Genomic DNA, 115,343 nt, shown 5'->3' with positions numbered 1-115,343 from the left:
CAGCCAGGACGCCCGCTCCGCCGCGCCCGCCTGGTCGACGTCGCCGACGCCACCGGGGTGGTAGCCCGCGTCCACCACCACCGCGCCCGGCTTGATCCACTCGCCGCGCACCAGCTCCGGCTTGCCCACGGCGGCCACCACCAGGTCGGCGCGGGCCACCTGGTCGGCCAGGTCGGTGGTGCGGGAGTGGCAGGTCGTGACCGTGGCGTCGCGGGCCAGCAGCAGCGCGCTCACCGGCTTGCCCAGGATCGGGCTGCGGCCGACGACCACCGCGTGCTTGCCCGCGAGGTCGATGCCGTTGACGTCCAGCAGGCGCAGGATGCCGCCGGGCGTGCACGAGTGGAAACCCGGCTCGCCGAACGCCATCGCGGCGTAGGAGGCCATCGTCACGCCGTCCACGTCCTTCGCGGGCGCGATCGCCTCGAACGCGGCGCGCTCGTCGACGTGCGCCGGGACCGGGTGCTGGAGCAGGATGCCGTCCACGGCCGGGTCCAGGGACAACCGGGTGATCTCGGCGACCAGCTCGGCCGTCGTGGTCGACGCGGGCAGCTCCACCGCGCGCGAGTCGATGCCGACCCGGCGGCAGCGGGTGCGCTTCATGCGCACGTAGGTCTGCGACGACGGGTCCTCGCCGACCAGGACCGTGGCCAGCAGCGGCGCGCGGCCTGAGCGCCGGGCGAACTCCAGCGCGGCGATGGCCGTCGAGTCGTAGATCGCGTCGGCCGCCGCTGTTCCGTCGAGCGTTCGAGCTGGCACGGGCACACCCCTGTCATCCGTTGGATGAGGGGCACCCAGGCGGGCGATGCCTGCTCCGCGCGCACTCCCCGGTGGTGACCCACCCTCGCCAGTCGTGCTACGCCATCGTAACCCCTCGGTGTCAAGCTGGTTCACGCCTTGGACGGTTTTGCGCGGGTCGGCCCGGCCTTCCTAGCGTGGGCCCACGCAGCGGGAACGGGAGGGCAGCGCCGTGCGCCTGGTGGTGACGATCAGCCTGGAGGTCGAGCCGGACGAGGTCGGACCGGCCACGTCGCGGGTCGCGGACGCCTTGCGCGACAACGGGATCGCGGTGCACGGGGTCGGCGGCCTCCCGCTGCCCGCCGCGCCGCGCGCGTTCCCGCCCGCGCGGCCGGACGTGGAGCTGCTGGTGCTGCCGGATTCGAGGCGGGTGCTGCACCTGGGGCGCGCGCTGCCGCTGAGCAGGCGCGAGTTCGACCTGCTGCTGTTCCTGTGCGAGCACCCGGATCGCGTGCACGGCAGGCGCGAGCTGATCAGCCGGGTGTGGGGCGGGGACGGGAGCCGGGGGACGCGGACGGTGGACGTGCACGTGCGGCGGTTGCGGCACAAGCTCGGGAGCGCGGCCGGGGTGATCACCACGGTGCGCGGGGCCGGGTACCTGGTGGAGGCGGGGGAGCGGGTGCTGGTGCGCCGGGTCGGCGATGGCGGGGAGTTGTTGGTGGGCAACGGGTAGCGGTGGAGCGATGGGTGGCGCCGGGCCGCTGGGCAGCCGGAGTGCGGTCAGCGCCCGGTGAGGAAGTCCGCGACCAGCGGGCCGGTCTCGTGGTGGAACTCCTCGAAGTAGGCGTGCCTGGCGCCCTCGACCAGGTGCAGGCGGGTGTCCGGGATGCGGGCGGTCAGCAGCGGGGCGTTCTCGGTCGGGTTGAACCGGTCGTCGGTGCCGTGCACGACCAGCGTCGGCGCGGTGATCGACGGCAGGACGTCCCAGGCGTTGTGGTTGCCGCTCGCCAGCAGGTGGCCCTTCCTGGCGTGCGGGGGCATGTCCGGGTCGCCCAGGGTGGTGAACGGCCCGCCGTGCGTGGTGAACGGTCCGTCGTGGAGCTCCAGCCAGGCCGGGGTGTACATCAGTTCCAGGAGCGCGCGCCTTGCCTTGCGGCGGTCCACCTGCGCGAGGCTGCGGCGAACCTCGGGCGAGCGCTCGACGCCGTGCGGCGGACCGGGCGAGGTGCACCCGAGCACCAACCCGCGCACCCGCTCCGGGTGGTCGGCGGCCACCCACTGCGCCACCCGGCCGCCCATGGAGGTGCCGTACACGTGGCAGCGGTCGACGCCGAGGGCGTCCAGCACGCTGAGCGCGTCCTCGGCGAAGGTGCGCGTGGCGTAACCGCCCTCGGGCTTGTCGCTCAGGCCGGTGCCCCGGTGGTCGAGCACGATGGTGGTGAACTCGCGGTCGAAGTCCGGGCGCACCCGGTCCCACCAGTGCAGGTTGTTGGCCTGCCCGGAGAGCAGCAGCAGCGGATCGCCGGAGCCGTTGACCTGGTAGTGGATCTGCACGTCATCGGCTGTCCGGGCGAAGGGCACGCGGCCACCCTACCTCCGTGGAACCCGCAGACCGGCCTGAGCCGTCACCCGCTGATCGGGCGGCGGCGCCGACATCCGCTGACTGAGCGGCGGCGCCGTCCACTGGGCGGCGGCGCCACCACCCGCAGACTGGGCGGCGGCGCCATCCACTGGGCGGCGGCACCCCCCACTAGGCGGTGCCATCCACTGGAACACCCACCGGCTGAGCCGCGCTACTACGGGGCCGCACCACCACCTGCCGACCGGGCAACGCGGGCACGACCAACCGGACTGGCCGTACCGACGCTTGGCCGGTCGTCAGGGACGGGTATTGCCAGCCGGGCCGCGCGCACCCCGCCGATCGCGAGGGCGGGGGCGACCGAATCGGACTGCGCTGACGTTCCGCTGGCCGGTCCGCGCGGGCACCCGACAGCCGTGCTGTGCCGTCACCCGCCGCCTGCCGCCTGCCGCCTGCCGCCTGCCGCCCAGGGCTTACCGCCACCCGCCACCCAGGGCTTACCGCCACCCCGCCGCCTCTGCGAGCCTCGGGTGTCGGTCGCGTGCCCAGCGGGCGTGGTTCGGTTTCAGTTGTGGGTCAGGGTTCGTCGCGCTTCACCTCCCCCCTGCGTCGACCGCGCTCGCCGTTCGGCCCGGACTCGCCGCAGCTCCTGATCCCGCAGCCGTGCCTGCCGCAGCCGTGCCCGATCCCGCCATTCCGCCTGGCGCTGCCACTCCGCCCGATCCCGCCACCCCGCCCGACCCCGCCACTCCGCCCGACCCCGTCGCCCCGCGCGGACCGGCCAGCCCTGTCAGCTCGAACTCGGTCAGCCCGTGCCGAACGCCGTTGACCTGGAGTTCCACCGCGTGCGTGCCCGCGTGGTGCCGTCTCGTGGTGATCTCGCGGAACGGGTGGCGCTTCGTCAGCAGGGCGCGTTCTCCCGGCTCCAGCACCCGCGTGGTCAGCTTGAAGACCTTCGGCGTCCTGGAGCCGTCCGCCTTCACGTAGTGCACCGCGTAGTCGATCGCCAGCCGCGCCGCCTCCGAGCCCCGGTTCCTGACCTCCGCCGTGAACTCCAGGCCGCCGCCGAACACCACCTCGTTCCGCGCCAGCACCGGACCGGTCACCTCCACCGCCTCCGCCGCCCCGTACCCCAGCAGGCCCAGCGCCCCCGGATCGCCGCGCTTCACCAGCGTCCGCAGGGCGTGCCGCACCAGCCGGGGCGTCGTCGGCCCCGGCTCGGACAGCCAGCGCCCCGCCACGTCGACCACCAGCGCCGGGGCCAGTCTGCTCACGTCGTTCAGGTGGTTGGCCACCGAGCGGCGCACGTACTCCGACTCGTCGTCGCGCAGCGCCTCCAGGACGGGCAGCGCCCGCTCCGGCTCCGCCACCAGGCCCGGCACGCGCCTGCCCCACGGCAGGAACGGCCGCGTGCCCTCGCTGGCCAGCCTGCGCACGTGCTCGTCCGGCGACCCCGTCCAGCCCAGCGCCACGTCCAGGGTCGTGCCGAGGTCGGCCAGCAGGAACGTGCGCAGCGCGAACTCGCCGGTCAGCCGCCCGGTCATGGCCGCCAGCACGTCCAGGCCCTCCCGGACCCGGTCGGCCGACGCGGCGCGCGCCGCCAGCGCCTCGGACAGCGGCCACACCGCCCACCCCCCGAAGCCAGGGTCGGCCAGCGCCGCCCGCAGCACCGCCTCGAACGCCGAGTAGTCCTCCGGCAGGTCGGCCAGCACCGCGTCCGCGACCAGCCTGGTCCGGCCCGCCAGCGCGACGCCGTCCAGCGCGCCCGCCGCCTCGGTGACGCGCGGGGACGGCGCCCCGGCCAGGCGCAGGTGCTCGGCCAGGTCGAGGACGGTCGTGGGGCTGAGGAGCTCATCGGCTGTGGGCACGTGACCCATTGTCCGGAGGGGTCCGACAGTTTTGGGGGCGTCGGGGGAGGGGGAGGGCGGCAGCGGAGTAGTTCACTCGTTCGTGGAGCGCGCCACGGCCGGACCCCGTGATCACCGTGTGTAGCATCCCGCCGCACCGGGTAGCCGTGCACTGCCGTGCAAGCCCAACGAAGGGGAAGTCATGCGCCTGACCCGCCTCCCGCTCGCCGTGCTCGCCGCCGCCGCGCTGGCAGCCGGGTGCACCCCGAGCGACCGGCCGTCCGAGCAGACCGGGAGCACCGAGCCCGCGGGCACCTCGGCCGAGGGCGACGCGGCCAGCACCGACGTGGTCACCGTCCGGGAGTCCGGCGTGCTCGCCGTGCCGGAGGACGCGCAGACCGCCTTCACCTACGACCAGGACGCCGCCCCCGTGGGCGCGAGCATGGACGTCGAGGTCGCCGAGGAGGACGAGCAGACCACCGTCCGGCTGTCCGTCCAGGGCTTCCAGCAGGACCGGGGCTACGCGGTGCACGCCCACACCCAGCCGTGCGGCAAGACCGGCGCCGACGCCGGCCCGCACTTCCAGCACGAGCAGGACCCGGCGGCCACCCCGGACAAGCCCTCCACCGACCCGGCGTTCGCCAACGCGCGCAACGAGTTCTGGCTCGATTTGATGACGGACGCCCAGGGCACCGGCGAGTCCGAGACCACCGTGCCGTTCGGGTTCACCGACCGGGTGCCCGCGTCGATCGTCGTGCACGAGGCCGAGCACACCATGACCGAGCCGGGCAAGGCGGGCACCGCGGGCGCCCGGCTGGCCTGCCTCACCGTCACCTTCCGCTAGCGGGCCGGGGAACGCGCCCGAGTCCCGCCGACCACCGGCCAACGCCGGGACAACAGCCGGTGAACTCGGGCGGGTTCCCGAGCGCCCACCCCTACCTTCGGTGGTGAAGGGGGTGGGCGTCTTGCCCGAGGAGGACTTCTTAACCCAGCTCACCGGCAGCGCCGAGGCGATGATCGGCGTCGTCACGCTGCTGGTGACCGTGCTGCTGTCACTGGTGGGGTGGTGGCTCAAGCGCAAGCAGATCACCTACCGCGTGCACCTGGACACACCGATCGGGATCGACCCGGTCGAGGACACGTCCATGATCGACGTTCAGCTGTTCAACAAGGAGAACGTCGTTGCGCAGCCCAGCTTCGCGCTGGTGCGCATAGCGAACACCGGCAACGCCGCGATCCGCACCGAGGACTTCGAGGACCCGCTGACCCTGGAGTTCGGCGGGCGCACCGTGGTGGACGCGGAGATCGTGGAGGGCAAGGCCCTGCGCAAGCGCGTCGAGCGCTACCCGCAGTGGCCGACTCCCGGTGAGACGAAGCTGGTGCTGCCCAAGACCCCGCTCAACCGCAAGGACCGCATCAAGCTGCTCGTGCTGCTGTCCGGCGTCCCGGACGCGGACGCCCCGGCTGCGGTCACCTGCGAGGCTTTCGTCTCCGGGGGACGGGTCGTGCACGACACCACCACCGGCAACGGCCCCAGCAAGCGCAGCCTGTGGCTGTCCGGCGTCGCGCTGGTCGTGGTCACGGCGTCGGTGGCGCTGGTGCTGACCGGGCTGGGCGGCGGGCGGGGCACCGCGTGCGCGCAGGGCGTGCTGGTCGTGGACGGCTCCAGCGCGTTCGCCCCGGTGGCGGAGAAGGTCGCCGACTCCTACCGCGCGCGCTGCTCCGACGCCGACATCCTGGTCGTGCCCAGCCCCAGCTTCACCGGCGCCGACCGGCTGGTGCGCGGCGAGGCGCAGATCGCCATGACCGACGGCCAGGTGACCGGGGCCAAGTACCGGCTGCTGGTGGGGCACCCGGTCGGCAAGGTCACCTTCGCCGTGCTGGTCAACGCGGGCACCGGTGTCACCGATCTGACCCAGGACCAGCTCAGGGAGATCTACGCGGGCAGGCGTCCCTACTGGGACGGAGCGGGGGCCAACCGCGTCACCGTGTTCAGCCGCACCTTCCAGTCCGGCACCCGCGCGGCGTTCGACGACCTGGTGCTGGAGGCGCCGGTCGGGCAGGAGAACCTGGACCGGAAGTGCAACGGCGACGCGGTGCCCGACGGCAAGGTGCCGCTCTGCGAGCACAGCGAGACCTCGGAACTGCTCGCCGAGCTGGGACGGACACCGGGAGGGATCGGGTACGCCGAGCTGTCCGCCGCGCGCGAGGCCGCCGAGGAGGACCCCGCGCTGCGCATCGTGACGATCAACGGGATCGAGCCCGCGGACCGGGGGAGGTACGTGTTCATGGCCGATGAGTTCCTCCACACCGACGGCCCGCCCGCGGTCGGCAGCCTCGCCGAGTCCTTCATCGACTACTTCCGCGGCGACGAGGGGCGCGCCATCGTCGACAAGGAGGGGTTCGGCCTCCCCGAGTGAGCTCCGGTCGGGTGCCGGGTGGGGCCCCACCCGGCCGAAGGCACCCGCTCGGCAGGCTTGTCACCGCCCGCGCCGCGCACCTACCGTCACCCTGGTAAACGCTTTCCAAGGAGGCGGGAACCATGGCAGCGCGAAGCCTGGGCGTGGTGATGAACGGGGTCACCGGGCGCATGGGGTACCGGCAGCACCTGCTCCGCTCGGTGCTCGCGATCCGCGAGCAGGGCGGCGTCCCGCTCGCCGACGGGTCGCGGGTGCAGCTCGAACCGGTGCTGGTCGGGCGGAACGGGGCCAAGCTCGCCGAGATCGCCGAGCGGCACGGGCTCAGCCGGTGGACCACCGACCTGGACTCGGCGCTGTCCGACGACGGGTGCCCGCTGTACTTCGACGCGCAGCTGACCTCGGTGCGGGAGAAGTCCATCGTGCGCGCCATCGACGCGGGCAGGCACGTCTACACCGAGAAGCCCGTCGCCGAGACCGTCGAGCAGGCCCTCGAACTCGCGCGGCTCGCCGAGGCGGCCGGGGTGAAGAGCGGGGTGGTGCACGACAAGCTGTACCTGCCCGGCCTGCTCAAGCTCAAGCGGCTGGTGGACGGCGGGTTCTTCGGGCGGGTGCTGTCGGTGCGCGGCGAGTTCGGCTACTGGGTGTTCGAGGGCGACTGGCAGCCCGCGCAGCGGCCCTCCTGGAACTACCGGGTCGAGGACGGCGGCGGCATCGCCGTGGACATGTTCTGCCACTGGAACTACGTGCTGGAGAACCTGTTCGGCCGGGTCGAGGCGGTCACCGCGAAGGTGGCCACGCACGTCGACCAGCGGGTGGACGAGCGCGGCGAGAGCTACGCCGCCACCGCCGACGACGCCGCCTACGCGATCTTCGAGCTGGCAGGGGGCGTGATCGCCCAGGTCAACTCCTCGTGGTGCGTGCGCGTGCACCGGGACGAGCTGGTGGAGTTCCAGGTCGACGGCACGCACGGCAGCGCCGTCGCCGGGCTGCACCGCTGCGTCGTGCAGCCCCGCGCCACCACGCCCCGCCCGGTGTGGAACCCGGACGTGCCCGAGCCGACCTCGTTCCGCGACCAGTGGCAGGAGGTCCCGGACAACACCGAGTTCGACAACGGGTTCAAGGCCCAGTGGGAGCAGTTCGTGCGGCACGTGGTGGAGGACGGCCCGCACCCGTACGACTTCCTGGCCGGGGCGCGCGGAATCCGGCTGGCCCGCGCCGGTCTGCGCTCCTCCGCCGAGGGGCGCCGCGTCGAGCTGGGGCAGCTGTGAGCGCGCGCGTCACCCTCCCCGGCGGTCGGGTCCACGTCCTGCGCGACCCCGTCCGGCGCCGCACCTCGCCGGGGCCGTTCACCTCCAGGGTCGCGTTCGCCGCCGCCCACGTGGTCGCGGACCCGTTGGGGGACAACGCCCCCGGCGCGCCCGCCGCCGTCGACTGGGAGTCCACGCTGGCGTTCCGCAGGCACCTGTGGGCGCACGGGCTCGGCGTCGCCGAGGCGATGGACACCGCCCAGCGCGGCATGGGCCTCGACTGGGCCGCCTGCCGGGAGCTGATCCGGCGCAGCGCCGCCGAGGCCGGGCGCGGCAGGCTCGCCGCCGGTGCGGGCACCGACCACGCGGAGAGGGTGTCCGATGTGGACGGTGTGCTGCGCGCGTACGCCGAGCAGGTCGAGTTCGTGCAGTCCACCGGCGCGCAGGCCATCGTCATGGCCAGCAGGCAGCTCGCCCGCGTCGCGACCTCCGCGCGCGACTACCGGTGGGTCTACGACCGGCTGCTGCCGCAGGCCGACGAGCCGGTGATCCTGCACTGGCTGGGCACCGCGTTCGACCCGAGCCTGGCGGGCTACTGGGGGAGCGCGGACGTCGCCGAGGCGACCAAGGCGTTCCTGGACCTGGTGCACGAGCACCGGGACCGGGTCGACGGGGTCAAGGTGTCGCTGCTGGACGCCGGGCACGAGCGCGCGCTGCGGGCCGAGCTGCCCGACGGCGTGCGGCTCTACACCGGCGACGACTACCACTACCCGGAGCTGGTGCTGGGCGAGGGCGGACGGTCCAGCGACGCGCTGCTCGGCGTGTTCGCCGCGATCGCGCCCGCCGCCTCCGCCGCGCTGCGCGCGCTGGACGAGGGCGACACCGCGACCTACCTGGCCGAGCTGGAGCCGACGCTGCCCCTGGCGCGGCACGTGTTCGCGCCGCCGACGTTCTACTACAAGACCGGGATCGCCTTCCTGGCCTGGATCAGCGGGCTGCAACCGGGGTTCACCATGATCGGCGGGCTGCACGGCGCCCGGTCCGTGCCGCACCTGGTGCAGGCGTTCCTGCACGCGGACGCGGCGGGCCTGCTGCCCGACCCGGAGCTGGCCGCGCACCGGCTGTCGCTGCTGCTCGACGCGGCGGGCGTGGCCAGGTGAACCGCCTGTCGCTCAACCAGAAGACGGTGAACGGGCTCGGTCTGGCGCAGGCCGTGGACGCGTGCGCGCGGTTCGGCATCGGCTCCATCGGGGTGTGGCGGGAGCCGCTGCACGAGTTCGGCGTCGAGCGCGGGGTGGAGCTGGTGCGCGCGTCCGGGCTGCGGGTGTCCTCGCTGTGCCGGGGCGGGTTCTTCACCCGGCCCGACCGGGACGAGGCGCTCGCCGACAACCGGGCCGCGATCGACGAGACCGCCGCGCTGGGCGCGGACTGCCTGGTGCTGGTGGTCGGCGGCCTGCCCGCCGGTTCCCGCGACCTGCCCGGCACGCGCGAGCGGGTGCGGTCGGTGCTCGCCGAGCTGGTCCCGCAAGCGGCGGACCTGGGGGTGCGGCTGGCGCTGGAGCCCATGCACCCGATCTACTGCGCCGACCGGGGCGTGCTGTCCACGCTCGGGCAGGCGCTCGACCTGGCCGAGGAGCACGACCCGTCGGTGGTCGGGGTGGTCGTGGACACCTTCCACGTGTGGTGGGACCCGGACCTGCCCGCGCAGGTGGAGCGGGCGCGCGGGCGGATCGCCTCGTTCCAGGTGTGTGACTGGATCACGCCGCTGCCCGCCGACGCGCTGCTCGCGCGCGGGGTCATGGGCGACGGGCACGTGGACTTCCGCGCCGTCGCCGACCTGGTCGCCGCCGCCGGGTACCGGGGCGACGTGGAGGTGGAGATCTTCAACGCCGACCTGTGGGCGATGGACCCGGACGAGGCGGTGGCGCTGGTCAGGGACCGCTACGCCGAGCACGTCGGGTGGTAACCGGTCCACTGTGGAGGGTGCGCGCGGCGTAGTAGGCTGCCGCGCGGACTTCTTCCGGAGGTGGCGGTGACGGCGAGCAGGCCGGGGGGACGGTCGGCGCGGGTGCGCGACCAGGTGCTGGCGGCGGTGCTGGAGCTGCTGGCCCGCGACGGGCTGCGCGGCCTGCGCTACGAGGAGGTCGCCGAGCTGGCCGGGGTGCACAAGACCAGCGTGTACCGCAGGTGGCCCACCCGCGAGGCGCTGGTGTCCGAGGCGCTCTCCGACTTCGCCGAGCGCAACGCCGCCCTGCCCGACACCGGCGACCTGCGGACCGACCTGGTGGACTACCTGTGCGCGCTGGTGGCGGTGGGGGACAGCCCGCAGGGGCGGGCGCTGAACGCGGTGCGCTGGGCGGGGATCACCGAGGACGGTGAGCTGCGCGCGCTGCTGCGCGGGGTGTGGGGGCGGCGGCTGGAGTCGTTGCAGCGCAGGCTGGAGCGGGCGGTGGCGGACGGGCAGCTGCCGTGGGCGGACGCGGAGCTGCTGGACGGGCCGCTGAGCGGGGCGGTGCACCAGCACGCGCGCCTGGGCGGCGAGCTGACGCGGGCCCGCGCCGAGCTGCTGGTGGACGTGGTGCTGGCGGGCGTCCGGGCGGTGCCGAGGCCCTGAGGGGTCGAGTCGTGACGGGGACCGCGGTCGCGCGCGGCCCCGGCCGGGTGTTCCGGGGCCGCGCGCGGCGCGTCAGACGCGTGCCGGGCGATCGTAGTCCGGCAGCGCCAGTGAGTTGATCGCGCGGTTCTGCTCGGGCGCGAGGTCGCCCTCGCCCATCGTCGTCAGCGCCGCGTTGCGCGCCTCCAAGGCCTCCTCGGTGCGCGGGACCAGCCTGGCCGCGCCGTCGTCGGCCAGCCCGTGGTTCAGGTCCACGTACTCGCGCATCACCTCGCGGTACGCGGCGAACGCCTCGGCGTGGTCGTCGCGGGTGGCCAGCTCGCCCGCCAGCACGCACGCCCCGACCAGGGCGAGGCTGGTGCCCTGGCCGGTGGGGAACGAGGGGCCGAACGCGGCGTCCCCGACCAGCGCGACCCGGCCGCGCGACCAGTCCGCCATCCGCACCTGGCACACCGAGTCCGCGTACACGTCCTCGGCGCGGTCCAGCGCGGTGAGCAGGTCGGGCACGACGCCGCCCGTGCCCGCGAACGCCGCGCGCACCGCCGCCACGATCTCCGGCGTCGAGCTGCGGGCGGTGGCGAGCGGGCCCTCGGCGGCGGTGACCAGGAAGCCGTGGGAGAGGCCGCTGTCGTCCGGGGTGTAGATCGCCGCGATGCGGCCGGGGGCGTTCTGCATCCTCGCCTCCCGGACCATGCCGTCCGGGGTGGGCACGGTGAACCCGGCGAAGCACAGGCCGAGCGGGCGCAGGAACGGGGCCTCGTCGCCGAACGCCAGCCGTCGCACGGCGGAGTGCAGGCCGTCCGCGCCGACGACCAGGTCGAACACCTCCTCGGCTCCGCTCGCGAACGTGACGCGCACGTCGTCGCCCCGGTCGTCCAGCGCGGTGATCGACTCGCCGAAGCGGTAGTCGACCCCGGTCCCGGTGCTCGCGTGCAGCAGGGCGGTGAGGGTTCCCCTGGGGACCTCGATGTCACGGCCCCCGGTGCCGCCGGTCATGGCGAGCGGGTCGATCTCGGCGAACGGCTCGCCGCCTGCGTCGAGGAAGGTGATGCGGCGCAGGTCGACGTGCGCCCCGGTCGCGTCGGCGAGCACGCCGGTGCGGCGCAGCGCCTCGACGGCCGGGCCGCGCACGTCCACGGGGTAGCCGCCGGTGCGCAGGGCCTCTGCGCGCTCGACGACGGTGACCCGGAAGCCCGAGCGGGTGAGCAGGTTCGCCAGCGCGGGGCCCGCGATCCCGGCTCCGAAGATCAGGACGGTGGTCATGGCGCTCCTCCTGGTGGGGGTGGGAAGATCGACAACGTTAACGCAACCAAATGTAGCGTTAGTTGCGCGAGGGTGCCACGAAGGGGTGAACGGGTGGTTCCGGTGATCGGGCGGGAAGCCTGGTGTCCGCGCTGGTCGTCGGGGTATGCCTGGGGGACGACCGCACGGAGGTGGCCGCATGACCGCACTGCTCCCGCACTTCGACACCACCGTGGTGGCCGAGTGGCCACCGGGGACGTTCGTGGAGAACCTCGCGCCGGGCGGGCGTGGGCGCTGGCTCGTCACGCTGGCCTCGCACCGCCGCGTCGACGTCGTCCAGCCCGACGGCGCCCACCGCCCGCTCGCCGAGTTCCCGCACCCCGCCACCGGCATCGCGCCCGTTCCCGGCGGCGCGCTCGTGCTCACCGGACCGCTCGGCGAGGCGGGCTGGCGGCTGGTGCGGGTGGGCGCGGAGGTGGGCGTCCGGGACGTGTGCGAGCTGCCCGACCTGCGCTTCGGCAACGGCATGACCTGGGTCGGGGACGAGCTGCTGATCGCGGACTCGGCGCTGGGCGCGGTGTTCGCCGTCGACCCGGCGAGCGGGCGCGCGCGGGTGTGGCTGCGCCACGAGCTGCTCGCCAGGCAGGACCCCGGCTCACCGTTCCCCGGTGTCAACGGGATCGCGGCGCACGCCGGGCAGGTGCACCTGACCAGCACCGATCGCGGGCTGCTGCTGCGCTGCCCGGTGGACGCGGCTGACCCGGCCGCCGAGGTGGAGGTCGTGGCCACCGGGGTGTGCGGGGACGACCTGGCCGCCACCGACGACGGGGCGCTGTGGATCGCCACGCACACCGGGGACAGCGTGGTGCGGTGGTTGCCCGGCGGTGGGCTGGAGGAGGTCGCCGGGGTGCGGCAGGGCGCGGCGGGGGCGACGGCGGTGGCCGTGGACCCGGAGGCGCCGGACGTGCTCTACGCGACCACGAACGGGGGGATGACCCGCTCGCGCGGGCGGGCTCCCGGACCGGGGCGGCTGCTGCGGATCACCCGACGGGCGCGGTGATGGCGCGGGGCGGCGGCGGTGGTGGCGCGTACGTGCTGCCGCCGCCGTCCCGTCACGCCGTGGTCAGAGCGCGGCCTTGAGCGCGCGCTCGATCCGGTCGCCGACCGGCTTGGCCTGGGTGGCGATGAAGAAGTGCCCGCCGGGGAACACCTCCAGCTCGAACTTCCCCGTGGTGTGCTGCTCCCAGGCCGCCGCCTCCTCGACGGTGGTCTTCGGGTCGGCGTCACCGGTCAGCACGGTCAGGTCGGCGGTGATCCTGCGGTCCGGCGGGCAGCTGTAGGTCTCGATCGCGGTGTAGTCGGCGCGGATCGCGGGCAGCGCCATCCGCATCAGCTCCTCGTCGTCCAGCAGCGCGGAGTCGGTGCCGCTCAGCGCGCGGACCTCGGCGAGCACGCCCCGGTCGTCCAGCAGGTGCACCCGCTCGTCGGCGCGCGTGTTCGGCGCCCGGCGGCCGGAGGCGACCACCCCGCGCGGGCCCGCGCCCTCGCGCTCCAGGCGCACCGCCGTCTCGAACGCCAGCGCCGCGCCCATGCTGTGCCCGAAGAACACCGTGGGCTTCGCGGGGAGCTCGCGCAGCACGGCGGTGACCAGGTCGGCCAGCCGCTCCAGGTCGGCCACGCACGGTTCGAGGCGCCGGTCCTGGCGGCCGGGGTACTGGAGCGCCACGACGTCCCAGGACGGGCCGAAGCGGGCGGAGACCGGGTGGTAGTAGCTCGCCGAGCCGCCCGCGTGGGGGAAGCACACCAGTCGGGCGGGCGCGGTCGGGTTCGGGTGGTAGCTGCGCGCCCACCGGGCTGCGGTCTCGTCAACGATCACCGGCTCGCGGTCCTCTCGTCGGGGGCCTGCGCCGGAACGGAGGGCGGCCCCGAGTCATGATCGGGGGAACGGTACCGCCGCCGGGGGCGCGGACCCCGGTGAACCGCCGGGGGTCAGGGGGTGGTCCGCGCGGTTGTGGGGGCCCCTACCGGTGCTGGTCAGGGCGGTCGTGGCTCGGACGCGCCGGGCGTCGCTGCGCCACCCCGAAGCCCGTGTTGTGCGGGGCGGGTGGTCAGCCGAACAGCAGGTAGGGGCCGATCACGTCGCCGCCGGGCGCGAGGTCCGTCGCGGGGCCGTCGTCCACCAGGAGCGCGAAGTGCAGCGCGACGGCGTCGGCCGCCCCGCGACCGGCCCGGCACAGGGTGGTGACCAGGTCGGGCAGGTGCGGGGCGCCGCGCAGCAGGTGGGCGCGCTCGACGACGACGGCGAGGTCGGTCTCGCCGGGCCAGTCGCCGTGCGGGTGGCGCAGGGCGTCGGCGAGGGCGGGCCAGTCGTCCGGTGGTGCGGGGAGGGCGAGCAGGTGGGCGAAGGCTGTGAAGGTGGCGGCGGGGTCGGCCAGGTCGGCCGAGTCGACGTGCCTGACGACGCCGCCGTCCTCGCGCAGGCGGGAGAGCTGGGCGGGCACGAGCGGGGTCTCGCGCGGGGCGCAGACGACCCACGGGCTGGTGCGGCGGGTGAGGTCGAACGGTTCGAGGGGCACGGCTCCTCCCGGTGGGCTCGCGGCGGGCCCAGGGTCCCACCGGTTCCGGGTTCGAGCCACCCGACTGGAGCAGCGGTCCCTGCGCCGGTCAGCGGACCAGGCCGCCCTCCCACATGCGGATCGCCACCTCGGTGCGGTTCCGGGCGCCCAGCTTCTGCTGCACGCTCGTCAGGTGCGACTTCACCGTCGACAGGGTGATCGACAGCCGCTGGGCGATCTCCGCGTTCGTGCCGCCCCTGGCCACCGCAAGCGCCACGTCCAGCTCGCGCGCGGTCAGCGGGGTGGCGCTCGCGGGTGGGGTGCGGGGGCCCTCGCGGGTGAAGTCGCGCAGCAGGCGGGTGGTGATCTGCGGTGACACCAGGGACTCGCCGCGCGCGGCCACGTGCACCGCCTCCACCAGCAGGCGCGGGCCCGCGTCCTTGAGCAGGAAGCCGCACGCGCCCGCCAGCAGCGCGGCGTGCAGGTTCTCGTCCAGGTCGTAGATGGTCACCACGACCACCCGCAGCGGGTCCGGGACGCCCGGTCCCGCCAGCAGCTCGGTCGCCCGGATGCCGTCGACCTTCGGCATCCGCAGGTCCATCAGCGTCACGTCCGGCCGCAGCTGCCTGGCCAGGCGCACCGCCGCCTCACCGTCCGGGGCTTCGGCGACCACCTCGATGTCGTCCTCGGCGTCCAGGATCAGCCGGAAACCCGTGCGCACCAACGTCTGGTCGTCCGCGATCAGCACCCGCAGCACCCGTCACACCCCTCTCGGCGCGGTCGTCGGCAACCGCGCGCCGACCCGCCACCGGCCGCCGTCCTCGAGGCCCGCGCTCAGCTCGCCGCCCAGCGCGCCCACCCGCTCCCGCATCCCCACCAGGCCGAACCCGCCCGCGTTCGGCTCGCCCGCGCCGTCGTTGACGACCTCCAGCAGCCAGTCGCCGCCGTGCCTGCGCGCGCTCACCACGACCTCGGTGGCGTCCGGGGCGTGCTTGCGGGCGTTGGTCAGGCACTCCAGCACCACCCGGTGCACGGTCGTGGACAGCTCCGGCGGCACCTCCGCGCTCGCCACGTCCTCGGCCAGCTCGACCCGCGCGTTCGGGGTGTCGCCGACCGCCGAGCGCACCACCTCGCCGAAGTCCGCGCCGGGGCGGGGGACCGCGTAGTCGGGGCTGCGCAGCATCCCGACGACGCGGCGCATCGCGGTCAGCGCGTCCGACCCGGCGGCCTCGATCTCGGCGAACACCTCGTCCGAGCCGCCGAGCACGCGGGCCGCCTGCGCGCGCACCACCACGCCGCTGACGTGGTGCGCCACCAGGTCGTGCAGCTCGCGCGCCAGCTGCATCCGCTCGCCGACCCGCACCCGGTCCAGCTCGGCGCGCTGGCGGGCGTCAGCGTCGCGCAGCAGCAGGCCGACCGCCACGCCGCCCGCCCACAGGACCGTGACCGGGACCGCGAGCAGCGCGAGGGGCTCGCCGATGCCGTAGCGGGCGACCGGTGCTGCGGCGACGACCAGGAGGGCGGTGACGGCGAGTGGTCCGGCGTGCTTCGCGGGGAGGCGTCGGCAGACCGCGCCGACGAGCAGCGCGACCGCGACGGCCTCGGCGGCGACCGGTTCCGGGGTGGCCTCGGGGACCAGGGAGCGGAACAGGGTGCTCGCCGCGGACAGGGCCAGGGCGGCGCAGGTGAGCGGGGCGAGGTGGTGCGGGAAGCGGCGGCGCAGCGCGGCCAGGACGGCGGTCGCGGCGCCCGCGGCGGGGGCGGCGGAGGTGAGGAAGGAGGCGGTGGCGCCCTGGGGGAGGGGGTGGAAGCGCAGCGACAGCACCAGGTCGACCACGACGGCGCCGAGGAGCGCCGCCACCTCGGCGGCGAGCACTCCCCGGCGCGCGGGCGCTGCGACGGCCATGCCGGTGATCATCCCGGGCGCCGGGTCACGACGCGCGCCGGACGCTCGCGACGTAGGCGTTGGAGTCGGGCGCGTAGGCGCCGAGGACGGCGGCGGCGGAGATGCCGAGGAGGCCGTACTGGTTGAGGCCGCTGTCGGGGAGGGTGAAGACGGAGACGGCCTCGAAGACGGTCATGAGGGTGATGACGACCCTGGCCCAGTTCCTGCCCGCCTTCACGCGGAAGGCGAGGTAGAGGTAGAGCGCGGCGAACAGGGCGCCCACGGCGATGAGGAAGGCGCGTTCGGCGGGTTTGTCGGCGAGGGCGTCGGAGGTGGCCGCTCCGGCGAGGGTGACCAGGCTCATGGCGGTGCTGATCAGGAGCATGGCGAAGGAGAAGACGATGGTCTTGGGCGGGGTGAGGTGGGTCGGTGCGGTGGTCATGGGGGGAACGCTAGGGAGGGGGTGGAGTGGTTGCAGGGCAAGGAGGAGAAGAGTGGACTTGCGGAGGAGGGCCCTAGTACTCGGGGACTAGGGGAGTGGTGGTTAACCGATTGCGGCCGTGCGGGGCGGGTTTCGATGATCGGGGCGTGACTTACTCGATCGTGGCGCGGGATTCGGTGACCGGGGAGTTCGGGGTGGCCGTGCAGAGCGCGGTGTTGGCGGTGGGGACCGCGCCCCGTGACGCCGCCGTGCTGCTCCGGTGGTTGGCGGGGTGAGGCGGGCGCGGCTTCCCGCGCCCGCCTCACGAAGTGGGAGGGTCAGTGGCGGAAGCTCGAGTTGATCTGCTCCCGCACCCTCGCCCGCAGCGCGGGGTCGCCCGTCGGGACCACCTCGGCCGTCAGTTGAGTGCTCGCCGGTTCGCGGATCGGGCCGTCCGCCGGGTGCACCCCGTCCTCTCCCGGCAGGGGGAGGCCGGGGCAGGTCAGGGTGTTCGGCCTGGAGCCGTGCAGCAGGAAGACGTTCACGGCGCCGTCCACGCACGGGTTGCCGTCCACGGCGTACTGGCCGTGCATGGTCGCGTCGGTCACCTGCACGAGGCCGACGCCCGGTGCGGCCCGCACGGCCGCGCGGGCCTGCTCGTAGCCGGTCTGCGGGTCGAACTCGCCCTGCACCACCAGGACCCGGTCCGCCACCTGCGGGGGCAGCGCGGGGAGCTGGTGGCGGGGCGCGTCCGTCCAGTAGCCGCAGGCCTGCCACAGGCCGTACGCCCAGCCGAACACCGGCCACTTCGGGCCCTGCCGGTCGCTCAGCGCCTTGTTCCGCGCCGCCGTCCTGGTCACCTCGTCGCCGCAGGTCACCGCGTAGTACGTGCCGGGGTACGGGGTGTAGTCCGCCAGCGCCTCGGCCACCGCCGCCGGGGTCAGGGCGGACAGGGGCACGCCGAACTCGCGGGTCGTCGCCTCGTCCACGCGGGCCCGCAGCGCGTCCGGGACCTCGGGCTGCTCGCCCTGCGCCGCGACCAGCACCGCCGCGGACAGCAGCCAGGCCAGCTCGCTGCCCAGGCCGACGAAGATCCGGTCGTACGCGTCCGGCGCCACGCCCTGCTCGGCGTACACCTCCCTGGCCCGCTCCCACGCGCCGCGCGGGTCGTCGCCCACCGCGTCGGGGAACTGCCTGGACAGCCACGGGAAGTACTGCCGCTCCAGCTGCCGGTGGCCGATCTCCGGCCACGCCTCGAACGCCGCCTGCAACCGGCCCTGCCAGTTCACGCTGGAGTCCAGCACGACCTTGCCGACCTTCTCCGGGAACAGCGACGCGTACTTCGCGCCCAGCCACGAGCCGTACGAGTAACCCAGGTAGTGCAACCGCTCCTCACCGAGCAGCGCGCGCACCAGGTCCACGTCGTGCGCGGTCTGCCAGGTGGTGATGTAGGGGGTGAGCGCGTGGCTCTGGCACGCCTCGGCCACCGCCCTCGGCTCCTTCGCGTGCTCGGCCAGGCTCGCCGCCGAGCGGTCCCGCGCGTCGAGCAGCCCGGTGGGCAGCCGGTCGGTGGGCACGTCGCAGGTGAACGCGCTGCCCTCGACGCCCTCCCGCCCGGTGCCGCGCGGGTCCATGCCGACCAGGTCGTACGCCCCGGCCAGGTCCGGCGCGAGCGCGGCCAGCGCGCCTGCCAGACCGGAGCCCTGGGCTCCCGGTCCGCCGGGGTTGACCAGCATCGCGCCCTGGCGCTCGCCGGTCGCCCTGCTGCGGCTGATCGACACCTCCAGCTCGGCCCCGGAACCGGGGTTCGCCCAGTCCCTCGGCACGGTGATCAGCGCGCACTCCAGCGGCGCCGCCGGGGTGAACGCGCACTCGCCCCAGGAGACCTCCTGGTCCGCGTACTTCGCGGCGGGGTCGGGCGGGTCCGCGTGCGCGAGTGGTGCGGCGGTCAGCGCGAGCGCTGCCGCCATGACAACGGATACCTTGTTCCGCAAGGGTTTTCCCCTCGTCTGGTTGCGGATGTCCGGCACCCACCCTGGTCGACCCCGCCCGCCCGGCGCGTCCTCCGCGCGCAGTAGATCCACCGCGTGGTCTAGTCCTCGCGGGGGTGGCGGGGGTGACTACGGTGTCACCCGTGCCCACCGACGCCCCTCCGGTCGTGCTGCGCCGCTACGCGCAGTTCGCCGTCGACCACCTGCTCGCCGCGGTGGTCTCGGTGCTGTTCGCCATCGGGTTGTTCGCGCTCGCGCTGGTGCTGATCGACCAGGGCGTGCTCAGCCGCTCGGTCGGCCCCTACGTCATCCCGACCGTGGCCTGGTCGTACGCGGCTGCGCTGCTGCTGACCGTGCTGTGGGCGCAGGTCTGGTCGCCGCTGCGGCACGGCGGCGCGTCGCCGGGGATGCGGTTGCTGGGCCTGCGGGTGCGCACGCTCGACGGCGGCGAGCCGACCCTGGGCGCGTACCTGCTGCGGTGGCTGGTGATGGCCGTCGACGGGCAGCTGTTCGGTCTGGTCGGCGCGGTGCTGATCGCGGTCACGCCCCGGCGGCAGCGGCTCGGGGACGTCGTGGCGCGCACGGTGGTGGAGCGGGTGCGGCCCGGCGGGACCGCACCCGAGCCCGGTCAGACCTCCAGCGCGGCCAGGTAGTCCGCGAACGTGCGCTTGCCCCGGTCGTGCTCGCCTGAGGGGGTGAGCGCGCCGGACGCGAGCTGCGCGCCGACCTCGCCGAGCTCCTGCACCCTGATCTCCCTGCGGTCCCCGGTCCGCTCGAACAGCCGTCGCGCCATCTCCTCCAGGGTCAGCTTCTCCTGCCCCGCCAACGGCTTCGCGTACCCCTGCGGCTCGCCGGTCACCAGCTCGACCAGGCGCTCGGCCACGTCCTCGGTCGCCACCGGCTGCGACAGCATCGGCATCAGCTCCACCACGTCGCCCTCGGCGCGCGCCGTGTTCTGCTCGGCGAACTCGAAGAACTGGGTGGCCCGCAGGATCGTCCACGGGACCCGGCCCTCGGCGACGATCCGCTCCTGCGCCCGCTTGCCGTAGTAGTAGCCCAGGTCCACGTCGTCGGTGCCGACGATGCCCAGCACCACCAGGTGCTCGACGCCGTGCCGCGCGCAGCCCTCGACCAGGGCGGTGGCCACGGCCCCGAAGAACCGCTCGGCGCTCTCCCGGTCCCACACGGCGCTGTTCGACACGTCGATCACGCCCGCGCACCCGGCGAGCGCCGCGTCCAGGCCCTCGCCGGTGACCAGGTCGACCCCGCGCGAGGGGGACAGCACCACGGCCTCGTGCCCGGCCGACTCCACCGCCGCGACGACCTTGCGCCCCACGGTCCCGGTGCCGCCGGCCACTGCGATCTTCATGAGTTCCTCCGCTGTTCGATGTGCTCACCAGGGGGACGGGAGCGGGGAGCGGGGTGTGACAGGTGATTCCAAATATTCCTGCACTATCGCTTCAGTGTCAGCCGAAACCAGATCCGGCCCCGGATGCCGGGCAGCGCACGCCCCCGATCCGGGCCAAGCTCGGAACGGCTGCGATCACCGCTGGAGCAGGGAGGCCTCATGCACGACGACCGGCTGCTGGTGGAGCGGCGGCTCGCCCGCGTCCTGGACGAGCGGATCAGGCCCGCCGTGCACGACGAGCGCAGGCCGCTGGCGGTCGAGCGGTGGCACGCCGGTTCCGCGCCCGTCCCGGTCGCCGCCGCGCTCGCCGCCGACTACGAGCCCACCGCCACCGGCGAGCCGTGGGGACCGCCCTGGGCCACCACCTGGTTCCGGCTCACCGGCGAGGTGCCCGCCGAGTGGGCGGGGAGGGCGGTGGAAGCCCTGGTGGACCTGGGGTTCACCGACCGGATGCCCGGATTCCAGTGCGAGGGCCTGGCGCACACCGCCGACGGCGCGCCGATCAAGGGCGTCAACCCGCGCAACGCCTGGGTGCCCGTCGGCGACCCGGTCGACGGCGGTGAGCACGTCCACCTGCTGATCGAGGCCGCCGCGAACCCGGTGATCCTGTTCGGCGGCGTCACCGACCTCGGCCACCCGGACACGGCGGGCGACCGGCCGCTCTACCGGCTCGGCCGGGTCGAGCTGGCCGTGCGCGACGCCACCACCGCCGAGCTGGTCCACGACCTGGAGGTGCTCGGGCAGCTCATGGCCGAGCTGGACACCCGCGACCCGCGCCGCTGGGAGGTGCTGCGCGCGGTCGAGCGGGCACTGGACCGGGTCGACCTCGGCGACGTCACCGGCACCGCCGGGGCCGCGCGCGCCGAGCTGGCCGACGTGCTCGCCAGCCCCGCGAACGCCAGCGCGCACCGGGTGGTCGCGGTCGGGCACGCGCACATCGACTCGGCCTGGCTGTGGCCGCTGCGCGAGACCGTCCGCAAGGTCACCCGCACCACCGCGAACGTCACCGCCCTCATGGACTCCCACCCGGAGCTGGTGTTCGCCATGTCGCAGGCGCAGCAGCTCGCCTGGCTCAAGGAGCACAGCCCCGAGGTCTACCGGCGGGTGAGGGAGCACGCGGCGGCCGGGCGGTTCGTGCCGGTGGGCGGGATGTGGGTGGAGTCGGACACGAACCTGCCGGGTGGTGAGGCGCTGGCCAGGCAGCTGGTGCACGGCAAGCGGTTCTTCCTGGACGAGTTCGGCGTCGAGTGCGCGGAGGTGTGGCTGCCGGACTCGTTCGGCTACTCGGCCGCGCTGCCGCAGCTCGTTCGGCTCGCGGGCGCGAAGTGGTTCCTGACGCAGAAGATCTCCTGGAACCAGACGAACAGGTTCCCGCACCACACCTTCGACTGGGAGGGCATCGACGGCACCCGCGTGTTCACCCACTTCCCGCCGGTGGACACCTACAACGCCGAGCTGACCGGCGCCGAGCTGGCGCGGGCGTCGGCGAACTTCGCCGAGAAGGGCAGGGCGCGGCTGTCGCTGGTCCCGTTCGGGCACGGCGACGGCGGGGGCGGGCCGACCAGGGAGATGCTGGCGCGGGCCGCGCGCACCGCCGACCTTGAGGGCTCGCCGAGGGTGCGGATCGCCGCTCCCGCCGAGTTCTTCGCCGAAGCGCGGGCCGAGTACCCGGAGCCGCCGGTGTGGGTGGGGGAGCTGTACCTGGAGCTGCACCGGGGCACGTACACCAGTCAGGCGCGCACCAAGCAGGGCAACCGGCGGGGCGAGCACCTGCTGCGCGAGGCCGAGCTGTGGGCGGCTGCCGCCGCCGTGGCCGGGCTCGCCGAGTACCCGCACGAGCGATTCGACCGGATGTGGAAGGTGCTGCTGCTGCACCAGTTCCACGACGTCCTGCCGGGCAGCTCGATCGCCTGGGTGCACCGGGAGGCCGAGCGGGCGCTGGGGGAGCTGGCCGAGGAGCTGCGGGAGCTGGTGGCGGACCGGCAGCGGGTGCTCGCGGGCGGCGGGGAGGGGGAGGTGGTGTTCAACGCCGCGCCGCACGCGGTGGCCGGGGTTCCCGCGCTGGGGGCGGGTCCGGTGGAGGAGGGGCGGGACGAGTGCGCGGCGTCCACTGTGGACGGTTCGGTGGTGCTGGACAACGGGGTGCTGCGGGTGGTGGTGGACGCGCGCGGGCTGGTCGTGTCGGTGCTGGACCTGGCCGCCGGGCGCGAGGCGGTGCCGGAGGGGATGGCGGCCAACCTGCTCCAGCTGCACCCGGACCTGCCCAACGACTGGGACGCCTGGGACGTGGACCCGTTCTACCGCAACACCTCCGTCGACCTGGTCGACGGCCGGGTCGCGCTGGAGGGCGGCGGGGTGGTGCGGGTGGAGCGGGAGTTCGGCTCCTCGCGGGTGGTGCAGCGGCTGCGGTTGGCCGGGGCGCTGCTGGAGGTCGACACCGAGGTGGACTGGCACGAGCGCGAGAAGCTGCTGAAGCTGGCGTTCCCGCTGGACGTGCACGCCGACCGGGCCGCCGCCGAGATCCAGTTCGGGCACGTGCACCGGCCCGTGCACACCAACACCAGCTGGGACGCCGCCCGGTTCGAGGTGTGCGCGCACCGCTGGGTGCGCGTGGGCGAGCCGGGGTACGGGTTCGCGGTGGTCAACGACTCCACCTACGGGCACGACGTCACCAGGGGCGTTGGGGAGCGCGGCACGTGGACGTCGGTGCGGCTGTCGCTGCTGCGCGCCCCGCGCTTCCCGGACCCGGAGGCCGACCAGGGCGTGCACCGGATGCGCTGCGCGCTGGTGGTGGGCGCGGGCGTGGCCGACGCGGTGCGCGAGGGCTACCGGATCAACCTGCCGCCGCGCCGGGTCCCCGGTTCGGCGCGGGTGGCCCCGCTGGTGGCGGTGGCGAACCCGGCGGTGGTGGTGGAGGCGGTCAAGCTCGCCGACGACCGGTCGGGGGACGTCGTGGTGCGGCTGTACGAGTCGCTGGGCGGTCGGGCGGCCACCGCCCTCACCACGTCCTTCCCGGTGACCGGAGCGGCCGTCACGGACCTGCTGGAGCGGCCGTTCGAGGGGGACGGGCGGGAGGTGGACCTGGCGGCGATCGAGCTGCGGCCCTTCCAGGTGCTCACGCTGCGCCTGGCGCGGGGGTGACGGGGGAGGGGGAGGAGGGGAGCGGGTGGGGTGACCGGGGCTGCGGGCGGCTGGTGCTGCGGCGGCGGGGCGGTGACTTGGCGGCGGACTGGGCGGGGCCGGGCGGCGGTGGGCGGCGGTTCTGCGGCGGGTGCTGCGGGTGCGGAGCGCTCGGTTTGACCCTGCCCTTGGGGCAGTGCCGAGACTCGCCGCCATGAGTGCTGCCGAGGAACTCCCGCTCGACCCGCGCCGCCGTCCCGGCTGGCCCGAGGTCGGGGTCGCGCTGCTGGTCGCGGCCGTCCTGTACGTCGGCGGGGCGGTGGTCGCCGCCCTGCTGCCCGCCGGTTTCCCGGTGTCGCCGGGGCAGGTGAACTTCCTGATCTCCGGGCTCGCGCCGCTGGGCGCGTTCGCCGCCGCCGTGCTGGTCCGGCTGCGCGACGTGCGGCCCTTCGGCGTGCGGTCCGCGCGTCCGCGCTGGCTGCTCGCCGGGGTCGGGGCCGGTGCGGTGTGCTTCGCGCTGAGCTGGCCGGTCGCGGCGGCGTTCGACCGGTTCTTCCCCGGTTCCGAGGTGGTCCAGGAGGGCTACCGGGACGCGGCGGCGGCAGGTGCGGGGTCGCTGGTGGTGACGGTCGTGCTCGGCGGGCTGCTGACTCCGCTGGGCGAGGAGGCGCTGTTCCGGGGCGTGCTCGCGAACTCCCTGCTGCGCTGGGGCCCGTGGGTCGCGGTGCCGGTGAGCGCGGCGGTGTTCGCGGTGGCGCACGGGATCAACGACGTCCTGCCGATCGCGTTCGTGGTCGGGCTGGCCACCGGGCTGCTGCTGCGGCTGTCCGGTTCGGTGTGGCCGGGGGTGCTCGTGCACGTGGTCTACAACAGCGCGGGCGTGCTGTACCACGGGATCACCGGCGGCTGAGGGGGCGACCCCGCCCGGCCGACCCCGCTCGGTCAGCCCTCGTTCGGTCAGCCCGCCTGGTCGGCCAGGGCGTGCGCGCGGGCCAGTGCGCGCAGCTGGGCGGGGTTGAACCGCTCCGCGAAGGCGTTGCCCAGCGCCGACTCCGCGGGCGCGGGGCCGCGCGCGGCCCTGGAACCGGGGTCGGCCAGCCACGGGAACCGCTCCCGGTCGCGGCGGATCGACGCGGCCAGCCGGGCGGCCAGCTCCTCGACCGCCGCGTCCCCGGCGTCCTCGGGCAGGTGGTACAGCTCGGCGCCGGGGCCGCCGTCCCCGGCCTCGGCCATCAGGGCGCGCAGGTCGTCCAGCGCGTCGGCGCCGAACGCGGCCGAGACCACCGCCAGCAGGTCCCGGTCCTCCTCCGACAACCCGTCCACGACCGGGGCGAACGGCGCGGGGGTGTCCAGCGGCGCCCGGTGCTCGCGCAGCACCGCCAGGTCCGCGCGGGCCCGGCGCAGCCGCTCGATCGACTCCGCCAGCTCGGCGTCGATCGCGTCCACCGCGCCGTCCCCGGCGTCGTCCGGCAGCCGACCGGCGTCCTCCAGCTCGCGGATGCGCGACAGCGTCAGGCCGAACCCGGTCAGCCGCTTGATCCGCAGCACCCTGGCCAGGTGCGCGGCCTCGTACCGCTTGTACCCGTTGGGCCCGCGCTCGGGCAGGTCGAGCAGCCCCATCCGGTGGTAGTGCCGGACGGTCTTGACGGTCGCGCCCGCCAGGTCGGCGAGTTCGCGCGTGCTCCACCCCACTGGCCGCTCTCCCCGTCCGGTCGGCTGCTCGGTCGGGGACCAGGGTCCCGCGTCAGCGCAGCGGCGTGTGCGCCGGGTCCACGCGCTCGCCCTCGGCGACCGGTCCGGGCGCCGTGCCGTCGCCGAACGGCCTGCCGCCCAGCGCCTCGCGGCCGTGCGGGGTGACCCAGCCGGACAGGTCCGGGCCCAGCGGCACGATCCCGTTCGGGTTCAGGTCGCGGTGCACCTCGTAGTAGTGGCTCTTGATCTGCGCGAAGTCGACCGTGTCGCCGAAACCGGGGGTCTGGAACAGGTCGCGGGCGTAGCCCCACAGCGCGGGCATCTCGGCGAGCTTGTTCCGGTTGCACTTGAAGTGCCCGTGGTAGACCGGGTCGAAGCGCACCAGCGTGGTGAACAGCCGCACGTCCGCCTCGGTGATGGTGTCGCCGACCAGGTAGCGCTGCCCGGTCAGCCGCTCCTCCAGCCAGTCCAGCGTCGTCCACAGCCGCTCGTACGCCTCGTCGTAGGCCTGCTGGCCACCGGCGAAGCCGCACCGGTACACGCCGTTGTTGACCTCGGTGAACACCCGCCGGTTGACCTCGTCCAGCTCGTCCCGGCGCCGCTGCGGCAGCAGGTCGGGCGCGCCGTCGCGGTGGTGGGCGCGCCACTCGGTGGACAGGTCCAGGGTGATCTGCGCGAAGTCGTTCGTGGCCACCTCGCCCGTCGTGGTGTCCACGATCGCGGGAACGGTGATGCCGCGCGGGTACTCCGGGTCGCGCTTGAAGTACGCCTCCTGCAACCGCTCGATGCCCAGCACCGGGTCGCGGCCGTCCGGGTCCAGGTCGAACGTCCACGAGCGCTCGTCGTGCGTGGGACCGGGCAGGCCCAGGGAGAGCGCGTCCTCCAGGCCCAGGAGGCGGCGCACGATGATCGCGCGGTTCGCCCACGGGCAGGCGCGCGCGGCGACCAGGCGGTACCGGCCGGGCTCGACCGGGTAGCCCTCGGCGCCGTCGGCGGTGACCCTGGTGGTGAGGTAGCGGGTGTCGCGGGTGTAGGCCTTGCCCTTGACCGAGTACGTGCCGCCCCGGCCGTGCTCGGGGTTTTCGCTGGTGGCGGAGTCGCTCATGATCGCGAGCCTACGTCAGCGGCGCGCTCCCGGCCCGGTGTCGCCGCCGCGCCCGCGTTCCCGCCCGGCCGCCGGGCGCCCCGGTCCGGTGTGGTCGTTCCGGCGGGCCGCGAGGCTTCCCCGCCCGCCGCCGGGCGAAGCGGTTCCGGTCGGCGCGGCGGCCCCGCGCGGAGGGTGCGGGCGCGCGTTTCCCCGCACCGGTGCGGAACTTCCGCTCCGCTGAGCGGAAAGGGGTTGCCGCGTCACGGGGTGCGGCCCCCGCGCGGCTTTACGGACGCACGACTTCCCCGCGAGCCCCGGCAAACGGGCGCACCGGATCGGGCGGTGGAACCAGAGCTTCCACGTGGTTTGACGGGATCGCTCCCGGCTTCCTAGCCTGTGCAGACCGCTGGGCGCTCCCCGCCCCGCCCGGCGGGCGCCGTGTCCCGGCCGAGGCGCCCGACCGGTGCAGCGGCCCGCAGCGGGAGGAGCATGTCGTGCGCTTCACCGACAGGGTGGTCCTGGTGACCGGTGCGACCGGCGGTATCGGTCGCGCCGCGGCGTTGGCGTTCGCCGAGGAGGGGGCGCTGGTCGTCCTCGCGGCGCGGAACCCGGTGCGGCTGGCCGAGGTCGCCGACGGGGTCGCCGGTGCGGGCGGGCGCGCGGTGCCCGTGCCCACCGACGTGTCCGACCCGGTGGCCGTGCGGGCGCTGTTCGAGGTCGTCGCCGGGTGCGGCGAGCTGGACGCCGCCGTCAACGACGCCGGGATCTGGGGCGGTGAGCGGTGGGGCGCCGAGTGCTGGGCGCCCGAGGTGCGCGGCGCGGCCCCGTCCGGGGAGGACGGGCGGTGGCGGCGCGCGCTGGAGGTCGACCGGGGCGGCGCGTGGCGGTGCCTGCGGGGCGAGCTGGCGCTGGTGCGCGAGGGCGGCGTGATCGTGGACGCGGTGTCGGTGCTGCGCGGGCAGGTCTCGTCGGGCGAGCACTACGGGCGCGGCGTGCGGTTGAGCGGGCCCGCGCGCCCGCCGGGCGAGACCGGGGCCGAGCGCGCCGGGGTGCTGCTGGGGCTGGGGCGCCTCGGCGGGCTCCTGGAGGCGTCGCGCGAGCTGGTGCGGGTCTGCGCGGAGGAGTCGGTGCGCACGGCGCCCAGGGCCCCCAAGGGCGAGCAGCGCCGCGTTCCGGCCCAGCGGTCCCCGGAGCAGCCGCAGGAGGCCGTCGCGGCGGTGCAGGGGCGCAAGCACAAGCGCGGGTCGCGCGGGCGCCGGGAGCGCAGCGCGGACCGGGTGTGAACCCGCCCGGTTGATAACGGATTGGTAACGCCCTCGCGTGCGCGGGAGGGTGAGGACACCCCGCGGAACTCAGGGGTGGTGCCGCAGCGGCGGGGTCCGTTGGATCACCCAGCGGTGGGAGCGTTTCCAGAACCCACCGGAAGAGCTGGTCCCCGCCCGCGAAGGAGGAACGAGATGAAGCAGCGGTCGCTCGCCGCCGCCCTGCTGGTCGCGGCAGGCATGGCCGTCCCGGTCGTCACCGCCACCGGGGCGCAGGCCGACGCCGCCCTGTGCGGCCAGTACGACAGCACGCAGATCCAGGGCAGGTACGTCGTGATGAACAACCGCTGGGGCGGCGACGCCCAGCAGTGCGTCGACGTCACCAACTCCGGGTTCCGCCTCACGGCGCAGAAGGGCAGCAAGCCCACCGACGGCGCGCCCCTGTCGTACCCGGCCGTCTACGGCGGCTGCCACTACGACAACTGCTCGCCCGGCACGAACATGCCGGTCCGGATCGGCGACATCGCCAGCGCGCCTACGTCGATCAGCTACGGCTACAACGCGTCCGGCACCTACAACGCCGCCTACGACATCTGGATGGACCCCTCGCCCAAGCGCACCGGGGTCAACCAGGTCGAGCTGATGATCTGGCTCAACCGGCAGGGCCCGATCCAGCCCATCGGCAGCCGCGTGGGCAGCGCCACCATCGCCGGGCGCGCCTGGGAGGTGTGGCAGGGCAACAACGGCGGCAACGACGTCGTGTCCTACCTCGCGCCCTCGCCCATCCCGAGCCTGTCGTTCGACGTCATGGACTTCGTCCGCGACGTCGACAACCGCACCCAGGTGTCCACCTCGTGGTACCTGACCAGCGTGCAGGCCGGGTTCGAGCCGTGGCAGGGCGGCGAGGGGCTGTCGGTGGACAACTTCTCGCTGGACGTCCGCACCCGCTGAGCCCGAGCTGATCGGGGGCCGCCGCCGACCGGCCTCGGCGGCGGCCCCGCCCCCGAAGGCGTGCGGGTCGAGATCGTGAGGTTGAACGCCCGATCCGGGGGAAAACACCCACCGGAACCGATTCGGAGGGCAGTCACGACATGAGCGACCAGCACGACCACGCCACCCACGAGCGGCACCCCCAGCCCGAGGACCAGCACGGCCAGAGCCAGCCGCACCCCGGCTCCGGCGAGGACATGGACCCGCGCCCCGACCACGGCGAGGGCACCTACCGGGGCAGCGGCAAGCTCGACGGCCGCCGCGCCGTGATCACCGGCGGTGACTCCGGCATCGGCCGGGCCGTCGCGCTCGCGTTCGCGGCCGAGGGCGCCGACGTGCTGCTGTCCTACCTGCCCGAGGAGCAGGACGACGCCGAGCGCACCGCCGAGCTGGTGCGCGAGCGCGGGCGCAAGGCCGTGCTCGTGCCGGGCGACATCACCGACGAGGCGCACTGCGGCGAGATCGTCGAGCGCGCGCTGTCCGAGCTGGGCGGCATCGACGTCCTGGTGAACAACGCCGCGCACCAGATGGCCCAGGAGGACGGGCTGCTCGGCATCACCACCGAGCAGTTCGACCGGGTGCTCAAGACGAACCTGTACGCGATGTTCTGGCTGTGCAAGGCGGCCGTGCCGCACCTGGGGCCGGGGTCGACGATCATCAACACCTCGTCCATCCAGGCGACCGACCCGTCGCCGCAGCTGCTCGACTACGCCACCACCAAGGCGGGCATCGTGAACTTCACCAAGGGGCTCGCGATCGACCTGGCCGAGCGGGGCGTCAGGGTCAACACGGTCGCGCCCGGCCCGGTGTGGACGCCGCTGATCCCGGCCACCATGCCGGAGGAGGCCGTGGCGAACTTCGGCGAGCAGGTGCCGCTGGGGCGGGCCGCGCAGCCGGTCGAGCTGGCGCCCGCGTACGTGTTCCTGGCCTCGGCCGAGTCCAGCTACATCACCGGCGCGGTGATCCCGGTGACCGGCGGGAAGCCGTTCAACTAGCGGCCTTCCGGGGCGCGGTCCCGAGCGGGGACCGCGCCCCGGCCGTCAGCGGGGGAGCGGCTCGCCGAGCAGACGGGCGGCCGAGGCGCGCACGGCCTGGTCCTGCGCGACGAGGTCCCACGCGCGGCTGGAGCCGATCCGGCGCGGGCTGTCCGCGACGGCGCGGGCGAGCGCGGGAGCGTCCGCGTCCAGCGCGCCGATCCCGGCGAGGCGGCACGCGGCGGTGATCCGGTCCTCGTCGGTGGTGGGCCGAGCGGAGTCCCACTCGCGCAAGACCTCCCGCAGCGCCGGGTCGGTCGGCCTGGCGGTGATCGGGCCGCGCAGCACGTCGGCGTGGGCGCGCAGCGGGACGAGCACCTCGGCCAGGTCGGCCGGGCGCGGCCAGAGCCGCCGGTGCACCGGGTGCGCGCCGCGCGTCGGGTTGAACGACAGGTCTTCCTCGCCCAGCAGCTCGACCAGTCCGGGCAGGCAGCGCGGGTCGTCCTGCCTGGCCAGCGCCCAGAGCGCGGCCTCCCGCAGACCGCCGCGCTCCCGGTCCGCCAGTTCGGCCAGCCGGTCGGCGTGCTCCCGCGCCTCCGGGCCCAGGTGCGCCAGCAGGATCGCCGACCAGCGCCGCACCTCGGAGTTGTCGTCGTCCAGCAGGACCACCGGGATCGGGACGCGCCACCTGCGGGAGATCCGCATCGCGCAGCCCAGCGCGGCCAGCCGGTGCGGTGCGCCGCCGCCCGCCGCGACCCCGGAGGCGAACGCGGTGGCCGCCGCGGGGTCCCCGCCGAGCAGGTCGAGCGCGCCGAACACCGCCTGGCTGACCGGGTCCGCGCGCGGTTCCCAGTGCAGCCAGCCGGAGTCCGCGCCCGCCGCGTCGTCCAGGACCGCCGCGACCAGCGAGTCCACGTTCTCCTGCGGCCAGGTGAACTCGGGGGAGCGCAGGGCGTGCGCGGCGGCCAGCCGGATCAGCGGGTCGTCGTCGCGCAGCAGCGCGGGATCGGCGTCCACGCCGGACGACCGCGCGAGGTCGTGCCGCACGCCCCGGTCGGTCTCGACGTCCCAGCGGGCCCGCAGCACCGGCCCGTGCCCCCGGACGGCCGAGGACACCAGCCGCGTCGCGTGGCGGCGCACGCGCGGGTCCCCGTCCGCCAGGAGCGCGACCAGCCGGGGTTCCAGGGCCCGCCACACCGGCGACGTCCCGTTCAGGACCGACAACCGCGCCAGCAGCCGGACGACCCGGTGCCGGTGGCGCCGGGCCGGGGCGGAGGCGAGGTCGGCCAGCCGGGGCAGGAGGTCCCCGGTCGACTCCCGCCACTCCCACCCGAGCGCGGCCTCCAGCCCGGCGATCCCGCGCGCGGCCTCGTCGCGGTCGGCGCTCGCGGCCTGCGCCAACCGCTCGGCGGGTGGCGCCGACGGGTCGGATTCCCGCGCCGGCGGCACGTGGTCCTGCTCGGTCACTCGTGGACCTCCTCGTGGGGTGGTTCGGACGTCACCGGGGGAGCGGTTCGCCGAGCAGGCGGGAGGCGGACACGCGCACGTGCTGGTCCTCCGCGATCCGCTCCCGCGCGAACAGGTACCACCCCTCGCGGCGGCTGATCCGATCCGGGCGGTCGGCGAGGGTCCGCGCGAGCGCCAGGACCTCGCCGTCCGCCGTGCCGATCTCGGCGAGGTGGCGCAGGGCCTTGGCGCCCTCGGAGTGGAAGCCGTCCCGGAGCAGCGCGGCGACGCGGGCGAGCGCAGGCGTCACCTCGTCCGCGTCGCCAGTGATCCGCCACAGCGCGTGGCACGCCGCCACGAGCCGGTGCTTGTCCTCGGTGGTGGCCAGGACCTCCCGGAGCACCACCGCCGCAGCGGGGTCGTGCGAGGGGAACGAAGCAAGCGAGTAAGGGGGCCGCAGCCGGCTCGAGGTCAGCTCGGCCAGGCTCGGCAGCGGGGTCGCGCCGATTTCCCACAGCGCCTGCACCGCCCACGGCTCGGCGACGGCGCGCAGCGCGTCGGCCGCGCCGATCGCGCCCGGCCCCATCCTCCCGATGGTCAAGGCCACCAGGGCGTGGTGCTTCCCCGGCACGGCCAGCAGGTCCACCAGCGCCGGAAGCGCGGGCAGCGCGGCCGGACCCCACGAGGCGAGCACCCCGAGCAGCCGCCAGCCGTCCGTCTCACCCAGGGGGGCGGCGACCAACCGCTCGGTGGTCGAGGGGAGCAGGGCGTCCGCGTGGCCGCGCAGCAGGACCAGCACGTCGGTCAGCCCGATGTGGAACGGCCAGGGCGCGTGCTCCAGGGGGCTGATGCCCCTGGTCGGGGTGAACGAGAGCACGTCGCCGCGCAGCAGTTCGACCAGTCCGGGCAGGCAGCGGGGATCGTCCTGCGTGGCCAGCGCCCACAGGGCCGCTTCCCGCAGGCTTCCCCGCTCCCGGCCCGCCAGTTCGGCCAGCCGGTCGGCGTGCTCCCGCGCCTCCGGGCCCAGGTGCGCCGCCAGCACGGCCGCCCACCGGCGCACCCTGGGCGCGCTGTCGTCCAGGAGGCGTCCGACCAGTTCGACGGGCGCCGGGTCGCGCCATCGGCCGAGGGCGCGCATCGCGCAGCCCAGCGCGGCCAACCGGTGCTGGACGCCGCCGCGCGCCGCGACACCGGTGGCGAACTCGGCGACCGCGCCGGGATCGCCCGCGAGCAGCTCACCCGAGTCCCGCACCACCTGGCCGATCGGCGTCGCCCACGATTCCCAGTCCAGCCAACCGGACCCCGACCAGGTCGTCTCGTCCAGCGCGTCGCCGACCAGCGCCTCGACCCCCCGACCGGCGTGCGCGCCCAGCGCCCTGAGCAGGTCGTGCCGCACCCCTGGGTCCGCCTCGACCTCCAGGCGGGCGCGCAACGCCCGTTCGGGGGCCCGGACGGCGCACGCCACCAGCCGCGTCGCCTGGCGGCGCACGAGCGGGTCGGCGTCGGACAGCAGCGCCGTCAGCCCCGGTTCGCACTCGGGTGGGACCGGTGTCGACCTCGGCCAGCCGGGGTCGGTCAGCCGGGCGAGCAGCCGGGTGATCCGGGGGCGGTGGTGCGTCCCGGCGTCCGAGACCAGGGTCACCAGGTCGGGCAGCAGGTCCGCGGTGGCCTCGTCCGGCTCCCAGCCCACCGTCGCCTCCAGCCCGGCGATCCCGCGCGCGGCCTCACCCGGATCGGCGCTCGCGGCCGGCGCCGCCCACTCGGCGGGCGGCACCGCCGGGTCCGCGTCCCTCGCCGGTCGCCCCTCCCACCTCAGCGCAGCACCTGCGCCGCCGAGGCCCGCAGCGCCTCGTCCTCGGCGATCCGCTCCCGCTCGCCGACGTCCGCCACCCGCCGCCGGGACCCGGCCACGGCGCGCGCCACGACCAGGACCTCCTCGGTGCGCACGCCGATCTCCGCCAGGTGGTGCAGCGCCGCCCCGCGCGGCCGGGTGTAGTCACCGGTCGCCAGCGGGGTCGCGGCCTCCACCAGCAGGGGGACCACTTCGGCGCTCTCACCGGTGATCCGCCACAGCGCGTACGCGGCCTCCACCCGCCGCCAGCCCGTCTCGTCGGGGGTCGCCAGCCGCCGCAGGGTCTCCTCGGCGCCCGCCGCCACCGGGCCGAGCGCGCCCAGCACGCCGATCGTGACGCCGGAGCGGCGCGCCTCGCCCGCCAGCGCGGGCACGTCCGCCTCGCCGTAGCCGTCGGCGGACTTGAGCGCCGCCGTCGCGTACTTGCCGTAGTACCGGTGCCCCACCAGGGTCTCCAGCACCGGTCGCGCCGCGCGCGAGAGCGGTCCCCAGGCCGCCAGCACCCGGCACAGCGCGGCCACCAGCAGCCGGTGCTGCCCAGGGCGGGCCAGCCGGGCCGCGATCGGGCCCACCAGGACGTCGGCGTGCGCCCGCAGCGGGGTCAGCACCTCCTCGGCGGTCGGCTCGCGCAGCCACGGGCCGCAGGCGGTCACCGGGGAGGACCCGGTCGGCCGGTGGGTGTTCAGGTCGAACGGCGTCCGGTCGCCCTCCAGCAGCGCGGCCAGCGCGGGCGCGCAGCGCGGGTCGTGCTGGGCGGCCAGCGCCCACAGGGCCATGTCGCCGGTGGTGTGCGCGGTCGACTCGCCGCGCTCCTCGTGCGCGTCGGGCAGCAGCTCGACCAGGCGGTCGGCGTGCGGGCGGCCCGCCGCGCCCAGGCAGGCCAGCACCGCCGCCGCCCGGTAGCGCACGGCGGGGTGGGCGTCGTGCAGCAGCTCGCCCAGCAGGGGGACCAGGTCCACGTCCCGCCAGGCGTAGAGCAGGCGCAGCGCCACGCCCAGCACCGCCGCCCGGCGCGCGGGGATGCCGTCGCGGGCGACGCGGGTGACGTACGCGGTCATCGCGTCGGGGTCGTCGGCCAGCAGGTCGCCGGTGCTGATCACCAGCTCGGTCAGGTCGTCGCCCAGCCGCCGCGCGTCCTCCGCCCAGGCGGAGTCGACCCACAGCGCGCTGTCCACCGAGGTGACCGCGCCAGCTAAGGCGTCCGCGTCCGCGTGCGCGAGCGGGGCGGCCGGGTCGGTGGCGGCCAGCGCGTGCGCCGCCGCCAGGACCACCTGCGGGTCGTCGTCGGCGAGCAGCCCGGTCAGGTCGAACTCCCGGTCGGCGCGGCCCAGCGCGCGCACCAGGTCGCACCGCACGCGCCGGTCGGTCTCGACGTCCCAGCGCTCGCGCAGCGCGGCCACCGCCTCGGGGCGCCCGAGGCAGGACGCGAGCCTGCCGGTCTGGCGGCGCACCAGTGGATCGGGGTCGGCCAGCAGCGCGAGCAGCCGGGGCCGCACCCCGTCCACCGCCGCGCTCCACGCCGCGTCCGGCTGGCCGCGCTCGGCGATCTGGCGGATCAGCCGCACGACCTGCTCGCGCGCGTGCGCCGCCCCGCCCTCGGCCAGGTCCACCAGGAACGGCAGCGCGACCGGCGCGGCCGACAGGATCCGGCCGCGCGAGGGGCGCAGCAGGTCGCCGAGGTCGACGATCGCGCCGAAGGCGTGCAGCGGGTCCTCCCGCGCGCACTCCTCCAGCAGGTCCGGCACGGTCCCGGCGGGCCCGTAGCCGCCTTCCAGCGACGCCCAGTCGATCTTTCGCACACCCGGCACACTAGGGGCGTCGGGCGGGTGCCGTGGCGGTTTTCCGGCCGGTCCCAGCAAAAAACCGGTTCGGGTCGGCGTGTCCGGCGCGGTGGGTGGAGAAGGCCGGTTCTCCCGTCCGGGAGCGCTACCGCGCGCCGGGGCCGGGCGGGGGTCCGGTCGGACGACCGCGCCCGGCCGGAGCACGCCGAGCGGGGCTGCGCACCGCCTCGGGGGACGCCGGGGTGGCCCCACGGGGGCGGGAGGGTGGTGCCGGGAACGTCCGGTGTGCCGGTCGCGCGCCCCGCCCCCCCCGCGCCCGAGGCACTGCGGCGGCCACGCCTGCCCCGACCCAACGTTCCGCGCACGCGCGCCTGAGGCCCGCGTCCGCCGGGCATCGTGCTGGTCGACGGGCCGTGCTCCCCCCACGTGCGCCCGAGGCGCGCATGATGATCCAGCCCCGTCCGACCACGTGCGTGACCCCGCACGCGCGCCCGAGGCACGCATGGATGCTGCCACCGGGGGATGGCTGTTGCCCCCCGTCTCCACACGCGCCCGAGGCCTGGCATCGCGGCGGTCGGGCACCTCAAACCCGCGTGACCTCCGCACGCGCGCCAGAGGCACGCATAGACACTGCCACCTGGGACGGTTGTTGCCCCCCGTCTCCGCACGCGCCCGAGGTGCCTCTCGGCGGGCGGTGGCTCACCTGCCCCGACGGAAGCCCGGACAACCCCCGTCCTCGCGCTCTGGTCCCCGATCCCGCCCCCAGTGCCCGAGCCCGTCCGCGACACCCCGCCGGGGAGCGTGTCGCAGGTGGGGTGCTTCGCCACCCGGCCGCGCCCGCTCGCTCGGCGGCGCGGCCGGGGTGGCCCGTCCGTCAGGCCAGCGCGTGCAGCACCGCCGCCGTGAGCGCGGTGCGGGTCACCAGGCCGGAGACGGTGGCGTGCTCGTGCCGGGCGTGCGCGCCGTCGCCGATCGCGCCGAAGCCGTCCAGCACGCCGATGCCCAGCGCCGCCACGAAGTTCCCGTCGCTCGCGCCGCCCACCGCCACCTCCGGCAGCGCCAGGCCGTGGCCCTCGGCCGCCGCGCGGGCCACGTCGTACAGCTCGGCCGTGGCCGGGGTGCGCTCCATGACCGGGCGGTTCCAGCCGCCCTCCACGGTCAGCGACGCCTTCGGGTGGCGCGCGGTCAGACCGGCCAGCACGCCGTCCACCCGGTTGATCTCCGCCAGGCTCGACACCCGCACGTCGACCTCGCCGAACGCCTTGCCCGCGATCACGTTCGACCGCGTCCCTCCGCCGATCACGCCGACGTTCACGCTGGTCCCGGCGTCGAGGTCCTGCGCGGCGTGCAGGGTCAGCACGGCCCGCGCCAGCTCGTCCACCGCGCTCGCGCCCCGCGTCGGGTCCAGGCCCGCGTGCGACTCGACGCCCTCGGCGCGCACGGTGAACAGGCCGACGCCCTTGCGCGCCGTCTTCACCGCGCCCTCGGGACCCGCCGCCGCCTCGAACACCAGCGCCCCGCGCGTGCCGACCGCCGCCCGCTCGATCACCTCCCGCGACGCGGGCGAGCCGATCTCCTCGTCGCCGTTGAGCACCAGCCGCAGCGGCGGCAGGGCCAGACCGGCGGCGCGCGCGATCCGCACCGCCCAGAGCAGCTGCACCAGCCCGGCCTTCATGTCGAACACGCCCGGCCCGGTGATCCGGTCGCCGTCGACCGCGAACGGGATCTCCGCGAGCGTGCCCAGCGGCCACACCGTGTCGTAGTGCGCCAGCAGCAGCACCGGAGGAGCGCCGCTGCCCGCGAAGTCCAGCACCCGCGCGTCGCCGTGCGCGCCACCGTCCACAGTGGACGTCGAATCGGCCGGGCCGATCCGCTCGGCGATAAGACCGTCCACGAAGGACAGTCCGCGCCCGAGCGCCGCCTTGTCGTCGCTGGGCGTCTCGACCTCCACGTACCGGCGCAGGTCGTCCAGCATCTCCGGCAGCGCGGCCCGCGCCGCCTCCAGCAGTGCCCCTGTCACGCGCTCTCCCCTCCGCTCGTGGGCCGCGCGAGAGCGGCCAGCACCGGACGGTACTGGTCACGCGCCCGCGCGGGCACCTCCCGGGCGGGATCAGCCGGGCGTCAGGGTGAACCGGACGTTCGGCTCCTCCCCGTCGCCACCGGCGATCACCGCCACGTCCGCCACCACCGGGCGCAGCGCTCCGCCGATGCCGGTGATCCCCAGGTCGCCCACGGCCGCCCGACCGGAGCCCAGCAGCACCGGGGCCACGTACGCGACGACCTCGTCGACCAGCCCGGCGCGCAGGAACGCGGCGGCCACGGTCGGCCCGCCCTCCAGGAACACGTGCCTGCGGCCCCGCTCGAACAGCTCGGCCAGCGCGGCTCGCGGGTCGCGGGTGCGCAGCAGCGCCACCTCCGCCGTCCCGTCGAACAGCCGCAGGGTCGGCGGCAGCTCCCGCTCGCCCAGCACCGCGCGCAGCGGCTGGTGCGCCAGCGGCTCGTCGTCGGCGCCGCGCACGGTCAGCCGGGGATCGTCCACCACGGCCGTCTCGGCGCCCACCAGCACCACGTCGCACCCGGCGCGCAGCCGGTGCACGTCGGCGCGCGCGGCCGAGTTCGAGATCCACCTGCTGGTGCCGTCCGCCGCCGCGCTGCGCCCGTCGAGGCCCGCGGCGAACTTCCAGGTCACCAGCGGTCGCCCGTGCTCGACGCCGAACACCCAGGCCCGGTTCAGCGCGCGGGCGCGGTCGGCCAGCAGGCCGTGCTCGACCTCGATCCCGGCGGCCCGCAAGGTCCCGGTCCCCCCGGTGGCGACCGGGTTCGGGTCGGACTGGGCGAACACCACCCGCCGCACCCCGGCCTCCACCAGCGCGCGGGCGCACGGCCCGGTCCGGCCGGTGTGGTTGCACGGCTCCAGCGTCACCACGGCGGTGGTCCCGCGCGCGGCGGAACCCGCCTTGGCCAGCGCGTCCGCCTCGGCGTGCGCGGTCCCGGCGCCCCGGTGGCACCCCTCGGCGACCACCGTCCCGTCGTCGGCCAGCAGCACGCACCCCACGCGGGGGTTGGGTCCCAGCGGGACCCCCGGCGTCGCGGCCAGCTCCAGCGCCCGCGCCATCGCCTCGTGTTCGGTCAGCACAGCCCGTCCCCTCGTGCCCTCACGGCGTCCCGCACTCCTCGGCCAACCCGTCGGCGAGCAGCGAGGCGATCGCCCGCAGCTCCTCGACCCGCTCCGGGCCGATCCGGTCGAACACCAGCCTGCGCACCTCGGCCACGTGCGCGGGCGCGACGCGCCGCAGCACCGCCAGCCCCTCGTCCGTCAGGGTCGCGTACTGCACCCTGCGGTCCGCACCGCACTGCCTGCGGCGCACCCACCCGCGCTTCTCCATCGCGGCGATCGCGTGGGTCAGGCGGGACGGGCTGGTCGCGGCGAGCCTGGCCAGCTCGCCCATGCTGAGCGTGCGCTCCGGGTGGTCGGAGAGCACGGCCAGCATCGAGTAGTAGGTGTGGCTGATCCCGACCTCGTCCCGCAGCTGCCGGTCCAGCGCCTGCGGGAGCACGCTGACCACCCGCAGCAGCGCCAGCCACGCGGCCATCTCGCGGCCGTCCAGCCAGCGCGGGTCGCCGTCGCCGTCGGTCTCCTCCAGGTCGGCGCGGCCGAGGTCCGCCGTCACGAGGCCAGCTCGGCCCCGACCACGTCACCCAGCCGGGGGTGCACGACCGGGTGGGCCAGGTCGAGGGTGTGCGCGGTGTGGTCGCGCTTGGCGGTCAGGTAGCGGGCGTTGGCGTCCGAGAGGTGCACGCCGGTGGGGACGCGCTCGGTGACGGTGACGCCGTAGCCCTGGAGCTGGACGGCCTTGTCGGGGTTGTTGCTCAGCAGCCGGACGCAGTCTGCGCCCGCGGCGAGCAGCATCTGCGCGGCGGCGCGGTAGTCGCGCTCGTCCTCGCCCCTGCCCAGCGCCACGTTCGCCTCGTAGGTGTCCATGCCGGAGTCCTGGAGCGCGTAGGCGTCGAGCTTGGCGTACAGGCCGATGCCGCGACCCTCCTGGCGCAGGTACAGCAGGAACCCGCCGGTGTCCGCGATGCGCTCGACGGCCTCGCGCAGCTGCGGGCCGCAGTCGCAGCGCTGCGAGCCGAACACGTCACCGGTGAGGCACTCGCTGTGCGGGCGGACCAGGGGAGCGGTCCCGCCCTTCCCGGCGAGCGCCACGGCTGTCTCCCAGTCGCCGAGGCCCAGGAGCAGGTGCTCGCGCTCGTCGGCGAGGCCCCGGAAGGTGAGCACGTCGGCGGTGGTGCGGTAGCCGTCGGGGAACCGCAGCGGGACGCGGACCCTGGTGCGCACGGTCGCGGCGGGGGGCGCGGGGAAGTCGATGGCCATCAGCACTCCAAGTGTTTGAAACTTGAAATGATGCTAGGTCGGTTGGGCTTGAAGCTTCAAGTGAATGGGGGCATGGCGCAGGTCACAGGGGTATCTCGGCATATCGGGGCTGGTCCGGGCGTTACACGCGCCCGTCCGCCTGCCCGGTAACGCGCTGTCCGGTGACGCGCTGCCCGGTGATCCGCTCGACGGCGGCCACGGCGGCGGCCCGGTCGTGCGGCTCGGTGTCCAGCGCGCGGTGGATCGACATTCCCTCGATCAGGGCGTCGAGCAGCCTGGCCGTGAGCGGGTCGAAGTGCCGCTCCAGGGCGCGCCTGCTGGCGGCCATCCACGCGTTGGTGATGTCCCGGCACTCCGGGTCGCGCGCGGCCAGGGTGTACAGCTCGTGCGTGAGCACCAGGTCCCGCTGGGTGCTCAGGGTGTCCACGGTGATGATCTCCACGACCGCGTCGGCGGCCTCCCCGGCGTCCGCTGCGGCGGCCATGCGCGCCTCGAACCCGGCCGCCACGGTCCCCGCGAACCGGCCGAACGCCTCGCGCAGCAGTTGCCGCATCCCGTCGAAGTGGTAGGTCATCGACCCCAGCGGCACCCCGGCCGCGGCGGCGATGCCCCGGTGCGACGCGCCGTCCACCCCGACCTCGGCGATCACGTCCAGGCAGGCGTCGATGATCCGGTCCCGCCTGCCGGGATCGGGCCTGCGCGATCCGGTCGCCCGCGCCGAGGCCTTGGCGCCCGCGCCTCCGGTCCCGCCGTCCCCGGCCTCGGCGTCCGCTTCCCCGCCGCCCCCGGTCCCCGCGTCGTGCTCGCCCACGCCCCGCCTCCCCGGAAATCGTCAGCCGCGCGCAGTGTACAAACGTACACTGGACGGGTAAGAACGTGCCCATGCCAGCTGACACCGATGTCCGCCCCGCTCGGGAGGACGTCCGGGCCCGCGCCGCCGTGGCCGCGATGTTCTTCACCAACGGCGCGCTGATCGCCAACCTCATCCCGCGCTACCCCGAGATCAAGGCCGAGCTGGGCATGGGCAACTCCGCCTACGGCCTCGCCGTCGCCGCGTTCCCGGCGGGCGCGATCGTGGCGGGGCTGGCGGCGGGCGTGCTGGTCCGACGGTTCGGCTCGGCCAGGGTCGCCGTCGTGAGCACCCTGCTCGCCGGGCTCGGCGTCATCGGCGCGGGCCTCGCCCCGGTCACGCTCGCGTTCGCCGCCGCCGGGTTCGTCGCGGGCGCGATGGACTCGATCACCGACGTGGCCCAGAACGCGCACGGCCTGCGCGTGCAGCGCCGCTACCGCCGCTCGATCATCAACTCGTTCCACGCCGTCTGGTCCATCGGCGCGGTGACCGGCGGGGCCATGTCGGCGGGCGCGATCGCGCTCGGGATCGACCGGGCGCCGCACCTGATCGGCGCGGTCGCGCTGCTGGCCGTGGTCGCGCTGACCGCCCTGCGGTTCAGCCTGCCCGGCCCCGAGGACGCCGACCAGCCCGAACCGGTCGCCACCCCCGGCGGCGCGGGCCGGTTCGCCTCGGCGGGCCGGGTCGTGCCGGTGCTCGCGGCGCTCGTGCTCATCGCCACGGCGGGCACCCTCGTGGAGGACGCGGGCAACTCGTGGGCCGCCCTCTACCTCGGCGACCTCGGCGCGCCCGCCGCGCTCGCCGCCGCCGGGTACATCGCGCTGGTGGGCACCCAGTTCATCGGCAGGATCAGCGGCGACCGGCTGGTCGACCGGTTCGGCCAGCGCACCGTGGCCAGGGCGGGCGGGGTGATCGTCGCGGTCGGCTTCGGCCTCGCGCTCGCGCTGCCGACCGTGCCCGGCACCGTCGTGGGCTTCGCGGCGGCCGGTCTGGGCATCGCGACCCTGGTGCCCGCCGCGATGCACGAGGCGGACGAGCTGCCGGGGCTCCGGCCCGGCACGGGGCTGACCGTGGTGTCCTGGCTGATGCGCCTGGGCTTCCTGCTGTCCCCGCCGGTCGTGGGGCTCATCGCGGACGCGTCGAGCCTGCGCTGGGGTCTGGTCGTGGTGCCGATCGCGGGCGTTCTCGTCGTGGCGCTCGCGGGCGTGCTCAAGCAGGGGCGCGCGAACGCCTGACCGGAATCGGGTAGCGGGGTCGGGAGCCCCGAACGGGAAAACCCCTTCTCGCCCGCGTCGGGAGGAAGTCCGATTCGGGGGAAAAGGGGTTTTCGCGCTTTCGAGCGGGGAATTCCGCTCAGAAGTAACCGGGGTGCTGCGGCTGCTGCTGGGGCGCCTGCTGCACGGGCTGCTGCGGCTGCCCGGCGCCCTGCGCGACCAGCTGCTCGGCCTGCTCCTTGGTCAGCTTGCCCTCCGTGCCGCAGAACGTGCACTGCACGACCCGCTTGATCCGCACCGGGAACAGCGGGATGAAGAACAGCGTGAACTTGGTGACGAGCTTGTGCACCGCCTGCGCGGCCGGGTTGCCGCACTGCGCGCACAGCAGCGTCACCATCCCCAGCAGGAAAGCCTTGGTGCGCCAACCCCAGATGACCATCGATACCCCCGGTAGAGTGAAAAGCGGCCCACAGTGTCGCACTTGGACAACCCCTGTCCAGTGTTTTTCCGGTAAATTCCCGCCGGGTCGCGCCACGCCGGGAGCGGTGGCTGCGGCGGACCGGTGAACCGGTGCGCCTAAGATTCGACGGGTGACCGCGCACGACGACTCCGACGACCTCGACCACCTCGACACCTCGGCCCTGCCCGAGCGGCAGCGGCGCGTCCTGGAGGTCATCCGGGACTCGGTCCGGCGGCACGGGTACGCGCCCAGCACCCGCGAGATCGGCGACGCGGTCGGCCTGCGCTCCACCTCCTCCGTCTCCCGGCACCTGGCCGCGCTGGAGGAGCGCGGTTTCCTGCGGCGCGGGACGTCGGTGTCGCGCCCGGTCGACGTGCGGCTGTTCCTGCGCCCCGAGGCGCGCGCCCAGTCCGCCGACGCGGTGGCCGTGCCGGTGGTCGGCCACATCGCGGCGGGCGCGCCCATCGCGGCCGAGGAGCACGTGGACGACGTGCTCACCCTCTCCCGCGACCTGACCGGCCGGGGCACCGTGTTCGCGCTGCGGGTGCGCGGCGACTCGATGGTCGACGCGGCCATCTGCGACGGCGACCTCGTGGTGGTGCGGCAGCAGCACGAGGCGCGCTCCGGGCAGGTCGTCGCGGCGATGATCGACGACGAGGCGACCGTGAAGGTCTACCAGCGGCGCGGCGGGCACGTGGTGCTGGAGCCGAGGAACAAGGACTACCGGGAGATCAACGGCGACCGGGCCACGATCCTCGGGGTCGTGGTCTCGGTCATCCGCAGCGTCTGACCGGTAGCGGCCTGCGGGCGGCGTCCGACCGGACGCCTCCGCCGATCGGGTTTCCCGATCACCCCGATGCGCCGTTCGCGTGCTCCGGTTCCCGCATGCCTCCGCCCCCGCCCCAGGTCGCGTCACCGCCCCGCGCCCGCGTGTGCCCCGAAGGGCCCACCCCGCTGCTCCACCCGCCGCTACCGGCGGTTTCCCGCTGACGGGAAACCGCTTGCCCGCGCCCGCGCGCACCGTGAAGCTGGACCCCGGTGGGCGCGCGCCGCGTTCCCACCCGCAGGCGAAGCCCGGCCGGGCCGGACCAGTACTGTCGATCACGCCGGGAACCGGCCACCGACGTTCCGCCCGGAGGTTCTTCCGTTGCGCACCACCATGACCCGTCGTGGTTTCCTGGCGCTCGCGGGTGGCGCGGCCCTCGCCGGGTGCACCGCCTCGGCCGAGGAGGTCGCGCCCAACGGCCAGGCCACCACCGGCGGCGCGCTGCGCGCCCTGTTCCCCGGCGCGGGCGCGGCCGAGTCGCTGGACCCGCACGTCCCGCCGACCCCGCTGGACCGGGCGCGGCACAAGGCGCTGTTCGACAAGCTGGTCGAGCTGGACGACGACCTGCGGCCGGTGCCCCGCCTGGCCAAGCGCTGGGAGTCCGACGCCGACGCCACCGTGTGGCGCTTCACCCTGCGCGAGGCCCGCTTCCACGACGGCCGGGTGCTCACCCCGGACGACGTGCTCGCCACCCTGGCCCGCGTCACCGACCCGAACGCCCAAGGCCGCGTCGCGCGGTCCGCCCTGGCCGCGCTGGACCTGGCCAACAGCCGGGCCGCCGACGCCACCACGGTCGAGCTCGCGCTGACCGCCCCCACCGCCGAGCTGCCCGCCCTGCTCGCGGGCGCGGGGACCGCGATCGTCCCCGCCGACTACGCCGACCCGGCCAAGGCCGTGGGCACCGGCCCGTTCGCCCTCGCCGCGTTCGAGCCGGGGCGGCTGCTGGTCGCGCGCGCGTTCGCCGACCACTGGGACGGCGCGCCGCACCTGGCCGAGCTGCACGTGCTGACGGCGGGCGACGAGGCCGCGCGGGTCGCGGCGCTGCGCGCGGGCGGGGCCGAGTACGCGCACGGCCTCGGCCCCGCGTTCGTGGACGCGGCCGGTTCGTCGCTGCGCGCGCTCACCGCGCGGGGCGGCGTCGCGCACGGCTTCGCGATGCGCGCCGACCGGGCCCCGTTCGACGACCCCCGCGTGCGCGCGGCGTTCCGCCTGCTGGCCGACCGGACCGCCCTGGTCGGGCAGGTGCTCGGCGGGCGCGGCGAGGTGGGCAACGACCTGTTCGGCAAGGGGTTCCAGCACTACGCGGGCGACCTGCCGCAGCGCCTGCGGGACGTGGCCGCCGCGCGGGAGCTGCTGCGCGGCGCGGGCGCCGGGGACCTCGCGGTCACCCTGCGCACCACCGAGCTGCCGGTCGTGCGGGAGGCCGCCGAGCTGTACGCGGGGCAGCTGCGCGAGGGCGGGGTCGCGGTGACCGTGGAGGTCCGCCCCGAGGCGACCTACGCGGCCGAGCGGGCGGCGGGCGACGGCCTGTGGAGCTACTGGGCCGAACCGACCACGATCCCCGGCCACCTGGAGTCGGCGGAGGAGCGGGCCGTGACGGGCTGGCGCGACCCGGAGCACGACCTCGCGCTGGAGCAGGCGAGGTCCACTGTGGACTCTGCCACGCGCGGCGAGCTGTACCGGCGGGTGCAGCGGGTCCGGCACGACCAGGGCGCGCTGCTGGTGTGGGGCCACGCGGACGCGGTCGCGGGCACGACGGCCGCCGTGCGCGGTGTCGCGGCGGCCAGGCAGGACACCGACGGGTGGGCGAGGTTCGACCGGGCCTGGCTGTCGGCCTAGTCCACTGTGGACGATCGTCCGAGGATCGCCTGCGACGGCGGCGGGACGCGCAGCGCGCGCAGGGACCGGCGCGCGCTGAACCTGGCCAGTCCCGGAACGCTGCCCTGGACGCGGATCGGCAGCGGCGCGCCGGGACTGCGCTCGGCCAACCGCCTGGCCACCCCGCGCTCGACCCGCACCTGCATCCGCTGCTCCCCGGCCACCAGCGCGCCACGGGAGCGCTGCACCCCGCTCGCCGCCGCGTCGATCGCGCGCGCGTCACCCCGCAGCAGCGGTTCGACCAGCAGGTTCGCCGCCTCGGCGGCGTCGATCATGGCGAAGTTGATCCCGTTGCCGCCCACCGGGGAGATCACGTGCGCGGCGTCCCCGACGAGCAGCAGCCCCGGCCTGCTCCACCGGTCCACCTCGGTGATCCGGATCGGCAGCAGGGTGAGCTGGCCGGGCTCGCGCAGCTCCGCCACCCGCGCGCCCAGCCACGGCGTCCGCCGCCGCACCAGGTCCTTCAGCGGCTCGACCCCGGCGTCCCGGAGCGCCCCGAACCGCCCGGCGGGCAGGGTGAACCCGATCTGCCAGGTGTCGCCCTGCCCGAGCAGCCCGACCACCGCGCCCGGCTCGGTGATCAGCGCGAGCTGCCCGGCCCCGCTCGGGTCGTCGGGCAGCCGGGGCACGGCGAACCAGCAGATGTCGATGTTCGAGGCCAGCTCGGCGGGGGTGAGGTCGGATTCCCGCAGCACCTTGGAGTTGCGCCCGTCCGCGCCCACCACGAGGTCGGCCCGCAGCTCGTGCTCGACCCCGTCCCGCCGGTACCGGACCCCGTCGACGCGACCGGCGCCGTCGTGCAGGAGCGCGCTGAACCGGGCGCCCATCTCGACCCGGAAACCGCTGTGCCGCTGGGCCTTCTCGACCAGGAACGGCAGGAACCGGGCCTGCGGGATCAAGGCGTAGTAGGGGAAGCGCGGACTGCTGCCCCGGTAGTCGGCGATGGTGTATCGCTTCTCGGGCGTCCACCACTCGAACGTCGTGGCCCGCCCGTGCGGGATGGTGGCGAGCAGCTCCTCGGCGAGCCCGAAGCGGTGCAGGTAGTCCAGCACGGGAGGCGCGACGCTGTCCCCCCGGAACCGCCGGTCGAAGTCCTTGCGGGCCTCCAGGAGCACCACCCGCACCCCCGCGCGGGCCAGCAGGTAGGCCAGCAGCACCCCGCCGGGCCCACCACCGACGACCACGACATTGGTCCGCTCGGTCATGGCGCACCTCCCTGATCGCAACGTATCGCCGAGGGGGAGGGGCGGCACGACGGGCGGTGGGCCGACCTCGGAGCGTGTTCGAGAAGTTTGCTGATCTTGGTCGGCGCACCTGCGTGACCGTCACCCGCTGGGCCTACGGCAGGTGAGCACCCGGCGGACGCGGCAGGCGTGCGTTCAGCCGCAGCGGTTGCCGAACGACCGGATTTCCCCGTGACGTGCAGGCGCCGCACTGCGATCCTGTCCGGGTGACCCCCATCCGCTCCGTCGTCCTGGTCGGGCTGTTCTCGGCGAAGGACCGCGACCACCAGGCCCGCCTCGACCTCGCCCAGGCCGGGGCCGCAAAGCCGGTAGCCGTCGCGGTCGCCGATAGCCGCGCCGAATCGGTGGCGACGAATCGGCAGCGACCTCTCGAACACGCTCTCAGGAGTGGCCGCCCCCGTGCGACTTCGTCAGCCGGTCGAAGACGAAGTACTTGATGCCGAAGGCGTCGGCGGGTGTGTCGACCTTCGCCGTCGCCGAGCGCAGGCGCACGTCCGCGCTGCCCGACAGCCCCACGGCCCTGGCGTCCGCGTCGGAGAGCTTGACGATGTAGTGCGCGCCCCTCTCCTTCACCCCGCTCTCGCCGACCGCCCTCACCGCCTTGCCGTGCACCAGCGCCGCCTGCAGCGCGTCCAGCACCTCGTCGGTCAGCTTCCCCGCCAACCCGACCCGGTCGATCCGGCCGTAGCGGTGGCTCTCGAACCGGAAGTGCACCTGGCCGTCCTGCACCAGGGACGGCTCCTCGCCGGTGCGGTGCCCCGGCGGGGCGACCACCGGGTCGGGTTCCCAGCTCGGGAGGTGGTGCTCCGCAGCGGGCGCGGACGGGCGCGCGGCCTTCCCCTCCCGGCGCAGCCGCGCTTCCCGCTGGTGCTTGGTCTCGCCCCGGTGGGGGTTCACGACGTCCGCCGCGCGCGCGTCGTCCACCGCCGCCAGCAGCGCCCCCAGCGCCTCGTCGAGCCCGGTCGCGCCCGCCACGCCCTCCCGGCAGGCCCCCTCGTACCTCAGGGTCTGCCTGGTGGTCCTCAGCGCGTCGCGCAGCTCGGCGAGCGGGGCGGCGCCCGCGCCGAGGTCCACCTCTCCCCGGCACACCTCGCGCAGTTCCGCGAGCTTCGCCGCGAGCCGCTTCTCCAGCGTCGCCGTCGCCCGCAGGTCCGACTCGGCCGTCTCCTCCCGCAACCACCGCAGCAGCCGTCCCCGTGCGTCGTGCGCCACGCGCTCCCGTGGGAAGTCCGCCGTGCCCTCGCCCGTGCGCGCGTCGTAGAAGACGTCCCCCTCGTCGACCTCGCCCATGACGACGTCGAGCGCGCTCCCCAGCTCCCGCCGGTTCGCCAGCGCGGCCCGCTCGCCGTGCGCCAGGGCGTCCGCCCGCTGCACCCGGTCCAGGTAGGCCTCCAGGAAGTCCAGGTAGTCGACGCCCCAGTCGGTCACCAGGTCGAGCACGTCGCGGATGTGGTCCACCCCGGTCGCCACCCCCGCGCCCGCGCCGAGCCCGTGCAGGACGTCCACGAGCTTCCCGCCCACGTGCGCCGGGACGTGCGCCTCCGCGACCAGGTCCCAGAACGCCGGTGACAGCCGGGCGTCGCCCAGCAGCCGGGCGATCCGCAGGACCCCGCCGGGCGATGCCCGGTGCGCGCGGTGGACGTCGAAGGCCCAGAACCGCAGCGCGGTGCTCGGCGTGAAGACCCCGTACCGGCCGACGACCAGCGCGTCCAGCCGGTCGCGGGCGGCGCGGTCGGTCGAGCGGGCGGCCAGGAAGTCCGGCCAGGTCAGCCCGGACGAGGCGAGGACCTGCAGCAGCAGTTCCGGTGGGAGGTCCCGCAGCGCGGGCGTCCGCTGCACCACCGGGGCCCCACCGCCCAGCGCGCCCGCCAGCGCCCGGTTGCCCGCCGCGCCCGCGCGGCCCAGGAGCGCGGTGGCGGGCGCGGCGCGGTGAGCGCCGGTGGCCTGGCCGGGGGAGTGCCGGTCGGAGTGCTCGGGCGTTCTCCTCATCCGCCCGGTTGTACTCGCCCGCGCCCGCGACGTGCCCGACCCGACGCCGCTGTCCCCTGTTCGGCCGCCGTTCCCGGTGGGCCGATCGGGGAACGGCCCGGCCCGGCGCGCCGTCCCACCGGGTGTGGGGCGCTGCGCGGTGGTGACGGGTGGGGTGTGCGCGGTCGTCGCGCCGCTGCTGCCAGGTGGTGCGGCCGGGAGCGCCGGGCTCGACCTCGCCGGGGGTTCGGCGGCGGTCGCGCTCGGGGCGCTGCTGGCGTTCGGGAGCGGTCGCCGGGTCAGGGTGGCGGCGCTGGTGGTGGCCGTGCTCGCGCTGGCGGTCGCGGTGACCGGGCTGGTGCTGGACGTGCGGACCGGGGTGCCCGGCTCGGGGTGGCCGGTGCTCGCGGTCGGCGCGTCGGCCGTCGCGGCCGGGGCGTGGTGGTCGCGGTCCTGGCGGCCCGCCCTGCTCGGGGTCGGGGGCGCCGCGCTGGTGCTCGGGGCCGCCCTGGTGGCGCCTTCCGCCGCCGACGGGCTCGCCACCTCGGCGACCACCGCCGCCGCCGCCGGTGGCGAGCCCGCCGCCACCGCCGAGCGGCCGGGCGGTCGGCGCTGGCGCTGGGAGCCCGACGCGCCCGTGGTCGACCTCGCCGCCGCCGGGCGCGGGGTCGTCGTCGCCACCTCGGACGGGGCCGTCACCGCGCTCGACGGGACCAGCGGCGCCCCGCGCTGGCGCTACGCCCGTCCCGGTGCGGCCGTCGGCGCCCTGCTCGTCTCGCCCGACCGGCGCGCCGTGGTGGTCGCCTTCCGCTCGCCGCACGACACCCGCGCCCAGCTCCTCGTCGTGCTGGACGCGGCCACCGGCTCGGTCCGGTTCGACCGGCTGGTCCGCTCCGCGCTGGTCGAGACCGACCAGGTCCACCCCGGTCGGCGGGTGCTCGCGATCCGCGAGGACGACGGGCTGGCGGGCTACGACCTGACCACCGGCGACGAGCGCTGGCGCTGGCGGCCGGGCGAGGGCTGCCGGTCCGACTACGCGCGCGTGGTGCCCGGCGACGGGGTCGTGCTCGCGCCGCTGGTCTGCGCGGACACCGCCGGGGTGGTCGCGCTGGACGAGGACGGCGGCGCGGTGCGGTGGCGGCACGAGGCCCCGGTCGTGCCCGGCGACGGGTACGGGCCGGTGGTCCAGCTGTTCGGCTCGCCGGACGGGGCCGTGGTCCGGGTGCGCGTCGAGGGCGTCGGCGACGGCGGCGACGTCGTGCTGGGCGGCGCGGACGGGCGCGAGCTGCTCCGGGTGGACCCGAGCCGGTGGGTGCGGGTGGACGTCGGCGCGACCCCGCTCGCCGAGGTCGAGGACGGGCCCGAGGTGCGGGAGCGGGCCGCCGTCGACCCCGGCGGCGGGCTCCGGCCGCTGCCCGTCGCGCGCTGCCTGCGCCGGGGGCCGGACGCCACCACCGGCGCGACCTACCTGCGGGTGTGCGAGCGCGACGGCTCGGTGGCGCTGCTGGCGCAGTCCTGGGACGGGGCGACCACCGAGACCGCGCTGGACGTCGGCGGGGGACCGGGCGTGCTGCTCGTGCCCGCGCCGGGCGCGGTGGTGCTGGCCGGGAGGGGCTCGACGGGCGCGGTGGTCGGCCTGGCCCCGTGAGCGGGGCGGAACCGGGTGTTGGCCGGGAGTTCGCCCGGTGGCGACCCGCGCGCAACCCCGGCGGTGGTCCGGCGGCCGACAGGGTGGCGTGAGCATCGACGTCGACCGGGCCCGCGCGGTGGCCGGGCGGTTGCTGGGCGGGGACCGGTGGGCGCACGTGCGGGGGGTCGCGCGGCGCGCGGCCGAACTCGCGGCGACCGTGCCCGAGAACGACCGGGGGCTGCTGGTCTGCGCGGCCTGGCTGCACGACGTCGGGTACGCGGAACCGCTGCGGGACAGCGGTTTCCACCCGCTCGACGGCGCCCGGCGCCTGGAGCGGGACGGCTGGCCGCCCCGGCTGGTCGGCCTGGTCGCGCACCACTCCGGCGCGAGCCTGGTCGCCGCCGTGCTCGGGCTGGACGACGAGCTGGCCCGCTACCCGCGCGAGGACGGCCCGGTGGCCGACGCGCTCACCCACACCGACCAGACCACCGGCCCGACCGGCCGACGGGTGAGCGTGCCCGACCGGTTGGCGGAGGTGCTGGAGCGGCACGGGCCCGGCTCGCCGAACGCACTCGCGCACCCGGTGCGCGCGCCCCGGCTGCTCGCGGTCGCCGACCGCGTCGAGCGGCGGCTGGCCCGCCTCGCCACCGCCGGGGTCACGGGCCCCGAACACTGGTGAAACCATTGCGCCGCAATGGTTTTCCGCGTTCCGGGAGAAACCGGGCACCGGGGTCCGGGGCCGCAGCACTGCGGCCCCGGACCCCGCCCCCGCCCCTATGCTGCTGGCGTTCCGCAGGACTTCGCCCACATCTCCCCCGGAGAGCGCCGTGCCACAGCGGGAGAACGCCGGTCGCATCGACCCGAGCGTCGCGTCCACCGTCCGGGAGTTCGCCGCGCACCTGCGGCGCCTGCACGCCGAAGCCGGGGAGGTGTCGCTGCGCAAGCTCGCCGAGCGCGCCGGGCCGCCCCGCGACGGCGTGCCGTTCTCCAAGACCACGATCTCCGAGGTGCTGGCCGGGAACCGCTTGCCCAGCAGGGAGTTCGTGGAGAAGTTCACCGACGCGTGCGGCGTCGCCGAGGGCGGCCGGGCGGTGTGGCTGGCCACCAGGGACCGGGTCGCCTCGAACCGGCCCGCCCGCGCCAGGGCGAGCCGGTGGGCCCGGCGCTGACCCCGGTGGGCGGCAGGCGCGCCGCCCACCGGGGCTCACACCGCCAGCAGCCCGTCCAGCGACTCCGCCAGCCTGGCCGCGTCCGCCGACCTGGCCGCGTCCGCGCGGGCCCGCCTGGCCAGCGGCCTGATCCGGTCCACCGTGCGCGTGGAGCTGATCCGGCCGGTGACCGGCAGCACCCGGCGCACCATCCGCTCCGCCTCCGCGTGCTCGCCCTGCACGATCCGCACCCCCAGCAGCGAGATCAGGTCGAACAGGTTCGACCGCGCGTAGGTGTCCCGGTTGCGCAGCCGCAGCGCCGCGTCGATGTGCGGCTCCGCCCGCCCGGCCAGCGCCGGGTCGCGCTCGGCGAGCGTGCGGTAGGACAACCCGGCCATCCCGGACAACCCGGCCTGGTCGAAGTACCCCAGCCACGACGGCGCGTCCCCGGCCACCGCCCGCGAGAAGCGCTCCTGCGCCACCCCGACCGCCCGCTCCACCCGGCCCGCGTCGCCGAGCGCGGCCCACGCCCACGCCTCGCAGGTGCCCAGCATCGCCTGCTCCGCCTCGGCGATCCGCCCGCCCGCCCCGCGCCGGGCCAGCGCGACCAGCGCCAGCGCCTCGCGCGGCTTGCCCACGTGCACCATCTGCCGCGCCATCCGCGACAGCACCTCCACGCCGAGCCGCTGGTCGCCTGCCCGCTTCGCGCAGTGCAGCGCGAAGGTGAAGTACCGCTGCGCCGTGCCCTGGAGCCCGACGTCGTGCGACATCCACCCGGCCAGCCGCGCCAGGTCCGCCGTGGACCGGAACAGCCGCCTGCCGATCTGCTCCGGGTAGGTGTGCTCCAGCAGGTCCGTCATGGCCTTGAGCTGCCCCACGACGGCCTCCCGGTACAGCCCGCCGCCGACCTTCGCGTCCCACGTCCAGAACGTCCCGGTCGCCGCCTCGATCTCGGCGATCTCCGCCGTCCCGATCCGCCCCGGCGACGCGGTGGGCGAGGCGTGCGCCCGCACCGGGTCGAGCCACCCGCGCAACCGGTTCTCCAGCACCGCGCCCGTGGCCAGCGCCGCGGTGGTGCCGAGGACGTCCCTGCGTTTGATCATCAGATCGCTCCTGGTGAAGTCCTGCAGCGCGGTGACCAGCCCCCGCTGGTCCCACCCCAGCTCGGAACCGGGCGGTGCGCCCGACCCGAGACCGAGGTCCTCCGGGCCGACGGGCCTGCCCAGCCGCTCGCTGAACAGCGCGGCGAGCAGCTCGGGCACCGGCTGCCTCGGCCGCTCGCCCTCCAACCACCGCCGCACCCGCGAGCTGTCCGGGGCCACGTTGCAGCCCCGCGCCTGGCCGAGCCGGGTCACCGCGCGCGCCAGTTCGCGCTGCGTCCACCCGGTCTGGCGGAACCAGCGCAGCAGCGCCTCGTTTCGCCGGGCCATCACGTCCCTCCCCGCGCCGTGCCGTCCAGGCCAGCGTGCACAGCGGACGTGGCCCCCACCACCGGGACGGCCCATGCGCCACCCCTCCGCCAAGCCCCCCGGCCTGGTCCGAGCGGCCCAACCCGGCCGCCGTCTTGCGGTTCGCTGACGACTGGGCCGTTCGGCCCCGCGAGCGGTCGTCCTGCTGGTACACAGTGGACTCTGGCGGGCCTACGCGCTCTCCCCCTTCCCCAGGCCGCCAGGTCCCCACCTCGCAAGGAGCTGTTCGTGGAACCCATCGGGTCCATCCCCCTGCCCGCAGCCGTGCCGACGCCCGAGCACGCGTCGGCCCCGCTGGGGGCCAAGTTCGCCGTGGCCGCGTTCGGCCTCGGTCTGTGGTTGATCACCTCGCCGTTCCTGCTCGGCTTCGGCGTCACCTCCACCCGTCTCGGCGGGTGGAACAACGCGATGGTGGTCGGCGCGGTCGTGCTGGTCGTCGCGCTGGGCGGCATGATGGCCCCGGCCGACACCCCCTGGTTCGGCCACGTGCTGGCGCTGCTGGGCGCGTGGGTCGTGGTGTGCCCGCTGGTGCTGGGCTACCACGAGAAGCTCGACCCGGCCCGCGCCCTGCTCAACCACGCCGTCTCCGGCGCGGCGCTGCTGGCGATCGGCGTCGGGGCGGTCCTCGCGATGCGCCGCCGCCGCTGAGCGGTTCTCGTTGTGGCGCAAGGCACACCGGGCGGGGCGGCTTGATCGAACCAGTGGTCCGCGTCACGGCGCGGAGCGGGCGCGGGCGGCCGGAGCGCCGCCGCCCCGACGACTCCGCGCCGCCGGGTAACCGCGCGGGGCGGCCCCCGCGCCCGGTCCCGCGAGCTGCGCGCCCCGTCACGGCAGCGGTCTCCCGGTCGGGATCGCGCCGCCGCCGTCCAGCACCTGGGACAGCAGCCGCGCGAGCGAGTCGCCGTGGTCGGTCAGCCCGTCCGGCGCTGCCGGGTCGAAGGTGACGTACCGGCTCTCCCCGCGCGAGTGGACCTGCAGCAGCCCCAGCGCCAGGCCGCCGGGCAGGTCGCCCAGCACCAGCAGGGCCTCGTCCTCGCCGCGCTCGACCCACTCGTGCCCGGAGGGCGGGCGCAGCCGCCACGCGCCGTCGAACAGCGCCGCCGACCCGATCCTGCGGTGCAGCGCCACGAGCTCCGGGGAGACCGCCGTCAGCGACGGCTCGGGCGCGGCGGTGGTGTGCTCGGCGACGATCCGGTCCACCACGTCGTCGATCTCGGGCGCGCCGTCCGCCTCCACGTGCCAGCCGGAGACCGGGCGCAGCGCGCCGTCCGCGTCCTGGGCGACCGCGACCAGCCCGGCGCGCAGCGCGAACGCCCGGCCGGTCCCGTCGAGCCCGATCCCGTTGACCCGCACCGAGGACAGCGTGGCGGGCGCCGCGTCCGTGGTGATGCCGACCGGGATCCGCTGCTCGTGCTTGCGCTTCCCGGTGAGCGGCAGTTCCAGCAGCGGGTTCGGCCGGTCGAAGGCGCCGTCGCCCTTGACGTACGGGTAGAAGCGGGCGATCCAGCCGGTGACGACCTCGCCGTCGTAGGTCTCGGCGGGCTTGTGGATCCGCCGCCAGAACGCGACGTCCACGTCCCCCTCCGAGGCGCGCGTGAACTGCTCCAGGACCGGCCCGAGCGACGCGGCCCACCGCTCCAGCCCGAAGCGCGGCAGCTCCTCGATCCGCTCCCGGATCTTCCACCAGTCGTCGGGCGTGCCGGTGAGGGTGATCTCGGGGATGCCGCAGACGGAGATGAACCACAGCGCGAAGTACGGCGAGTGCGCGTCCAGCAGCACGATCCGGCCCGCGATCCGGTCGACCTCGGTGCTGGTGGAGAAGTCGCACTCGAACAGCCCGGCGCCGGGGGCGCCCTCGTGGGTCAGGGCGGTGAACCCGTCGACCAGGGTCGCCCACTCCTCGGCGGTCTCCGGCCGGCGCGCCACCTGCACTGCCAGGTCGCGCCGCCCCTGGTGGCGGACCAGCTGGGACCGGAACCGCTCGGGGTCGAGCCGGATGTGCTGGGCAAGGCCTGCCGCGATGGTCAGCCAGATCGCGTCCGGCGTCAGGACCAGCGGCCGGTGTTCGGCGAACGCCAGCGCGGTGGCGTGCAGCAGCGGGTGGACGCCCGCCGGTTCCAGCACCGGCAGGTCCGGGTCGCCGCCGAGCGCGAGCGCGTCCGGGAACAGGGCGCGCAGCGCGGTGGTGGGCAGCGGGGCGGCGGCGGGGACCACGTCGTCGACGGCGAACGTTGGCATGTCCCGACGGTAATGCGCAACGTTGCCACGCGCCCCCGGTTTACCTCAGCCCGCAGGCGCCCCGGCCGCGCCCAGCGGTCCGGCCCGCGCGGTCGCCACCCGCTCCGCGCGCCCGCTCACCGCCGCTCCTGCCCCTGCTCCCTCCGCCGCCTCGCCCGCTGCGACAGCGCGACCAGCACCCCGACCCCGGCCAGCACCGCCCCGAGCACCAGCAGGATCTCCAGCAACCCCGGCTGCCCGGCCGCCGCCGACCGCCAGGCCAGCGCCAACCCCGCCCTGACCGCCAGCAGCCCCACCACGACCACCACCGCCACACCCACGACCAGCGCGATCCGCCGTTCCACCCGGCACCCCTCCCGTTCCGCGAACCTCCTGGGTACCCCGGAACGCCGCCGGCCGCACGGGTTTCGCACCCGTGCGGCCGGTTGGTGGAACAGGGGCGGTCAGCCCGCCAGCGTGGAGTTGTCGATCACGAACCGGTACCGCACGTCCGAGTTCATCACCCGCTCGTACGCCTCGTTGATCTTGCTCGCCGGGATCACCTCGACCTCCGCGCCGATGCCGCGCTCGGCGCAGAAGTCCAGCATCTCCTGCGTCTCCGCGATCCCGCCGATCATCGAGCCCGCGAAGCTGCTGCGGTTGCCCAGCAGCGCGAAGACGTTCACCTCCAGCGGCTCCGGCGGCGCGCCCACGTTCACCAGCGCCCCGCCCACGGCCAGCAGCCTCAGGTAGGAGCTGACGTCGATCTTCGCGCTGACCGTGTTCAGCACCAGGTCGAACTCGCCCGCGAGCTTCTCGAACGTCTCCGGGTCGGAGGTCGCGTAGTAGTGGTCCGCGCCCAGGCGCAGCCCGTCCTCCTGCTTCTTGAGCGACTGCGACAGCACGGTGACCTCCGCGCCCATCGCGTGCGCCAGCTTCACGCCCATGTGGCCCAGCCCGCCCAGGCCGACCACGGCGACCTTCTTGCCCTCGCCGACGCCCCAGTGGCGCAGCGGCGAGTAGGTGGTGATGCCCGCGCACAGCAGCGGCGCGGCGGCGGCCAGGTCAACGCCCTCCGGGATGCGCAGCACGAAGTCCTCGTCCACGACCACGGCGCTGGTGTACCCGCCCTGGGTGGTGGTGCCGTCGCGGTCGGTGGCGCCGTACGTCCCGATGTTGCCCTGGACGCAGTACTGCTCGTCGCCCTTGAGGCAGTTCACGCACTCGCGGCACGAGTTGACCATGCAGCCGACGCCCACCCGGTCGCCGACGGCGTGCTTGGTCACCTCGGAGCCGACCTCGGTGACGACGCCCGCGATCTCGTGGCCGGGCGCCAGCGGGTACTCGATCCCGCCCCACTCGCCGCGCACGGTGTGGATGTCGGAGTGGCAGATGCCGCAGTACTTGATGTCGATGAGCACGTCTCGCGGGCCGACGTCGCGGCGCTCGAACGTGGTGGGGACCAGCGGTTCGGTCGCGGACGGGGCTGCGTATGCGTTGACGGTGAGCACGTCTCTCCAGTACCGGTTCGTTCGCGTCTGGTGCGGGCGCGGGCGGACCGCCCGACCCGGTGACTCGCGGCGAGTCGCCCACCGGGATGGCTCCCGGCCGTCCACACGGGACGTACCAGGTGGACGCGCCCGCCGCTGGGACCACACTGACACCGTGCGCCCGAACCAGGCAGGCCGCACGGTGCGGGGGAGTGGCGCACCCCCTCTGACCGGGTTTGACCGATGCGCGGCGGTGAAACCTCCCAGCCGCCCGCTTTGGCGACCTCCCGGCTGCGCGAGTGGAAGGAGCTGCCCCGTGCGAGGACGAGCACGGCGTTCGCGCAGGCCGGCCCGGACCACAGGGACGTCAGGCCGTCACCCGCCAGTGGGACCGCCAGCAGGGCGAGCAGGCCGTAGCAGGTGGTGAACGCCACCAGGCTGGGGAGGGTGCGCTCGAGCCCGACCATGCCGAACCCGAGCACGGCCTGGACCGCGTCGGTCAGCACCACCGCCACGAACAGCGGCAGCAGGGCGGTCACGCCCGCGCGCAGGGCCGGGTCCGAGGTGAACAGCGGCACGACGCTCCCGCGCAGCAGCACCAGCGCCCCGGCGAGGGCGGTGACGACGCCCAGCGCGATCGCGACGCCGGTCAGGACGCTCGCGCGGGTCCCGGTCCCGCGCCGCGACCGCCACGAGGGGAACGGTCGCCTGACCGACCGCGACCGCCGCCGTGAAGACGAGGTCGACCAGCGCGATCGCGACGCCGTGCACGGCCGCGCCCGGCAGCCCGAGCGCCGGGACGGGCCCGGCGCCGCCCACCAGCACGAGCGAGAGCGCCACGGCGGCGGCGGTCCCCAGCAGGCCGGAGCGCAGGACCGCCCTCCCCCCGGCCGAGGCCGACCAGCGCCGAGCCCGCGCCCGCGCCGACGGCCGAGGTCAGCGCGGCCAGGGCGAGCAGGTGCGGGAGCACCCCGAGGGCGTCGACGGTCGCCTCGGGCACTCCCGCCGCTGCGGCCAGCGGCGGGACGGCGGCGATCGCGACCGCGCCGAACCCGCCCACCAGGACCGCCGGCCAGCGGGTCGTGCGGATGACCGGGACCAGCACGTCGGGCTCGTCGCGGTGCGCGGCGACGAAGGGCACCACCCCGCGCAGCACGCCCGTGATCGTGGCGAGCACCGGGCTGAACGCGGCCATGCCCACGCTGAACACGGCCATGCCCACGCTGAACGCGGCCAGGGAGGTTGGTGGAGTGCTTGCCGAGCACGGCGGTGTCGACGAGCGCCCCGAGGGAGGCGGCGATCATCGTGAGGTAGAGCGGCAGCGCCGCGCCCGCGATGCCGCGCGACCGGGTCGCCGCGCCGGACGGGCTGGTTCCGCGCACCACCGCGGCCATCCTGCCTGCCCCGCACCGGTCCTCACCACCCGGTCGAGCGGTCCCCGCCGCGCCTCGGTTCCGACCGGCTCGCGGCCAAGTCGGAGAGGTGAAGTTCACGACGGCCGCCACGGGGGAGGAGGGTCCCGTGCAGCGCCGGGCCGTGACCGGTGCAGATCAGGGCACCCAGCGGGGAACCGGCCAGGGCGGTCGGTCAGCGTCCTGCGGACCACGCGGGAACCGCGCGGAACCAGGACCTCGGCGCGCCCGTCACCGCTGCTCAGAGCGGTCGTCGCGGTGGTGCGGGCCGAGTCTCGTCCACCGGGGTGCGCGCCACCCCGCGCCGACCGGTCCCGGCCGCCGATGACCCGAGTCGGCGCCGCGCGCCACCGGTGCCGGGCGCTCGCCCGCGTCGCCCGCCCGCCGGTGCAGGGGTGTGACACGGCCCCCCAGAACCGGCACGCGCCCGCGCTGACCGGGGGACAATCCGGGGCATGGTGGACGAGCGGCGGGGTGGGACGGAGCTGGGGCGGTACCTGCGGGCGCGTCGGGCCCAGATCGGGCCGGAGGCGGTCGGGCTGGTCGCCGGGCCGGGGATGCGCCGCACGCCGGGGCTCCGCCGCGAGGAGCTGGCCGCGCTCGCGGGCATCAGCATCGACTACTACACCCGCCTCGAGCGCGGGCGGGAGCGCAGGCCCAGTCCGGCCGTGGTGGACGCGCTGTCCCGCGCCCTCAGGCTGGTCCCGGACGAGGTCAGCCACCTGCGCGAGCTGGTCGAGCGCGCCGCCCGCAGCGCGGGCACGCCCGCCAGGGCGCCCAGCCGCGCGGTCCGCCCCGGTGTGAAGCTGATCCTTGAGTCGCTGCGGCCCAACCCGGCGTACGTGGTCAACCGGGTCGACGACGTCCTCGCCGCCAACCCCGGCGGGGCGCGGCTGTTCGCGGGCATCGACGACTGGCCCGCCAAGCAGCGCAACCTCGTGCGCTACCTGCTGCTGCACCCCCTGGCCCGCGAGGTCCTGCCGGAGCGCGACCGGTTCATCAGCGGGTGCGTCGCCGGGCTGCGGGCGCTCGCGGGGACCGACCCGGACGCGCCCGACCTGGCCAGGCTGCTCGGCGAGCTGCTGGTCAAGAGCCCGGAGTTCGCGCGGTTGTGGGAGCGCTACGACGTGCGGCGGAAGGTGTCGAACGGGCGGAAGGTGTTCCGGCACCCCGACGTCGGGGAGGTCCACCTCGGCTACCAGATGATGTCGCTCGACGGCGCGCCCGACCAGAAGCTGGTGGTGTACTTCGCCGAGCCCGGCTCGCCCGAGCACGACGCGCTGGTGCTGCTGGACATGCTGGGCGCGGCCCGCGAGGCGGAGGTGGCGGCCGAGGACTGCGCCGAGGTCGAGCCGGTCGAGCAGGTGGACGACGTCGACCAGGTGGGGCGGCGGGACAGCCCGGCCTGACCTGCCCGGCCTGACCTGCCCGGCCTGACCTGCCCGGTGGCGTGATCCGCCCGGCGTGAACCGCGCGGATCAGTCGCGGGACAGCGCGGCGGCGCCGACCAGCGCGCCCCAGCCCGCCACCGAGCCCGCGACCAGCAGGTTCGCCCAGGTCGGCAGCAGCCACGGGTACGAGCCCACCAGGAACAGCGCGCCGAAGCCGATCCCGGCCGCCGTCGCGGCCCGGTGCCCCCTCCGCACCGGCGCCTGCAGGGCGGTGGCCACGACCGCCAGCGCCAGCAGCGCCAGGTGCACGGCCCCGATCACCTCGCTGACCAGCAGGACCAGCACGTCCGCCGCCGGGGCCGCGTCGAGCACCGGGTAGACCAGCCTGCCCAGCCCCAGCAAAACGACCAGGAACGCGACCAGCGCGACCGCGAGGGCGACCAGCGCGACCGCGCGGCGCACCGGGGAGCCTGCGCCGCGCGTGCCGAACGCGCCCACGGCGCCCGCGCCCCACGCGACGGTCGCGAAGAACAGCAGCTCACCGGACCAGGTGAGCTGGAACCCGGCCGTCCCCACCCACGCGGCGGCGGTGTCCGCGCTGGTCGGGAGCGGTGGGAGCGCCGCGAGCAGCGCCAGCGCCGCGCCCGCCAGCAGCGACCCCGCGATCCACAGCCAGGCGAACGCCGCGCCGCCGCGAACCCGGCCGTCGGCGGGCTGGTGGACGGCGGGGAGCGGGGCACCGGTCACGCGCCCCAGCCTAGGGGAGCTCGATCATCCCGGTGCCCCGGTCCGCGCACTAGTCCAGCAGGTCGACCACCACGCGCGTCGCCTCCGCGAGCAGCGCGTTGTCGTGCTCCGCGTCTACGGTCGCCCTGCCGGACAGCACCGCCAGCACGATCGGCGCCCGGTCCGGCGGCCACACCACGGCGATGTCGTTGCGCCCGCCGTACCCGGCCGACCCGGTCTTGTCCGCCACCACCCACCCCTGGGGGACACCCGCGCGGATCACCTCGTCACCGGTGGTGTTCGCGCGCATGGTCGACACCAGCAGCTCGCGCCGGTCGTCGGCGAGCACGTCGGCGTCCACCGCGTACCGCCGCAGGTCCGAGGCCAGCGCCTCCGGCGTGCTGGTGTCCCGGAGGTCGCCGGGGACGGCCTCGTTCAGCTCGGTCTCCACCCGCGCGGGCGAGGTGGTGGTGTCGCCGATCGCGCGCAGCGCCCGCTCGAACGCGGCGGGACCACCGGCCAGGCCCGCGTCACCGCCCAGCTCGCGCAGCAGCAGGTTGCCCGCCGTGTTGTCGCTGTAGCGGACCGCCGCGTCGGCCACCTCGCGCAGCGTCATCCCGGTGTCCACCTTGCCCTCCGTGATGGGGGAGTAGGTGACCAGCTCCTCCCTGGTGAACGTGATCCGCTCGTCCAGGTCGGCGACGGAGCGCTCCGCGAGCAGCGCGCCGAAGGCCAGCGCCTTGAACGTGGACGCGTACGCGAACCGCTCGTCCGCCCGGTGCGCGACCTCGCGCCCGCTGCCGGTGTCCAGCGCGTACACCCCGAGCCTGGCGTCGAACCGCTGCTCCAGCGCGGCGAACGCGGGCGAGCCGAGCGGCGCCGAGGTCCGCGCGGTCGTGGTGGCGGTCTGCGAGGCGCCCGCAGGCGCGGACGCCTGCGTCGTGGCCTGCCCGCAGCCCGCGACCAGCGCGAACAGCAGCGCCGCCGTCCCGGCGCGGTGTGCCCTGGTGGTCAACACGCGAGGTTCCTCCCCGTGATCGGTGACTTCCCCGGCCAGTCTCGACCCGGCCACGCCATGCGGTCCAAGACGGAAACCGCCGGTTCCATGCGCAAAGCGCATAAGCTGCGGTCGTGGACCTGGTCGGAGCCTGCCTGGCGTTCGTCTCCGTCGCCGAGCGCGGCACCTTCACCCTCGGCGCGTCGGCGGCGGGCGTCCCGCAACCGGTGGCCAGCCGCCGGGTCGCCGCGCTGGAGGCGCACCTGGGGGAGCGGCTGTTCGACCGGGGCGCCCGCAGGGCCGTGCTGACCCCGTTCGGCCGGGACGTGCTGCCCGCCGCGCAGCACCTGGTCCGGCTGGCCGGGGCGCTGGAGCAGCGGGCCCGCCTTGCCAGGCGCAGACCGCTGCCGCTGGCCGTCCCCGACTGGTGCCCGGCCCGCGACCTGGCGCACCTGGCCGCGCGGGCGCAGGCCGACGAGCTGACCCTGGACCTGCGCCCGGCCGGTCCCGCCGAGCGCGCGGCGCTGGCCCGCACCGGGGAGGTCAGGGCCGCGATCACCGCCGTGCCGCCGGGCGAGGGCGACTGGGTGGTGCCGCTGGGCGTGGCCGCCGCCGTGCCGCCCGACGGGCGCGCCACCTACCTGGACACCCTGCGCGTCGGCCGCTCCGGCGGCGTGGCGAGGCGGGTGCTGATCCAGCCGGAGGACGACGTGCCGCACGTGCGTGACCCGCTGCTGCGGCTGCGCGACGCGCTGGGCCTGCGGCCCGGTCAGGTCGTGGTGGCCGAGTCGCTGGTGGGTGCGGTGGCCGACGTGCTCGGCTCGGCCGACCTGCTGCTGTGCTCGCCCGCCCAGGCCGACGACCTCGGCCTGCACTGGCGACCGCTCGGCGAGGCGCAGCCCGCGCGCGGGTACGCCGTCGCGGCGGCCAGGGCGGACGACGCGGAGCGGGTGCGCGCCCTCGGGCGCGAGCTGGGCCGCTGCCTGGGGGCGCCCGCGTGAGGCCGGAGCGGGTGGTGGCCGACCTGGGCCGGGAGCTCGCGGACGCCGGGCTGGACGGCTCGTTCCTGGTGCGGGACCTGCGCACCGGGCGGGAGATCGGGTTCGAGCCGGACGTCGAGTGGCCGATGGCGTCCCTGGTGAAGGTGCCGCTGGCGGTGGCGACCCTGGAGCGGGTGCGGCGCGGCGAGCTGGACGGCGCCCGGCGGGTCGCGGTGCGCCCCGAGCCGGACGCGCCCGCCGGACCACCCGGCCTGTCGTGGTTCCGTCACCCGGTGGAGGTGGCGGTGGACGACCTGCTGTACCTGAGCGTGGCGATCAGCGACAGCCGGGCCGCCGACGCCCTGTTCGCACTGACCCCGCCGCCGGAGGTGAACGCGCTGCTGCGCGAGCTGGGCGTGCGGGGGCTGGCGGTGCGGCACGACCTGGACCCGCTCACCGACACCCCGGTGGAGCGCTTCGCCCCGACCGAGGTGCACCTGGCGCACTCCCTGGCGGCGGTCGCGGGCACCCCCGGTCGTGGTCACCCGGTCGCGCAGCTGGACGTGACGCGCGCGAACGCCGGGTCGGCGCGGGCCTTCACCGACCTGCTCCAGGCGCTGTGGCTGCCCTCGGCGATCAACGGGGAGGTGGCGGCGCGGGTGCGGGAGCTGATGTCCCTGAACGTGCTGCGGCACCGGCTGGCCCCGGACTTCACCTCGGACGCGACCCGCTGGTCCTCGAAGACCGGCACCCTGCTGACCCTGCGGCACGAGGTGGGCGTGGTGGAGCACGACGACGGCCAGGTGTTCGCGGTGGCCGCCCTGACCGGCTCGACCGTGCCCGCCGCCGCGCAACCGGGAGCCGAGGCGGTGATGGGCCGGGTGGCGCGCGGGCTGCGGGACTGCCTGCGGCTGCGCTGACCCTGCGCCCCGCCCGTCCCGCGCAACTTCTGCGCAAACCGTTGTCGGACAACGGTTTGCGCGCACATGGTTGGCGGGTGAAAACTGTCGGGTTGCTCGTGGCGGCTGTCGTCGCCCTCTTCGCGTTTGTCGCGGCGCCGCAGGCCAGTGCGGCGTCGCTGGTCGAGGTCACCGGGTTCGGGAACAACCCGAGCGGCCTGCGGATGCACCTCTACGTCCCCGATCGGGTGGCGAGCAGACCGGCCGTGCTGCTCGCCGTGCACTACTGCACCGGCTCCGGCCCGGCGTTCCACTCCGGCACCGAGTACGCGCGCCTGGCCGACCAGCACGGCTTCATCGTGATCTACCCGTCGGCCACCCGCAGCGGCAACTGCTTCGACGTGTCCTCGCCGCAGGCGCTGCGCCGCGACGGCGGCAGCGACCCGGTCGGGCTGATCTCGATGGTCCGCCACACCCTCCAGCGCTACAACGGCGACCCGGCGCGGGTGTTCGTCACCGGCGTGTCGTCCGGGGCCATGACCACCAACGTCATGCTCGCCAACTACCCGGACGTGTTCGCGGCGGGCGCCCCGTTCGCGGGCGTCCCGGACGGGTGCTTCGCCACCACGGACGGGTCGCTGTGGAACAGCGCCTGCGCGAACGGCACCGTGCTCAAGACCCCGGCCCAGTGGGGCGACATCGCCCGCTCGGCGTACCCCGGTTACACCGGGCCGAGGCCGAGGGTGCAGACCTGGCACGGCACGCAGGACGACACGCTGCGGTACCCGAACTTCGGCGAGCAGATCGACCAGTGGACCAACGTGCACGGCCTGTCCACCACGCCGACCTCGACCGACTACCCGCAGCCGAACTGGACCCGCACCCGCTACGGCGACAAGGTGGAGGCCATCTCGCTGCAGGGCGTCGGGCACAACCTGATGGCGTCGGGGATGGCGCAGCGCGTGATCGAGTTCTTCGGCCTGGACAACCCCGGCCAGAACCCCACGACCACGACGACGACCACGACCACCACTACGACCACGACGACCACGCCCCCGAACCCGTCCGGCGCCTGCCGGGTCGGCTACTCGGTGAACGCCTGGAACACCGGCCTCACCGCGAGCATCACGATCACCAACACCGGCAGCGGCGCGGTCAACGGCTGGACGCTCGCCTTCACCCTGCCGTCGGGGCAGCGCGTGACCTCGGGCTGGAACGCCACGTTCAGCTCGTCCGGGAGCGCCGTCACCGCCGTGAACGCCCCGTACAACGGCGCCCTGGCACCCGGCGCGTCCACCACGATCGGCCTCCAGGCCACCCACACCGGCGACTCCGGGAAACCGAACGCGTTCACCCTCAACGGGGCGGCCTGCACCACCACCTGACCCCAGCCCTCCACGAGACCGGGACCGCGTCGGCACCCCCGCCGACGCGGTCCCGCCGTGTCGGGGAAAGTCGTTTCCGACGCCACCGCCACCGTTCGGAGTTCACGTACCAGAACAAGAAGTTCAGATACGTGACCAGCCGCAGGAATCGTTCCCCGCCCCCCGCTGTCCGCATTCGTGAATGAACGCCGCCCCGGATTGACACGATCAAGACCCGCCTCTAGCTTCGGGGCAAGCGCTTTCCGACACGTGTCGACTGATTTCGTGAAGAGGCCGGGGCAACGACGCCCCCGGTCGACCGCCGCTGAACCCTCCCATCCTTCGACGACGCAGGAGATGGAATGAAGCGATCAGTCGTCCGGCGAATCCCCGCGGTCGTGGCCGCGCTGCTCGTGTCGACCACGGCGGGCGCCGCGCTCACCGCCGGGTCGGCCTCCGCCGCGGGCACCGCGACCGGGTACGCCTCCGCCAACGGCGGCACCACCGGCGGCCAGGGCGGGGCGGTGGTGCGGGCCAGCACCGGCACCCAGATCCACCAGGCGCTGTGCGGCCGGGCCAGCACGAGCACCCCCATCACCATCGAGGTGCAGGGCACGATCAACCACGGCAACACCAGCAAGGTGTCCGGCAGCTGCGACACGGCAGCCGGGGTGATCGAGCTCAAGAAGATCAGCAACGTCACGATCATCGGGGTCGGCTCCGGCGCGGTGTTCGACCAGATCGGCATCCACATCCGCGAATCCCGCAACATCATCATCCGGAACGTGACGATCCAGAACGTGAAGAAGTCCGGTTCGCCCACGTCCAACGGCGGCGACGCGATCGGCATGGAGCGGGACGTGCGCAACGTGTGGGTCGACCACGCGAACCTGATCGCCTCGGGCGGTGAATCGGCGGGGTACGACGGGCTTTTCGACATGAAGGACAACACCCAGTACGTGACCCTGTCCTACAGCACCCTGCGCAATTCCGGTCGCGGCGGTCTGGTCGGTTCCAGCGAGAGCGACCGGTCGAACAGCTTCATCACCTACCACCACAACCTGTACCAGAACATCGACTCCCGGACCCCGCTGCTGCGCGGCGGCACGGCGCACATGTACAACAACCACTACGTGAGCCTCAACGAGTCCGGCATCAACTCGCGCGCGGGCGCGAAGGCCAAGGTGGAGAACAACTACTTCAAGAACTCCCGCGACGCCCTCGGCACCTTCTACACCGACGAGGCGGGCTACTGGCAGGTCAGCGGGAACACGTTCGACAACGTCACCTGGTCCACCCCGGACGACGAGACCAACCCGGCCGGGCCCAACCCGCAGTCCACCACCTCGGTGACCGTGCCCTACAGCTACCGGCTCGACCAGACCAGCTGCGTGCCGAACATCGTGGCCCGCACGGCGGGCGCCAACACCGGGCTCAAGGAGTCCGACGGCTCCTGCTGACCGGAGCGCGCGGTCGTGCCGGGGCGCGGTCCCACCCGCGTCCCGGCACGACACCCCCAGCGCTCTGCGGAGCGGGCGCCGCGCGAGCGTCCCCCCGACGCCACGCGCGGTCCCCCCTGGATCCCGCCGCCAGCCCCCCGGTGCCGGCGGGGCCCGCTCCGCGCCCCCGTTCCCGCTTCCCCTCGGTCCAACACGACCAAGCCTGACCGGTCGGGGGCGCGCGTTCTGTCCAGAACTGGACGCAGGGCGAGAATTTCCGCCGACGAGCGGGGAGGCCCTGGTCAGGGCGGTCAGCCGGGTTCAGGGCGGTCAGCCGGGATCGCCCGGCCGCGAGGCGAGCAGCGCATCCAGGTCCACCACCCGGAGCACGCCCCGCGCGATCCGCACCAGCCCGGCCGCCTTCCACTCCGCCAGCACCGGGGTCACCGCCGAGCGCGCCAGCCCCAGCGCGGCGGCCAGCTCCTCCTGCGACATCGGGATCGTGGTCGCCGACGGGTGCTCCGGCCCGGCCGCGCCGACCAGCTCCGCCACCAGGTCCGCCAGCCGGTCGGCGGCGGTGCGGTGCGCGACCCGCCAGGTGTGCGTGAAGCTCTCCCGGAACTTGCCCATCACGTAGTTCCGCAGCTCGGCCTCGACCCCGCACCGCCCGACCAGCGCGTCGAACCGCTCGGCGGGCAACCGCGCCGTCGCCCCGCGCTCGATGGCCTGCACGGTCGCCGACCGGGGCAGCTTGTCCTGCGCCGCGAACTCGCCCAGCACGTCGCCGGGCCCGCGCACGGCGAGCAGGATCTCCCGCCCGTCCGGCTCGGAGTAGACCACCTTCACCCGGCCCGCCACGCACAGCAGCACCACCTCGCCGGGGTCGCCCTGCAGCAGCAGCCGCCTGCGGCTCTCGTGCGGGGTCAGCGCGCCCTCGGCGACCAGCAGGTCCCACTGCCCCTGGGTGAGCGAGGCCCGGAAACCCCGCTGCGCCACCGGTCCGCGCGCGCCGGGCACCCGGATCGGCCCGCTCCGGTCGGGTGAGCGCGGCCTGGGCACCCGCCCGCCCGGCACGCCGAGGGCCCGCCCCGGTTCCGGCTCCAGCCCACCGCGCTCGGTCATCGCCGCACCGCCCAACCGGTCCCGCGCGGCGCCCGTCGCCACGTGGCGGTCCCCCCGGTGTCGCACCACCCGCCGCCACCCGGACCAGCGGCCCCTGGCGCGGCGCGGGCGCCGTTCCGACCGGCGCTCCAGCGCAGGCGGGAACCCTCGCACATGGGTAGGGGAGCCTACCCGCAGAACCGCTCGCACCGCGATCGGCCACCACGCGCAGGCTCCCCCGCCACACCGCTCAACGCGCCCCGCAGGGCGCTCCCGGTCGCACCCGGCGGTCAGCGCCCACCGGCTGCGCGAGCGCTCCGCGCCGACCCGCGCGCGGGCAGGCGCCGCTCACCCCGCGCGGCCCGCCGACAACCCCGTCGACCGACCGCACCGAACAACCGACCCGGACGAACCGACCCGGACGAACCGACCCGGACAACCGAGCCGAGCCGAACCACCACCGAACCGAGCAGCCACCGAGCCGAGCAGCCGTGCCGGAACCCCGGCGTCGAACCCCCACATCAGACCGGGATATCGAACCCCGAGGTCAGACCCCGACGTCAGACCGCGACGTCAGACTTCGACGTCGAACCCCGACGTCAGACCGCGACCAGGTGCGGCACCTGCGGCTCCTGCTCCTCCGGCAGCGGCTCCAGCTCGTCCTGCGCGTCGCTCAGCATCCGCTGCGCCACGAGCAGCTGCTCGGCCACCCGCTGCCGCCCCGCCTTGAGCTCCGCGACCCGGCGCTCGGCCTCGGCCACGATGCTCGCGGCGTGCTCGGCGGCCTCGGTGACCAGCCGCTTCGCCTCGGCCTGGCTCTCCGCGTCCCGCCGGGCCAGCGCGGCCAGCGCCTCGCCCCGCCGGGCGCGCATCGCCTCGGTGAAGTCCGACTCGACCTGCGCCCGCAGCCGCGCCGACTGCTCGTCCAGCTCCCGCCGCTGCTCCTCGGCCGCGCGCGCCGCGGCCTCGGCCTCCTCGCGGGTGTGCCTGGTCGCCTCGTGCTGCTCGCCGACCAGCCGCTCCCACTGCTCGCGCAGGCTCGCCGCCGCCCGGTCCGCGTCCGCCCACGTGCGCTCGGCCGCCGCCCGAGCGCGCGCGGTGATCTCCTCGGCCTGCCGGTGGGCCAGCTCGACCCGCCCGCGCAGCCGCTCCTCCAACGCCTCGACGTCCACCGGCGCACCGCTGATGCGGTCCACCTTCGCCCGCAGCTCCCGCACCTGGGCGCGGGCCTCCTCCAGCTGCCTGGCCAGGTCCTCCGCGCGCGCCACGGCGGCGTCCCGGTCGGCGGCCAGCAGCCGCGTCCCGGTCTCCGCCTCGCGCACGTAGTTCTGGACCTGGTCCCTGTCGTAACCGCGCCATGTCCGGTCGAAGTCGACGCGCAGGGGGAGGAGTTCTTCGCGGACCTCGCCAGTCGTCACCGTGTCAGCTCCCCTCGTCATCTGTCGTGTGTCCCCGCTCACGGCGGGATGATCTCCAACGTCCTCCGGTGCACCCCGGTTCCGCAAGGGGCGCAACCCGTGCAGCGCAAACCATAGCCGCTGCGACCTGGGCGGTTCCTCCTCTTTGGACACCTGCTGAACCGGTGCAGTCAGTGGGGTGCGACACCAGCCCGGTTGCCGGGCCCGGCGTTCGGGTACCTCCCGCGCACCGGCCCCCGTGCGGCCGACCGGGAAGGGGAGGACCTTGGTCCTGGACATCGGTTCCGAGGGCGCCGCGCGCCCGCTGTCGCTGGACCTGTCGCAGCGCACACCGCCGCTGGCGCGGGTGCGCCGCTGGGTGGACGAGGTCCTGGCCGGGCTGGACGAGGAGAAGCTCGGCGACACCGTGCTCGTGGTGACCGAGCTGGTGAGCAACGCGTTCGACCACGGCCGCGCCCCGCGCGCGCTGCGGCTGCACCGGCACGGCACGCCCTGGCTGGTGCGCGTGGAGGTGGACGACGCGTCCCCGTCGCTGCCGGTCATCGGCCGCTCGCGCCTCGGCGGGTACCGGGGCCGGGGCATGGTGATCGTGTCGAACCTGTGCCGGGGGTGGGGGGTCACCCACCGGTCGGGCGGCAAAACGGTGTGGGCCGAGATCGCCTGCGCGTCGTGACGGCCTGATCGGCCCGAGCGGCCCTATCCTGCCCCCGGAACGACGCGCCGGGCGCGCCCGGCGGGCACGCGATGGGGGTGCGGGCGGAGATGGCTCAGGCGGGGCTCGCGTTCCCCGGTGACGGCGAGATGGCGCGGCTGACGCGCGCCCACCCGTGGGCGGACGGCCCGCTGGGACCGGTCGAGGACTGGCCAGCGAGCCTGCGCACGGCGGTGCGGATCTGCCTGACCTCCCGGTTCCCGATGATCGTGTGGTGGGGCCCTGAGCTGCGGTTCCTCTACAACGACGCCTACCTGCCGCTGCTCGGCGCCAACCACCCGGCGCTCGGCAAGCCCGGCGAGCGGGTGTGGTCGGAGATCTGGCACATCATCGGGCCGATGCTCCGGTCGGTGCTGACCACCGGTGAGGCCACCTGGTCCGAGGACCTGCTGCTGCCCATGCGCAGGCACGGGTACCTGGAGGAGACGTACTGGACGTACTCCTACAGCCCGCTGCACGACGACGAGGGCGTGGTGCGCGGGGTGTTCACCGCCGTCAGCGACACCACCGAGCGGGTCGTGGGCGAGCGCAGGCTGGCGGTGCTGCACGACCTGGGCGCGCGGGCGGGCGACACCCGCGACGTGGACGAGGCGTGCGCGCTGCTGCTCGACGCGCTCACCGGCCGGGACGTGCCGTACGCCGAGCTGCACCTGCTCGATGCCTGCGGCGGGCTGCGGCGCGTCGCGGCCGGACCGGGCGACCCGCCGCCCGAGGGGACCTGGCCGCTGCGCGAGGTCCTGGACGGCGGCGCGCCCGCCGTGGTCGAGGACCTGCACCTGCTGCTCGACCCGCCGCTGCCCGCCGGTGACTGGCAGGCCCCGCCCCACCGGGCCACCGTGCTGCCGCTGCCCGGCGACGGCGATGAACCGGTCGGGGTGGTGGTGCTCGCCTCCTGTGCGGGCCGGGCACCCGACGAGCCGCACCGGGCGTTCCTGGCGCTGGTGGCCCGCCAGTGCGCGGCCGTGGTCAACGCCGCCCTCGCCTACCGGGCGCAGCGGCGGCGCGCCGAGGAGCTGGCCGAGCTGGACCGCGCCAAGACCGCGTTCTTCGCGAACATCAGCCACGAGTTCCGCACCCCGCTGACCTTGATCACCGGCCCGCTGCAGGAGCTGCGGGCGCGGGCCGGACCGGGGGAGCGGGCCGAGCTGGACGTGGTCCACCGCAACGCGCTGCGCCTGGGCAGGCTGGTCACCGCGCTGCTGGACTTCTCCCGCATCGAGGCCGGGCGGATGCGGGCCCGCTACGAACCCGTCGACCTGGCGGTGGTCACCGCCGAACTGGCCAGCACGTTCCGCTCGGCCGTGGAGAAGGCCGGTCTGGAGCTCCGCGTGGACTGCCCGCCGCTGGGCGTCCCCGTGCACCTGGACCGAGGCATGTGGGAGAACGTCGTGCTCAACCTGCTGTCCAACGCGCTCAAGTTCACCTTCGGCGGGGGCATCCGCGTCGAGGTGCACCGCGAGGGCGACCACGCGGTGGTGACCGTCGCCGACACCGGCGTCGGGGTGCCCGTCGACGAGCTGCCCCGGCTGTTCGAGCGGTTCCACCGCATCGAGAACACCAGGGCCAGGTCGGCCGAGGGCAGCGGGATCGGGCTGGCGCTGGTGCGCGAGCTGGTGGGGCTGCACGGCGGCGAGATCAGCGCGGCGGGCGCGCCCGGCGGCGGCACCGCGTTCACCATCCGGCTGCCGCTGGGCACCGCGCACCTGCCCGCCGACGCGGTGGTCGCGGTGGGCGGCGGGCGCCGCGCGTCCGGGGCCGAGCCGTACCTGCAGGAGGCGCTGCGCTGGCTGCCCGACGACCGCGACCCCGGCGACGACCGCGACCCCGGCGACGGCGGCGACCCCGGCGACGACGGCGCGCCCGTGCTGGCCCAGTCGCCGCTGCGCGCCCCCGAGTCGGCGCTGCCCGCGCGGGTCGTGGTCGCCGACGACAACGCCGACATGCGCGAGTACCTGACCAGGCTGCTGCGCTCGGCCGGGTACCGGGTGCGGGCCGTCGGGGACGGGCGGGCCGCGCTGGAGGAGGTGCGCGCCCGCACCCCGGACCTGGTGGTCACCGACGTGATGATGCCGAACCTGGACGGCCTCGGCCTGGTCGCGGCCCTGCGCGCCGACCAGCGCACGGCCGGGGTGCCGGTGGTGCTGCTGTCCGCGCGCGCCGGGCAGGAGGCGTCCATCGAGGGGCTCGCGGCCGGGGCCGACGACTACCTGGTCAAGCCGTTCGCGGCGGCCGACCTGCTGGCGCGGGTGCGCGCGAACGTCGAGCTGGCCAGGCTGCGCGACCACCACGCCCGGTGGCGGGCCGCCCTGCTGGACTCGCTGCAGGAGGCGTTCTTCGTCTGCGACGAGACCGGCGCGGTCGTGGAGATCAACGCCGCGTTCACCACCGTGCTCGGCTACGGGCCGGAGGGGTTGCCGTACGGGCCGGTGTACCCGTGGTGGCCCACCAGCGAGGACGACCCCGAGGGGCACGCGCGGGTCGAGGAGGTGTTCACCGACCTGGTCGGGCCGGGCAGCGGCGCGCACACCGTCGTGCCGGTGGTGCACCGCGACGGGCACCGGCTGTGGGTGGCCGCCGCGTTCAACCGGGTCGAGGACCCGGACACCGGGGACCGGGTCGTGGTCGGCACGTTCCGGGACGTCACCGACGAGCACTACGCGGCGGTGCGGGAGGCGGCCGTGGCGGCGCTGAGCGTGCGGCTGTCCGAGGCGGACGGGGTGTCCGACGCGCTGGTCGGCGCGCTGGGGGAGCTGGCCAGGCTGTGGCGGGCCGAGCGGGTCGTCGCGCTGGTCGGGGCCGGTGCGGGCGGCGAGGAGCTGCTCACCACCGAGCGGTTGCCCGAGGGCGAGGCGCCCAGGAGCAAGTGCCCCGACGCCGACCGCGCCCCGGTGCCGCCCGCCACCGCGCGGGTGCTGCGCGACGCGCTGTCCAGGCCGCCGCTGGTCGCGCACTCCGACGGGCCGGGGCTGGTCGGCATCACCCTGGAGCACCCGGCCGGGGCGCTGGCGCTGCGGGTGGAGCTGGGTGGCAGCAGGCGGTTCGCGGCGCAGGACGAGGCGCTGCTGGTGCTGCTGGCCGGGCACCTCGGGCAGGCGCTGCACCGGTTGCACCACATCGACGTGCAGCGGGAGACCGCGCTCGCGCTGCAGCGGGCGATCCTGGGCCCGCAGGAGCTGCCCGGCGGGTTCGCCGCCCGCTACGAGCCCGCCACCCGGCCGCTGGAGGTCGGCGGCGACTGGTACGACATCGTGCCGCTGGCCGGTGGGCGCACCGGGATCGTGGTCGGCGACTGCGTCGGCCACGGCCTGCACTCGGCCACCGCGATGGGGCAGCTGCGCAGCGCGTGCCGGGCGCTGCTGCTCCAGGACAGCGGTCCCGCGCAGACGCTCAGCGCGCTGGACCGGTTCGCGATGACCGTGCCGGGCGCGCGGTGCACCACGGTGTTCTGCGGCGTGCTGTCGCCGGACACCGGGCACCTGGTGTACGCCAGCGCCGGGCACCCGCCGGGCGTGCTGGCCAGACCGGGCGGCGGCGTGGAGCTGCTGGACGGCGGTCGCTCGCTGCCGCTGGCGATCAAACCGGACCGGGAGCGCACCGAGGCGTGGTGCGACGTGCCCGCGCGCGGCACGCTGCTGCTGTACACGGACGGGTTGGTGGAGCGGCGCAGGCAGTCGCTGGACGACGGGATCGAGCTGGCGGGGCGGGCGCTGCAGGAGGGGCGGGACGTGTCGGTGGAGGACCTGGCCGCGCACGTGATGTCGAGACTGGTCCCGGAAGGGGGGTTCGAGGACGACGTGGCGGTGCTGCTGTACCGGCGGCCGGGTCCGCTGGTCGTGGAGTTCCCGGCGGAGGCGCTGGAGCTGTCGCGGGTGCGGGGGCTGCTGAGGGACTGGCTGACCGCGTGCGGGATCGGGCGGGGGCAGGCGCAGAACGTGCTGGTGGCGGCGGGGGAGGCGTGCGCGAACGCGGTGGAGCACGGCCACCGCGACCGACCGGGAGGGCAGGTGGTGCTGCGCGCCAGCGCGACCGTGGACCGGCTGCGGTTGGTCGTCGCGGACAGCGGCGCGTGGCGGGACCCCGTCGCGGGCGGCGACCTGGCGAGGGGGCACGGGATCGGCCTGATGCGTGCCCTGGTGGACGAGGTGTCCGTCCGGCCCGGACCGGGCGGGACGGTCGTGGAACTGCGGACGAGGATCACCCCATGAACCCCGAGCTGACCCTGGCCACCACCAGCCGCGCGGACGGCGCGGTGGTGCTCACCGTGGCGGGAGAGATCGACATGGCCAACGCGGCGCGGTTCACCGGGGCGCTCGCGGACGCGGTGCGGGGGGCGCCGGTGGGGGGTGGGCCGGTGGTGGTGGACCTGGTGGGGGTCGGGTATCTGGACAGCGCGGCGTTGAGCGGGTTGTTCGCGCACGCGGAGCGGGTGGAGGTGGTGGCGGGGGAGTTGTTGGAGGCGGTGCTGACGGTGTCGGGGTTGGCGGCGATCACGTCGGTGCGGATCCTGGGGGAGTGAGGGAATTGTTCCCCTGGGTGGAATGGCCGCATTTCTGCGGCGGGTTGGAGCATTCGCTGGAAATGGGGATTCCCCAGGTCGGATATGTTTTTCCGGCTCCGTTAGGGTCCCCCGCGTTCGGTTCGGCGGGGGAGTGCGCGGGGGGATTCTGCGGTGCGTCGCGAGGGAGTTCGCTGGGAGGGGCACACCCACCAGGAGATGCACGAGATGCTGCACGGCGGGGCTGATCCCGAGGCCGTGGCGGCCAGGGCGGCCGACTGGGGCAGGCTCGGCGGGCTGCTCGCCCAGGCGGCCGGTGAGATGATCAGGATCTCCGGTGAGCTCGAAGCCTGCTGGACGGGGGAGGCCGCCGACGCGGCCCGCGTCTCGGTCGACAAGCACGCGCGGTGGTTCGACCAGCTCGGCGCGAACGCCGAGAAGGCGAGCGGGCACACCCGGTTGGCCGGTGCCCGACTGGCTCGTGCCATCGAGGAGATGCCTCCGGTCGACTCCGGTTCGCCGTGGGACCTCTTGGCCGACGGCGCGGCGGGCGCCCGCGTCGGCGGGCCCGCGGGGTTCCTCGTGGGCGCGGTCGCGGGGCAGTGGGCACGCGCCGCCCTGCGTGAGGAGCAGAAGCAGAGAGCGATCGCGGTGATGCGCGCCCACGAGAGCGGTTCGTGGGACGTCGAGGACCGGGTGGGCAAGAATTCGCCGCCCCCGAAACCGGGGTGGGGCACCTCCGGGGACACCCCGTTCCCGAGGGGGGAAGTGGACGGCTTTCTGGGTGTCTTGCCTTTTTTGCGCGGTCAAAGCGGCGCCCTGCCCGCTCCGCTCGAACAGGTCGTGCCCGACGCGCCCGTCGCCGAACCTCCGCGCCCGTCCGGGGCCGCCGTCGCCGAGGTCGTCCCCGAGGTCATCGCGCCCTCGGGGACGACCGGGGTGTCGGCGTCCGCCCCGTCCGGCGTCGAGGCCCGCTGGCACGCCCTCACCGGGGCCACCCCCGCGCCGCAGGCGCAGACCCCGGTGCAGACCGGGGCCTCCGCGACCGCCGTGTGGCAGCCCCCTGCGGCGCGTCCCGCCTCAGGGGGAGGCGCCCGCCCGGCCGGGGGCGCGCGGTCCCGAGGCGTGGTCGGTGGCCAGCCCGCGCCGGTCCTGCCCGGTCCGGCGACCTCCGTGCTCGGGCAGGCGCACGGTGACGCGCGGGCGGCCGAGACGCGCTCCCCGGCGCGCCCTGCGGCGGCTCCCGCCACACCGCCGATGTACGGGCCGTTCGGCTCCGACGCAGGCGCGTCCCGGCAGGACAGGGAGTGGCGGCGCAAAACCCCCTACGACGCGAACCCGTTCGGCCCGGAAGGGCTGCGGGTCGCCCCCAAGGTGATCGGCGAGTGAGCGGAGGCTGTCGTGTACCTCGATGACAAGCCCGGCGGGAGCGCGCCCGCCGGGTTCGACCACAGCGCGGGCGCGGCCGGGAAGTGCGCCCAGGACGTCGCCGCGCTGCTCGACGTCCTGGGCGAGGCGCGGGAGGTCCACCGGGAACTGGCGGAGGACCTGCCGCTCGGGTCCAGCCCGCACTCCGGGCACTTGGCGGCCGCGTTCGAGGCGCACCACCGCGAGGTCGGCCGCGCCTTGGCGGAGGCGGTGGCCGTGCTGGAGGACATCGGCGCCAACCTGTCCGCCGACGCCGAGTCCTACCGCTCCGCCGAGGCCGAGATCGTCGCGCTGCTCACCAAGCTGTGCGGGCCCCGGTGAACCACCTCCTCCTCACCGCCCGCGAGCTCTACCTCCTCTGCGAGACTGCCGCCGCCCCCTGGCCCCTCCCCCTCCCCGAGCCCCCCACCGCCCGCACCTGGGCCGACCACCTCGCCGACAACCGCCGGGTCTCCGCCTCCCTGCGCGCCAAGGGCCTGGCCGACCACCGGGGTCCCACCGGGCACCTCGCCGACCTCGTCACCGCCCTCCCCGGCGACCGCGTGCACTGGGAAGGCGCCTCCGGCGTCGCCGTCGGGGTCCGGGGCGGCGGGGTCGCGTTCGCGGTGCGGCCCTCCGGCAGCGGGTCCGACGTCACCGTCACGCCCTGCCTGCCCGACCTGCTCCCCGACGTCCTCCTCGCCGCCGAGCCCGTCCTCCCGCCCGCCGACTGCCTCCCCCTCACCGCGCCCGCCGCCGCCGTGGCCGCCGCCGGGCGGGCGCCCGCGCACGGGGCCTGGGAGGTGCTCACCGCGCACGGGGTCACCGGGTCCTCGGCGCGCGGGTGGACCACCCTGCTGGCCTCCGCGCTCGGTGGCGGTATGTGCACGGTTCGGCCCCGTGGCCACCGTTCGGGTGACGCACGTACGAGTCCTGTCCGCTGGCTCGACACCCGCCGTGGGCGGTTGCTCGTGGTCGAGCGGGACGGGTGGCTGAGCGCGAACCCGTTGCCCCAAGTGGAGCTCCGCCGTCTGGTCGCGGGAGCGTGCGGCTGACCAGCCGGTACCGGGACCGTCGGCCCGTTACCTTTCCGACATAAAAACTTCAGTCGCTGCAAACTTGCACTATGTGCAGCTTTCCGCCTACCCTCACTCGTATGGGGGAAGGCTTGCGCGACCGCAAGAAGCGGCTGACCAGGCAGGCGCTGGCCGACGCCGCGCTTGACCTGGTCGCCGAGCGCGGGCTCGACGGCATCACCGTCGAGGACATCGCCGCCGCCGCGGGCGTCTCCGCCCGCACCTTCTTCAACTACTTCGCCACCAAGGAAGAGGCCCTCCTCGGGCCCGACCCCGACGCGGGTCCGCGCCTCGCGCGCCGCATCCTCGGCCAGCCCGCCGAGCTGACCCCCGTCGCCGTGCTGCGCGCCGCCCTCCTCGCGGAACTGGCCGAGGAGACCGCGGGCCGCGACGAGTGGCTGCGCCGGATGCGCGTCATCGAGCAGAACCCCGTGCTGCTGCCCAAGGTCTTCGCCGCGGGCGAGCAGGTCGAGCGGCACATGGTGCGCGCGCTCGCCGAGCGCACCGGGCACGCCGAGACCGACGCCCACCCCATGCTCCTGGCCGCCGCCGCCAACACCGCGTTCCGCGTCGCCGCCTGGCGCTGGGCCAGCTGGCCCGCCGCCAGGGACGCGCCCCCGCTCACCGACCTGATCGCCGAGGCCTTCGACCTGCTGGCCTCCGGCTTCGCCCTCCCGAAAACCCCGCACCACCGATCCGACGAGGAAAGATGACCGACACCGCTCTACCGGCGACCGGGGCCCCGAGCGCCTCCCGCCGCGACGTGATCCAGGCGATGACGGGCCTGATGCTGGGCATGTTCGTGTCCATCCTGGCCTCGACCGTCGTCTCGAACGCCCTGCCGCGCATCATCTCCGACCTCGACGGCTCGCAGTCGGTCTACACCTGGGTCGTCACCGCCGAGCTGCTCGCGATGACCGCGACCGTCCCGCTGTGGGGCAAGCTCGCCGACCTCTACAGCCGCAAGCTGCTCATCCAGCTCTCCCTCGGCCTGTTCGTGGTCGGCTCGCTCCTGGCGGGCTTCTCGCCGAACGTCGAGGTGCTGATCGTCAGCCGCGTCGTCCAGGGCCTCGGCGCGGGCGGCATGACCGCGCTGTCCACCATCGTGATGGCCGCGATGATCCCGCCGCGCGAGCTGGGCCGCTACGCCGGTCTGTTCGGCGCCGTCTTCGGCATCGGCACCGTCGCGGGCCCGCTCATCGGCGGGTTCCTGGTGGACACCTCGTGGCTGGGCTGGCGCTGGTGCTTCTTCATCGGCGTCCCGTTCACCCTGGCCGCCATCGTGCTGCTCCAGCGCACCCTGCACCTGCCCCTGGCGCGCAAGGACTCGGTCAAGATCGACTACCTGGGCGCCGCGCTGATCACCGGCGGCGTCTCCACCCTGCTGATCTGGTCCACCCTCGCGGGCGGCTCGTTCGAGTGGGTCTCCGCCTGGTCGGCCGCGCTGGTCGGCGGCGGCGTGCTGCTGCTCGCGCTGGCCGTGTGGGTCGAGTCCCGCGCCGCCGACCCGGTGGTGCCGCTGCGCCTGTTCGCCAACCGCACGGTCAGCCTCACCACCATCGCCAGCGTCCTGGTCGGCGTGGCGATGTTCGGCGGCACGGTGTTCCTGTCGCAGTACTTCCAGATCGGCCTCGGCAAGACCCCCACCCAGGCGGGCCTGATGAGCCTGCCGATGGTGTTCGGCCTGTTCCTGTCGTCCACGATCGCCGGACAGCTGATCACCAAGTGGGGCCGCTGGAAGGCGTTCCTGGTCGCGGGCGCCGCGATCATGGTCGTCGGGATGCTGCTGCTGTCCACGATCGACGCGAACACCACCGTGCCCGTCGTCGGCGCGCACATGGCCGTGCTCGGCGTCGGCGTCGGCATGGTGATGCAGAACCTGGTGCTGGCCGCGCAGAACGACGTGCCCGCCAAGGACCTCGGCGCCACCACGTCCACGCTGACCTTCTTCCGCAGCCTCGGCGGCTCGATCGGCGTGAGCGCGCTGGGCGCGGTGCTGGCCAACCGGGTGTCCACCCTGATGGGCGAGAAGCTCACCGCGCTGGGCGTGCCCGCCGACATGCTCGCCAGCGGCGGCGGCCACACGGCGGTGCCGGACCTGTCCGCGCTGCCGGAGCCGATCCGGCTGGTGGTGCGCGACGTGTACGCCACGGCCACCGCCGAGCTGTTCCTGATCGGCGCGCCGATCGCGGCGATCGCGCTGATCGCGGTGCTGTTCATCAAGGAGAAGCCGCTCAAGGAGCAGAGCGGCGACGAGCGGCTGGCCGCGGAGCTGCCGCACTGATCCCGGCTCGCGCGTGAGCAGCGGCCCCCCGTTCCCAGTCAGGGAACGGGGGGCCGCTGCTTGCTCCGGACGGGTGCAGGCGTGCCGCCGGGAGCACCGTGGTCCCGCCGATCAGCTCGCGCGGTCCCGCCCCCTCGGCGGGACCGTGCGACCGGACCGGTGGGACGCGGCGGTCAGACGAGACCGCCCAGGAGAGCGCCGAGCAGGTTCTTCACCAGGTCGAGCAGTGTGCCGAGCAGACCCATCACTACCTCCTGTTTTCCCCTGAACTTGTCCGCTCACCCGAGCGGTAGGTTCAAAGGTAGGACGAGGGAACGACAAGGGGTAGCGTCCCCACCGGGACGGCCGCATCAACTCACTCGGCGGTGGGTAACACTTTCGCGCGTCACCCACATTGTGTGAATGGTGACGGCCCGCCCGTGCCTGGCGAACGCCGACGGGGACTGGGCCATTCGGACGCGCCTGCGGTGCGGTGTTACCCGCAGCAAGCTCCCGCGAACCGCCCTCCGCCGAACGGAACCCCTGTGCCGCAGTGCTTCGGGCGTCGATGCGATCAGGGCGTCGGGGGAGGTTCGCGCGCCGCCCCCGCGGCGGTTCGGCGGACCCCGGACGGGGCCCGGCGACGGGCATCCCGCATTCGGGCGGTTTTCCGAGGGCCCGTGTATTTGGCCAGGTCCCCTCCGCTCATGCACTAGTGGTGACCGGGGATTGCCACCGCACGGGGGGAACTTGGACATGACATCGACCTTGCAGGCGCGACCTCGCGCCGATCGCTTCGAGCGGCTGCTGTCCGACCGCTCCGGGGTCAGGCTGCTCGGCGTCCCGGAGGTGAGCGGGGCCGCGCGGACCCGGCTGCTGGACGAGTTCGCCGCGCTGGCCTCGGCGCGGGGGGCGCTGGTGGCCAGGGGACGGGCGCGCGGGGGCGCGTACGGGCTGTTCCAGGACGCGCTCGGCGCGGTCTCCGCGCACGGCCGCGAGCGCGACGTGGTCCTGCTGCTGCGCGGGCTGCTGCGGGCGCCGCGCGCGCTCGGCCTGACCGAGGACGAGCTGCGCCGCTCCGTCGACGCGGTGCTCGGCTCGCTGCCGGGACTGGTGCTGCTGCTCGACGACGTGCACCTGGCCGACCGGCCCTCGCTGGCGCTGCTGGAGCACCTGGTGCGCCGGGGACCGGGCGCGCCGCTGCTGGTGGTCCTGGCGCACGAACCGCGCTCGTGCCCGCCGCCGCTGGCCGCCCTGCTGGTCGCGGCGGAGCGCGAGTCGCTGGCCACGGTCGTGCGGCTGCCCGTCGACGGCCACCGGCTGACCCAGCGCGAGCGGACCGTCCTGGTGGTGCTGGCCGAGGGGCTGACGGCGGACGCGATCGCCCGCAGGCTCGACATCTCGCCGCGCACGGTGCACCGGCACCTCCAGCACCTCTACCGCAAGCTCGGCACCACCGACCGGCTCGCGACCGTGCTGCGCGCCCAGGAGCAGGGGCTGCTGGGCTGAACCGGGGGGGCGGGCGCGCGGAGGGGGAGTCCGCGCGCCCGCGTCCGGCGTGCTCACAGCGCTTCCGGGACCACCGCCTCCTGGACCGTCGGGTAGAGGTCGAGGAGCTGGTCGAGGGTCGTGGCCCGCATGGCGCGCACCATCGTCCTGGCCGGGGCGACCACGCGCAGCGGCGTGCCCTGCCGCGCGCCCAAGCGGTGGTGCTCCACCAGCAGCGACATGCCCACCGAGGCGAAGAACCGCACCTCGGTCAGGTCCACCACCACCGGCCCGCCCTTGTCGGCGGCCTCGGTGAACGCTGTGCGCAGCTGCCGCTCGAAACCGGGGGCGCTGACCGCGTCCACGTCCCCGCTGGCGTGCACGATCACGGGTTGCTCATCCTGGGCGGACATCCGACCTCCTCGTCGAACGCTGCTCATCCGAACATCCGAGGCTCCCAGGTCGGAGCCGCGTTGACCAGCGAGGACGAGCCTCGGGCCCTGCTCCATTCAGGGGTAATATGCGCCACAGTTCGACGTGGGCCGCGGCTGGGCACACTGCGGCGTCGCGCGGTCCTCGATTCCGCGGCGGGGAGAGCGCCGCGAACGGCGGGATGGAGTGCGACCACCCACCGGGACCTGGCGCCGCACGCGTGCTCCGAGCCCGGCGAGGGCGTCGTGACGGAGGGCGTGCGCACCACCGGCCTGCTCGGCCCGACGCGCCCTTCCCCACCGGCGACGACCCCGGCGGCCTGGTCGCCGCGCTGCTCGCGCCGTCCGCCCACCGCACCGAGGTGATCACCGGGGGCTGCCGACCGTGCGAGCTGCGCCCGAGCCCGGAGGACCGCGACGCCCTGCGCTGACGGCCGCGACTGCGCGGTGTCGCCGGGCAGCCGCGAGGTGCGCGTCACCGGGCCGGATCACCCGGTTCGACCTCGCCCGACCCACCGCGTCCGGCCCCGGCGCGCCCGAGCCGCTCGGGAGCGCCACCTTCCGCCGGACGCGCTCCGGGGCCGCCAGGGGTGGGTGGCGGGAGCTGCCCCGCCACCCGGCCCCGACCGCCCGCTACGCCTCGGGGATCTCGGCCCCCCACTCCTCCAGCGTGAACCCCTCCGGGTCCGGCCCGCCGCGCACGCCCCGGTCCAGCCCGTCGACCGCCGCCAGCTCCGCCTCGGTCAGCGCGAACCCGAGCACGTCGAAGTTCTCCGCGATCCGGTGCGGCTTCACCGACTTCGGGATCGCCGACCGCCCCCGCTGCAGGTGCCAGCGCAGCATCACCTGCGCGGGCGTGCGCCCGTGCTCGGCGGCGATCGCGGTGATCACCGGGTCCTCCAGCACGCTCACCCGGTCCGCGCCGCCCCAACCGGGGTAGAACGTGATCCCCCCGATCGGCGACCACGCCTGCGTCACGATCCCGCGCTCGGCGTCGGCCGCCTGCACGTCGGGCTGGGTGAAGTACGGGTGCAGCTCGACCTGGTTCACCGCCGGGACCACCCCGGTCTCGGCGGCGAGCCGCTCCAGGTGCGCGGGCGCGAAGTTGCTGACCCCGATCGCCCGCACCGCACCGTCCGCGAGCAGCCCCTCCAGGTCCCGGTACGCCTCCACGGTCAGGTCGAACCGGCGCGGGAACGGCTGGTGCAGGATCAGCAGGTCGATCACGTCCAGGCCGAGCTTGCCCGCGCTCTTGTCGAACGCGTGCCGCGTCGTGCCCCGCCCGTAGTCGTTGATCCACACCTTGGTCTCGACGAAGTACTCCGACCGGTCCAGCCCGGACTCCCGCAGCGCCCGGCCGACCTCGCGCTCGTTGCCGTAGGCCGCCGCCGTGTCCACGTGCCGGTAGCCGACCTCCAGGGCCGCCGCGACCGCGGCGGCGGTCTCCTCGGGCGCTGACTGGAAGACCCCGAGTCCGATGGCGGGCATCTCGACGCCGTTGTTGAGCTTGATGGTCTCCATGCCCTCCACGCTAGGCAGCCCCGGCGCGCCCTGACAGGGAGCGGTTCACCCCCTCTGGAGCGGGCGATCCGGGAACAGGAGCGCGAACCGGGCGACCCAGCGGCATCACCCGGCGGCGTCACCCGGCGGGGCGAACGCGGGTGACCGCGAAGTGGGCCGCCGTGCCGAACAGCAGCCCCCAGAACGCCGCGCCGACGCCCAGCAGGGTCACGCCCGACGCGGTGGTCAGGAACGCGATCAGCGCGCCCTCCCGGTGCGTGGCCCGCGCCGTGGCGTCGGTGATCGCCGCCCCCAGCGCGCCCAGCAGCGCCACGCCCGCCACCGCCGCCACCAGCTGTCCCGGCAGCGCCAGGAACACCGCCAGCAGCGTCGCGCCGAACGCGCCCACGCACAGGTAGAACACCCCGCACGACACCGCCGCCGCGTACCGCCTGCGCGGGTCCGGGTGGGCCTCCTCGCCGGTGCAGATCGCCGCCGTGATGGCGGCCAGGTTGATCGCGTGCGAGCCGAACGGGGCCAGCAGCGCGGAGGTCACCCCCGTCGCGCCGATCAGCAGCCGGTCCGGGGTCGGGTAGCCGGAGGTGCGCAGCACGGCCAGGCCCGGCGCGTTCTGCGACGCCAGCGTCACCACGAACAGCGGCACCCCGATGCCCACCGCCGCGCCGAGCGTGAACTGCGGCGCCGTCCACTCCGGGCGCGCCCACTCCAGCGACACCGCCGTCAACCGGGTGCCCGTCGCCAGCGCGGCGGGCACGCCCAGCAGCAGCCCGCCCAGCACCGCGTACCGGGCGCTGAACCGCTTGACCACCAGGTAGCCCACCACCACCGCGCCCACCACCAGCGGCGCCGTGCCCAGCGCGCGGAAGGCGTCCGCGCCGAACGAGAACAGGACGCCCGCGAGCACCCCGGACACGATCGGCGCCGGGATCACCGCCAGCAGCCTGCCGAACAGCCCGGTGAACCCCACCACCGCCATCAGCGCCCCGGCCAGCGCGAACGCCCCGATCGCCGCCCCGTACGGGTGATCGTCCAGGGTCGTCACCAGCAGCGCCGCGCCCGGCGTGGAGAACGCGGTCACCACCGGCGTCCGCGTCCACAGGCTCAGCAGCACGCAGGTCAGCCCGCTGCCCAGCGACACCGCCCACACCCACGACGTGGTCTGCCCCGGCGTCAGCCGCCCGGCCTCGGCGGCGGCCAGCACGATCACCATCGGCCCCGAGTACGACACCACCACCGCGAGCAGCCCGGCCACGACCGAGGGCAGCGACACGTCCCTGAGGAAGTGCCGCCGCCCCCGCTCGTGCGTGGTCCCGGCGCTCACGCCGCCGTCGGCTCCTCGACCGGCTCCGGCATGTCGCGCAGCCTGCTCACCGGCGAGATGATCAGCCCGACCACCACCACCGCCGACCCGGCCGCCGCCACGACCAGCGCGTTGCGCGCGCCGATCGCGTCCGCGAGCAGCCCGGCGACCAGGCCGCCGAGCGCGCCGCCGCCGAACAGCAGGGTCCGGAACGAAGCCGTCATGCGGCCCATCATGGACTGCGGCGTCAGGGTCTGCCGCACGGCCACGATGATCACGCCCGCGATCCCCAGCCCGAGGTAGGTGGTGAAGAACGAGGCGATGAACATGCCGATCATCAGCGGCCTCGGCCCGTCCGCCAGCACGATCAGCAGCGGCCCCAGCAGCAGGCCGCTCTGCGCGATGAAGTACGTCGGCCCGATCGGGAACCGGCCGACCACCCTGCGCGAGACCACGGCCCCGATCAGACCGCCGATCGAGGCCGTGCCGAAGATCAGGCCCAGCGTCTCGGAGGACAGCCCGAGCGCGCGCGTGCCGTAGAGCAGGAACATCGTCCAAGTGGTGATCATCGAGAAGTTGCAGCAGAACCCGATGATGGCCAGCCACCGCAGCAGCGGCTTGCCGAACACCCAGACCACGCCCTCCTTCAGCTCCCGGAACGCGTGCCGGTCCTCCTGCTTGACCGGCTTGGGCTCCTCGGTGCGGATGAGCAGCAGCGAGATGACCGACACCAGGTAGGTGCCGGTCTGCACGGCCAGCGCCACCGGCGCGCTCAGCCACGCCACGATCAACCCGGCCAGGCCGGGCCCGGCGACGTCGGCGGTGGACGAGCTGATGCCCATCTTGGCGCTGGCCTCGACGTAGTGCTCCGGCTTCTTCACCAGCGTCGGCACGTACGACATCCAGCTCAGGTCGAACAGCACCGACGCCACCCCGATGAGGCAGGCGATCACCAGCAGCGCCGGGATGGTCAGCTGGTCCAGCGCGTACAGCAGCGGGATGAGGCCGATCAGCGCCATCCTGGCCGCGTTCGTCCACAGCATCACCTGGCGCCTGCGCACCCGGTCGACCCAGATGCCCAGGATCAGCGCGAGCCCCAGGTACGGGGCCAGCTGGACGAAGCGCAGCACGCCGACCTGGCTGTCGGTGGCGTCGAGCGAGTGGATGGCGGTCAGCGGCAGGGCGAGGATGGTGACCTGGGTGCCGAGCAGCGAGACGGTCTCGCCCACCCAGAACTTCATGAAGTCGCCGTTGTGCCACAGGCTCTTGCCGGTGGCCCCGGCGGTCTGCTCGGAATCGGTGGTGGACACGGTTCGCCCCTAGTCGCCGAGGTGCTCGCGGACGAGCCTGGCCAGTTCCGCGAGCGCGTCGCCGGTCCAGATCGAGTGGTGGGTGCTGCCGGGCACGGTGTGCTCGACCAGCGCGGGCAGCCTCGGCGCCCAGCGCATGTCCTCGGCGGGGGAGCGCTCGGCCAGGACGTGCACCGACGGCCCCTCGTGCGTTCCCGCGACCTCGATGGCGTAGAACCCCGCCAGCAGGGCGCGGAACACCGCGTACTGCTCGCCGAGCACGTACGCGTCGAACTCCTCGGGCAGGATTCCCGCCGCCTCGACCTGCTCGAACACCTCCTCCGGGTCGGCGTCCGGCGGCCAGCCCTCGGCCAGCTCGTCGAGACCGGGCGGCGACACGTCCGAGGTGCCCGCCATGTCGCGCACGTACCGCACCAGCGTCTCCCGCTCCGGCGGCAGGTCCATCACGACCGGCATCCCCGCGTCCACCAGGAACAGCAGGCCCACCTCCGCGCCGCCCGCAGTGAGCAGCTTGGCCATCTCGAACGCCACCAGCCCGCCCAGCGACCAGCCCAGCAGCAGGTACGGGCCGTCGGGGCGGAACTCGCGCAGCACCTCGACGTACTCCCGCGCCAGCTCGGGCAGCGAGGACACCGGGGTCCGGTCGTTGTCGAACCCCGGCGCCTCGAACCCGAACACCGGCCGGTCGTCCAGCGAACGGGCGAGCCCGGCGTACGAGTACGCCGAGCCCGACACCGCGTGCACGCAGAACAGCGGGGTCTTGCCGCCCCCGCCGCCCAGCGGCACGATCCGCTCCAGATCAGCCATTCGCCTTGGCCTCGACCATCGCGTCGACGGTCTGCGAGATGGCGCCCACGGTCGCGTTGCCGTACAGCAGCCGCACCGTGATCCGGATCTTGAACGTCTTGTTGATCCGGCTCACCAGCCGCAGCGCCTGCAGCGAGTTGCCGCCGATGTCGAAGACGCTGTCGTCCACGCCGATCCGCTCGACGCCCAGCACCTCGGCGAAGCACCTCGCCACCTCGACCTCGGTGGGCGTGGTGGGCGCGTTGAAGTCCCGGTCGCCGCCGTCCTCCACCGGGTCGGGCAGCGCGTTGCGGTTGATCTTCCAACCGTCGTTGTTCATCGGGAACTTCTCCAGCGCCACCCACGCCGTCGGCACCATGTAGTCCGGCAGCGACGCGGCCAGGTGCTCGCGCAGCGCCTCCACCGGCGGAGCCTCGCCCACGGAGGTGAAGTAGCCGACCAGGCGGTTCTCCCCGCGCGGGTCCGGCCGCATCAGCACGACCGCGCGCAGCACGCCGGGGTGCCCCTGCAGCGCCGTCTCGATCTCGCCCAGCTCGATGCGCAGGCCGCGCAGCTTCACCTGGTTGTCGATGCGGCCCAGGAACTCGATCTGCCCCTGCGCGCTCCAGCGCACCAGGTCGCCGCTGCGGTAGACCTTGCTGGTCGGGTCGAACGGGTCGGTGACGAACTTCTGCGCGGTCAGCTCCGGCTGGTTCAGGTAGCCGCGCGCCAGCCCGCCCTCGGCGCCGCCGATCAGCAGCTCGCCGTTGACGCCCTTGGGCACCAGCCGGTCGAACCGGTCCACCACGTACACCTGCCGGTTGAGCTGGGGGCGGCCGATGGGCGGCGGCGACTTCCACTCGACCTGCTCGACGTGGTACTCGGTCTGGCCGATCGCGCACTCGGTGGGGCCGTACAGGTTCAGGTACTTGCGGCCGGGCAGGTTCCACTTGTTGACCAGCTCCGGCGGCAGCACCTCCGCCCCGCCCATCACGTACTTCAGGTCCGGGTACGGCCCCGGCTCCATCACCGACTGCATCGCGGGCGGCAGACCCGCGTAGGTCACCTTCTGCTCGCGCAGCAGCGCGGTCAGCGCCTCCGGCGACTGGGCGTCGTCGGGGGAGACCGCGACCACGCGCGCGCCCACCAGGAACGCCGTCCAGATCTCGCCCTGCGACATGTCGAAGTTCAGCGCGGGCAGCTGGAGCAGCCGGTCGGCCGGGCCGAAGTCGAAGGTCCGCTTGTAGGCCTCGCAGAAGAACGACACCGCGCGGTGCGCGATCATCACGCCCTTGGGCGTGCCGGTCGACCCGGAGGTGTACAGCACGTACGCCAGCGACTCGCGGGTGGTCCACTCCTCCAGCGGCGCGGAGTCGTCGACCTCCTCCACCGACGCCCAGTCGGTGTCGATCAGCACGGTCGACCAGTCGCCGCCGTCGGGCAGCACCCCGGCCAGCGGGGAGCGGCTGATCACCACCGGCGCGCCGGTGTCGCGGATCATGAAGTCCAGGCGGTTCGTCGGGACCTTCGGGTCCATCATCGCGAACGCGCCGCCGGACTTGAGCACGCCCAGCATGGCCACGTACGCGTCCAGGTCGCGGTCGATGACCACGGCCACGACCTTGCCGTGCGTCACGCCCAGCTCGCGCAGCCTGCGCGCCAGCTTGTCACCGCGCCGGTCCAGCTCGCCGTAGGTGATCTCCACGCCCCGGCACACCACCGCGACCGCGTCCGGCGTCGCCGCCGCGACCTGGGCGAACGCGACGTGCAGCGGCAGCTCGGAGTACTCGGCGTCCTCGCCCTTGCCCAGCGCCAGCAGCTCGACCCGCTCGGCGTCGGTGACCACCGGCAGCTGCGACAGCGTCAGCGAGGAGTCGGCCGCCGCGGCGGTCACCACCGAGCCGACGTGGTCCAGCAGCGCCTCGACCCGCCACCGGTCGAACAGGTCGGTGGAGTACTCGACCACCGCGCGCAGCGAGTCGCCGGACTCCACGAAGTCCACCGCCATGTCGAACCGCGACCCGGTCGAGGCCAGCGAGACCGGCTCGGCGGTGATGCCGGGCAGGTCGAGCGCGCCACCGGAGTTCGCGTCGCCCAGCAGCTGCATCGACACCTGGAACAGCGGGTTGCGGCCGGGCACGCGCACCGGCTGCACCCGGTCCACGATCAGGTGGAACGGCACCTCCTGGTGCTCGTACAGGTCGAAGTTCGCCTCCATGGTGCGCTGGAGCAGCTCGGCGAACGACGGGTCGCCCGACACGTCCGAGCGCAGCACCACCATGTTCACGAACAGGCCCACCACGGCCTCGGCGTCCGGGTCGACGCGGCCGAGCATCGGCACGCCGATCGGGATGTCCTCCTGGCCGGTGTAGCGGCTGAGCACCACGTTCAGCGCCGACGCCAGCACCATGTACAGCGAGACGCCGTTGTCCCTGGCCAGCGCGCGGGCGGCGGTCAGCAGCCCGTCCGGCAGGTGCTTGGTGATCGAGTCCGCCCGGTTCACCTGGGCGGGCGGGCGCGGCCGGTCGGTGGGGAACTCCAGCGTCGGCAGGTCCTTGAGCCGGTCCTCCCAGAACGCCAGCTCCTCCTCCAGCACCTCGCCGCGCATCGTCTCGCGCTGGGCGCGGGCGGCCTCGGTGAACCTCGAGGGCGGCTGGGGGAACTCCGGCTCGCGGCCCTCGACCAGCGCCCGGTAGGCGATCGCCAGCTCCGAGTTCACGATCCCCGACGACCAGCCGTCGGTGATGATGTGGTGCAGGTTCTGCAGCAGCACGTGGTCGTCCGGCGCGAACACCAGCACCCGGTAGCGGTGCAGCGGGCCGTTCTCCAGGTCGAACGGGCTGGTGGACAGCTCCTCCAGCGAGGCCGCGATCGCCGCGTCCCTGCCCGCCTCGTCCAGGTCCGGGTGCTCCAGCACCTCCAGCGCCACCTCGGACGGCGGGGTCACCACCTGGTGGGGCGTGCCGTCGGCGTTGTGGATGGTGACTCGTAACGCCTCGTGGCGCTCGACGACCAGGGTCAGGCACCGGTGCAGCACCGGCACGTCCAGCGGGCCGCGCAGCCGCGCGGCGAGCAGGATGTTGTAGGTCGTCAGCCCCGGTGAGAGCTGGTCGAGGAACCAGAGCTGCTCCTGGCCGAAGGACAGCGGCGCCTGGGTCTCGGCGTGCGTGGACGTGGTCATGTCGGGTACTTCTCTCCTTGCGGGGAACGTGCGGCGTGCGCGTGCCGCGCCCGGTGGGAACCGGACGCGGCACGGGCCTTGCAGGCAGTCGCCGAGTGGTTACGATCTTGCCCGAAAGCGCCGCCGTCGCGAGGGCCGAACGAGTGGATCAGCCCTTGCGCGGCGTGACGAACGTGTCGTTGATGACGTACCCGTCCAAGCCGTGCTTCTCGCCGTACTCGATCAGGTCGCTGGTGCGGTTGAGGAAGCCGCGACCGTTGTTGTTCAACGAGGTGTTGCACAGCACGCTGAACCCGGTCAGGTCCCGGAACGCCTCCAGCAGGTCCACGATGTGCGGGTTGCGCTCGCGGGTGACGGTCTGCGTGCGGGCGCTGCCGTCGACGTGCGTGATGGCCTTGAGCTGGTCGCTGGTGACCCGGTTGAAGTACAGCATGTACGGGTCGACGACCGAGCCCTCGAACCACTTGTGCGCGTCCTCCTCCAGCGCGATCGGCGCGATCGGGCGGTAGCCCTCCCGGCGCTTGATCGCGTTGAGCCGCACCGTGGTCTCCTCGGTGAACGGCGCGGCCAGGATCGACCGGTTGCCCAGCGCGCGCGGGCCCATCTCGTACCGGCCGCGCGCCCAGCCGATGATGTTGCCCTGCTCGATGTAGCGCGCCACCTCGGCGTGCACCAGCGGCCGGACCTCGTACTTGGCCGGGTCGGGCTCGACGTCCTGCACGAACTCCTCGCCCGAGTACACCGACCACTCGATGCTCGCGTCACCGGTGTAGTGCCACTGGGCGTCGATGCCGGTGCCCAGCGCCGAACCGCTGTCGTTCGGGCACGGCGGCACGAACACCGACTCGAACAGGCCGCTCTCGCGCCACTGCGCGTTCCAGTCGCAGTTCAGGCCGCAGCCGCCGGAGATCAGCAGCGGCAGGCCCTCCTTCATGTGCGCTGCCGCGTAGTCGTGGAACATGCCGAAGATGGCCTGCGAGTGCTTGGCGGCGGTGTTGCGGTACTCCTGCGAGTCGACGCCCTTGTTGTAGATGTGCGACCAGGCCATCTTGTCCTTGGACAGGTTCAGGATGATCTGCTCCTGCTTGAGGATGAAGTCGATGGTCTCCTTCTCCTCGGCCGTCACCGGGCCCTTCTCGGCGAACCCGGTCAGCGCCATCTGCTTGCCCGCGTCGTTGTAGCGGAACAGGCCGGTGCCCACCGGGAAGCCGGGGTCGGCCAGCGCGAACAGGTAGGCGTACTTGTTGCCGGGGTCGGCCAGGATGTGCTTGAGGTGGGTGGGGTTGCCCTTCTCGTCGATCCGGTAGAAGTCGCCGATGTTGCCCTCCCACACCAGCGAGTAGTACGCCTGGCCGGTGCGGCGCGGGGCCATGCCGAGCGAGGTGTAGATGTGCGAGCGCTCGTGCGTGGAGGAGAAGTAGCGCACCTTCTTGCCGAAGAAGGTGCCCTCCTCGTCCGAGATCGAGCCCTCGCCGACGCCGAAGTACCCGGTGCGGGACTGGGGTTCCACGGAGTGGAAGCCCTTGACCCAGCCGCCGAGCGCGACCACGTCGGGCGTGCGGTCGAGCATCCCGGCGGCCCGCGCGATCACCTCGCCGGTGAGCCGGTCGTAGCGCGGGTAGTTGTCCTTCTCCGCCTCCAGCGCGAACAGCAGCTTGCCGTCCTCGATGGCCGTGATGCCGCCGTCGTGACCCTCTTTGAGCGATAAGATCAGCATGTTCGTCACTTTCGGTTGTGCGTTGTTGTGAGGGCAGTGGCCGTGCCCGGCGGGTTCGTGGCCACGGGTTCGGGGGACGGGCCGCCGGTCAGCGGGACCCGTCGGGGGCGAGCGCGGGGACCAGCACCCGGTCGAGGTCGGTCAGGGCCCTGGACCACGCGCCCGGCGAGGGCACGTAGTGGTTGTAGTAGCTGGCGCCCTCGGCGGGCGGGCCGAAGACCGCGACCGCGCTGCGACCGCCGCCCTCGCGCGCCGTGGCGAAGCCGTCGCGGTCCAGCAGCAGGCGCGCCGACCGGTCAGGGCCCACCTCGGCCCACGAGCGCAGCGCCGCGCCGACCGGGTCCAGCGGGTCGTCCGGCAGCGGCCAGGAGATGTTGGCGCGCACCACCCGGTCGACCGCGACGCGCGCGGGCCGCCCCAGCGCGGTGGACACCAGCGCCCACCCCAGGCCGTCCCGCTCCAGCCGGGGCGCGGGGCCGGGCGCCAGCTCGACCACCCCGGCCTCGACCAGGTGCAGCAGCTCGCGGATGCGCTCCTTCTGCGGGCCGATCACCGTGCGGTTGATCAGCGCGGCCCACTCGTCGGCGAACTGGCGGTGCGACTCCTCGGTCAGCCCCGGCGGGTCCAGCGCGGCGCGCACGCTCTCCCGGTGGTCGCGCAGCACCTCCAGCGCCTCCTTGAGGGCGCTCGCGCCCAGGCCCAGCTCGGCCTCGGCCAGGTCGGCCCGCGCGGCGGCCAGCACGTCCGCGCGGAACCCGTCGTGGTCGGCCCAGGTGAGCGGCTCGGGGGTGGACAGCGCCCGCTCGACCTCCGCCACCCGCTCCGGCGCGGCCACACCCAGCCTGGCCAGCGCCTCCCGCAGCACCAGCGGCGCCACGTCGCGCCGGAAGTCCAGCCGCCCGTCCGGGGCGCGCTCGCGCAGGGCGTGCACCGCCTCGGGCGTGAAGTGCGCGGCGGGCGCGGCCACCCGGCCCTCCACGGCGCGGGGGCGGGCGCGCGGCAGCCACCCCGCCCGGTTGGCCAGCACGATCCGGGGCTCGCGGCCCGACGGGGTGTAGCCGTCCTCGCCGAACACCCCGCCCCGGCCCGAGGTCAGCGCCGCGATGACGTCCATCGCGGTCAGCCCGGTGCCCAGCAGCGCGACCGTCGAGCCCTCCGGGATCGCGTCGACCCGCTCGGGCAGCGGGTAGGGCACGTCCACCGGGTCGGTCCCGGTCGACGGCGCCGGGTCCACCAGCCCGTGCCCGGTGGTGACCAGCGCCAGGTCCACCCGGTGGGTGCTCCCGTCGTCCAGCGCCACCACCGCGCCCGCCCCGTCCGGCCGCACGTCCACCGCCACGGCGGGCAGGTGCCGCGCGGTCAGCCTCGGCGGCAGCCGGTCGAGCAGGTCCCGCACCGCCCACTGGAGGTACTCGCCGAGCAGGCGCCTCGGCAGGAACTCGTCGAACCGCACCGGGCCGTGGTGCTCGCGGCACCACTCCAGGAACCCCGGCCCCCCGGTCACCGGCGCGCCGGGCACCATCCGCTCGTCGGAGAAGATGGTCAGCTGCGCGGCGATCGTGTTGAGCAGCAGGTAGTCCGGCTGCTTCACGTCGTGCGCGCCGACGCCCAGCTCGCCCGGCTCGACCAGCAGCAGCTCCACCGGCGGGCCGTCGGCTCGGGTGTGGCTGATCACCCGCTCCAGCACCGAGAGCCCGCGCGGGCCCACGCCGATCACCGCGATCCGCACGGCGCTCACCTCGGCGCTCACCACCGGGTCGTCTCGCCGAAGAAGTCGGGCACGTCGATCGCCAGCCCCTGCGCGCGCGCGGCGAGCAGCACGTGCTGGCCCACCGCCAGGTCCAGCACGCCCAGGCCGAACGGCGACACCAGCACGCCGCGCGCCGGGTCGGGCAGCGCCCGGCCGCGCACCAGGTCCGCGATGGTGCCGGTGACGAAGTCCCGCCCGCCGCTGGCCTGCTCGGCCAGGTGCGGCGAGGTGTTCGCCTTCATGCAGTGCTCGACGTCGTCGAAGTAGTTCTGCGCGCCCAGCACCACCGACGGGGCGAAGTCGCGCAGGGAGATGTTCAGCACGACCTGCCCCGGCCGCACCGGCTGCTCGACGTGCGGGGTCGCGGCCGTCGTCGCGGTGACCACGGTCTGCGCCGCCAGCGCCTCACCGATCGAGGCCGCGCGCACGGCGTCCAGGCCCAGCTCGTCCTTCGCCAGCGCCACCAGGTTGTCGGCGGAGGGCTCGTGCAGGTCGAACACGGTCAGCCGGTCGATCCGGTAGCCGGTCGCGACCAGGTGGCGCACGATCGTCCTGGCGATCACGCCCGCCCCGACGATCGCGACCTGCCCGTCGCCGGGCACGTGCCTGGCCAGCGCGCGGGCGGCCACCGCCGCCGACGCCGCCGTGCGCGCCGAGCTGATCGACGCGGCCTCCAGCAGCGCCCTCGGGTAGCCGGTCGCGTAGTCGTTGAGCACCAGCACGGCGGAGGCGCGCGGTACGCCCGCGCGCACGTTCGCCGGGAAGCTGGAGATCCACTTGATGCCGGTGACCGGTTCCGGGTCGAGCTCCGCGAACGCCGGTAAGGCGATGATCCGCGCGTCCGGTTTCTCCGGGAACCGCAGGAAGTAGCTGTCCGGGTTGACCGTGCGGCCCTCGTCGTGGCGCAGGTAGGCGTCCTCCACCACGGCCACCACGTCGAGCACCGAGGTGTCCAGGACGTCCTTGACCACCTTGCCGGGCACAACCTCAAACGAGAACATCGCGCTGCCCCTCCTCCAGCGGGCGTGCCGCGCCGAGCGCGCGGTCCAGCCCGTTCTCGACCACCCAGTCGTCGTTGTAGACCGTGTCCAGGTACCGCTCGCCCAGGTCCGGCGAGATCGCCACGACGGTGTCGCCGGGGTCGATCCCCGAGGCCTGCGACCGGATCGCGGCCAGCACCGTCCCGGTGGAGCCGCCCGCGAGCAGGCCCGAGGTGCGGGCCAGCCAGCGGCACTCGCGCACCGTCTCGTCCTCGGGGACCAGCACGACCGCGTCCGGCGCGTCCGGCGACAGCAGCTCCGGCCGCCTGCTGGTGCCCAGGCCGGGGATGAGGCGCCGCTGGGGCTCGGAGCCGAAGTTCACCGAGCCGACCGTGTCCACCGCGACGATCCGGGTCTTCGGGCTGTGCGCGCGGAAGTAGTCGCACACGCCCATCAGCGTCCCGCCGGTGCCGACGCCGACGAACAGGTGGTCCACCCGCCCGAACTCCTCCAGCACGGCGGGCGCGGTCGTGCTCTCGTGCGCCAGCGCGTTGTTCGGGTTGGCGTACTGGTTGACCCAGAACAGGTCCGGCTCCCGCTCCAGCCGCTCCCGGATGTAGCTGATCCTGGAGCCGAGGAACCCGCCGTTCTCGTCGCGCTCCGAGATCACCACGACCTCGCTGCCCAGCGCGCGCATCACCGCGACCGCCGAGGTGTTCGAGTTCGGGTCCACCACGCAGGTCAGGCGGTAGCCCTTCGCCGCGCAGATCACCGAGAGCGCGACGCCCAGGTTCCCGGACGTGGACTCGATGATCCGCACCCGGTCCAGGTCGACGCCGGACAGCTCGGCCCCGTCGACGATGCTCCTGGCGGTCTTGAGCTTGATCGAGCCGCCCGCGTTCAACCCCTCCAGCTTGAGGAAGAGCCGGTTCAGCCCACCCACGCCGGATATCCGTAAGAAGACGTCATCCCGCACCAGGTCATAGACACGATCTGTGATCAACACGAGCCTCCATTGCGGGTTCACCTCGGTGTGGTCGGGCGGATCGGTGCGCCCGCCGTCCGGTGGGCACGGCCTACGCGCTCGGCAGGACCGCGAGCGGCGGCCCGCCGCCCAGCGGCGCGAGGTCGTACCCGAGCAGCCTGAGCGGGTCGCCACCGTCGGCGGGGTCGTCCGCCCCGGTCCGCCCGCGCTCGTGAACCCGTTGCAGCGGGGTGATGGTGAACCCGGTGGACGTGGCGGAGGCGAGCGCCTCCACCAGCGCCCGCAGTCCGGGCGCCGTCGTCACCACCGGGATGGACAGGTGCGCGGCGGCGGACCGCACGACCTTGGCCAGGGGGGTGCGGTCGAGCGCGACGACCAGCGCCACCCCGTCCTCCAGCTCCCGGCGGACGCCCGCCTCGGAGTGGTCCTCGGGGCCGACCACCTCCATGCCGTGCCCGCGCAGCGCGTCGAGCGCGGTCGAGCGCGCCCCGGTGGACGTGGCGTAGACCTTGCCGCCGGTGGGCAGCGCGACGCCCGCCGCCAGCTGGGACTTCGCGAACGCCGCGCCGAACGTGGCGTCCAGCCCCATGACCTCGCCGGTGGACTTCATCTCCGGGCCGAGCAGCGGGTCCACGCCCCGGCCCTCGGGGGTGCGGAAGCGGTGGAAGGGCAGGACGGCCTCCTTGACCGCGACCGGCCCGCCGGTCAGCGCACCGCCGTCCCGGTCGGGGAGCAGGCCCTCGGCGCGCAGCTCGGCGATCGTCGCGCCGAGCATGATCCGGGCCGCGGCCTTGGCCAGCGGGACCGCCGTGGCCTTGGAGACGAACGGCACGGTGCGGCTGGCGCGCGGGTTGGCCTCCAGGACGTACAGGACGTCGTCCTTGAGCGCGTACTGCACGTTCAGCAGGCCGCGCACCCCGATGCCCTCGGCGATGGCCAACGTCGAGCGGCGCACCGCCTCGACCACCTCGTCCCCCAGGGTGATCGGGGGGAGAACGCAGGCCGAGTCGCCGGAGTGCACGCCCGCCTGCTCGACGTGCTCCATGACGCCGCCGATGAAGACCTCGTGGCCGTCGTGCAGCGCGTCGACGTCGATCTCGGTGGCGTCGTCGAGGAACCGGTCGACCAGGACGGGGTGCTCGGGGCTGATCTCGGTGGCGCGCTCGATGTAGCCGCGCAGGGTGTCCTCGTCGTGGACGATCTCCATGCCGCGCCCGCCGAGCACGTACGAGGGCCGCACGAGCACCGGGTAGCCGATCCCGTCGGCGATCTCCTTGGCAGCGGCGAACGAGGTCGCGGTGCCGTGCTCGGGCGCGGGAAGCCCGGACGCCGCGAGCAGCGCGCCGAACTCGCCCCGGTCCTCGGCGAGGTGGATCGCCTCCGGTGGGGTGCCCACGACCGGGACGCCCGCGTCGGCCAGGCGCTGGGCCAGGCCGAGGGGGGTCTGGCCGCCGAGCTGGACGATGACGCCCGCCACGGTGCCGGAGGCGCGCTCGGAGTGCACCACCTCCAGGACGTCCTCGAAGGTCAGCGGCTCGAAGTAGAGCCGGTCCGAGGTGTCGTAGTCGGTGGAGACGGTCTCCGGGTTGCAGTTGACCATCACGGTCTCGTACCCGGCCTCGCGCAGCGCCATGGCCGCGTGCACGCACGAGTAGTCGAACTCGATGCCCTGCCCGATCCGGTTCGGACCCGAGCCCAGGATCAGCACCTTCGGCCGCTCCCGCTGCTCGGCGACCTCGGACTCGGCGTCGGGGTCCAGCTCGTACGCGGAGTAGTGGTAGGGGGTTCTGGCCGCGAACTCGGCGGCGCAGGTGTCGACGGTCTTGTAGACCGGGCGCACGCCGAGCCGGTGCCGCAGCGCCCGCACGCCGTCCTCACCGGCCAATTCGGGCCGCAGGGCGGCGATCTGCCGGTCGGACAGGCCCGCCCGCTTCGCCTTGCGCAGCAGCGGTTCGCCGAGCTCGTCCGCCGACTCCAGCTCGCCGCGCAGGCCGATCAGCCAGGCGATCTGCTCCACGAACCACGGGTCGATGCCCGAGGCCTCGTGCACCTGCTCGACGCTCGCGCCCAGGCGCAGCGCCCGGTCGACGGTGTACAACCTGCCGTCGTGGCCCGTGGTAAGCGCTTTCAGGTGCTCCGCCAAGCAGACGCCCTCGGGATCGGGCCGCGTCCAGAACCCGGCGTCCTCGGTCTCCATCGAGCGCAGCGCCTTGCCCATCGCCTCCACGAAGCTGCGCCCGATGGACATGGCCTCGCCGACGGACTTCATCGTCGTGGTGAGCGTCCGGTCGGCGCCGGGGAACTTCTCGAAGGCGAACCTGGGGACCTTCACCACGACGTAGTCCAGGGTCGGCTCGAAGCTCGCGGGCGTCTCGCCGGTGATGTCGTTGCGGATCTCGTCCAGGGTGTAGCCGACCGCGAGCTTCGCCGCGATCTTGGCGATCGGGAAGCCGGTCGCCTTGGACGCCAGGGCCGAGGACCGCGACACGCGCGGGTTCATCTCGATGACGACCATCCGCCCGGTGCGCGGGTCCACCGCGAACTGGATGTTGCAGCCGCCGGTGTCCACGCCGACCGCGCGGATGACCGCGATGCCCACGTCGCGCATGTGCTGGTACTCGCGGTCGGTCAGCGTCATCGCGGGCGCGACCGTCACCGAGTCGCCGGTGTGCACGCCCATCGGGTCGATGTTCTCGATGGAGCAGATGACCACGACGTTGTCGTTGCGGTCCCGCATCAGCTCCAGCTCGTACTCCTTCCACCCGAGCACGCTCTCCTCGACCAGCACCTCGGTGACCGGCGACTCCGCCAGCCCCGACCCGGCGAGCCGCTCCAGCTCCTCGGCGGTGTGGGCCATGCCGGAACCCAGGCCGCCCATGGTGAACGAGGGCCGGATCACCACCGGCAGGCCCAGCTCGGCGACGGCGGCGCGGACCTCGTCCATCGTCCGGCACACCGCGCTGCGCGGGACCTCGGCGCCGATCTCGCGCACGATGTCCTTGAAGACCTGCCGGTCCTCGCCCCGGTTGATCGCCGCCACGTCCGCGCCGATCAGCTCGACGTCGTACTTCTCCAGCACGCCGCGCTCGTGCAGCGCGATGGCCGTGTTCAGCGCGGTCTGCCCGCCGAGCGTCGCCAGGACCGCGTCCGGGCGCTCGGCGGCGATGACCTTCTCCACGAACTCCGGGGTGATCGGCTCGACGTAGGTGGCGTCGGCGAACTCCGGGTCCGTCATGATCGTGGCGGGGTTGGAGTTGACCAGGGAGACCCGGATGCCCTCCTCGCGCAGCACCCGGCACGCCTGGGTGCCCGAGTAGTCGAACTCGCAGGCCTGGCCGATCACGATCGGGCCGGACCCGATCACCAGCACGTGCTTGAGGTCAGTCCTCTTCGGCATGTCAGCGGGCCCCGCTCGTCAGCGCCGCGTGGCGGGACATCAGGTCGCAGAACTCGTCGAACAGCGGCGCCGCGTCGTGCGGACCGGCCGCCGCCTCCGGGTGGTGCTGCACGCCGAACGCGGGCACGTCCAGCGCGCGCACGCCCTCCACGGTGTTGTCGTTGGGGCAGAAGTGGCTGATCCGGACCCGGCCGAAGTCGGAGCCGAACTCCTCGCCCGGTTCGCCCTCCAGGGCGAAGCCGTGGTTCTGCGCGGTGATCGCGACCCGGCCGGTGGCCACGTCGATCACCGGGATGTTGATGCCCCGGTGGCCGTAGCGCATCTTGTAGGTCCCACGGCCCAGCGCGCGGCCGAGGATCTGGTTGCCGAAGCAGATGCCGAACAGGGGAATCCCGCGCTCCAGCACGGACTTCGCCAGTTCGACCGCGTGGTCCTGCGTCGCCGGGTCGCCGGGGCCGTTGGACAGGAAGACGCCGTCCGGCGTGAGCGCCAGCATGTCGTCCACAGTGGACTTGAGCGGCAGCACGTGCACCTCGGCGCCGCGCGCGGCCAGCATCCTGGGGGTGTTCGCCTTGATGCCCAGGTCCAGCGCGGCCACCCGGAAGCGCCGCTCCCCGCGCGCCGCCACGACGTACGGCTCCGGCGTCGACACGTCGCCGGCCAGGTCCGCGCCCGCCATCCCCGGCGACTCGCGCACCAGGTCGACGAGGTCGGCGGTGGGCGCCAGCGCGTCCCCGGAGAACACCCCGGCCCGCATGGCGCCGCGCTCGCGCAGGTGCCTGGTCAGCATCCGGGTGTCCACGCCCGAGACGCCCACGACGCCCTGCCGCTCCAGCTCCTCGTGCAACGACCGCGTCGCGCGCCAGTTGGACGGCGTCCGCGCGGGGTCGCGCACCACGTAGCCCGCGACCCGGACGCGGCCCGACTCGTCGTCCTCGTCGTTCCAGCCGGTGTTGCCGATCTGCGGGGCGGTCTGCACCACGATCTGCCGGTGGTACGACGGGTCGGTCAGGGTCTCCTGGTAGCCGGTCATGCCGGTGGAGAACACCACCTCGCCCAGGCGGGAACCGACCGCGCCGTAGGACTCACCGCGGAAAACCCGACCGTCTTCGAGAACCAGTGCCGCGTCGATCTGCACACCGCCTCCAGGCACGCTGAGTCGACGCGCCGGACGTGCCGACGCGTGTGAACGGATTTGACCGGAAATAGGAATGACTACTGCGCCGTGCCCGCGGCGAAAGCGGTTGGTCCGCCCGCGTTCGAGCGCAGGTGAATCTACTCAGCTACCCCCCGAGCGGTGCACAGCTTATTCCCCAGTGGTCCCGACTAGCAGCGGGACGAGCGCCAGGCTAGCAGCGGTTTTTGCCACGGGGAAGGTTGGCGAAAGGCCTAGTGGCTAATCGAATGACCTTGATCGGGGGGAGTCGGCGGATTAACTCCAACGGAGCTAGACCCGGCCTCGCGGTCACCTGCGCGCGCCAGTGCGCTGCGCCTCCCGGTCCACGTTCCCGCTGCTCCGAACGGCTCCGTCCGATCGGTGCGAACGCATCACGCCCCTACAAACAGCATGCTTCGGCTGCTCGGGTTCCCCTTCGTCATACCGCTGAAACCTGCGGGTGGGACACTCCGCGGCCCCGCCTCCGGGTGGCGGTGATTGCCCATTGCGGCTGAGTCCGACACAGGTCGTCCCACTCCGTGGTTGGCCTTGTCCGCGACGGATAAGCTGTGCTCATGACAGAAATGGGTGATCGCGGGTTCGCGACCAGGGCTATCCACGTCGGACAGGATCCGGACCCGGTGACCGGATCGGTCATCGTCCCGATCCACGCGACCTCCACTTACGCGCAGGACGGGGTCGGCGGTTTACGCGGCGGTTTCGAGTACTCGCGCACCGGAAATCCCACGCGCGCCGCGCTGGAGCAGTGCCTCGCCTCGCTCGAATCCGGCAGGCACGGTCGCGCGTTCGCCTCGGGGATGGCCGCCACCGACACCGCCCTGCGGACGCTGCTGCGCCCCGGCGACCACGTGGTGATCCCGAACGACGCCTACGGCGGCACGTTCCGCCTCATCGACAAGGTGCTGCGCCACTGGGGCATCGACTACACGCCGGTGGCCCTGTCCGACGTCGACGCGGTGCGCGCGGCGCTGCGCCCGAGCACCAAGCTGATCTGGGTCGAGACCCCGACCAACCCGGTGCTGCGCATCGCGGACATCGCGCTGCTGGCCGAGCTGGCGCACGACGCGGGCGCGCTCCTGCTGGTGGACAACACCTTCGCCTCGCCCTACCTGCAGAACCCGCTGGAGCTGGGCGCCGACGTCGTCCTGCACTCCACCACCAAGTACATCGGCGGCCACTCCGACGTGATCGGCGGCGCGCTGATCACCTCGTCCGACGAGCTGGACAGCGCGTTCGGCTTCCTGCAGAACGGCGCGGGCGGCGTCCCCGGCCCGTTCGACGCGTGGCTGACCCTGCGCGGCGTGAAGACCCTCGAAGTGCGCATGGAGAAGCACTCCGACAACACCGAGCGGATCACCGAGGCGCTGCTGCGGCACCCGAAGGTCACCGGCGTCTTCTACCCCGGCCTGCCCGAGCACCCCGGCCACGAGATCGCGGCCAAGCAGATGCGCCGATTCGGCGGCATGGTCTCGTTCACCGTGCGCGGAGGTGAGGAGGAGGCCCTGCGCGTCTGCTCGCGCACCAGGCTGTTCACCCTGGCCGAGTCGCTGGGCGGCGTCGAGTCCCTGATCGAGCACCCCGGCCGCATGACCCACCTGAGCACGGCGGGCTCCCCGCTCCAGGTCCCCGCCGACCTGGTGCGGCTGTCGGTGGGCATCGAGTCGGCCGACGACCTGGTGGAGGACCTGCTCCAGGCGCTGGCCTGAGCCCCGGAGCGGCGGCGGGCGGCGGTCCCGCACCCGCCGCCGCTCGGACCGGGCGAAGGCGAAAGCCTTGTCCCCCAAGCGTTCGAGGCCCCCTCGGGGGGGGGCGTGTCCGCGCTGTCCGCCCGCGCGAGGCCCCCTGATGGCGTGCCCGGTCTCCGCTCGTGCGGTTCCGCCGCGCCACGGGGGAGGGCGTCGTCGACCGTCCCCCGAAGCGCCGGACCGCCGCTAGGCGCTGCGCGCCGGTTCCTCCACCGCGCCGAGCGGGTCCGAGCCCGCCCCGGACCGGGACAGCATGTCCAGGATGACCTTCTTCGACCGCCCGACCTGCGCGAGCGTGGCGTCCAACCGCTGAACCTCGCCCATGAGGGTGTTCACCAGGTTCGGGCAGGGCGTCACGCGCGGCGTGGCGTCCAGGGTGCAGGGCAGCAGCTCGTGCACCGTCTTGAGGGTCAGCCCGGCGCCCAGCAGGGCCCTGATCCGCAGCACCGTGTCGATGTCGGCGTCCCGGTAGTGCCGGTACCCGTTGTCCGTCCGAGTGGCCTCCAGGAGGCCCTGCTGCTCGTAATACCGAATTAACCGAGTGCTCACGCCGGTGTACTCCGACAGCTCTCCGATCAGCATCTTCACATTCCCCCAGTTCTAGGCCTTGACCTTCCAACTGATGCTAACCCTTAGCTTTCAGCCTGTGAACGCACCGAACATCCCCGGTACCAGCCTCTCCTACGACACGCACGGCGAGGGCGGTGTCAGCGTCATCGCGCACGGCGTCCAGACCATCGCGGGCCACTGGTCCGCCGTCGCGAGCGGACTCCCCGGCCGGACCCTGGTCGCCAACCGCAGGGGCAGGGCGGGCAGCGGCGAGCTGGGCCCCGACTACGCGCTTGGCACCGAGGTCTCGGACCTGAACCGGGTCCTGGACTTCGCGGGCCCCAACGCGGTGCTGGTCGGCCACAGCTACGGCGGCGCCATCGCGCTGCTCGCCGCCGCCGAGCGCGAGGACCTGGCGGCCCTGGTGCTCTACGACCCCGTGCTGCCGCTGGACAAGTCCGCCAACGCCGCCACCCTCGACCGCATCGACGCCGCCCTCGCGAAGGGCGACCGCGACGAGGCGTTCCGGGTCGTGCTCGCCGAGGTGGTCGGCGACAGCGCGGAGAACATCGAGGCCTTCCGCACGGGCGCGCCGGACGACTGGGCGGCCATGCTGGAGCTGGTCGAGTCCACCCGCGCCGAGCTGGCCGCGCTCAACGACCTGGAGTTCGACCCCGCCGTCCTGGACAAGATCACGGTGCCGACCACGGTGCTGCTCGGCGAGCTGAGCGACCGCGAGCCGCTGGCGTTCGGGCCGACCTCGCGCCTGGTCGTCGACCGGGTGCCGGACGCCGAACTGGTCGTGCTGCCCGGCCAGCACCACGTCGCGCACGCCCAGGCGCCGGAGCTGCTCGTCGAGCGCATCGCCGCGGCCCGCGGCGTCGCCCCGGTGCTGTCCGCCTGATCCCACCACTCCCGGAGGAGGAGCCATGCGCGCGATCCTGTTGCGCGAGTACGGGGAACCGGAGCTGCTGGGCACGGGCGAGCTGCCCGACCCGCGCCCCGCGTCCGGCCAGGTGCTGGTGCGCACCACCGCCGCGGCCGTCAACCCCGTCGACCTGGAGGTGCGCTCCGGCGCCCACGCCGCCAACGTCCGCCACCCCTTCCCGCTGGTGCTGGGCTGGGACCTGTCCGGGACCGTGGTCGAGGTCGCCCCGGACGTCACCCGCTTCGTGCCGGGCGACCGGGTGGTGGCCATGTCGGCGCAGATGGCGACCGGCGTCGGCACCTACGCCGAACTGGTCGCGCTCGACGCCTCGATCGCCGCGCCCGCGCCGCACAGCGCGCCGCTGCTCGACGCTGCCGGCCTGCCGCTGGCCGGGCTCACCGCGCACCAGGCGCTGGACGTCCTGGCCGCCGAGCCCGGCGCGCGCGTGCTCGTCGCGGGCGCGGCGGGCTCGGTGGGCGCCGCGGCCGTGCAGCTGGCGCTGCACCGGGGGTTGCGGGTGGTCGGGCTGGCCCGCCGGTCCGACGCGGACTTCGTGCTCGAGCTGGGCGCCGAGGAGGTCCTGGTCGCGGGCGAGGAGCTGCCACGAGGCGCGGTGGACGGCCTGCTCGACGCCGCGGGCGTCCCCGGCGCGGTCCGCGCGGTGCGCGACGGCGGTGTGGCCGTCTCGATCGTGCCCACCCGGCCGCCGGTCGCCGAGCGCGGCGTCGAGGTGCGCATGTCGTTCGTCGAGCAGGACGGCGAGCAGTTGGAGCAGCTGTGCGCCTTGGTCGACAAGGGCGTGCTGGCGCTGCGGACCGGCGAGGTCCTCGGCTTCGCCGACGCGGCCCGCGCCCACCGGACCCTGGCCGGCGGTGGCAGCAGGGGCAAGCTGCTGCTCGACCCGGCGCGGGACTGACGCCCCCACCGGGGCGGATGCGGAGGCGGACGTGCCACTGTCCTTGTTCGCGCTGATGCTGTGCGTGCTGTGCGTGGGCACAGCCGAGTCCTCGATCGCGGGCATCCTGCCCGAGGTCTCCGGCGGTCTCGGCGTCTCGGTGCCCTCGGCGGGCCTGCTGGTGTCCGGCTACGCCGCCACCGTCGTGCTCTTCGGGCCCGCGCTCACCGTCGTCACCAGGAAGGTCCGGGCCAAGCGCCTCGTGCTCTGGCTGATGGCCGCCTTCGCGGCGGGCAACCTGCTCGCCGCGACGGCGCCGGGCTACGGGCTGCTCATGACCGGGCGCGTGGTGTCCGCGCTGGCGCACTGCACTCTGTTCGCGGTGAGCATCGTCATCGCGGGCACCCTGGTCCCGCCCGGCAGGCAGGCCGCAGCCGTGGCGAAGGTCGCGCTGGGGCTGAACCTGGCCACGGTGCTGGGCGTGCCCCTCGGCACCCTCATCGGCCAGCAGTGGGGGTGGCGCGCCACGTTCTGGGCGGTGCTCCTGGTCTCGCTGGTCGCGACCGCGCTGGTCGCGGTCTTCGTGCCCGAGCCCGCGCAGGTCCCGCCGGCCTCGGTCGCGCGGGAACTGCGGGTGCTGCGCAGGCCGAGGGTGCTGGCGGCGGTCGCGGTGACCGTGCTCGCCAGCGCGGGTGCGTTCACCGCCTACACCTTCATCGCTCCTCTGCTGCTCGACGTCAGCGGGTTCGAGCCGGGGTGGGTGACCGGACTGCTGCTGGTTTTCGGGATCGGGTCGATCGCGGGCAACGCGATTGCCGGTAAAATCCCGGATAATTTTTTGATGCGCGCTGTCGTGGTGGTTCTCGGGGTGTTGACCGCGGTGCTGTTGGGGATATCCGCGGTGGCCGGTGTCAAATTTCTCGTCACCGCTGCGATGGTCCTCTTCGGGGTCGCCTACTTCGCGCTCATCCCGCTGCTCCAAGGGCGGATCATGGCCTCGGTGAGCGACGGTGCGCCCACGCTCGCCCTCGCGCTGAACATCGCGGCCTTCAACGTCGGCATCGCTGCGGGCGCCTGGATCGGCGGCCTGGTGATCGACGCTGGACTGGGGCTGCGCGCCGTCATGGTGGTGGGCTCCGCGCTCAGCGCGCTCGGGCTCGGTGTGGCACTGCGGGAGCTGCTCGTCGACCGGGCCGAGCGCACAGCCGCCATCCCGCCGGGTGGAGCGCTCGTCGGCTGATCGCGGAAACGGGCGAACCGGGCAGCGCGGACCACGTGGTCCGCGCTGCCCCGGTGCTGTTCGCCGGTAATGACCTGCGTTATTGGGAATGCACTCGGGGAACGCTTCGGTACGGCGCAGGTGAAGACGTTGCACGATCCCTGTCGACGGTCATAGAATTCGACCACTGGGGCTGAGTGGCCATTCTTGTTGCCACTCTCGATCGTTGCTGGAGCTCATCGCAACATCTTTGGTAAGCCCTTTCGAGGCAGAGTCGCCTTTTCTTGGTCATGGAAGAGCCCTTTGGCAGATCGGGTGAATCATGTTTTCTGTGCAGTCCTTCCGACAGCGCGGGGGCAAGGCCGCGGGCGCGGTTCAGGCAGGAGCGGGCCTGTTCGCCTACAGCAGGCAGGTCGACTCCTGGGTGGTCACCACCCAGAAGCCGGTGCGCTACGAGGTGCGCTTCTGCGACGACCTGTTCGCGCGGGGCAGCCGCGACCTGGTCGACGCGGGCGCCGGACCAGCGCCCGCCACGGGGCGCTCGCGCCGGTTCGTCGTCCTCGACGCCAACGTGGACCTGTTACACGGCGACGCCATCCGCGACTACTTCGAGCGCCACGGCGTCGAAGCGCGGCTGTGCGTCGTGGCGGCCAACGAGACCACCAAGGACTTCGAGACCGCGGCCAGGATCATCGCCGAGATCGACGACTTCGGCCTCGACCGCCGCCGCGAGCCCATCATCGCCATCGGCGGGGGCGTCCTGATGGACGTCGTCGGCCTGGTCGGCAGCCTCTACCGCAGGGGCACGCCGTTCGTCCGCGTGCCCACCACCCTCATCGGCCTGGTCGACGCGGGCGTCGGAGCCAAGACCGGCGTGAACTTCAACGGCCACAAGAACCGCCTCGGCACCTACCACCCCGCCGAGGTGACCCTCCTGGACCGAACCTTCCTGTCCACCGTGGACCGCAGGCACATCGGCAACGGCCTCGCCGAGATCCTCAAGATCGCCCTCATCAAGGACGCCGAGCTGTTCGACCTGCTGGAGGGACACGGCGAGCTCCTGCTGGAGGAGAAGTTCCAGGGCGTCACCGCCGTGGGCGCGCAGGTCGCCGACGCCGTCCTGCGCCACGCCATCCACGGGATGCTGGAGGAGCTCCAGCCGAACCTGTGGGAGGCCGAGCTGGAGCGGTGCGTCGACTACGGCCACACCTTCAGCCCCACCATCGAGATGCACGCCCTGCCCGCCCTGCTGCACGGCGAGGCGGTGTGCGTGGACATGGCGCTGACCACTGTGCTCGCCCACCGCCGCGGCCTGGTCACCACCACCGACCGCGACCGGGTCTTCTCCGTCATGCACCGGATCGGCCTTCCCAGCTGGGACCCGCTGCTGGAGCCCGAGCTGCTGGCCAAGGCGCTGGAGGACACCGTGCGCCACCGCGACGGGATGCAGCGGCTGCCCCTGCCCGTCGGCATCGGCGACGTCGGCTTCGTCAACGACGTCACCGCCGAGGAGATCGCCGCCGCCGTCGCCGAGCAGAGCACCCTCGGCCGCGTGAAGGCGACCGGCGTTGTCTGAGCAGGCGCTCCCCGTCCTGGTGGCCGACGTGCGCGGGGTGGTCGACATCGGCGGCGTCCACGGGGCCGAGGGAACCAGCCACTGGAAGGGCCTGGCGTCCCGGCGCGACCTGCGGGGCCAGTGGGAAGCGGTCGAACTGGCCAGGGTCCCGCCGGGCGGGGTCTCCGGCGAGCACCGCCACACCCGCACCGAGGAGGTCTACTTCGTCCTCTCCGGACAGGGGGAGATGGTCCTGGACGGGCAGCGGCACCGGGTGCGGGCGGGCTGCGCAGTGCTCACCGGCCTCGGCACCGTCCACGGGCTGCGCAACACCGGGAGCACCGATCTGGACTGGATCACCATCGAGGTCCTCGCCCCCGCCACCACCGACGTCCAGCAGGGCCGCGACACGACCGGCACGGGGTTCCCCCTGCCGAGGGGAGGGGCAGTGAACGCCGAGGTCCACGACCTGACCGGGGGACCGGTCGACACCGGGTCCGTCTTCACCGGACCGCTGCGCAGGCTCGCCGTGCGCGACATCGCCCCCGGCGAGCGCGCCCACGTCGTCGCCGACGGCGTCGAGCACACCCTGTTCGTCCTGTCCGGCGCGGGCCTCGCCACCGGCAGCCTCGGCGAGGTCCCGCTGCGCGCGGGCGTGTCCGTGACCCTGCCGCTGGGCACCGCCGTCGAGCTGATCGCGGGCGACGAGGGCCTGCGCCACTTCCACGCCGAGCTGGACGTGCCCGAGCCGCGCGGGGGTGGGCGGTGATCGTCAACCACGCCGACCTGCCCACCGCGCTGCGCGCGGGCCAGGTCCCGCACTCGACGTGGCGCTGCCTGGCCAGGCGCGGGATGCTCCACAGCGAGACCGAGGCCGTCGACCACCTGCGCGCCGCGCCGCGCCGCCAGGTCGTCCACCACGCCGACGACGTCGTCGAGGAAGCCCTCTACGTCGTGTCCGGCTCCGCCGAGCTGTCCGAGGGCGCGGCCACCGAGCAGCTGCGCCCCGGCCACGTGGTCCTGCTCGGACCCGACACCACCGCCCAGATCACCGCAGGCCCCTCCGGGGTCGAGCTGGTGAGCGTGCGCACCATGCCCGCGCGGGTCAGCGCCCTGCTGCCACCGCGCGTGCCCGAACTCCTCGACCACCCCACCGGACCGCAGGGGAGGAGCGGAACGTGACCACCACGGAGACGACCACCACGACCGGAACGGCCGAGTGGCCGACCGGGACGATGACGGCCGCGGCGCTGCGCCGCGTCGGCGACGTCGGCCTCGTCGAGATCCCCGTGCCCGAGCCGCTGCCCGGCACCGCGCTCGTCGAGCCGGTCCTGGTCGGCCTGTGCGGCACCGACCTCGAACTGCTGCACGGCAGCGCCGCCTACGTCCGCGACGGCCGCGTCCGCTGGCCGCACGTGTTCGGCCACGAGTGGGTCGGCCGCGTCGTCGCCCTCGCGCCCGGCACGAGCGCCCACGTCGCCGAGGGCGACCGGGTCGTCGGCCACACCATGATCTCCTGCGGCGTCTGCCGCGCCTGCCGCTCCGGCGGGCGCAACAACTGCTCGCGCCTGACCGAGGTCGGGCTCTACGGCCAGCAGGGCGCCGCCGCCCGCTACATCCGCATGCCCGTGCACGCGCTCAGCGCCGTCCCCGACGCGGTCCCCGACACCGAGGCCGCGCTCGTCGAGCCGACCGTGACCGTCATCGCCGGGCTGGAGGCCGTGCGCTGCGGCCCCGGCGACCGGGTGCTGGTGCTGGGCACCGGCACCATCGGCCTGCTGGCCACGCAGCTCGCCACCCGGCTCAGCGGCGCGGTGGACGTCGTCGCCGTCGACCCGGCGGGCGCCGAGCTGGCCCTGGGCCTGGGCGCCCGCAGGGCCCTCGCCCCCGACGACACCCCGCCCGGCGCCTACGACGTCGTCGTCGAGGCGTCCGGCGCCGACGCGGCGTTCCTCCAGTCGCTGCGGGCCGCCGCCGTCGGCGGCCGGATCGCGGCCATCGGCGTGCCCTCCACCTCGGTCGGCCCGCTGGACGCCTGCGACCTGGTGCTGCGCGGCATCAGCGTGCACGGCGTCCGGCACGGCCTCGACCACTACGACCGGGCCCTTGCCCTGTACGCCTCGGGCGCGCTGAGCGCGCGCGGCATGACCAACCCGCCCCTGCCGCTCGACCGCGTCGCCGACGCGTTCGCCGACCTCGCGCGGGCCTCCCGCCCCGCGCCCAAGGTCGTGCTCGCCCCGCAGGGCTGACCCGCAACCACACCACCAGGAGGCAACGCGGATGTCCGCACCCATCGCCGCGGTCACCGGCGCCAGCTCCGGCATCGGCGCCGAGATCGCCACCGCCCTCGCCGCGACCGGCCACGACGTGCTGCTCGGCTACGGGACCAACGCCGAGGCCGCGAAGGAGCACGCCGGGCGCATCGCCGCCGAACACGGCGTGCGCACCGAGACCGTCGCGCTCGACCTCGCCTCGCCCGCCTCGGCCGCGCAGGCCCTCGCGCGGGCCGTCGAGGCGTTCGGCGGCCTCGACGTCCTCGTCAACAACGCGGGCGTCAACCGCCGGGCCGACGCCGTCGACGAGACCGACCAGGACTGGGAGCGGGTCCTCACCATCAACCTCAGCAGCCCGTTCGCCCTCTCCCGCACCGCCGCGAACCTCATGCTCTCCCAGGGCAGGGGAGGGCGGATCGTCAACATCACCAGCTGCCACGAGCACTACCCCATCGGCGGCGGCGGGGCCTACTGCGCCAGCAAGGCCGGGCTCGGCGCGCTCACCAAGGTCATGGCGCTGGAGCTGGCCCCGCACGGCATCACCGTCAACGCCGTCGCGCCCGGCGAGACCGCGACCCCCATGAACGGCGTCCCCCTCGGCGTGGACGCCGCCGGGATCGCCCGGCCCGCCATCCCGGTCGGCCGCCCCGCCCGCACCAGCGAAATCGCCGCGCTCGTCGCGCACCTGGCCTCGCCCGAGGCCGCCTACACCACCGGCAGCTCCGTCGTCGTCGACGGCGGGCTCGGCCTGACCGCCGCGGTCGCCAACGCCGCCCGCGCGGGCACCGTCTGACCGCCCACCCGATCCAGGAGGAGAAGCGATGACGCAGGCACCGGCCCCAGCGGCCACCGGGCAGTCCCGCGTGCCCACCATCCGCAACGTCGACCACCTCGCCTACACCGTGCCCGACCTCGGCGAGGCCGTGGACTTCTTCGTCGACATTCTGGGAGCCGAGGTGCTCTACCACCTCGGCCCCGTGCAGGAGCCCGACAGCGACTGGATGACCGTCCAGCTCGACGTGCACCCCCGCGCCAGCACCAGGATCTGCCTGCTGCGCCTGGGCCCGGTGACGAACCTGGAGCTGTTCCAGTACACCGCGCCCGGCCAGCGCCTCGACCGCCCGGCCGACGGCGACGTCGGTGGCCACGACCTCGTGCTCGACGTCGCCGACCTCGACGCCGCACGCGCCGCGCTGGGCGCGTTCGAGCCCACCGGGCCGGTCGGCGGCGAGGGAGAGCTGCGGGACGTGCGCTCCTTCACCGTGCGCACCCCCTGGGGCATGACCGTCGTGCTGCGGCAGGTGCCCGAGCGCCTGCCGTTCGAGTCCGACGGCGCCCCCGGCCTCTTCCGCCCCGCTCCCGATGGCGCGGGGAGCCCCGGCCGCGTCCCCGGCCTGCTCGGCGTCAGCCAGGTCGGCTACACCGTCGCCGACCTCGACGGCTCGGTGGACTTCTTCACCGACGTCATCGGCGGCGCGGTGCTGCACCGCACCGGGCGGTCCGCGCTGCTGCGGCTGGGCCCGGTGACGAACCTGGAGCTGCGCGCGGCCACCACCGGCCGCACCGACCGCCCCCGCAACAGCGACGTCGGCGGCCACCACCTCGCCTTCCACACCGACGACCCCGAGGAGGCCGCCGCGTACCTGCGCACCGTGCCAGGCGTGCGCGTGCTCGGCGAGGTGCAGCTCATCGACGACGGCGGACCCATCCACGGCGACCGCTGGGTCTACTTCACCGCCCCCGACGGCTTCCAGCTGGAAGTGCTCAACATGCCGCCGGGGATGCCCTACGAGCTGGGCACCGAAGCCCGCCGCTACGGGCCCGCGCCCGAGTGGCGCGTCGGCTGACACCCGCACCGACCGCACCCGCACCGAGGAGGGCGAAACCGTGAACTGGCAAGGCGTCTACGTGTCCTCGGCGGCTGTCGAGCTGCCCCGGCTCGTCCCGGTGACCGAGGCCGTCGCCGACGGCAGCTACCCCGAGGAGGAGGCCGCCCGCACCGGGATGCGCTCGGTGTCGGTGAGCGAGCGCGCGGCGGCGCCCGAACTGGCCGTCGCCGCGGCGCGCGCCGCGCTCGCCGCGTCCCCGGTGGACCCCGCCTCGGTCGGCCTGCTCATCCACGCCGACTGCTACTTCCAGGGCGTGGAGTTCTGGAACACCGCCGCGTTCGTGCAGCACCACGCGCTCGGGCACGGCGACGCCACGGCGTTCGAGCTGCGCCAGATGTCCAACGGCGGCATGTGCGCGCTGGAGGTCGCCGCCGGCCTGCTCACCGCCCGACCCGACCTGGGCGCGGCGCTGGTCACCACCGGAGACCGGTTCGGCGACCGGGGCTTCGACCGCTGGCGCACCGACAAGGGGCTCGTGTTCGCCGACGGCGGCACCGCCGTGGTGCTCACCCGCGAACCGGGACCGCTGCGCCTGGTCGCCACGGCCTCGCACGCCGCCCCCGAGCTGGAGGGCCTGCACCGGGGGGCCGGGTTCCCCGCAGGCTTCGAGCAGGCCAGGACCGTGGACCTGCTCGCCCGCAAGGAGAGCTTCCTGACCACCACGACCGTCGGCGAGGTCACCGCCCGCAACGAGGCGGGGATGATGACCGCCGTCAAGCGCTGCCTGTCCGACGCGGACGCCGACGTGGACGCGATGGCGCTGGTCGCCGTGCCGTTCTTCGGCGCGGGCCTGGTCGCCCGCCAGTGCCTGGAACCGCTCGGCGTCGACGCGGACCGCACGCTCGCCGACTGGGGCCTGACCACCGGCCACCTCGGCTCGGGCGACCAGGCCGCCGCGCTGGCCAAGGTGCTCGCCGACGACCTGCTGCGCCCCGGCGAGCGGGTGCTGCTGGTCGGCGTGGGCGCCGGGTTCACCTGGACCTGCGCCGTGCTGGAGAGATGCTGACGACCGTCGCGAGTGGACGGTCGTGCCGCGCCCGCCGCCGGGCGCGGTCCACCGAGGAAACACCGAGGTCCCCACATGTCCCACCCGTCCCGCAGATCCTTCCTGGGCGGATCCGCCGCCGCAGGGGCCACCGCACTGCTCACCCGCGCGGGCGCGCCTGCGCAGGCGCAACCCTCCTCCGCTCCGATCTCGGTCCTGGCCGAGGACCCCCGCTACCCGGACCTGGTGCGCGGCGCGAACCTGCGCTGGGTCGGCAGCCCCGACCGCGTGCACCTGGCGGACAGCGCCGACTCGGTGGTGGCCGCGCTGCGCTCCGCGGTCCGCGCGGGCGAGCGCGTCGCCGTCCGCAGCGGCGGCCACTGCTACGAGGGCTTCGTCACCGACCCGGCCGTGCGCACCGTCATCGACCTGTCCGGCCTGTCCGTCGTCACCTACGACCGCGACCACCGCGCGTTCTCCATCGCCCCCGGCGCCACCCTGGGCGACGTCTACCGGACCCTGTTCAAGAAGTGGGGCGTCACCGTCCCCGGCGGCTCCTGCCCCTCCGTGGGCGCGGGCGGCCACATCGCGGGCGGCGGCTACGGCGCCCTGGCCAGGAAGCACGGCCTGGTCGTCGACCACCTGCACGGCGTGGAGGTGGTGGTGGTCGACCGGGACCGGCGCGTCCGCAAGGTGGTGGCCACCAGGGACGCGGGGGACCCCAACCGCGAGCTGTGGTGGGCGCACACCGGCGGCGGCGGGGGCAACTTCGGCATCGTCACCCGCTACCTCATGCGCACCCCCGGCGTCTCCTCCGACAACCCCTCCGACCTGCTGCCCAAGCCGCCGTCGCGGCTCCTCGTCGCCAACGTCACCTGGCCGTGGGCCGACTTCACCCCCGAGACCTTCGCCCGCCTGGTGCGCAACTACTGCTCCTGGCACGAGCGCAACTCCGCCCCGGACTCGCCGTGCACCGGGCTGTTCAGCCAGCTCAAGCTGTTCCACCGCAGCGCGGGCACCAACCTGCTCGTCGCCCAGGTCGACGCCGACGACCCCCGCGCGCACGACCTGCTCGCCGCGTTCCTCGCCGAGATCAACGAGGGCGTGGGCACGGTCCCCGGCGGGCCCGCCATGAAGGTCAACGAGCGGCGGGAGCTGCCCTGGCTGCACGCGGTGTGCACCTGGCCGGGCTTCGCCGGGCTGGACGCCACCCAGCGGTTCAAGGACAAGTCGGCCTACCTCAGGCGCGGTTTCAGCGACGTGCAGATCGCCGCGCTGCACCGCCGCCTGGTCGACCCCGACTTCGGCAACCCCGCCTCGCTGCTGCTCATGGCGGGCTACGGAGGCCAGGTCAACACCGTCGCGCCGTCGGCGACCGCCGTGCCGCAGCGCGACTCGATCCTCAAGCTCCAGTACCTGTCCTTCTGGCACGACGAGGCCGACGACCCGGCGAACCTGGACTGGGTCCGGTCGCTCTACCGGGAGGTGCACGCCGACACCGGAGGCGTGCCCGCGCCCGACGGCGCCATCACCGACGGCTGCTTCGTCAACTACGCCGACGCCGACCTGGGCGACCCCGCGCTCAACACCTCCGGCGTGCCCTGGCACCGGTTGTACTACAAGGACAACTACCCCAGGCTCCAGCGGGCGAAGGCCGCCTGGGACCCGCTGGGCGTGTTCCGGCACGCGCAGTCCGTCGAGCTGCCCTGACCGGCCGCGCCCCCGCGTCACCCCCAGCGCGGGGGCGCGGCCACCCACCCGCACCACCGCAGAGTCGCCCGTGCGCGGCGCACCGACCGACGACCCGAGGGACACCCATGCCCGAACCCGGTTTTCTCGTGCTGCTCGGCCCCGACTACGCGGGCAAGTCCACGCTGCTGCGCGCGCTGGCCGCGCGCCACCCCGACTGGAGGCTGCTGTCGGTCGACGACGAGTTCCTCGCCCCCGAGCACCGCGTCGTGACCAGCCTCAAGGCCCAGCTGGCCACCGAGGTCCTGCCCGCGCTCGGCAAGCACCACTCGCCCGACTTCGCCGCAGCCCTGCTCCAGACCGCCGTGGTCCACCTGCGCGACCAGCTCCTGCACGGCGACCCGCACCGGCCGGTGCTGATCGACTCGTACTACTACAAGATCCTCGCCAAGTGCCGCCTCGTCGGCGCGCGGACCGAACCGCTCTTCCAGTGGTGGCGCGGCTTCCCACAACCCCGCCGGGTGCTGTTCCTCGACGTCGACCCGGCCACCGCCTGGGCCCGCAGCGGCGACGGGGCGCTGGCCAACGGCCTGGAGTTCCACGGGGACCACGTCGACCGCGACGCGTTCACCGGCTTCCAGACCGACCTGCGCGCCGAACTGCTGCGCGAGACGGCCCACCTGCCCGTCGACCTGCTGCCCCGCGCGGACGTCGACGCCACCGCCGACCTCGTCGAGGAGGCGGTCGCCCGTGAGCTCGCCTGAACCCGGCTGGAGCGCCGAGCACGTCCGGGGCCACCGCGAGCGCGCGTTCACCGAGCGCGAGCACCTGCGCAAGGCGCTGCGCGACACCCCCGGCAGCCAGCGCGCCGTCCTCGCGGACCTGCTGGAGTTCAACGCGGGCACCGAGTTCGGCCGCGCGCACGGCCTCGCCGGGGTGCGCGGCGCCGACGACTACCGCCGCGCGGTCCCGATCCACGGCTACGCGGACCTGGAACCCTGGATCGAGCGGATGGCGGCGGGCGAGCGCGGCCTGCTCACCTCGGACGACCCCGTCGTCTACTTCACCAGCAGCGGCAGCACCGGCGAGCACAAGAAGGTCCCCGTCACCCGCCGCTTCATGCGCACCAGCTTCTTCCCGTTCTTCTACGCCGCGTGGGCGCCGATGGTCGAGCACCACCCCGACTTCACCGCCGACCGGGACGCGGTGCTCAACCTCAAGCACGACCCGCTGCCCGTGCCGCGCGCCACCGCCGACGGCAAACCCCACCTGGGCGCCAGCCAGGTCGACTTCGGCGCGGCGTTCGGCGAACCGCTCAGCGCCGAGCCCGGCAGCGCCGCCACCTGGGCGGCGCTGCCCGTCCCGGTGGCCGCCGACGACCACCTGGAGAAGGCGTACCTGCGGCTGCGCCTGGCCGTCGAGGCCGACGTCCGCGGCGTCATCGGCATCAACCCGGCGGTGGTGGCCGCGCTCCCGCACCAGCTGCGCACCTGGTGGGAGCGCCTGGTCCGGGACGTCCGGGACGGCACCGCGCTCGGCCACCGGGTCCGAGAGCCCAACCCCGAGCGGGCCGCGCGGCTGGAGGCGCTGGCCTCGGCCTTCGGACAGGTGCGCCCCGCCCACGTCTGGCCCCGCGTCAGGCAGATCTTCTGCTGGACCGGGGGCGTCGCCGCGCTCTACCTGCCCAGGCTCCGCGAGGAGTACGGCATCGGCGTCGAACTGCTGCCCGCCCCGGTCGCGGCCTCCGAGGGGCCCACCGCGGTCACCCTCGACCGGCACCCCGCCGCGGGCGACCTCGCGGTCACCTCCTCGTTCTACGAGTTCGTCCCCGCCGACACCCCGATCACCCCGGACGCCGCCACCCTCCTGCCGCACGAGCTGGAGGCGGGCCACGAGTACCAGGTCGTCTACAGCCACGTCGGCGGCTTCTACCGCTACGCGGGCGGCGACGTGGTGCGCGTGGTCGACACCGAGGACGGCAGCCCGCGCGTGGCCTACGCGGGCCGCGCGGGCGTCAGCGACGCGGCCGGGGAGCGGCTGCGCGAGTCGCACGTCGTGCGCGCGCTGGCCCGCGCCACGGCGGAGACCGGCCTGGAGGTGCGCAACGCCTCCTGCCGCCACTCGCCCACCGCCGACGGCGTGCCCGGCTACGAGTTCGCGCTCGCCCCCACCACCCCGTGGACCACGGACGAGACCGAGCGGCTGCGCCTGCGGCTTGACGCGGCGCTCGCCGCCGAGTCCCCCGGTTACCGGGGAGCGCGCGCCCGCCGCGCGCTCGCCCCCGCCCGACTGGCCGCCGTGGACGGCGCCGCGTTCTGGCGCGACTGGCACGAGCGCGTCGCCGAGGGCACCAGACCCGCGCAGGTCAAGGACAAGCTGTTCCGCCAGGACGAGAGGTCGTGGCGCCGCCTGGTCGGCGCCCCGCGAGACGAGGAGTGAGATGACCGCAGACACCGAGGACCTGCTGGACTCCGTGGAGCGAACCGCGCTGCTGACCGCCGCGCTGCGCGCCGCCGAGACCCGCCGCCCGGACCGCCTCTACGCCGACCCGCACGCCGAGGCGTTCGCGGGCGAGGTCGGCCCCCGGCTGCTCGCCGAGATCCACGCGGCCACCTTCCCCCCGGACCGCCCCAGGACGCTGCCCAGCACCCCCGACTACAACGCCATCCGCACCCGCTTCTTCGACGACTTCCTCACCGACGCGGCGGCCCGGCCGGGGATGGGGCAGATCGTCATGGCCCCGGCGGGCATGGACTCGCGGCCCTTCCGCCTCGCCTGGCCATCGGGCGTGCGGGTCTTCGAGGTCGACCGCCCCGCCGTCCTCGCCCTCAAGGAGGTCGTGCTCGCCGACGCCGAGCCCGCCACCGAGCGCGTCCCCGTCGCGCTCGACCTGCGCGACGACGACTGGGAGAGCGTGCTCACCGCTGCGGGCTACCGCCCAGACCAGCCGTCCACCTGGCTCGTCGAGGGCCTGCTCTACTACGTTCCCGAGGCCGACGCGCGCCGCGTGCTGCGGCGGATCGCCGCCATCACCGCGCCGGGCAGCCTCATCGCCGCCGACATCGTCAACCGCGCGGCGCTGACCCTGCCGGACACCAAAGGCCTGCTCGACGTGTTCGCCGGGTGGGGCTGCCCCTGGCTGTTCGGCTCCGACGAGCCGGAGGAGCTGTTCGCGGAGCACGGCTTCACCGCGCAGGCCCTCCAGCCCGGCGACCCCGGCGCCGACTACGGCCGCTGGCCGGACGAGGTGCCGCCCCGCGCGGTGCGGGACGTGCGCCGGGTGTTCCTCGTGCGCGGCGAGCGGAGGTAGCGCGGTGGCGCACGTGGTGGTGGCGGGCGGCGGTCCCGCCGGGCTCGCCACCGCACTGGCCCTCGCGGGCGGCGGGCACCGGGTGACCGTCCTGGAGCGCGGTTCGCCGCCCCCGCCCGGCCCGGCCGCGCAGGCGGGCGCGCGCTGGGAGCGGCCGACCGCGCCGCAGACCGGGCACTCGCACACCGTGACCTCGCTGGGCGTGCGGGTGCTCGCCCGGCGCGCGCCCGAGGTGCTCGCCGCGCTCGTGCGGGCGGGCGCGACCGTGCTCGACCTCACCGGCGCGGCGCCCGGCGGCGCGCAGGCCCCGCCGGACCCCGGCGACGCCGACCTGCGCGCGCTGGCGTGCAGGCGCGCCACCTTCGACGTCGTGCTGCACCGGCACGTCTCGGCCCTGCCCGGCGTCGAGGTCCGCCACGGCGAGCGCGTCCTGGGCCTGCTCACCTCGCCCTCGGGCGACCGGGTCGCCGGCGTGCGCGCCGACACCGGCGACCTGCCCGCCGACCTCGTCGTCGACGCCACCGGCAAGCGGGCGCTGGGCAGGCGCTGGCTCGCCGCGCTCGGCGTCGAACCCGCCGCCGACCTGGTCGCCCCGTCCTCGGTCAGCGCCTACGCCCGCTTCTACCGCGCGCACGGCGGCCCCGGCCCGCTCAACCGGGGCAACGCCGCGGGCGTCCTCGGCGACCACTGCGCGTGCGTGCTGCACCCCGGCGACAACGGCACGTTCTCCATCGCCTTCGGCGTGCTGCCCGGCGACGACGGGCTGCGCGGCCTGCGCGACCCCGGCGCGTTCGACGCGGCCGCCCGCGCCGTCCCGTGGGTCGGGCGGTGGCTGGAGCTCGGGGCCACCCCGATCACCCCGGTCCGGGTCATCACCTGCCCCTCGAACTCGGTGCGCGCCACCGCGCTGGCGCCGCCGCTGGCAGGCCTGCTGCCCGTCGGCGACTCCGCCTGCGTCACCGACCCGCTGTTCGGCCGGGGCCTGTCGCTGCTGCTGGCGCACGCCTTCCGGCTCGCCGACCTCGTGGCCGCCCACCCCGACCTCGGCCGGGGCCTCTCCGGGGCCGCCGCCACCTCGGCGGCGGAGCTGCTCCTGCCCTGGTACCGGCAGGCCGAGCAGGAGGGACGGGACCGCGCCACCCGCTGGCGCGCCGCAGCCGAGGGCGTCCCACCGACGGGCGCGGTCACCACGCCGCTGCGCGCCGCAGGCGCCGTGGCGGGCCGCGACCGGTCGCTGTGGCGCGGCGTGACCCGCGTGCTGATGGGCCTGGACACCCCGGACGAGGTGTTCGGCGACGCCGGGTTCGCCGCGCGCGTGCGCCAGGAACTGGCGGCGGCCCCGCCCGCACCCACGCCCGGCATTCCCAGCCGGGCGGAGCTGATGGCAGCGACCGGACCGGAGGTGAGCGAGAGTGCCCACGCTGGAAGCAGTCCACGCTGAACGGCGGACAGCGGAGGTGGTGGACCCCGACGCGCGCCGCGTCCTGGTCGCCCCGGTCACCGTCACCCCGACCAAACCGCTGACCCCCAGCCACCTCAAGGGCCTGCTCTGGACCGACGTGCTGCACCGCGCCACCGCGCCGCTGGCGCGGGTGACCCACCGCAGCAGCCACAGCGCGTTCGACGCGTGCGAGCAGACCGTCGGCTTCTGGGCGCACCTGGACCGCGTGCTCGGCGACGTCGACT

100 protein-coding genes and 1 riboswitch (2 of these 101 cut by a window edge) are annotated in these 115,343 nt (G+C 74.7%); of the genes, 54 read left to right on the top strand and 46 right to left on the bottom strand.

Going from position 1 to position 115,343, the window contains the following annotated elements; all coding sequences use genetic code 11:
- Positions 1-756 carry the 5' portion of a bifunctional 5,10-methylenetetrahydrofolate dehydrogenase/5,10-methenyltetrahydrofolate cyclohydrolase gene (locus LV78_RS14360; protein ID WP_253845766.1) on the bottom strand. It extends 96 nt beyond the left edge of the window, so the window shows 756 of its 852 coding nt (coding positions 1-756); its start codon is at positions 754-756; the stop codon falls past the left edge of the window.
- 26 nt (positions 757-782) lie between these two features.
- Positions 783-862, bottom strand: a riboswitch (ZMP/ZTP riboswitch).
- Between the two features lie 105 nt (positions 863-967).
- Here LV78_RS14360 and LV78_RS40740 point away from each other — a divergent pair.
- Complete coding sequence (locus LV78_RS40740; RefSeq protein ID WP_308208714.1) at positions 968-1,468, top strand: winged helix-turn-helix domain-containing protein; 501 nt, start codon at positions 968-970, stop codon at positions 1,466-1,468.
- A 47-nt stretch (positions 1,469-1,515) separates the two neighbouring features.
- Here the strand turns inward: LV78_RS40740 and LV78_RS14350 are convergent, their stop codons facing one another.
- Positions 1,516-2,316, bottom strand: a complete 801-nt coding sequence (locus LV78_RS14350) for an alpha/beta fold hydrolase (protein ID WP_253845765.1) — start codon at positions 2,314-2,316, stop codon at positions 1,516-1,518.
- 591 nt (positions 2,317-2,907) lie between these two features.
- Entirely contained in the window at positions 2,908-4,191 is a 1,284-nt protein-coding gene (locus tag LV78_RS14345; protein WP_253845764.1) for a DNA alkylation repair protein, read from the bottom strand.
- 172 nt (positions 4,192-4,363) lie between these two features.
- Between LV78_RS14345 and LV78_RS14340 the strand changes: the two genes are divergently transcribed.
- The 6 genes from LV78_RS14340 to LV78_RS14315 all read left to right on the top strand — a co-directional run bounded on the left by LV78_RS14340 (position 4,364) and on the right by LV78_RS14315 (position 10,442).
- Positions 4,364-5,005 (top strand): superoxide dismutase family protein, encoded by a 642-nt coding sequence (locus LV78_RS14340; RefSeq protein WP_253845763.1) that lies wholly within the window; start codon positions 4,364-4,366, stop codon positions 5,003-5,005.
- A gap of 112 nt (positions 5,006-5,117) precedes the next feature.
- Entirely contained in the window at positions 5,118-6,581 is a 1,464-nt protein-coding gene (locus LV78_RS14335; RefSeq protein WP_253845762.1) for a substrate-binding domain-containing protein, read from the top strand.
- A gap of 122 nt (positions 6,582-6,703) precedes the next feature.
- Positions 6,704-7,849: a Gfo/Idh/MocA family protein gene (locus tag LV78_RS14330; RefSeq protein ID WP_253845761.1), complete on the top strand. Its 1,146-nt coding sequence runs from the start codon at positions 6,704-6,706 to the stop codon at positions 7,847-7,849.
- Positions 7,846-8,988: a dihydrodipicolinate synthase family protein gene (locus tag LV78_RS14325; RefSeq protein WP_253845760.1), complete on the top strand. Its 1,143-nt coding sequence runs from the start codon at positions 7,846-7,848 to the stop codon at positions 8,986-8,988. Before LV78_RS14330 ends, LV78_RS14325 begins: the two co-directional genes overlap by 4 nt.
- On the top strand, positions 8,985-9,794 hold the full coding sequence (locus LV78_RS14320) for a sugar phosphate isomerase/epimerase family protein (RefSeq protein ID WP_253845759.1): 810 nt from the start codon (positions 8,985-8,987) through the stop codon (positions 9,792-9,794). The genes LV78_RS14325 and LV78_RS14320 overlap by 4 nt, the downstream gene beginning before the upstream one ends.
- Before the next feature lie 66 nt (positions 9,795-9,860).
- Positions 9,861-10,442: a TetR/AcrR family transcriptional regulator gene (locus tag LV78_RS14315; protein WP_308208713.1), complete on the top strand. Its 582-nt coding sequence runs from the start codon at positions 9,861-9,863 to the stop codon at positions 10,440-10,442.
- Between the two features lie 72 nt (positions 10,443-10,514).
- Here LV78_RS14315 and LV78_RS14310 read toward each other — a convergent pair whose 3' ends face one another.
- Positions 10,515-11,705, bottom strand: a complete 1,191-nt coding sequence (locus LV78_RS14310; protein ID WP_253845758.1) for an FAD-dependent monooxygenase — start codon at positions 11,703-11,705, stop codon at positions 10,515-10,517.
- Between the two features lie 178 nt (positions 11,706-11,883).
- Here LV78_RS14310 and LV78_RS14305 point away from each other — a divergent pair, with 178 nt between their 5' ends.
- Entirely contained in the window at positions 11,884-12,744 is an 861-nt protein-coding gene (locus LV78_RS14305) for an SMP-30/gluconolactonase/LRE family protein (RefSeq protein WP_253845757.1), read from the top strand.
- A gap of 63 nt (positions 12,745-12,807) precedes the next feature.
- On the opposite strand, the gene LV78_RS14300 is transcribed toward LV78_RS14305, so the two are convergent.
- The 5 genes from LV78_RS14300 to LV78_RS14280 all read right to left on the bottom strand — a co-directional run bounded on the left by LV78_RS14300 (position 12,808) and on the right by LV78_RS14280 (position 16,566).
- On the bottom strand, positions 12,808-13,560 hold the full coding sequence (locus LV78_RS14300; RefSeq protein ID WP_253845756.1) for a thioesterase II family protein: 753 nt from the start codon (positions 13,558-13,560) through the stop codon (positions 12,808-12,810).
- A gap of 232 nt (positions 13,561-13,792) precedes the next feature.
- Positions 13,793-14,260 (bottom strand): hypothetical protein, encoded by a 468-nt coding sequence (locus LV78_RS14295; protein WP_253845755.1) that lies wholly within the window; start codon positions 14,258-14,260, stop codon positions 13,793-13,795.
- 88 nt (positions 14,261-14,348) lie between these two features.
- Positions 14,349-14,996 (bottom strand): response regulator, encoded by a 648-nt coding sequence (locus tag LV78_RS14290; protein ID WP_253845754.1) that lies wholly within the window; start codon positions 14,994-14,996, stop codon positions 14,349-14,351.
- 3 nt (positions 14,997-14,999) lie between these two features.
- Positions 15,000-16,145, bottom strand: a complete 1,146-nt coding sequence (locus tag LV78_RS40735; RefSeq protein WP_301306521.1) for a sensor histidine kinase — start codon at positions 16,143-16,145, stop codon at positions 15,000-15,002.
- A gap of 25 nt (positions 16,146-16,170) precedes the next feature.
- Entirely contained in the window at positions 16,171-16,566 is a 396-nt protein-coding gene (locus LV78_RS14280; protein ID WP_253845753.1) for a hypothetical protein, read from the bottom strand.
- A gap of 146 nt (positions 16,567-16,712) precedes the next feature.
- Here LV78_RS14280 and LV78_RS14275 point away from each other — a divergent pair, with 146 nt between their 5' ends.
- Positions 16,713-16,841 carry a DUF1028 domain-containing protein gene (locus LV78_RS14275; protein WP_253845752.1) on the top strand — a complete coding sequence of 43 codons (129 nt, stop codon included), beginning with the start codon at positions 16,713-16,715 and terminating at the stop codon, positions 16,839-16,841.
- A gap of 42 nt (positions 16,842-16,883) precedes the next feature.
- Here the strand turns inward: LV78_RS14275 and LV78_RS14270 are convergent, their stop codons facing one another.
- Entirely contained in the window at positions 16,884-18,515 is a 1,632-nt protein-coding gene (locus LV78_RS14270) for an alpha/beta hydrolase (RefSeq protein WP_253845751.1), read from the bottom strand.
- A gap of 164 nt (positions 18,516-18,679) precedes the next feature.
- On the opposite strand from LV78_RS14270, the gene LV78_RS14265 reads away from it, so the two are divergent.
- A complete protein-coding gene (locus tag LV78_RS14265) occupies positions 18,680-19,189 on the top strand; it encodes an RDD family protein (protein ID WP_253845750.1) in 510 nt (169 codons plus the stop codon).
- On the opposite strand, the gene LV78_RS14260 is transcribed toward LV78_RS14265, so the two are convergent.
- Complete coding sequence (locus tag LV78_RS14260; protein WP_253845749.1) at positions 19,165-19,905, bottom strand: SDR family oxidoreductase; 741 nt, start codon at positions 19,903-19,905, stop codon at positions 19,165-19,167. The two genes, LV78_RS14265 and LV78_RS14260, sit on opposite strands and share 25 nt — an antisense overlap.
- Before the next feature lie 198 nt (positions 19,906-20,103).
- On the opposite strand from LV78_RS14260, the gene LV78_RS14255 reads away from it, so the two are divergent.
- Positions 20,104-23,085 carry an alpha-mannosidase gene (locus tag LV78_RS14255; protein ID WP_253845748.1) on the top strand — a complete coding sequence of 994 codons (2,982 nt, stop codon included), beginning with the start codon at positions 20,104-20,106 and terminating at the stop codon, positions 23,083-23,085.
- A 193-nt stretch (positions 23,086-23,278) separates the two neighbouring features.
- A complete protein-coding gene (locus LV78_RS14250) occupies positions 23,279-23,974 on the top strand; it encodes a CPBP family intramembrane glutamic endopeptidase (RefSeq protein WP_253845747.1) in 696 nt (231 codons plus the stop codon).
- 47 nt (positions 23,975-24,021) lie between these two features.
- On the opposite strand, the gene LV78_RS14245 is transcribed toward LV78_RS14250, so the two are convergent.
- A complete protein-coding gene (locus LV78_RS14245) occupies positions 24,022-24,756 on the bottom strand; it encodes a helix-turn-helix domain-containing protein (RefSeq protein ID WP_253845746.1) in 735 nt (244 codons plus the stop codon).
- 52 nt (positions 24,757-24,808) lie between these two features.
- Positions 24,809-25,861: a glutathione S-transferase family protein gene (locus LV78_RS14240; protein WP_253845745.1), complete on the bottom strand. Its 1,053-nt coding sequence runs from the start codon at positions 25,859-25,861 to the stop codon at positions 24,809-24,811.
- Positions 25,862-26,337: 476 nt separating this feature from the next.
- On the opposite strand from LV78_RS14240, the gene LV78_RS14235 reads away from it, so the two are divergent.
- The 3 genes from LV78_RS14235 to LV78_RS14225 all read left to right on the top strand — a co-directional run bounded on the left by LV78_RS14235 (position 26,338) and on the right by LV78_RS14225 (position 29,090).
- Positions 26,338-27,126, top strand: coding sequence for an SDR family NAD(P)-dependent oxidoreductase (locus tag LV78_RS14235; RefSeq protein WP_308208712.1), 789 nt, complete (start codon positions 26,338-26,340; stop codon positions 27,124-27,126).
- Positions 27,127-27,300: 174 nt separating this feature from the next.
- Positions 27,301-28,056, top strand: a complete 756-nt coding sequence (locus LV78_RS14230) for a GH12 family glycosyl hydrolase domain-containing protein (protein ID WP_253845744.1) — start codon at positions 27,301-27,303, stop codon at positions 28,054-28,056.
- Between the two features lie 140 nt (positions 28,057-28,196).
- Positions 28,197-29,090: an SDR family oxidoreductase gene (locus tag LV78_RS14225; RefSeq protein ID WP_253845743.1), complete on the top strand. Its 894-nt coding sequence runs from the start codon at positions 28,197-28,199 to the stop codon at positions 29,088-29,090.
- A 45-nt stretch (positions 29,091-29,135) separates the two neighbouring features.
- Here the strand turns inward: LV78_RS14225 and LV78_RS14220 are convergent, their stop codons facing one another.
- The 8 genes from LV78_RS14220 to LV78_RS14185 all read right to left on the bottom strand — a co-directional run bounded on the left by LV78_RS14220 (position 29,136) and on the right by LV78_RS14185 (position 39,334).
- Positions 29,136-30,536 (bottom strand): HEAT repeat domain-containing protein, encoded by a 1,401-nt coding sequence (locus LV78_RS14220; RefSeq protein ID WP_253845742.1) that lies wholly within the window; start codon positions 30,534-30,536, stop codon positions 29,136-29,138.
- A gap of 31 nt (positions 30,537-30,567) precedes the next feature.
- Positions 30,568-32,289 carry a HEAT repeat domain-containing protein gene (locus tag LV78_RS14215; RefSeq protein ID WP_253845741.1) on the bottom strand — a complete coding sequence of 574 codons (1,722 nt, stop codon included), beginning with the start codon at positions 32,287-32,289 and terminating at the stop codon, positions 30,568-30,570.
- Between the two features lie 38 nt (positions 32,290-32,327).
- Positions 32,328-34,166 (bottom strand): HEAT repeat domain-containing protein, encoded by a 1,839-nt coding sequence (locus LV78_RS14210; RefSeq protein ID WP_253845740.1) that lies wholly within the window; start codon positions 34,164-34,166, stop codon positions 32,328-32,330.
- 856 nt (positions 34,167-35,022) lie between these two features.
- Positions 35,023-36,168: a M20 family metallopeptidase gene (locus LV78_RS14205; protein WP_253845739.1), complete on the bottom strand. Its 1,146-nt coding sequence runs from the start codon at positions 36,166-36,168 to the stop codon at positions 35,023-35,025.
- A gap of 90 nt (positions 36,169-36,258) precedes the next feature.
- A complete protein-coding gene (gene ribD / locus LV78_RS14200) occupies positions 36,259-37,284 on the bottom strand; it encodes a bifunctional diaminohydroxyphosphoribosylaminopyrimidine deaminase/5-amino-6-(5-phosphoribosylamino)uracil reductase RibD (protein WP_253845738.1) in 1,026 nt (341 codons plus the stop codon).
- Positions 37,285-37,303: 19 nt separating this feature from the next.
- Positions 37,304-37,819 (bottom strand): MarR family winged helix-turn-helix transcriptional regulator, encoded by a 516-nt coding sequence (locus LV78_RS14195; protein WP_253845737.1) that lies wholly within the window; start codon positions 37,817-37,819, stop codon positions 37,304-37,306.
- Positions 37,816-38,523 (bottom strand): GTP cyclohydrolase II, encoded by a 708-nt coding sequence (locus LV78_RS14190; protein ID WP_253845736.1) that lies wholly within the window; start codon positions 38,521-38,523, stop codon positions 37,816-37,818. The genes LV78_RS14195 and LV78_RS14190 overlap by 4 nt, the downstream gene beginning before the upstream one ends.
- A 121-nt stretch (positions 38,524-38,644) precedes the next feature.
- Entirely contained in the window at positions 38,645-39,334 is a 690-nt protein-coding gene (locus LV78_RS14185) for a TetR/AcrR family transcriptional regulator (RefSeq protein WP_253845735.1), read from the bottom strand.
- 71 nt (positions 39,335-39,405) lie between these two features.
- On the opposite strand from LV78_RS14185, the gene LV78_RS14180 reads away from it, so the two are divergent.
- On the top strand, positions 39,406-40,608 hold the full coding sequence (locus LV78_RS14180) for an MFS transporter (RefSeq protein ID WP_253845734.1): 1,203 nt from the start codon (positions 39,406-39,408) through the stop codon (positions 40,606-40,608).
- Between the two features lie 118 nt (positions 40,609-40,726).
- Here the strand turns inward: LV78_RS14180 and LV78_RS14175 are convergent, their stop codons facing one another.
- Positions 40,727-41,026 (bottom strand): zinc ribbon domain-containing protein, encoded by a 300-nt coding sequence (locus tag LV78_RS14175; RefSeq protein WP_253845733.1) that lies wholly within the window; start codon positions 41,024-41,026, stop codon positions 40,727-40,729.
- A gap of 151 nt (positions 41,027-41,177) precedes the next feature.
- Here LV78_RS14175 and lexA point away from each other — a divergent pair, with 151 nt between their 5' ends.
- Positions 41,178-41,837, top strand: a complete 660-nt coding sequence (gene lexA, locus LV78_RS14170) for a transcriptional repressor LexA (RefSeq protein WP_253845732.1) — start codon at positions 41,178-41,180, stop codon at positions 41,835-41,837.
- A gap of 357 nt (positions 41,838-42,194) precedes the next feature.
- Positions 42,195-43,712 (top strand): ABC transporter substrate-binding protein, encoded by a 1,518-nt coding sequence (locus LV78_RS14165; RefSeq protein ID WP_253845731.1) that lies wholly within the window; start codon positions 42,195-42,197, stop codon positions 43,710-43,712.
- Here LV78_RS14165 and LV78_RS14160 read toward each other — a convergent pair.
- Both LV78_RS14160 and LV78_RS14155 read right to left on the bottom strand, forming a co-directional pair.
- Complete coding sequence (locus LV78_RS14160) at positions 43,709-44,956, bottom strand: FAD-dependent monooxygenase (protein ID WP_253845730.1); 1,248 nt, start codon at positions 44,954-44,956, stop codon at positions 43,709-43,711. The two genes, LV78_RS14165 and LV78_RS14160, sit on opposite strands and share 4 nt — an antisense overlap.
- Before the next feature lie 420 nt (positions 44,957-45,376).
- Complete coding sequence (locus LV78_RS14155) at positions 45,377-46,984, bottom strand: hypothetical protein (protein ID WP_253845729.1); 1,608 nt, start codon at positions 46,982-46,984, stop codon at positions 45,377-45,379.
- 154 nt (positions 46,985-47,138) lie between these two features.
- Here LV78_RS14155 and LV78_RS41600 point away from each other — a divergent pair, with 154 nt between their 5' ends.
- From LV78_RS41600 to LV78_RS14140, 3 genes are all read left to right on the top strand, one after another.
- Entirely contained in the window at positions 47,139-48,611 is a 1,473-nt protein-coding gene (locus LV78_RS41600) for an outer membrane protein assembly factor BamB family protein (protein ID WP_253845728.1), read from the top strand.
- A gap of 88 nt (positions 48,612-48,699) precedes the next feature.
- The gene (locus tag LV78_RS14145) at positions 48,700-49,272 is read left to right on the top strand and encodes an HD domain-containing protein (protein WP_253845727.1); all 573 of its coding nucleotides are present in this window, start codon (positions 48,700-48,702) and stop codon (positions 49,270-49,272) included.
- A 148-nt stretch (positions 49,273-49,420) separates the two neighbouring features.
- Positions 49,421-49,762, top strand: coding sequence for a helix-turn-helix domain-containing protein (locus tag LV78_RS14140; protein WP_253845726.1), 342 nt, complete (start codon positions 49,421-49,423; stop codon positions 49,760-49,762).
- A gap of 35 nt (positions 49,763-49,797) precedes the next feature.
- Here the strand turns inward: LV78_RS14140 and LV78_RS14135 are convergent, their stop codons facing one another.
- Positions 49,798-51,171 carry an NsdA family TPR-like regulatory protein gene (locus LV78_RS14135; RefSeq protein WP_253845725.1) on the bottom strand — a complete coding sequence of 458 codons (1,374 nt, stop codon included), beginning with the start codon at positions 51,169-51,171 and terminating at the stop codon, positions 49,798-49,800.
- A 267-nt stretch (positions 51,172-51,438) separates the two neighbouring features.
- Between LV78_RS14135 and LV78_RS14130 the strand changes: the two genes are divergently transcribed.
- Positions 51,439-51,858, top strand: coding sequence for an SPW repeat domain-containing protein (locus tag LV78_RS14130; protein ID WP_253845724.1), 420 nt, complete (start codon positions 51,439-51,441; stop codon positions 51,856-51,858).
- Positions 51,859-52,035: 177 nt separating this feature from the next.
- Here the strand turns inward: LV78_RS14130 and LV78_RS14125 are convergent, their stop codons facing one another.
- The 4 genes from LV78_RS14125 to LV78_RS14110 all read right to left on the bottom strand — a co-directional run bounded on the left by LV78_RS14125 (position 52,036) and on the right by LV78_RS14110 (position 56,133).
- Positions 52,036-53,448, bottom strand: a complete 1,413-nt coding sequence (locus tag LV78_RS14125) for a DUF4419 domain-containing protein (RefSeq protein WP_253845723.1) — start codon at positions 53,446-53,448, stop codon at positions 52,036-52,038.
- A gap of 116 nt (positions 53,449-53,564) precedes the next feature.
- A complete protein-coding gene (locus tag LV78_RS14120; RefSeq protein ID WP_253845722.1) occupies positions 53,565-53,792 on the bottom strand; it encodes a hypothetical protein in 228 nt (75 codons plus the stop codon).
- Positions 53,793-53,891: 99 nt separating this feature from the next.
- Entirely contained in the window at positions 53,892-54,938 is a 1,047-nt protein-coding gene (locus LV78_RS14115) for an NAD(P)-dependent alcohol dehydrogenase (protein WP_253845721.1), read from the bottom strand.
- A gap of 628 nt (positions 54,939-55,566) precedes the next feature.
- Positions 55,567-56,133: a hypothetical protein gene (locus tag LV78_RS14110; RefSeq protein WP_253845720.1), complete on the bottom strand. Its 567-nt coding sequence runs from the start codon at positions 56,131-56,133 to the stop codon at positions 55,567-55,569.
- A gap of 651 nt (positions 56,134-56,784) precedes the next feature.
- Between LV78_RS14110 and LV78_RS14105 the strand changes: the two genes are divergently transcribed.
- Positions 56,785-57,738 carry a helix-turn-helix transcriptional regulator gene (locus tag LV78_RS14105; RefSeq protein WP_253845719.1) on the top strand — a complete coding sequence of 318 codons (954 nt, stop codon included), beginning with the start codon at positions 56,785-56,787 and terminating at the stop codon, positions 57,736-57,738.
- 69 nt (positions 57,739-57,807) lie between these two features.
- On the opposite strand, the gene LV78_RS14100 is transcribed toward LV78_RS14105, so the two are convergent.
- The gene (locus tag LV78_RS14100; protein WP_253845718.1) at positions 57,808-58,467 is read right to left on the bottom strand and encodes a hypothetical protein; all 660 of its coding nucleotides are present in this window, start codon (positions 58,465-58,467) and stop codon (positions 57,808-57,810) included.
- A gap of 49 nt (positions 58,468-58,516) precedes the next feature.
- The gene (bla, locus tag LV78_RS14095; protein WP_372494902.1) at positions 58,517-59,413 is read right to left on the bottom strand and encodes a class A beta-lactamase; all 897 of its coding nucleotides are present in this window, start codon (positions 59,411-59,413) and stop codon (positions 58,517-58,519) included.
- Positions 59,414-59,577: 164 nt separating this feature from the next.
- Here bla and LV78_RS14090 point away from each other — a divergent pair, with 164 nt between their 5' ends.
- The 4 genes from LV78_RS14090 (at position 59,578) to LV78_RS14075 (ending at position 64,146) form a co-directional block, all read left to right on the top strand.
- Positions 59,578-60,444 carry a LysR family transcriptional regulator gene (locus LV78_RS14090; RefSeq protein WP_253845716.1) on the top strand — a complete coding sequence of 289 codons (867 nt, stop codon included), beginning with the start codon at positions 59,578-59,580 and terminating at the stop codon, positions 60,442-60,444.
- A complete protein-coding gene (locus LV78_RS14085) occupies positions 60,441-61,343 on the top strand; it encodes a serine hydrolase (RefSeq protein WP_253845715.1) in 903 nt (300 codons plus the stop codon). The genes LV78_RS14090 and LV78_RS14085 overlap by 4 nt, the downstream gene beginning before the upstream one ends.
- Before the next feature lie 77 nt (positions 61,344-61,420).
- Complete coding sequence (locus tag LV78_RS14080) at positions 61,421-62,707, top strand: extracellular catalytic domain type 1 short-chain-length polyhydroxyalkanoate depolymerase (protein ID WP_253845714.1); 1,287 nt, start codon at positions 61,421-61,423, stop codon at positions 62,705-62,707.
- Between the two features lie 341 nt (positions 62,708-63,048).
- On the top strand, positions 63,049-64,146 hold the full coding sequence (locus LV78_RS14075; protein WP_253845713.1) for a pectate lyase family protein: 1,098 nt from the start codon (positions 63,049-63,051) through the stop codon (positions 64,144-64,146).
- Positions 64,147-64,455: 309 nt separating this feature from the next.
- Here the strand turns inward: LV78_RS14075 and LV78_RS14070 are convergent, their stop codons facing one another.
- Both LV78_RS14070 and LV78_RS14065 read right to left on the bottom strand, forming a co-directional pair.
- Positions 64,456-65,289, bottom strand: coding sequence for a Crp/Fnr family transcriptional regulator (locus LV78_RS14070; RefSeq protein WP_253845712.1), 834 nt, complete (start codon positions 65,287-65,289; stop codon positions 64,456-64,458).
- 536 nt (positions 65,290-65,825) lie between these two features.
- On the bottom strand, positions 65,826-66,644 hold the full coding sequence (locus LV78_RS14065) for a coiled-coil domain-containing protein (RefSeq protein ID WP_253845711.1): 819 nt from the start codon (positions 66,642-66,644) through the stop codon (positions 65,826-65,828).
- 265 nt (positions 66,645-66,909) lie between these two features.
- On the opposite strand from LV78_RS14065, the gene LV78_RS14060 reads away from it, so the two are divergent.
- The 9 genes from LV78_RS14060 to LV78_RS14020 all read left to right on the top strand — a co-directional run bounded on the left by LV78_RS14060 (position 66,910) and on the right by LV78_RS14020 (position 78,106).
- Positions 66,910-67,317, top strand: coding sequence for an ATP-binding protein (locus tag LV78_RS14060; RefSeq protein ID WP_253845710.1), 408 nt, complete (start codon positions 66,910-66,912; stop codon positions 67,315-67,317).
- An 89-nt stretch (positions 67,318-67,406) separates the two neighbouring features.
- Complete coding sequence (locus LV78_RS14055; RefSeq protein WP_253845709.1) at positions 67,407-71,561, top strand: SpoIIE family protein phosphatase; 4,155 nt, start codon at positions 67,407-67,409, stop codon at positions 71,559-71,561.
- On the top strand, positions 71,558-71,872 hold the full coding sequence (locus tag LV78_RS14050; protein ID WP_253845708.1) for an STAS domain-containing protein: 315 nt from the start codon (positions 71,558-71,560) through the stop codon (positions 71,870-71,872). The genes LV78_RS14055 and LV78_RS14050 overlap by 4 nt, the downstream gene beginning before the upstream one ends.
- Positions 71,873-72,025: 153 nt before the next feature.
- Positions 72,026-73,240, top strand: a complete 1,215-nt coding sequence (locus tag LV78_RS14045) for a WXG100 family type VII secretion target (RefSeq protein ID WP_253845707.1) — start codon at positions 72,026-72,028, stop codon at positions 73,238-73,240.
- Between the two features lie 12 nt (positions 73,241-73,252).
- Positions 73,253-73,600, top strand: a complete 348-nt coding sequence (locus tag LV78_RS14040; RefSeq protein ID WP_253845706.1) for a PE domain-containing protein — start codon at positions 73,253-73,255, stop codon at positions 73,598-73,600.
- Positions 73,597-74,313 carry an ESX secretion-associated protein EspG gene (locus LV78_RS14035; protein ID WP_253845705.1) on the top strand — a complete coding sequence of 239 codons (717 nt, stop codon included), beginning with the start codon at positions 73,597-73,599 and terminating at the stop codon, positions 74,311-74,313. Before LV78_RS14040 ends, LV78_RS14035 begins: the two co-directional genes overlap by 4 nt.
- A 101-nt stretch (positions 74,314-74,414) precedes the next feature.
- Positions 74,415-75,047, top strand: coding sequence for a TetR/AcrR family transcriptional regulator (locus tag LV78_RS14030; protein ID WP_253845704.1), 633 nt, complete (start codon positions 74,415-74,417; stop codon positions 75,045-75,047).
- Positions 75,044-76,618, top strand: coding sequence for an MDR family MFS transporter (locus tag LV78_RS14025; RefSeq protein WP_253845703.1), 1,575 nt, complete (start codon positions 75,044-75,046; stop codon positions 76,616-76,618). Before LV78_RS14030 ends, LV78_RS14025 begins: the two co-directional genes overlap by 4 nt.
- Positions 76,619-77,353: 735 nt before the next feature.
- Positions 77,354-78,106 carry a helix-turn-helix transcriptional regulator gene (locus LV78_RS14020; RefSeq protein ID WP_253845702.1) on the top strand — a complete coding sequence of 251 codons (753 nt, stop codon included), beginning with the start codon at positions 77,354-77,356 and terminating at the stop codon, positions 78,104-78,106.
- 53 nt (positions 78,107-78,159) lie between these two features.
- Here LV78_RS14020 and LV78_RS14015 read toward each other — a convergent pair whose 3' ends face one another.
- Positions 78,160-78,498: an STAS domain-containing protein gene (locus tag LV78_RS14015; protein ID WP_253845701.1), complete on the bottom strand. Its 339-nt coding sequence runs from the start codon at positions 78,496-78,498 to the stop codon at positions 78,160-78,162.
- 239 nt (positions 78,499-78,737) lie between these two features.
- On the opposite strand from LV78_RS14015, the gene LV78_RS14010 reads away from it, so the two are divergent.
- Positions 78,738-78,947 (top strand): hypothetical protein, encoded by a 210-nt coding sequence (locus LV78_RS14010; RefSeq protein ID WP_253845700.1) that lies wholly within the window; start codon positions 78,738-78,740, stop codon positions 78,945-78,947.
- A 202-nt stretch (positions 78,948-79,149) separates the two neighbouring features.
- Here the strand turns inward: LV78_RS14010 and LV78_RS14005 are convergent, their stop codons facing one another.
- From LV78_RS14005 to carA, 11 genes are all read right to left on the bottom strand, one after another.
- Positions 79,150-80,037 (bottom strand): aldo/keto reductase, encoded by an 888-nt coding sequence (locus LV78_RS14005; RefSeq protein ID WP_253845699.1) that lies wholly within the window; start codon positions 80,035-80,037, stop codon positions 79,150-79,152.
- A 118-nt stretch (positions 80,038-80,155) separates the two neighbouring features.
- Entirely contained in the window at positions 80,156-81,358 is a 1,203-nt protein-coding gene (locus LV78_RS14000; RefSeq protein WP_253845698.1) for a benzoate/H(+) symporter BenE family transporter, read from the bottom strand.
- Positions 81,355-82,647, bottom strand: a complete 1,293-nt coding sequence (locus LV78_RS13995) for an MFS transporter (protein WP_253845697.1) — start codon at positions 82,645-82,647, stop codon at positions 81,355-81,357. The genes LV78_RS14000 and LV78_RS13995 overlap by 4 nt, the downstream gene beginning before the upstream one ends.
- Before the next feature lie 9 nt (positions 82,648-82,656).
- Positions 82,657-83,454, bottom strand: coding sequence for a thioesterase domain-containing protein (locus LV78_RS13990; RefSeq protein WP_253845696.1), 798 nt, complete (start codon positions 83,452-83,454; stop codon positions 82,657-82,659).
- A complete protein-coding gene (locus LV78_RS13985; protein WP_253845695.1) occupies positions 83,447-86,614 on the bottom strand; it encodes a non-ribosomal peptide synthetase in 3,168 nt (1,055 codons plus the stop codon). Before LV78_RS13985 ends, LV78_RS13990 begins: the two co-directional genes overlap by 8 nt.
- A 148-nt stretch (positions 86,615-86,762) precedes the next feature.
- Positions 86,763-88,331 (bottom strand): carbamoyltransferase C-terminal domain-containing protein, encoded by a 1,569-nt coding sequence (locus tag LV78_RS13980; RefSeq protein WP_253845694.1) that lies wholly within the window; start codon positions 88,329-88,331, stop codon positions 86,763-86,765.
- Between the two features lie 88 nt (positions 88,332-88,419).
- Complete coding sequence (locus LV78_RS13975; RefSeq protein WP_253845693.1) at positions 88,420-90,081, bottom strand: FAD/NAD(P)-binding protein; 1,662 nt, start codon at positions 90,079-90,081, stop codon at positions 88,420-88,422.
- The gene (gene sbnB / locus LV78_RS13970; RefSeq protein WP_253845692.1) at positions 90,078-91,082 is read right to left on the bottom strand and encodes a 2,3-diaminopropionate biosynthesis protein SbnB; all 1,005 of its coding nucleotides are present in this window, start codon (positions 91,080-91,082) and stop codon (positions 90,078-90,080) included. Before sbnB ends, LV78_RS13975 begins: the two co-directional genes overlap by 4 nt.
- Positions 91,069-92,037 carry a 2,3-diaminopropionate biosynthesis protein SbnA gene (gene sbnA / locus LV78_RS13965; protein WP_308208719.1) on the bottom strand — a complete coding sequence of 323 codons (969 nt, stop codon included), beginning with the start codon at positions 92,035-92,037 and terminating at the stop codon, positions 91,069-91,071. The genes sbnB and sbnA overlap by 14 nt, the downstream gene beginning before the upstream one ends.
- Before the next feature lie 100 nt (positions 92,038-92,137).
- Positions 92,138-95,443, bottom strand: coding sequence for a carbamoyl-phosphate synthase large subunit (gene carB / locus LV78_RS13960; protein WP_253845690.1), 3,306 nt, complete (start codon positions 95,441-95,443; stop codon positions 92,138-92,140).
- Between the two features lies 1 nt (position 95,444).
- Positions 95,445-96,581 carry a glutamine-hydrolyzing carbamoyl-phosphate synthase small subunit gene (gene carA, locus LV78_RS13955; protein WP_253845689.1) on the bottom strand — a complete coding sequence of 379 codons (1,137 nt, stop codon included), beginning with the start codon at positions 96,579-96,581 and terminating at the stop codon, positions 95,445-95,447.
- Positions 96,582-97,174: 593 nt separating this feature from the next.
- On the opposite strand from carA, the gene LV78_RS13950 reads away from it, so the two are divergent.
- A complete protein-coding gene (locus LV78_RS13950; RefSeq protein ID WP_372494886.1) occupies positions 97,175-98,326 on the top strand; it encodes a cystathionine gamma-synthase in 1,152 nt (383 codons plus the stop codon).
- 225 nt (positions 98,327-98,551) lie between these two features.
- On the opposite strand, the gene LV78_RS13945 is transcribed toward LV78_RS13950, so the two are convergent.
- Positions 98,552-98,947 (bottom strand): MerR family transcriptional regulator, encoded by a 396-nt coding sequence (locus LV78_RS13945; RefSeq protein ID WP_253845688.1) that lies wholly within the window; start codon positions 98,945-98,947, stop codon positions 98,552-98,554.
- 64 nt (positions 98,948-99,011) lie between these two features.
- Here LV78_RS13945 and LV78_RS13940 point away from each other — a divergent pair, with 64 nt between their 5' ends.
- The 16 genes from LV78_RS13940 to LV78_RS13865 all read left to right on the top strand — a co-directional run.
- Positions 99,012-99,818, top strand: a complete 807-nt coding sequence (locus LV78_RS13940; RefSeq protein WP_308208711.1) for an alpha/beta fold hydrolase — start codon at positions 99,012-99,014, stop codon at positions 99,816-99,818.
- Positions 99,819-99,843: 25 nt separating this feature from the next.
- A complete protein-coding gene (locus LV78_RS13935; protein ID WP_253845686.1) occupies positions 99,844-100,758 on the top strand; it encodes an NADP-dependent oxidoreductase in 915 nt (304 codons plus the stop codon).
- Positions 100,759-100,789: 31 nt separating this feature from the next.
- Positions 100,790-101,977: an MFS transporter gene (locus tag LV78_RS13930; RefSeq protein ID WP_253845685.1), complete on the top strand. Its 1,188-nt coding sequence runs from the start codon at positions 100,790-100,792 to the stop codon at positions 101,975-101,977.
- Between the two features lie 310 nt (positions 101,978-102,287).
- A complete protein-coding gene (locus tag LV78_RS13925; RefSeq protein ID WP_253845684.1) occupies positions 102,288-103,532 on the top strand; it encodes a sedoheptulose 7-phosphate cyclase in 1,245 nt (414 codons plus the stop codon).
- Positions 103,525-104,280, top strand: a complete 756-nt coding sequence (locus LV78_RS13920; protein ID WP_253845683.1) for a cupin domain-containing protein — start codon at positions 103,525-103,527, stop codon at positions 104,278-104,280. Before LV78_RS13925 ends, LV78_RS13920 begins: the two co-directional genes overlap by 8 nt.
- A complete protein-coding gene (locus LV78_RS13915; RefSeq protein WP_253845682.1) occupies positions 104,277-104,693 on the top strand; it encodes a hypothetical protein in 417 nt (138 codons plus the stop codon). The genes LV78_RS13920 and LV78_RS13915 overlap by 4 nt, the downstream gene beginning before the upstream one ends.
- Positions 104,690-105,760, top strand: a complete 1,071-nt coding sequence (locus tag LV78_RS13910) for a zinc-dependent alcohol dehydrogenase (protein ID WP_253845681.1) — start codon at positions 104,690-104,692, stop codon at positions 105,758-105,760. The genes LV78_RS13915 and LV78_RS13910 overlap by 4 nt, the downstream gene beginning before the upstream one ends.
- 31 nt (positions 105,761-105,791) lie before the next feature.
- Positions 105,792-106,577, top strand: coding sequence for an SDR family oxidoreductase (locus LV78_RS13905; protein WP_253845680.1), 786 nt, complete (start codon positions 105,792-105,794; stop codon positions 106,575-106,577).
- Positions 106,578-106,605: 28 nt separating this feature from the next.
- Entirely contained in the window at positions 106,606-107,631 is a 1,026-nt protein-coding gene (locus LV78_RS13900) for a VOC family protein (RefSeq protein ID WP_253845679.1), read from the top strand.
- Positions 107,632-107,671: 40 nt separating this feature from the next.
- Positions 107,672-108,679: a ketoacyl-ACP synthase III family protein gene (locus LV78_RS13895; RefSeq protein WP_253845678.1), complete on the top strand. Its 1,008-nt coding sequence runs from the start codon at positions 107,672-107,674 to the stop codon at positions 108,677-108,679.
- Between the two features lie 75 nt (positions 108,680-108,754).
- Positions 108,755-110,368: an FAD-binding oxidoreductase gene (locus tag LV78_RS13890; protein WP_253845677.1), complete on the top strand. Its 1,614-nt coding sequence runs from the start codon at positions 108,755-108,757 to the stop codon at positions 110,366-110,368.
- A 107-nt stretch (positions 110,369-110,475) separates the two neighbouring features.
- Entirely contained in the window at positions 110,476-111,111 is a 636-nt protein-coding gene (locus LV78_RS13885; RefSeq protein WP_253845676.1) for a hypothetical protein, read from the top strand.
- A complete protein-coding gene (locus tag LV78_RS13880; RefSeq protein ID WP_253845675.1) occupies positions 111,098-112,786 on the top strand; it encodes a GH3 auxin-responsive promoter family protein in 1,689 nt (562 codons plus the stop codon). Before LV78_RS13885 ends, LV78_RS13880 begins: the two co-directional genes overlap by 14 nt.
- A gap of 1 nt (position 112,787) precedes the next feature.
- Complete coding sequence (locus LV78_RS13875) at positions 112,788-113,657, top strand: class I SAM-dependent methyltransferase (RefSeq protein WP_253845674.1); 870 nt, start codon at positions 112,788-112,790, stop codon at positions 113,655-113,657.
- A 4-nt stretch (positions 113,658-113,661) separates the two neighbouring features.
- Positions 113,662-115,098 carry an FAD-dependent monooxygenase family protein gene (locus LV78_RS13870; protein WP_253845673.1) on the top strand — a complete coding sequence of 479 codons (1,437 nt, stop codon included), beginning with the start codon at positions 113,662-113,664 and terminating at the stop codon, positions 115,096-115,098.
- A protein-coding gene (locus tag LV78_RS13865; RefSeq protein ID WP_253845672.1) for a hypothetical protein crosses the window boundary here: on the top strand, positions 115,070-115,343 show its start. It continues 902 nt past the right edge of the window; only the first 274 of its 1,176 coding nucleotides appear in the window; the start codon lies at positions 115,070-115,072; its stop codon lies off the right edge, out of view. The genes LV78_RS13870 and LV78_RS13865 overlap by 29 nt, the downstream gene beginning before the upstream one ends.

This window comes from Actinosynnema pretiosum (assembly GCF_024171695.1).
Lineage (GTDB): Bacteria > Actinomycetota > Actinomycetes > Mycobacteriales > Pseudonocardiaceae > Actinosynnema > Actinosynnema pretiosum.
This window is presented reverse-complemented; position numbering and strand designations above follow the sequence as displayed.

Excerpts from the sequence above, each read along its gene's own strand:
- LV78_RS14345 (WP_253845764.1), bottom strand. The coding sequence starts at position 4,191 with ATGGGTCACGTGCCCACAGCCGATGAGCTCCTCAGCCCCACGACCGTC.
- LV78_RS14340 (WP_253845763.1), top strand. The coding sequence starts at position 4,364 with ATGCGCCTGACCCGCCTCCCGCTCGCCGTGCTCGCCGCCGCCGCGCTG.
- LV78_RS14330 (WP_253845761.1), top strand. The coding sequence starts at position 6,704 with ATGGCAGCGCGAAGCCTGGGCGTGGTGATGAACGGGGTCACCGGGCGC.
- LV78_RS14310 (WP_253845758.1), bottom strand. The coding sequence starts at position 11,705 with ATGACCACCGTCCTGATCTTCGGAGCCGGGATCGCGGGCCCCGCGCTG.
- LV78_RS14305 (WP_253845757.1), top strand. The coding sequence starts at position 11,884 with ATGACCGCACTGCTCCCGCACTTCGACACCACCGTGGTGGCCGAGTGG.
- LV78_RS40735 (WP_301306521.1), bottom strand. The coding sequence starts at position 16,145 with ATGGCCGTCGCAGCGCCCGCGCGCCGGGGAGTGCTCGCCGCCGAGGTG.
- LV78_RS14280 (WP_253845753.1), bottom strand. The coding sequence starts at position 16,566 with ATGACCACCGCACCGACCCACCTCACCCCGCCCAAGACCATCGTCTTC.
- LV78_RS14270 (WP_253845751.1), bottom strand. The coding sequence starts at position 18,515 with ATGGCGGCAGCGCTCGCGCTGACCGCCGCACCACTCGCGCACGCGGAC.
- LV78_RS14260 (WP_253845749.1), bottom strand. The coding sequence starts at position 19,905 with ATGAAGATCGCAGTGGCCGGCGGCACCGGGACCGTGGGGCGCAAGGTC.
- LV78_RS14255 (WP_253845748.1), top strand. The coding sequence starts at position 20,104 with ATGCACGACGACCGGCTGCTGGTGGAGCGGCGGCTCGCCCGCGTCCTG.
- LV78_RS14250 (WP_253845747.1), top strand. The coding sequence starts at position 23,279 with ATGAGTGCTGCCGAGGAACTCCCGCTCGACCCGCGCCGCCGTCCCGGC.
- LV78_RS14240 (WP_253845745.1), bottom strand. The coding sequence starts at position 25,861 with ATGAGCGACTCCGCCACCAGCGAAAACCCCGAGCACGGCCGGGGCGGC.
- LV78_RS14230 (WP_253845744.1), top strand. The coding sequence starts at position 27,301 with ATGAAGCAGCGGTCGCTCGCCGCCGCCCTGCTGGTCGCGGCAGGCATG.
- LV78_RS14225 (WP_253845743.1), top strand. The coding sequence starts at position 28,197 with ATGAGCGACCAGCACGACCACGCCACCCACGAGCGGCACCCCCAGCCC.
- LV78_RS14190 (WP_253845736.1), bottom strand. The coding sequence starts at position 38,523 with ATGGCCATCGACTTCCCCGCGCCCCCCGCCGCGACCGTGCGCACCAGG.
- LV78_RS14180 (WP_253845734.1), top strand. The coding sequence starts at position 39,406 with ATGCCAGCTGACACCGATGTCCGCCCCGCTCGGGAGGACGTCCGGGCC.
- LV78_RS14175 (WP_253845733.1), bottom strand. The coding sequence starts at position 41,026 with ATGGTCATCTGGGGTTGGCGCACCAAGGCTTTCCTGCTGGGGATGGTG.
- LV78_RS14160 (WP_253845730.1), bottom strand. The coding sequence starts at position 44,956 with ATGACCGAGCGGACCAATGTCGTGGTCGTCGGTGGTGGGCCCGGCGGG.
- LV78_RS14155 (WP_253845729.1), bottom strand. The coding sequence starts at position 46,984 with ATGAGGAGAACGCCCGAGCACTCCGACCGGCACTCCCCCGGCCAGGCC.
- LV78_RS14135 (WP_253845725.1), bottom strand. The coding sequence starts at position 51,171 with ATGGCCCGGCGAAACGAGGCGCTGCTGCGCTGGTTCCGCCAGACCGGG.
- LV78_RS14125 (WP_253845723.1), bottom strand. The coding sequence starts at position 53,448 with ATGCCAACGTTCGCCGTCGACGACGTGGTCCCCGCCGCCGCCCCGCTG.
- LV78_RS14110 (WP_253845720.1), bottom strand. The coding sequence starts at position 56,133 with ATGGCCGTGTTCAGCGTGGGCATGGCCGCGTTCAGCCCGGTGCTCGCC.
- LV78_RS14105 (WP_253845719.1), top strand. The coding sequence starts at position 56,785 with ATGGTGGACGAGCGGCGGGGTGGGACGGAGCTGGGGCGGTACCTGCGG.
- LV78_RS14075 (WP_253845713.1), top strand. The coding sequence starts at position 63,049 with ATGAAGCGATCAGTCGTCCGGCGAATCCCCGCGGTCGTGGCCGCGCTG.
- LV78_RS14055 (WP_253845709.1), top strand. The coding sequence starts at position 67,407 with ATGGCTCAGGCGGGGCTCGCGTTCCCCGGTGACGGCGAGATGGCGCGG.
- LV78_RS14050 (WP_253845708.1), top strand. The coding sequence starts at position 71,558 with ATGAACCCCGAGCTGACCCTGGCCACCACCAGCCGCGCGGACGGCGCG.
- LV78_RS14030 (WP_253845704.1), top strand. The coding sequence starts at position 74,415 with ATGGGGGAAGGCTTGCGCGACCGCAAGAAGCGGCTGACCAGGCAGGCG.
- LV78_RS14025 (WP_253845703.1), top strand. The coding sequence starts at position 75,044 with ATGACCGACACCGCTCTACCGGCGACCGGGGCCCCGAGCGCCTCCCGC.
- LV78_RS14020 (WP_253845702.1), top strand. The coding sequence starts at position 77,354 with ATGACATCGACCTTGCAGGCGCGACCTCGCGCCGATCGCTTCGAGCGG.
- LV78_RS14015 (WP_253845701.1), bottom strand. The coding sequence starts at position 78,498 with ATGTCCGCCCAGGATGAGCAACCCGTGATCGTGCACGCCAGCGGGGAC.
- LV78_RS14005 (WP_253845699.1), bottom strand. The coding sequence starts at position 80,037 with ATGGAGACCATCAAGCTCAACAACGGCGTCGAGATGCCCGCCATCGGA.
- LV78_RS13990 (WP_253845696.1), bottom strand. The coding sequence starts at position 83,454 with ATGGCTGATCTGGAGCGGATCGTGCCGCTGGGCGGCGGGGGCGGCAAG.
- LV78_RS13985 (WP_253845695.1), bottom strand. The coding sequence starts at position 86,614 with ATGACCACGTCCACGCACGCCGAGACCCAGGCGCCGCTGTCCTTCGGC.
- LV78_RS13980 (WP_253845694.1), bottom strand. The coding sequence starts at position 88,331 with ATGCTGATCTTATCGCTCAAAGAGGGTCACGACGGCGGCATCACGGCC.
- sbnB (WP_253845692.1), bottom strand. The coding sequence starts at position 91,082 with ATGTTCTCGTTTGAGGTTGTGCCCGGCAAGGTGGTCAAGGACGTCCTG.
- carB (WP_253845690.1), bottom strand. The coding sequence starts at position 95,443 with ATGCCGAAGAGGACTGACCTCAAGCACGTGCTGGTGATCGGGTCCGGC.
- LV78_RS13950 (WP_372494886.1), top strand. The coding sequence starts at position 97,175 with ATGACAGAAATGGGTGATCGCGGGTTCGCGACCAGGGCTATCCACGTC.
- LV78_RS13945 (WP_253845688.1), bottom strand. The coding sequence starts at position 98,947 with ATGCTGATCGGAGAGCTGTCGGAGTACACCGGCGTGAGCACTCGGTTA.
- LV78_RS13935 (WP_253845686.1), top strand. The coding sequence starts at position 99,844 with ATGCGCGCGATCCTGTTGCGCGAGTACGGGGAACCGGAGCTGCTGGGC.
- LV78_RS13905 (WP_253845680.1), top strand. The coding sequence starts at position 105,792 with ATGTCCGCACCCATCGCCGCGGTCACCGGCGCCAGCTCCGGCATCGGC.
- LV78_RS13900 (WP_253845679.1), top strand. The coding sequence starts at position 106,606 with ATGACGCAGGCACCGGCCCCAGCGGCCACCGGGCAGTCCCGCGTGCCC.
- LV78_RS13890 (WP_253845677.1), top strand. The coding sequence starts at position 108,755 with ATGTCCCACCCGTCCCGCAGATCCTTCCTGGGCGGATCCGCCGCCGCA.
- LV78_RS13885 (WP_253845676.1), top strand. The coding sequence starts at position 110,476 with ATGCCCGAACCCGGTTTTCTCGTGCTGCTCGGCCCCGACTACGCGGGC.
- LV78_RS13875 (WP_253845674.1), top strand. The coding sequence starts at position 112,788 with ATGACCGCAGACACCGAGGACCTGCTGGACTCCGTGGAGCGAACCGCG.